Source organism: Pseudomonas sp. GW823-FHT04A03 (assembly GCF_058796615.1).
Genome location: NZ_JBXAIV010000003.1, coordinates 85,659 through 198,741 on the forward strand (window position 1 = coordinate 85,659; position 113,083 = coordinate 198,741).

A 113,083-nucleotide genomic window follows, 5' to 3' on the forward strand; every position below is an offset into this window, starting at 1 on the left:
GGTGCACTCGACAGGATTCGAACCTGTGACCGCTCGGTTCGTAGCCGAGTACTCTATCCAGCTGAGCTACGAGTGCAATTTGTGTTTTTAAACCAGACCACAACTGGCTGTAACCAAGTCATCCGCATTGCTGCAACTGACTCTTAAATGGTGCACTCGACAGGATTCGAACCTGTGACCGCTCGGTTCGTAGCCGAGTACTCTATCCAGCTGAGCTACGAGTGCATTTTGTGTTTTTAGACCAGATCACAACTGGTTGAAACCGAGTCATCCGCATCGCTGCAATTGACTCTTAAATGGTGCACTCGACAGGATTCGAACCTGTGACCGCTCGGTTCGTAGCCGAGTACTCTATCCAGCTGAGCTACGAGTGCATTTGTTGCGCCGCATTATAGCCCGTCTAATCTCTATTCCAACCACTTTTTCTATAAATTTCAACAACTTACAGAAAAAGCCAGATTACAACGTACTAAGCAAATAATGGCGGAGAACGGGGGATTCGAACCCCCGACACCCTTTTGAGGTGTACTCCCTTAGCAGGGGAGCGCCTTCGGCCACTCGGCCAGCTCTCCGCAACACGGGGCGTATATTAACCACCTTCTTCCCCGTTTGCAAACATAAAAATCGATAAAAATTAATGGCTTGGTTCTTCGTCCTTCTCTTTCTTTATACGCAGATAGATTTCTTCACGGTGCACGGCCACCTCTTTCGGGGCGTTGACGCCGATACGCACTTGATTTCCTTTAACGCCGAGCACGGTCACGGTGATTTCGCCATCACCGATAATCAGGCTTTCTGCGCACCGACGAGTCAGAATCAGCATACCTTTCTCCTCACGCGAATCATTTCAGGGACAACAGTCTGCAAAAAAAAGGCACCCGACCTACAACCGGAGCGATCGTAGCCCTACATGCCTGAGTATTGACCAGCGCGAGCAAAAGAACAGTTCAGGGCTCGCGCCATTCAAAAAATAAAGGGCGCGGTCAGACCGCGCCCTTCATTGACCAGGATTACTCGCCCTGACGGGCCGGAGCGTCCAGTTCGAAAGCCGTGTGCAGGGCGCGCACGGCCAGTTCCAGGTACTTCTCTTCGATCACCACGGAAACCTTGATTTCCGAGGTCGAGATCATCTGGATGTTGATGCTTTCTTTTGCCAGGGATTCGAACATGCGGCTGGCCACGCCTGCGTGGGAACGCATGCCGACGCCGACGATCGAGACCTTGGCAATCTTGGTGTCGCCAACCACTTCACGGGCACCGATCTCGCGAGCGGTGTTTTCCAGCACGGTTTGCGCAGACTGGTAGTCGTTGCGGTGCACGGTGAAGGTGAAGTCGGTGGTGTTATCGTGCGCGACGTTCTGCACGATCATGTCGACTTCGATGTTCGCGGCACTGATCGGGCCGAGAATCTTGAACGCCACGCCCGGGGTGTCTGGCACGCCACGGATGGTCAGCTTGGCTTCATCGCGGTTGAAAGCGATGCCGGAAATGATCGGCTGTTCCATGGTTTCCTCTTCATCAATAGTAATGAGGGTGCCCGGACCCTCCTTGAAGCTGTGCAGTACGCGCAGCGGAACGTTGTACTTGCCGGCGAATTCCACCGCGCGGATCTGCAGCACCTTGGAACCGAGGCTGGCCATTTCCAGCATCTCTTCGAAGGTGATCTTGTCCAGACGCTGAGCAACCGAAACCACACGCGGGTCAGTGGTGTAGACACCATCGACGTCGGTGTAGATCTGGCACTCGTCAGCCTTCAGCGCAGCGGCCAGCGCCACACCGGTGGTGTCGGAACCGCCACGACCCAGGGTCGTGATGTTGCCGTGCTCGTCGACGCCCTGGAAACCGGCGACCACAACCACGCGACCTGCTTTGAGGTCACCGCGAATCTTCTGGTCATCAATCTGCAAGATACGCGCTTTATTGTGCGCGCTGTCCGTCAGGATCCGCACCTGGTTGCCGGTGTACGACACCGCCGGCACACCGCGCTTGATCAGCGCCATGGCCAACAGGGCGATCGTCACCTGCTCACCGGTGGAAACGATCACGTCCAGTTCACGGGGAACCGGTTGATCTTCGCCACTGATTTGCTTGGCCAGATCGATCAGACGGTTGGTTTCGCCGCTCATTGCAGACAGCACAACCACCAGGTCATCGCCGGCATCGCGGAATTTCTTAACCTTGTCGGCGACCTGCTCGATTCTCTCGACAGTGCCGACCGAGGTGCCTCCAAATTTCTGTACGATCAAAGCCATTTCAAAGCCGCCTCTGCCCATGAAGGGCGCCCAATAATCACTCAAACAGCCGCCGGGCCCGCCACTAGACTGCGGGCCCGACGGGCCGTCTTATAAACCCTGCTCGACGAATGGAACGGTCAGCGCCAGTGCGCCATCCAGTGCGCCGGCGTCGACACCGCCGCCCTGCGCCATGTCCGGACGACCACCGCCCTTCCCGCCCACTGCCGCAGCAGCCTGTTTCATCAAATCACCGGCTTTGAGTTGGCCAGTCAGGTCCTTGGTTACGCCTGCAACCAGTACGACCTTTTCCTCATGGACACTGCCGAGCAGGATCACTGCGCGGCCGAGTTTGTTTTTCAGCTGATCGACCAGCGCCAGCAGCGCCTTGCCGTCCTGACCATCCAGACGCACGGCCAGCACTTTCACGCCCTTGACGTCCACGGCCGAAGCCGACAGATCGTCGCCTGCGGCAGCAGCGGCCTTGGCCTGCAACTGCTCGAGCTGCTTTTCAAGCGCACGGTTGCGCTCCAGCACAGCCGACAGCTTGTCGATCAGGTTGTCGCGGCTGCCCTTGACCAGGCTGGCCGCTTCCTTGAGTTGTTCTTCAGCAGCGTTCAAATAAGCCAGCGCCGCAGCGCCGGTGACCGCTTCGATACGACGCACGCCCGATGCCACACCGCCTTCGCTGATGATTTTCAGCAGGCCGATGTCGCCGGTACGGTTGGCGTGGATACCGCCGCACAGCTCGACGGAGAAATCACCGCCCATGCTCAGCACGCGCACGTTGTCGCCGTACTTCTCGCCGAACAGCGCCATCGCGCCCTTCTGCTTGGCGGTTTCGATGTCGGTTTCTTCGGTTTCAACGGCAGAGTTCTTGCGAATCTCGGCGTTGACGATGTCTTCCAGCGCTTTGATTTGCTCAGGCTTGATCGCTTCAAAGTGGCTGAAGTCGAAACGCAGGCGCTGACTGTCGACCAACGAACCTTTCTGTTGAACATGCTCACCCAGCACCTGACGCAATGCAGCGTGCAGCAAGTGGGTGGCCGAGTGGTTCAGCGAAGTCGCATGACGCACTTCGGCATCCACGTGGGTTTCCACTGGCGCGCCGATGATCAGGCTGCCGGACGCCAGCACGCCGTGGTGCAGGAACGCGCCGCCGGTCTTGGTGGTGTCGCGCACATCGAAACGGCTGTCGCCGGCCTGCAGGTAACCGCAGTCGCCCACCTGGCCGCCGGATTCAGCGTAGAACGGCGTCTGATTCAGAACGATCACCGCCTCTTCGCCTTCATTCAAGACGTCGACCGACTGGCCATCTTTATAGATAGCGACAATTTTCGCCGAACCGCTGGTGTCGGTGTAACCGGTGAACTCGGTGGCCACATCAACCTTGACCAGCGTGTTGTAGTCCAGACCGAACGAACTGGCCGAACGTGCACGAACACGCTGGGCTTCCATCTCGCGTTCGAAACCGACTTCGTCGATGGTCAGGCTGCGCTCGCGAGCGATGTCCGCGGTCAGGTCCATCGGGAAACCGTAGGTGTCGTAGAGTTTGAACACCACGTCGCCCGGCACCACGGTGCCTTTGAGTTCCAGCAGATCCTGCTCGAGGATCTTCAGGCCGTGATCCAGGGTCTTGGAGAATTGTTCCTCTTCGGCCTTGAGCACGCGCTCGATGTTGGATTGCTGCTTCTTCAGTTCCGGGAACGCTTCGCCCATCTCGGCGACCAGTGCCGCAACGATCTTGTAGAAGAAGCTGCCGGTGGCGCCCAGCTTGTTACCGTGACGGCAGGCACGACGGATGATCCGGCGCAGCACGTAGCCACGACCTTCGTTGGACGGCAGCACGCCGTCGGCGATCAGGAAACCGCACGAACGGATGTGGTCGGAAACAACCTTGAGCGAAGACTGGTCGCCATTTTCGCAACCGATTGCCTCAGCCGAAGCTTTCAGCAGGTTCTTGAACAGGTCGATGTCATAGTTGGAGTTGACGTGCTGCATCACCGCACTGATCCGCTCCAGGCCCATGCCGGTATCCACCGACGGCGCTGGCAATGGATGCAACACGCCGTCGGCGGTGCGGTTGAACTGCATGAACACGTTGTTCCAGATCTCGATGTAACGGTCGCCGTCTTCTTCCGGCGAACCCGGAGGGCCGCCCCAGATGTGGTCGCCGTGATCGTAGAAAATCTCGGTGCATGGGCCACACGGGCCGGTATCGCCCATGGTCCAGAAGTTGTCGGACGCGTAAGGCGCGCCTTTGTTGTCGCCGATGCGGATCATGCGCTCGACTGGCACACCGACTTGTTGAGTCCAGATGTCATACGCTTCGTCGTCGGAGGCGTAGACAGTGACCCAGAGTTTTTCCTTCGGCAGCTTCAGGACACCGGTCAGGAACGTCCAGGCGAAGGTAATCGCGTCGTGTTTGAAATAGTCACCGAAGCTGAAGTTGCCCAGCATTTCGAAGAAGGTGTGGTGACGGGCGGTATAACCGACGTTTTCCAGGTCGCTGTTCTTGCCACCGGCACGCACGCATTTCTGGCTGCTGGTCGCACGGGTGTACGCGCGCTTTTCCTGGCCCAGGAAGCAGTCCTTGAACTGGTTCATCCCCGCGTTGGTGAACAGCAGGGTTGGGTCGTTGCCCGGAATCAAAGAGCTGGAGGCTACACGGGTGTGGCCTTGCTCTTCGAAGAAGCGAAGGAAGGCTTCACGGATTTCTGCGCTTTTCATTAGGTTCTTCCACGGAGGCTGCGGCCAAAGGCCTGTACGAAACGTCAACAGACGAAACGACGGCAAAGGGCCGCATTATATCGGCCCTGCGCGCGGGGTACAGCGTGTTTATACGATAGAAACGGTCAATTGGGTGGCTAACGCTGTCACTTGCGCGAAAACTCGACGAATGTCGCGACCACTTGCTCGATTTGCGAGCGATTGACGTCCATGTGCGTGACCATCCGCAGCCGGGCCGCAGCGCTCAATTTAATCCCGCGCTCGGCGGCAAACGCCTTGATCGCCTCGGCACGGTCGCCCATCTGCACGTAAACCATGTTGGTCTGCACCGGTTCGACGCTGAAACCGGCCTCGCGCAGGCCTTCGGCCAGCAACTGCGCGTTGGCATGATCATCCGCCAGGCGCTCGACATTGTGATCCAGCGCATACAGCCCCGCCGCCGCCAGCAATCCGGCCTGACGAATGCCGCCACCGACCATTTTGCGCAGGCGCCGGGCCTTGGCAATCAACGCCGACGAACCGCACAGCACCGAACCGACCGGCGCGCCGAGGCCTTTGGACAGGCACACCGAGACCGAGTCGAAATATTGGGTGATTTCCCGGGCCTCGACCCCGAGCTTGACCGCCGCGTTGTATAGCCGCGCGCCATCCAGATGCAGTTGCAGACCATTGTCCCGAGTGAACTGGCGGGCCCGGGCCAGATACTCCAGCGGAAGCACCTTGCCCTGCATGGTGTTTTCCAGCGCCAGCAGACGGGTGCGGGCGAAGTGGAAGTCGTCGGGCTTGATCGCCGCGGCCACCTGATCCAGGTCCAGCGAGCCATCGGCCTGCACTTCCAGCGGCTGCGGCTGGATCGACCCGAGCACCGCTGCGCCACCGCCCTCGTACTTATAGGTGTGCGCCTGCTGGCCGACGATGTACTCGTCACCGCGCTCGCAGTGCGCCATCAGGCCCAGCAGGTTGCTCATGGTGCCGGTCGGAACGAACAGCGCTGCGGCGAAACCCAGCCGTTTTGCCAGTTCGGCTTCCAGACGATTGACCGTCGGATCTTCGCCATACACGTCATCGCCGGTGTCGGCGCGGGTCATCGCGTCGAGCATGGCGGGAATCGGTTGAGTGACGGTGTCGCTGCGAAGATCGATAACGCTCATGAACCTGGCCTCAAGTCAGCAGGGGAAATCCCTTTACGAAGAGGAATTACTGCGGGCACGGCGCGGATTAATCAACCCTCGCGCAAGGAAAAGTCGTTTCTTACGCTTCGAAAAATCCGATGGCAATCATCACAAAGGCGCAATGCACAGCCCGGCAATCTGTGTTAAAAACGCTGCGCCGCCCGATTAAGGGCGGCGAAACGTTCTCAGGGCGGGGTGCAATTCCCCACCGGCGGTAATTGCGCGCAATGCGCATAGCCCGCGAGCGCTTGGTGACGGACACGGCAAAAGCCGTGAGCGGCGGCAAGGTCAGCAGACCCGGTGTGATTCCGGGGCCGACGGTCATAGTCCGGATGAAGAGAGAACGGGATTGACGCCAAAGGGCCGTCCGCCGTGTTCGCGCGAGCGTGCGTACCCTTGAATCCCTTTCGATTCATAACGCCCTGTTTTTCACACAAACAGGAGTCAGAACATGCAACCCACTGCTATCGACAGCAAAAGCAAACACACCCACGGCGAGCGCGTCGCGTTCATCCAGGCCTGCTGGCACAAGGAAATCGTCGACCAGAGCCGTAAAGGCTTCCTCGCCGAAATGATCGCTCAGGGTTATCAGGAATCGGACATCGATTTCTTCGAAGTCGGCGGCGCCTTTGAAATGCCTCTGCACGCCAAGCTGCTGGCCAAGACCGGCCGTTATGCCGGTATCGTAGCCGCCGCCCTGGTGGTGGACGGCGGAATCTACCGTCACGAGTTCGTCGCCCAGTCGGTGGTCAGCGGCCTGATGCAGGTGCAGTTGGAAACCGAAGTGCCGGTGTTCTCGGTATCGCTGACCCCGCACCACTTCCATGCCGGCGAAGAACACCAGAAGTTCTTCTTCGAGCATTTCGTGCACAAGGGTCAGGAAGCGGCGAAGACCTGCGCCGATACGTTGCAGAAAGTGCGTGCGTTGCGCCGCACCGAGCCGCGTGCTGTAGCGGTCTAAGCATCATAAAAACTGTGGGAGCGAGCTTGCTCGCGAAAGCGGACTGACAGTCAACATCAGTGTTGAATATCAGATCGCATTCGCGAGCAAGCTCGCTCCCACAATGGGTTATGCGCTGGTATCAGGCGAGATTTTCGTCAGTGGTCGGCACGATCAAAATGCCCGCCCGCAGGCCGTTCTTGACCTTGGGGTTGGGGAAGATAATCCGCGCGCCCTGCTCTTCGATGATCCAGCGGGTATTGGCCAGGTCTTCGGCCAGCACATAACCCACATCCAGTTCCGAAAAGTTTTCGATGTCCGCCGGCAGGTTCAGGCGGAACGCATCGCTGTGCTTGATGATTTCCCGTGCCACGCTGAACAGTTGCAGACCGTCCAGCCTCTGCTCGGCCATCTCAGGCTCGGTGCCTTCGATGATCTGCTTCAGGCGGGTTTCCAGCAGTGACACATTGACCCCGGCGTTCTGCCCGAATGGCCGCGCTTTGCCCAGTTCCAGGGTGAAGGACTCGGCACCCAGCTTGTCGTAGGTGTAGGAGCTGAACACGATCGACGGCTTGTTCTGCAACAGCACCGCTTCCATGCCGGCGGCGCGCAGGCGGGCCAGCTCAAGACGGGAATGCTGGCGACCTTCCTTCCACGGATACAGCGCGAACTGCTCGATCTTCGAACCGCGAATCGCGGTGTGCAGGTCGTAGTGCAGGCGTTGACGATCAGGGAGGCTGAAGAAGCTTGCCGCCAGACGCTCCAGCTCGCAGGCGCGCAGGGCTTCGGAGCCGCTGCTTTGTTCGTGACGGCCGTTGAACAGCCGATTGACGTCCTGCTCGACGAAACGTTCGCCCTTGCGAATCGCTTCCGGGTTGCCGAACAGGAACAGAATGCGTGCGCGCGGCTTCAGATCGCCGCGAGCGATGTCATGCAGCAGCCGGTCGAGCAGTTCGATCGGTGCCGTTTCATTGCCGTGGATACCTGCCGACAGCAGCAGGTCCAGGCCATTGTCGCGCGCTTCGGGTGGCCGGACTTCCAGCGCACCCTCGCTCAACCAGCGCATGCGCACGCCTTCGACAGTCAGTTGAGTCTTCTCCGCCGGTTCGCGGCCGGCGAGGGTCAGTTCAAGCAGTTTGCCGAGGGCGAGCATAGAGCGGTTTCCTTAGTGGTCGTGATTGCAATCCGGGCCGTGCACGTGGCCGTCATCGTCGCCGAGATCAGCCGGTTCCATCTCCAGTTGCAGACTTACCAGATTAGTCGCCAATGGGCGCAACAGCAGGTTGGCGTACTCTTCGTCGCCCTCTTCGACGTCCACGCCGATCAACAGTTGGCCGCGGCCGTCCTGCTGGATCCACAGCTCTTTGCCTTGCCACATGACCGCGACGCGGGTGCAGGAAGTTTCCAGTTGCTTGCCGTCGGTGTCTTCAAGGATCAGCCGCAGGGAATCGCTCATGTTTTTTTTACGCTCTGTTGGGGAGACAAGCCGCACGCCGCGTTCAGGCGGCGCGCCGGCCATCAATTGATCTGGAATGGATAAACCGCGCCCAGTTTAAGGATTTGCGTCAGTTCATCCAGTGCCGTCCGGCATTCAAGCAGCAATTGCGGATCCGCCAGATCACTTTCGGTCAGGCGGTCGCGATAGTGCTTTTCAACCCATGCGGTCAACGAACCGTACAACGGGGCGGTCATGATAACCCCTGGGTTGACGGCCGCCAGCTCGGTTTCGTTGAGCGCGACACGCAGTCGCAGGCACGCCGGGCCACCGCCGTTCTGCATGCTTTGCTTGAGATCGAAGACTTTCACTTCGCGGATCAGGCCGCCGGAGCTGGTCAGGCCTTGCAGATAATTCCACACGCGCTCGTTGCCACGGCACTCTTCCGGCACGATCAGCAGCATCGAACCGTCAGGACGCGAAAGCAACTGGCTGTTGAACAGGTAGGAACGCACCGCATCGTCCACAGTGACCGCCGAGCGCGGCACGCAGACCGACTGGAACTTGCCGCCGACCTTGGCCAGTTTGGCTTGCAGTTCAGCCAGCATCTGATCGGTATCGAGGAACGCGTCCTCGTGATAGAACAGCACCTCGCCATTGCCCACCGCGATCACGTCGTTGTGGAACACGCCCTGATCGATCACCGCAGGATTCTGTTGCGCGTAGACCACGCCGTCGTCACGCAGGCCGTGCAAACGAGCGACTGCTTGCGACGCTTCGAGGGTCTGACGCGCCGGGTATTTCTGCGGTGCCGGGTAACGGGTGTCGAACGCACTGCGACCGAACACGAAGAACTCGACGCCGGCCTCGCCGTACTCACGGCAGAAACGCGTGTGGTTGGCTGCGCCTTCGTCGCCAAACTGCGCCACTGCCGGCAATGCGGCGTGGTGAGCGAAGTGTTGCTGGTTGGCGAACATCGCGCCCAGCACGCGACTGGTGGTCGGGTGTTCGATGCTGCGGTGGTATTTGCAGTTCAGGTTGGCGGCGGTGAAGTGCACGCGACCGTCAGCGGTGTCGGCACTCGGGCTGACCGTGGCGGCGTTGGCCACCCACATGCTCGACGCGGAGCAACTGGCGACCAGCAGCGGCATCGCTTCTTTTGCGGCGCGCTCGATCACCTGAGCGTCGGTGCCGCTGAAACCCAGACGGCGCAGAGCAGCCACGTCCGGACGCTCCTGCGGTGCGAGAACGCCCTGCTGAAAGCCCATTTCCATCAGCGCTTTCATTTTCGCCAGGCCTTGCAGCGCCGCTTCCTTCGGGTTCGAAGACTGCTGGCTGTTGCTCTGGGACGCAACGTTGCCGTAGGACAGACCACCGTAGTTATGGGTCGGCCCCACTAGACCGTCAAAATTGACTTCATAGGATTTCATCAGCGAGGCTCCACGAGAATCTGTTGTTATAGGCTTCAGTAACTATTCTTTGAGACCGCGGCGCGGCCATCGCTGGCAAGCCAGCTCCCACAGAGATCTCTTCGTCCTTGTGGGAGCTGGCTTGCCAGCGATGGGCATCACGCCATCTTCACGCCAGGCGTCAGGGCCGCCGGCAACACCAGGCTTGGAGTTTCCAGCGAGGCCACCGGGTACGCGCAGTAATCCGCCGCGTAGTAGGCGCTGGCGCGGTGGTTGCCCGAGGCGCCGACACCGCCGAACGGTGCGCTGCTCGCAGCACCGGTCAGTTGCTTGTTCCAGTTGACGATCCCGGCACGGCTTTCCAGCCAGAACTGCTGGTAGCGTTCTTCGGAATCCGACAGCAAGCCAGCGGCCAGACCAAACGCGGTGTCGTTGGCTTCGGCAATGGCCGCCGCGAAATCGGCGTAGCGGATCACTTGCAGCAACGGGCCGAACAGTTCTTCGTCGGAGCGATCGGCAACCGCCGTCACATCAACGATGCCCGGAGTCAGCAGCGCCGACTGCGCCTGCGGCTGAGTCATCGCCAGCAGCGACACTGCACCGTTAGCCAACAGATGCGCCTGGGCATCCATCAACGCTTTCGCCGCACCGAGGGAAACCACCGAGCCCATGAACGGCGCCGGCTGCTGATCGAACGCGCCGACTTCGATGGTCGAGCTGACTTCCACCAGACGCTTGAGCAGGCTGTCGCCCCACGCGCCTTCCGGCACCAGCAGACGACGGGCGCAGGTGCAACGCTGACCGGCGGAAATGAACGCCGATTGAATAATCGTGTACACGGCCGCATCAAGATCAGCGACCTGATCGACTACCAGCGGATTGTTGCCGCCCATTTCCAGCGCGAGGATCTTGTCCGGGCGACCGGCGAATTGCTGGTGCAGGTGATTGCCGGTACGACTCGAGCCGGTAAAGAACAGACCGTCGATGCCCGGGTTCGCCGCCAACGCGATACCGGTTTCGCGGGCGCCTTGCAGCAGGTTCAGGACACCAGCCGGCAGACCGGCTTCGATCCAGCACTTGACCGTCAGCTCGGCGACTTTCGGGGTCAGTTCGCTCGGTTTGAACAGCACGCTGTTACCGGCCAGCAGCGCCGGCACGATGTGGCCGTTCGGCAAATGGCCGGGGAAGTTGTAAGGGCCGAACACCGCGACCACGCCGTGGGGCTTGTGGCGCAACACGGCGGTGGCGTCGCCCAACGGGCCGCTCTTCTCGCCGGTACGCTCGCGGTAGCTCTGCACCGAGATCGCAATCTTGTTGACCATGCTGGTGACTTCGGTCGCGGCTTCCCACAGCGGTTTGCCGGTTTCCTCACCGATGGTGCGGGCCAGTTCGTCGGCGTGGTTTTTCAGCGCAGCGGCGAACGCTTCGAGCACGCTGATGCGATCTTCCAGGGTACGACGGGCCCAGCCCGGGAACGCCTGACGCGCAGCCTGCACGGCCGACTCGACCTGAGCGGCGGTGGCGCCCTCCCCCGACCACAGCACTTGCTGGGTCACCGGGTTCAACGATTGAAAGGCCTCGCCCTGACCGGCCAGCCACTCACCTGCGATGTATAGCGAATTCATTATTTCGACTCCCGGGCAGCGGACAACGCCACGGCGCGAACCTGATCGCCAGCGTTGAGTTGAAGACGTTTGGCGGTCAGCGGATCGACCACCAGGGTGCCGGCAGCCAGACGGGCCGGCGCAGCCGTGATGCGGCAGTCTTCGCGTTTGCGGTTATGGATGATGAAAGGCGTGGCGTCGTCGCCCGGTGTGCCGATGGCCAGCACCAGCGCTTCGCTGTCACGCACCGCGCGGATCTTGCTGGTCTCGCACTCGATGGCCGGGCCGGCATCGAAGATGTCGACGTAACCCTGATAGCTGAAGCCTTCGCTTTTGAGCATCGCCAACGCAGGCTCGGTGTCCGGGTGCACCTGGCCGATGACGTTGCGCGCGTCCGGCGACAGGAAGCAGGTGTACAGCGGGAATTTCGGCATCAGTTCGGCAATGAATGCCTTGTTGCCGACACCGGTCAGGTAATCAGCCTGGCTGAATTCCATCTTGAAGAAATGACGGCCCAGGCTTTCCCAGAACGGCGAACGGCCAGCGTCATCCGACACGCCGCGCATCTCGGCGATGATCTTGTTGCCAAACAGTTGCGGGAATTCGGCGATAAACAGCATCCGCGCCTTGGACAACATGCGACCGTTGAGGCCGGTGCGGTAATCGGCGTGCAGGAACAGCGAGCACAGCTCGGAGTTGCCGGTCAGGTCGTTGGCCAGGAACAGCGTCGGGATCTCGCGATAGATGTTCAGCTCCTGCGAGGCGCTAACCGTCAGACCGACACGGAAGTTGTACCAAGGCTCGCGCAGACCGACGGCGCCAGCGATGGCGGAAATCCCCACCACGCGACCGTTGTCGTCTTCGAGCACGAACAGGTAGTCCGCGTCACCACGGCCGGCTTCACCGCGAAAGGTCTTCTCGGCCCAGCCGACCCGGTGGGTCAGGCGCTCTTCGTTGGCCGGCAAGGTGGTCAGGCCGGTGCCGGTGCTGCGGGCCAGGTCGATCAGAGCGGACAAATCGCTGCTGCGTACGGGACGAACAATCATGCTATCTCCTCAAACGGGCCGCCGTGGCCACCCGTGAAACTCGCTAAGGCGTTAAACCGCCACCAGGCGCACGCTGGCACCTTCACCGACGCCCAGGGCTTCGGCCGCTTCCAGATCCAGGGTCACCGGTTTGCCCGGTGCGTAATCCAGTTCAAGCAATACCGCGCGGTAATCCTGCAACTGGGCATTGGCCACCAGATACTGGCGCCCGGCACCTTTGACCGGCTCGCCGATTTTCACCGGCACCACGCGGCTCTGGGCGATCGAACGGATCCCCGAAACACGCGCATGCAGGGTCGGACCACCGTCGAAGATGTCGATGTAGTGATCTGTCTCGAAGCCTTCGCGCATCAGGATGTCGAAGGTGATCTGCGCACGCGGGTGCACCTGGCCCATCGCTTCCTGAGCGGAGTCAGGCAGCAGCGGCACGTAGATCGGGTAATGCGGCATCAGTTCGGCGAGGAACGTACGGCTTTTCAGGCCACACAGACGCTCGGCCTCGGCGTAGTTCAGGTCGAAGAAGTTGCGACCGATGGCATCCCAGAATGGCGAGTCGCCGTTCTCGTCGCTGTAACCGACGATCTCGGTCACCACCGAATCGGCGAAGCGCTCCGGGTGGCTGGCGACGAACAGCAGACGGCCACGGGAGTTGAGTTCAGACCACGGCGAACCCACCAGCTCGCGCTGCACGTAGAAACTGGTCAGCAAGCTGTTGCCGGTCAAGTCGTGGCATTGCGAGAGCACGTGGATCTTGTTGTGGATCTTCAGCTCGCGGGAAGCATGCACGAAGGTCTCGTTGCGAAAGCTGTAGAACGGCTCGGAATAACCGGCCGACGCAACGATTGCCGAGCAGCCCACCAGTTTGCCGGTGGCGGTGTCTTCGAGGACGAAGAAGTAACTCTCTTCGCCGTTGAAGCTCACTTCGGCGGCAAACGAGGCTTCGCTCGCAGCGATCTTGTCGCTCAGGCGTTCAACGTCATCCGGCAAGGAAGTGACACCAATCGGGCTGTCCGCAGCCAGACGCTGTACCTCGCCCAGATCAGCCATTTGCGCGGGGCGCATCACCAGCATGGTGTCACTCCTTTCTCTACTTCAGGTCGGCGAAAGCGCCGACTCGGGAAAAAAATGCCGGGCAGGCCCGGCACAGGAAAATGGTCCCGGCGCCTGTCGATGACGACAGACGCCGGGCGGTCTTGCATGAATCAGGCTTGGGTCAGTTTCGCCGCAGCACGTTCGAAGCGATCCAGACCGGCGTCGATGTCCGCGTCTTCAACCACCAGGCTCGGGGCGAAACGGATCACGTCCGGGCCGGCCTGCAGAATCATCAGGCCTTCCTGTTCAGCGGCGTTGAAGATGTCTTTGGCCTTGCCTTTCCAGGCATCGCTCAGCACGCAACCGATCAGCAGACCGAGACCGCGCACCTGGGTGAACAGGCCGTACTTATCGCCGATCTGTTGCAGGCGGGTCTTGAACTTGTCGTGCTTGGCGTTGACGCCGTTCAGCACCTCAGGGGTGTTGATCACGTCGATCACCGCTTCGGCCACGGCGCACGCCAGCGGGTTGCCGCCGTAAGTGGTGCCGTGAGTGCCGACAACCAGATGTTTGGCCAGCGCTTCGGTGGTCAGCATCGCAGCGATCGGGAAACCGCCGCCCAGGCTCTTGGCGCTGGTCAGGATGTCCGGAACCACACCGAAATGCTGGTAGGCGAACAGGTTGCCGGTACGGCCCATGCCGGTCTGCACTTCGTCGAACACCAGCAGCGCGTTGTTCGCGTCGCACAGTTCACGGGCACCTTGCAGGTAAGCCAGCTCGGCCGGCAGCACGCCGCCCTCGCCCTGGATCGGCTCCAGAACGACCGCGCAGGTCTTGTCCGAAACAGCAGCTTTCAGCGCCGCCAGATCGTTGTACGGCACGTGGGTGATGCCGGTGATTTTCGGGCCGAAACCGTCGGAGTACTTCGACTGGCCACCAACGTTCACGGTGAACAGCGTACGGCCGTGGAAGCTGTTGAGCGCGGCGATGATTTCGTACTTTTCGGTGCCGAAACGGTCGAACGCGACACGACGGGCCAGCTTGAAGGCGGCCTCGTTGGCTTCGGCGCCGGAGTTGCAGAAGAACACGCGCTCGGCAAAGGTGGCGTCGATCAGCTTGTGCGCCAGACGCAGCGCAGGCTCGTTGGTGAACACGTTGGACACGTGCCACAGCTTGTTCGCTTGCTCGGTCAAGGCACCGACCAGCGCCGGGTGCGCATGGCCCAATACGTTGACGGCGATGCCGCCGGCGAAGTCGATCAGCTCGCGGCCGGCCTGATCCCAGACGCGGGAACCGGCGCCACGCACCGGAATGAAAGCGGCAGGCGCGTAGTTGGGAACCATAACCTGGTCGAAATCGGCGCGTTGTACCGCAGCGTGCTCAACGGACATCGGAGTCTCCTGATGAGGGCCACCCGCCTGAAACTGGCGAGCGATGGGGGGATTGTAAGGACAGTTTTCAGCCCGGCCTTGTCGCCAAGCGACAACTTCTTATAGCGCAAACCCCGGATTTTCCCGGGTTTACGGCAATGCGACATATAGCGTCGCAAAGGCGCAGTTTAAACTGCCGCCAGCCATTTCAGCAGGCCTGCGAGCATATCAATTGCGAAGGGCTGGCCTGTCATACATATGTACCACCTGACACGGGATGCATTTTGCTCTGCTTGAGCTCTTTTTCGACGCTCAAGGACGCCAACGATGCCATCCACCACCGGGCAATCGCCCGCCAGTTCGCCCACGCCCGGTGCGACCGCACAAAACCCCGCTTCCCACTACGAACCGCTGGTGAAAGCGATTCCCGAATGGCTGGGCAAGGCGTCGCCCGCCCGGCGCGCCGCCTTGAAGAACAGCCATCGCGCCCTCCCCGAACCGATCAAGTCAGCACCCGTTGATCAACATCAAGCGCTCAGAAACGCCATAACGCAGCACATGACCGCGCAGAACGCCGTCGATCAAATGCTCGAACGGGTACAGAACGCCAGCACCTTCGCCGAGCCCATACTGACCGAAGCGCTGAAAACGCGTTTCAACCTGGAGTTGAACGTCAAGGAAACCTTCCTGCAGTTGTACATCCCGGTGAAGGCCGCAGGCATTACCACCGGCAACCGGACGTGGACGGTGTCGCTGCTGGACGCGGCATTGCATAACTTCGAGGTGGGCGAAACAGAAACCGGGGCCTACGCCAGCGGTTCCTCGTTCATCACCCGGCCATCCGGGTCCGGACAATTCGAGACACTGGCGCCACTTAATGCAGAGCCCGGTATTCCAGCCTTCAGCCGACTGTGCCGGGAACTGGATATCGGTGCCCGCTACAAAGCCTACCTGGAGGAAAGTCTCGCGCTCGCCAGCCCGGTGGCAGCGTCGGTGCTGCGGCACAAGGTCAATGCCGCGCAGAAAACCGCACTGCGCGCCGCACTGAAGCTGGCGCGGATGAATGGCGAAATCGGAGAAGCGAATCTGCATTCGATTGAAAGTCTGCTGGACGGAACCTCCGCGGTACTGATGAACGGTCAGCCCATGCTGTGCCACGATTTGACGATAATGTCGGTCGCACTGACCGGAATCCTGGTGTTTGCACCTGACCTTGAAAGCGCGAAAAACGCCGTTGAAGTTGTGGCCTACATACCGGACGACCCCGATCATCCGATCAAGGAATACCGCTCCACGGGCGACCTCGCACACGAACTGATCCGACAGTTGCGCGATACGGAGTACCAGCGATTCTTCAGCCGCTTCGTCGCTCACGAACAGCGTGGACAATTTTTCGGCCAGCTCAAGCAACGTTTGAGCAAAGTGCAATGGCACCCACCCCAGGCCGGCAGTCAATTACTGCCGTGGCGCGACACCCCCATCGAAAGGCCCGACCTGCAGTTCTCGGCCACCCCCATCGCCGGTGAACTCTGGGAACATCTTTATCAGCGCAAGCTGAACAAGATCCTCAGCGATGCCGCAGTGATCGCTGTTCCCACTGCCATGGTCGATCGAAATGCACGCTGGAGGCGCTGGGATTCGTTTGTGAGTGTCGCGACGTCGATCCTGGAAATCGCCGCGTTCGTCGTTCTGCCGTTCGTGCCGTTTCTGGGTGAAATGATGATGGCGTACATCACCTATCAGCTGCTCGACGAGCTTTTCACGTTCTATGTCGATTTGGCCGAAGGCCAAACCACCGAAGCCTGTGCTCACTATTTCGCTGCACTGGAATCACTGATCCAGCTGGGTGCTTTCGGGATTGGCACCAGCGTCGCCATGGCCGAACTGCCCAAGGTGCTGCCGCGCGAAGTGGTGGCATTCATGGATCGGTTTCAACCCGTGAAACTGCGCAACGGCAAAACCCTGTACTGGAAGCCGGATCTGCGCAGCTACGCCCGTGACACCATGCCGGCGGCAGGCTCCCTACCCGACGCCCAGGGTCTGCACCGGCATCAGGGTAAAAAACTGCTACCGCTGGATCAGACGCACTACGCCGTCAACGATCACGAGATACCCGGTCAACTGCGCATCGAACACCCTTCACGCACCGATACCTACGAACCTGTCGTACGACATAACGGCGAAGGGGCTTTTCACACCGAGCTGGAAAATCCGCTGCGATGGGACGCCGACACTGCGTTGCAGCGAATCGGCCACAGCGTGGCGTCGTTTACCCCGGCGCAGCGCGAACGCATTCTGAAAATCAGCGGCTACACCGAAGACGGCTTGCGCAAAATGCATGTGAATCAGGAACGCATACCGCCGCTGCTGGCCGACACTATTGAGCGTTTCAGAATCGATCAGGATTTGCAGACGTTCATCGAGCATTTGACCAGCGACGAGCCAACGGTTTATCGCAAGGCCGATCCGCTGATCCAGCTTCAATTGCTTGGCGAACAGGACTTGTGGCCAAAAACCAGAAGGCTGCGCCTGCTCAACGCCGAGGGCGCAACGCTCTGGGAGTCCTCAGATAATGTGCAGCTCCCGTTGACCGACATTTACGCTGATCGTCTGATCGACGACGACCTGCTCAAAACGCTATTGCCGACTCTCGACGAAACCGAAATCAACACCCTGCTCAATGAAGAATTCGGGCAAAAAATCGCTCTGGATGCACGCACCCGTCAACTCCGCAGCCGACTCGCGCAGCTTGCCAGACAACAGCGCCCGGCGCTGTTCGAACAACGCTATGAGTCAAGCCAGCATCGCACTACACCGCTGGTGAAACAGGTGGCGCGGCACGTACCAAAACTGCCTGTCAGGATCACCGAAGAACTCATTCACACCGCCACCGGCACCGAACTGACGCAGTTGAGTGAAGACGTGCTTCCAGAGCGTCAGCAACAGCTCTCTGAAACCGCATTGCACGAGCTACGTATCACCCGGGCTTATGAAGGACTGGAAATCGATTCTTTGCATAACCAGGATTCCGAGACTTTGGCGCTGCACAGCCTGCCGCTGCTGCCAGGCTGGTCAGACACCGTCAGCCTGGAAGTGCGTGACCAATCGTTCGCGGGAAAGCGGCTCGACACCACCGGCCCCGTGGGTGCCTTGATCGAGAAAGTCCTGGTGCGGCGAGCGGATGGTCGCTGGCAACCCTTTGACCAGGCGGGGCTCGAACTGCACGGCCCGACCGACTTCTACACCAGCGTGCTGCAAGCCCTGCCCGACGACCGACGTCAGGCGTTGAATCTGCAAATCGGCGAAGGACAAAAGCTCCGTCAGCTCATTCGCGACAATCCTCTGCCACGCGACAGCCTGCGACTCACACTGGCGGTCGAACCCTCTGCAGCTGACGACGTCGACACTTTGCGCCTGCTGGGCACTGACGGTTACTCACGCAATCTGTCACCCGATGGTTCCCCTCCGACCCTGGAAACGCGGGTGCGCGATGTTTTTCCGGGGATCACTCAAGAAGGCCTGCAGGCCATGGTGCAACGCCTGCAAAACCATCTGGAGAATCCGATCGCCGAGCTGTCACGTCTGCGCCTTGAATACGCCCGCCTGGAAAACGACCTTGATCTATGGCGTCTGAGAGATGTACGGGTCGATCCCGCAACCGGACAGGAACTGTCTATCGCCCGACGAGCTGCAGCCGCTCGTGATCGACAGCTTTTCGCCCGAACCCTGCTCAGTTGCTGGCGCCGAGAGACCACGGAACGCTTTGGCTATCGCATGCGTTTTATCGAACCCTTGCTGGGTGATCTGCCGGTGCTGACGGCCGACTTCAGCCATGTCACCAGCCTGGAACTGAGCGGCAGCGGAACATCGGCAGGTATCGAATCATTTATTGAACGCTTCCCTCGCTTATCCCGACTCGACCTGCAGAACTTCGACTTGCACACCCTGCCGCAGAGCCTCTCGACCCTGCCCGCCCTGCGCCGATTGAGGCTGCGCAAATGTGGAATCATCCTGACCCCGGAAAACCAGACGCTGCTCACTTCACTCGATGAACTGGTTGAACTGGATCTCAAGGACAACCCACTCGGAAGCAGCTTTGATTTAACCTTCCTGCCATCGCTGACCTACCTCAACCTGTCCCACACCGGGATTGCCGAAGTCCCACCCGGTTTGATCGATCACCCGCAGATCAGGAGCGCCTGGCTGACCGACAACCGGATCACCACACTGCCTGAAGCGCTGTTCGAGCTCTCACCTGCCGCGAGTGCCGGGTACGACTTTTCCGGCAATCCACTCATCGCCGCCGCACGCGAGCGGGTTAAAACCTGCTTCACCCGCACCGGTGTCAATTTTGGCGTACGCGCCGAACAGGCCGATATCACTCGCACCACGGCCCTGTTTCCAGATATCGACGAGGGCCAGGCCAGCGGCCTGATTTATCGCCTGCCCGGCTCACTGGTCCAGGGCCGCTTGCAACTGACGGCGTGGGAAACCGAGCTGGCCACGCTGAGCGCCGATCTGAATCTTTGGGCCCGAGACATTCCCGATCGCGACCCGATCAGCGGCGCGATGCTGGAAGCCAACGAACGCTTCACCGAACAGGACGCACGCGAGACGTTTGCCGGCAAGCTGCTGCGTCTGTGGCGTCACCGCTCGAAAATCCATCCGCACGCCAGGGCCGATGTCTTTACGGCCGAGGCCAAATTCATTGGCGACCTTCCGATACTGAGCGCTGACTTCAATCACATCACTGCGTTGACCCTCAACGGGAATAAAGGCTTGCGCGGTGACGCGGCGTTTCTGCGAAGTTTCTCCCGGCTCAAACGGCTGTTCTTTCGCAACGGCCAACTGGACCAACTGACCGAGACGCTCAAAAACCTGTCGACGCTGGAAGTCCTGGTGCTGGATAACTGTGGCGTGAGCCTTACCGCCGAATCACTGACAGCGCTGGCTGCCATGCCCAGACTCGAATCACTGGAGTTACCGGGCAATCCGCTGAATCTGGTGCCCGATCTGCAAACCCTGAACTCGCTGACCTACCTCGACCTTTCACGCACGGGCCTGCTGGAAGTCCCGCCTGGCCTGATCGACCACCCGACGCTCAAGACCGCGATTCTCAGTGAAAACCAGATCACCGAATTACCCGAGAGCCTGTTTGAATTATCGGCTCAGGCCGGTGACGGCTACGACCTCTCGAACAATCCATTGAGCGCTGGCACTCGCGAGCGGATCAAACAATATAACCGCGAGACCGGGCAGGATTTCGCCGTACTCGCCGACCTTGCAGATATAGAAACCACCCAGCAGCTGTTTCCCGACCTCGACGCGCAAGACGCCAGCGATGTGTTCTACAGCTTGCCGGGCTCGATCGAACATGGCCGAAGCCAGCTGCGGCACTGGCAGGCAGAAATCCGTCAACTGAATGCCGACCTTGCATGGTGGGCAGCGGCAGGGCCAAGTATTCATCCGGACACCGGGCAGGTGCTCAACCCACGGCAGGTCTTCGTGATGCAGACCAACAGAAAGCTGTTTGCCCAACGGATCGAAGAACTGTGGCGCTTCCGGTTTGCCGAAAAAGTCACGCAGAGGGGCAATGTGCTGATCGCAGAGCTGCCCTTCATTGGCGATTTACCGGTGCTGTCGGCTGACTTCAGCCACATCGCCGAACTGACCCTGGACGGCAATCCTGCCCTGAGCGGCATCGATGCTTTTCTTTCGTCCTTCACCGGCCTGCGCCATCTGGAACTGCACGAGTTCAAACTGGAGCAAGTGCCCGAAGCTTGCGAACGCATGCCGCTGCTGGAGCGTCTGGTGCTGGAGTACTGCGAGCTGACCCTGACGCCACCAACTCAGGCCCGCCTGTCATCCATGAGCCGTTTGCAGTTCCTCAATCTGAGCCACAACCCGCTGGGCACTGCACCCGAGTTGAAGACCTTGCCGGCACTGACTCACGTGCGCCTGATCGACACCGGGATCTCCCATCTGCCAGAAGGCCTGGTCGAACACCCGACACTGATCATGGCCAACTTCGAACACAACCGGATCAGCGAGCTCCCCGACAGCCTGCTCGATCGCCCCGCGCTGTCACCCAACCAATTCATGCTCGGCGAAAACCCGTTGTCACCCGCCACTCGCGAGCGGATCAAGACCCGCTACCAGCACAACCGGCAAAACTTCGGGGTGTCGATGCCGACGGCGGACATCGACCGTGTGCGCCTTTTGTTTCCAGCCCTCGACGCGGAACAAGCCAATCGACTGTTGTATTTGCTGCCGGGAACAGTCGATCAGGGTCGCCTTCAAATCGATCAGTGGGAAACGCAATGGCAGCAACTCGAAACAACCCTCAACCGTTGGGTCAGTGAGATTCCCGAACAACATCCGTCGACCGGCACGCCACTCACGGATGAGGAAAAAATCGTTGAACGCACCGGCCGCGATCAATATCGCCGTGACCTGCAAGCGTTCTGGCGCGCCCGCTCGACTGCACAACCGGAGATGCGATCCGACAGGTTGATCCTCAATCTCCCCTTCATCGGCGAGCTGCCATCACTGAGCGCTGACTTCAGCCATGTCACCAAACTGTCGATCACCGGCAACGCCCAATTGCGCGCCGGCGATGGTTTCTTCGGTGTTTTCACAGGGCTGAAAACCCTGGAGCTGCGTGACCTCGGACTGCAGCAAATGCCCGAATCATTCCGACGAATGCCCAACCTGGAAAGCCTGGTATTGAGCAACTGCGCGGTGGTGCTGGATACCGATGGCCGTGCCACCCTCGCCTCGCTGACACGCTTGAAGAAACTCGATCTTTACAACAATCCGCTGGGACTGGCGCCGGACATCCGTTCCTTGCCGGCGCTGGATTTTCTCGATCTGGCCGGCACCGCGATCAGCGAAATTCCCGACGGAATGATCAACCATCCGGAACTGGAAATCGTCATCCTCAACAACAATCGCATCAACGAAATTCCAGACGACGTTTTCAAACTGCCGGCAGAAATTGGTAACGGTTACGACTTTGGCAACAACCCCCTGAGCCCCGCGACGCGCGAGCGGGTCAAGGATTACTTCCGGCGCACCGGGGGTGATCTGGGTGTGCTTGCCGAAGAGGCAGATCGGGCTCGGGTACAGACGCTTTATCCGGCGCTGGACAATGATCAGGCCAGCACCTTCCTCTATCGCCTGAGTGGCACGTTGGCCGATGGCCGTCAGGAAGTCGCGAGACGGGAAGTTGCACTGAGCGATCTCACTCGCAGTCTCGCTCGATGGAGCAGCGATATTCCTGCAAATACGCTCGACGGCCAGCCGCTGCCGGAAACCGAGCGACTGCGTCAGGAGCAACTGCGTGCGCAATTCGCCGAAGCACTGCTGACCTGTTGGCGGCAGATACCGATGGAGGATTCGAGTCTCGACAGTTACGGGTTCAGCCACACCGTGAGCTTCATCGGCGAACTGCCGACACTCGGCGCCCCATTCCCCTACGTGCCAGACCTTTACCTGGTGGGTGACGGCCACTCATCACGACTCGGGCGCTTCCTCGAAGCCTTTCCCGGCCTGGACAGCCTGGCCATTCGCGAATGCAATCTGGGCGATATTCCCGAGGACATTTTCACCATGAGTCAGCTGACGGCGCTGAGCCTGCCCGACTGCGAAATCAGCCTGACGCCTGAATCGGTAGCAGCACTGGCGGGCATGGACAAACTCGAGGTGCTCAACCTGCGCGACAACCCGCTGGGGCTGACGCCGGACGTCAGCAACCTGCATGGCCTGACCGACCTCGACCTGAGCGATACCGGAATCACCGAAATACCGCGAGGCGCATTGGAAAACCTGCACTGGAACGAGATTGATCTGTCCGGCAATGCGATCACAGACGTGCCGGAAGAAATCATGGATGTGCCCGCGGCAGTCGGCGACCGCTACGACTTGCGCGATAACCCGTTGTCGACCGAGAGCAAAGCAAGAATCCGGGCGTACTATCACGAAACCGGCAATAACCTGAACGTCGCCGGTATCGACGATACGCCGCGCCCGGCTGAAATGAGGCTTGATCTGGAAATCGAAGACTGACCGATACAGCGCCATGGCAGCCAATGCCATGGCGTGGCTGGCGAGGAATCAACCGCGCTCTGGCGGCACCGACGACAGTTCGAAAGGACTGCTGCTGCGCCGCTGATTGCGGTCCTCCCGCGGCGTGGCGCCGAAGAAGTTGCGATAGGCGCTGGAGAAATGCGGCCCCGAGGAGAAACCGCAGGACAGGCCGATCTGGATGATTGACTTGCTGGTTTGCATCAACATCTGCCGGGCCTTGTTCAGGCGCAGCTCCAGGTAGTACTGGCTCGGCACGCGGTTGAGGTATTGCTTGAAGATCCGCTCCAGCTGGCGACGGGATACGCACACATGCTGAGCGATTTCGTCGGTGGTCAGCGGCTCTTCGATGTTGGCTTCCATCAGCAGCACCGCCTGGGTGAGCTTCGGATGGCTGGAGCCGAGGCGGTTCTGCAACGGAATGCGCTGACGCTCGCCACCTTCGCGGATGCGCTCGACCACCAGTTCTTCGGAAACCGCACCGGCCAGTTCCGCACCGTGATCGCGGGCCAGTACGGCCAGCAGCAAATCGAGTACCGACATGCCGCCGCACGCGGTCAGCCGATCGCGATCCCAGTCGAACAGATGGCTGGTGGCGATGACTTTCGGAAAGCGCTCGGCGAAATCGTCCTGCCAGCGCCAGTGCACCGCCGCGCGGTAGCCGTCGAGCAGACCGAGTTGCGCCAGCGGGTACACACCGGCCGACAGACCGCCGATCACACAACCGGCGCGCACCAGTTGCTTGAGCGCGCTGCTGAGTGCCGGCGCCAACGTGGTCGGTGGCTCATCGGCGAGCAGGAACAGTTTCTGGAAGTTTTCGAGCTTGCCGGCCCAGGGTTCGCCGGGCAGTTGCCATTCACCTTCGGTTGGTGCTTCGGCCTGCAGGAACGACAACTCGTAAACCACGTCCGGATGCACACGCTGGGCAACACGCAAGGCCTCCTCCGCCAGCGCCAAAGTCAGAGCTTTAGTGCTGGGCCAAATCAGGAAACCAATTCGATGGGCAGTCATGGCGGGCGATCCGAAACGTAAACAGAGGGAAAAACCGAAATCGGCTGCAACCAAATTAGACCATCTGGCGCGCTGCGCAGCATGACCTAATTTGGTGCATAACGGGAGCGATTACTTGAGGCTGCCCGAGAGGAATTGTTGCAAACGTTCCGATTGCGGATTGACCAGCACTTCACGCGGGTTGCCGCTTTCTTCGACGACGCCTTTGTGCAGGAACACCAGCTGGTTCGACACTTCACGGGCGAAGCCCATTTCGTGGGTCACCACCACCATGGTGCGGCCTTCCTGAGCGAGAGCCTGCATGACTTTCAGCACGTCGCCGACCAGTTCCGGGTCGAGGGCCGAAGTCGGTTCGTCGAACAGCATCACCTCAGGTTCCATCGCCAGCGCACGGGCGATCGCCACACGCTGCTGCTCGCCACCGGACATGTGCCCCGGGAACGCATCCTTACGATGAGCCACGCCGACCTTGTTCAGGTAGTGCTCGGCTTTCTCGCGGGCTTCGGCCTTGGACACGCCCAGCACGTGAACCGGCGCTTCCATGATGTTTTCCAGCGCGGTCATGTGCGACCACAGGTTGAAGTGCTGGAACACCATCGACAGGCGCGAACGCATGCGTTGCAGCTGTTTCGGATCAGCGGCTTTCAGCGCGCCGTCCTTGTTCGCTACCAGCTTCAACTCTTCGTTGTTGAGCAGGATCTTGCCCGCGTGCGGCTGCTCGAGCAGGTTGATGCAGCGCAGGAAAGTACTTTTGCCGGAGCCACTGGAGCCGATGATGCTGATCACATCGCCGGCGGCCGCTTTCAGGGAAACGCCCTTGAGCACTTCGTGACTGCCATAGCGTTTATGCAGGTCTTGGACTTCAAGTTTGTACATGCGGTCGGTTCTCACAAAAACAGTCAGTCGTTGAGCAAAGGGCCGTCGCGCAGCGCATCGCGCCCCGCCACTTTGGCCAGCCAGAAACCGGGTTGGGCGTAACGCAGCCGCTCAATGGCAAACAGCACCCCGGACGTACCAGCACACACCGTGCTGACCCGATCCGACAGCGGATCGATCACTTCGAAAATCTTGTCACCGGCTTCAACCCACTCGCCGGGCTTGCGCAGAAAACTCACCACGCCAGGATGCGGCGGCAGGAGCAATTCGGTGCCCTCGAACGGCATGCCTTCGCACGGCTCGTGTGCCGCGTTCGGCCATTCGCCACGGATCAGGCCCTGCTCGGCGAGGAACGCCAGAATGCCTTCAGCCCAGGCTTCGGCCTGCGCCGGCGTGGTGTCAGCCTGACCGCCGAGTTCAACGGTGGTTGCCAGGCACGCCAGTGGAATCTGCGCGTCCGGGAACAGGCGCGACAGACGCAGCCACGGCAACGAGCAAGCTTCGTCGAACGAGCTGCCACCGGAATCTTCCGCCAGCAGGCCGACTTTCACATCGAGGTGCGCGGCGAGCGAACGCCACTGCGGCCAGTGCTGTGGCAAGGCGTACATGTGCAGCGCGGCTTCGCAGTCGCAATGCAAGTCCAGCACCACATCGGCGGTGGCGGCATGTTGCAGCAGGATGCGCTGCATACCTTGCAACTGGCTGCTGGCCTCGGGCAATGCGGCCAGGTGATCGGCCATCGCCTGACGGATCAGACGGATGTTGGCGTGCGGATCATCACCGAGTTGTCCTTCCAGCTTGGCGGCCACGGGGGCGCTGAGCTCGACGAAATCACGGTTGAAGTTCTTGCCGCTGCCGGCCTCGAAACGACCCTGATGGTTGCCTTGCAGCAACTGACCGAGACCCAGCGGGTTGGCCACGGGCACCAGTTCGATGACGCCGTTGAGCAGGCCCTTGGCTTCGAGTTCGCCGAGGCGTTTTTTCAGTTCCCAGGCGGTGCGCATGCCGGGCAGTTCGTCAGCGTGGAGGCTGGCCTGGATGTAGGCCTTGCGCTCGCCGCTCCCGAAGCGGAACACCGAAATCCGGCGCTCGCTGCCCAGGTGGCTCCACGGCAGAACGTGATCGATGCGTTCCATATCAGTGCTTCCTCGGGGCCAGGTAGCTCAGCCAGCGACGCTCGGCCAGCTTGAACAGGCGCACCAGAATGAAGGTTAGGCACAGGTAGAACACGCCGGCGGTGATGTACGCCTCGAACGGCAGATAGAACTGCGCGTTGACGGTACGGGCCGCGCCGGTGATGTCGATCAGGGTCACGATGGACGCCAGACTGGTGGTCTGCAGCATCATGATCACTTCGTTGCTGTACTGCGGCAGCGCCCGGCGCAGGGCCGATGGCAGCAGGATGCGCTTGTACATCTTGAAACGCGACATGCCCATGGCCTTCGCGGCTTCGATCTCGCCGTTCGGCGTGGCCTTCAGGCTGCCGGCGATGATTTCGGCGGTATAGGCGCTGGTGTTGATCGCAAACGCCAGGCACGCACAGAACGTTGCGCTGGACAGCCACGGCCAGAGGAAGCTTTCACGCACGGCTTCGAACTGGGCCAGACCGTAGTAGATCAGGAACAGCTGAACCAGCATCGGCGTACCGCGAATCACGTAGGTGTAGAGCCAGGCTGCGCCATTGACCACGGCGTTCTTGGACACACGCATCAGCCCCAGCGGCAGGGCCGCGAGCAGACCGAAGAACAGCGACAGCGCGAGCAACTTGAGGGTGGTGACCAGACCGCCGAGGTACAGCGGCAGGGCCTCCCAAATGACGTTGTAGTCGAAGATCATAGATCAGCCGCCCTTACGCCTACCGAGTAGCGCTTCTCAAGGTGACGCAGCGCCAGCAACGAGACACTGGTGATCACCAGGTACATCGCCGCCACTGCGAGGAAGAAGGTGAAAGGCTCGCGGGTGGCGTCGGCCGCCTGCTTGGCCTTGAACATCATGTCTTGCAGACCGACCACGGAAATCAGCGCGGTGGCCTTGGTCAGCACCAGCCAGTTGTTGGTGAAGCCCGGAATCGCCAGACGGATCATCTGCGGCACCAGCACCCGGAAGAACACCTGGAAGCTGCTCATGCCGTACGCCATGCCGGCTTCGGCCTGACCTTTGGGGATCGCCATGAACGCGCCGCGGAAGGTTTCCGACAGGTACGCACCGAAGATGAAACCGAGGGTGCCGATACCGGCGGCCAGCGGGTTCAGGTCGATGTAGTCGTCATAGCCGAGCATCGGTGCGACGCGGTTGAGCAGGTCCTGACCGCCGTAGAAGATCAGCAGGATCAGCACCAGGTCGGGAATCCCGCGAATCACCGTGGAATACAGATCGCCCAGCCACGCCAGCCAGCGCACCGGCGACAGGCGCAACGCGACGCCGATCAGCCCTAGAACGATGGCCAGGGCCATGGACGACAAGGCGAGCTGAAGCGTCAGCCAAGCGCCATCGAGGATGACAGCCCCGTAGCCTTTCAACATGATTCAGGTCCTCGAAAGTTGGGATGAAAAAATGGCGCAAACCGCAGAGATCCTGTTGCTTGCGCCATTTCGGACGGGTCGAGCGACGTCTTTACTTGCCGTAAATGTCGAAGTCGAAGTACTTGTCCTGGATTTGCTTGTACTTGCCGTTTTCGCGGATGGCCGCGATGGCGGTGTTGATCTTGTCTTTCAGGGCGTCGCCCTTGCGCACTGCGATACCTACGCCGTCGCCGAAGTATTTGACGTCGGTGAACGCCGGGCCCACGAACGCGAAGCCTTTGCCGGCGTCGGTTTTCAGGAAGCCGTCATTCAACAGCGTAGCGTCCGCCACGGTGCCGTCGAGGCGGCCGGCGGCCACGTCGAGGTAGATTTCGTTCTGCGAGCCGTACGGCTTGATCTCGGCACCCAGCGGGGCCAGGACTTCGCGGGCGAAGCGCTCGTGGATCGAACCACGTTGTACGCCGATGTTCTTGCCTTTCAGCTCAGCCAGACCTTCGCTGACCTGAGTGCCTTCCTTCATCACGAGGCGGGCTGGGGTGTTGTAGTACTTGTTGGTGAAGTCCACGGACTTCTTGCGGTCGTCAGTGATCGACATGGACGACAAGATCGCGTCGATCTTGCGCACTTTCAGTGCCGGGATCAGACCGTCGAACTCTTGCTCGACCCACTGGCACTTGACCTTCATTTCTTCGCACAGCGCGTTGCCGATGTCGTAGTCGAAACCGACGATGCTGCCGTCCGGCGCTTTGGAGGCGAATGGAGGGTAAGCCGCTTCGATACCGATTTTCAGAGGCTTTTCATCGGCGAATGTCGGCAGGGACAGCACGGACAGTGCCAGGGCGCCAAGCAGCACAAGTTTCTTCATCTTGGGACTCCATCGGTAAAGGGCAAAAACGGCAGAGTGAGCGACAGCCCAATATGCGAATGGGTGTAACGAAATCGGTTGCTGCGTGCGTGGGACATTTCCAGTCAAAACCGCGAAGGCTTCAACGAAAGCCACGACGAGCGAGTGATCGGCATTCTAACGACAGGCCCGAAGCCGATATTTCTTCAATGCGACAACTAATTACAGATGCACCGAGAAACCCGCTTGAGCACATTGACAGCTCCGCAATTTCATGCAAGAGCGAAAGACAGTGAACCGATCTATGCTGCAAATTGCGGGCCTATTATTCGCAAACCCTTCTAATCCGGCAAGCGCGGGGTTATGTCTTATTTTTCACCGGGGGTTTTGAGGCCCGAAAACGGGGCAATGCGTTTCCGGACGCCCCGTTGCGGAGCAGGCGGTTACACATTCAGTTACTTGAAGGTCGACGGGTAACAGTGGGAACGGGCTGACGGAGCAATTCGATAATTATTGGTTGCAGATCACCCACGCCCTGCCCCCCCCTAACTGATCGTTCCCACGCTCCGCGTGGGAATGCAGCCCGGGACGCTCCGCGTCCCAAGAGCGGACGCAGAGCGTCCAGGGAGGCGTTACCACGCGGAGCGTGGGAACGATCACGCCACAAATGAAAAAGCCCCGCCCGGCGCAATGCCGGACGGGGCTTTTCTTTATCCAGACCCGCCGCTTACGCGACGTTCATGGTCTTGTGCGTATCGATCAGATGCTGCACCACACCCGGATCGGCCAAGGTGGAGATGTCGCCCAGGCCTTCGTATTCGGCGGTAGCGATCTTGCGCAGGATGCGGCGCATGATCTTGCCCGAACGGGTCTTCGGCAGCCCCGGCGCCCACTGGATCACGTCCGGCGAAGCGATCGGGCCGATCTCCTTGCGCACCCAGTTCTTCAGTTCCAGGCGCAGTTGCTCGCTCGGCTCTTCGCCATTTTTCAGGGTGACGTAGACATAAATGCCCTGCCCCTTGATGTCATGCGGCACACCGACCACCGCCGCTTCGGCGACTTTCGGGTGAGCGACCATCGCGCTTTCGATCTCGGCAGTGCCCATGCGGTGGCCGGACACGTTGAGCACGTCGTCCACGCGACCGGTGATCCAGTAGTAACCGTCGGCATCGCGACGGGCGCCGTCACCGGTGAAGTACATGCCACGGAAGGTCTTGAAGTAGGTGTCGACGAAACGATCGTGATCGCCGTACAGGGTGCGCGCCTGACCTGGCCACGAATCGAGAATCACCAGATTGCCTTCGGCCTCGCCCTCGATGATGTTGCCGAGGTTGTCCACCAGCGCCGGCACCACACCGAAGAACGGACGTGCGGCCGAACCCGGTTTGAGCGCATGAGCGCCTGGCAGCGGGCTCATCATGTTGCCGCCGGTTTCGGTCTGCCACCAGGTATCGACGATCGGGCAACGGGACTTGCCGACGTTCTTGTAGTACCAGTCCCAGGCTTCCGGGTTAATCGGCTCGCCGACCGAACCGAGCAGACGCAGGCTGCTGCCGTCCGCGCCTTCAACAGCGGCGGTGCCGGAGGCCATCATCGCGCGGATCGCGGTCGGCGCGGTGTAGAGGATGTTGACCTTGTGCTTGTCGACGATCTTCGCCACCCGGGTGATGTCCGGATAGTTCGGCACGCCTTCGAACAGCAGCGTGGTCGCGCCGTTGGCCAGCGGGCCGTAGACGATGTAGCTGTGACCGGTGACCCAGCCGACGTCGGCGGTGCACCAGTAGATTTCGCCCGGACGGTAGTCGAACACGCGCTCGTGAGTCATGGCCGCGTACAACAGATAGCCGCCGGTGGTGTGCTGCACGCCCTTCGGCTTGCCGGTGGAGCCGGAGGTATAAAGGATGAACAGCGCTTCTTCGGCGCCCATCTCTTTCGGCGCGCAGACAGTGCCTGCCACTTTCATCAGGTCTTCGTACCAGATGTCGCGATGCTGGTTCCACTTGATGTCGCCGCCGGTGCGCTTGCACACGATGACTTTCTGGATGCTGCTGGTTTCCGGGTTGGTCAGGGCGTCATCGACGTTGGCCTTGAGGGAAATCTTCTTGCCGGCACGGATGCCTTCGTCAGCGGTGATCACCACTTTCGAGCGGCAGTCGATGATGCGACCGGCCAGGGCTTCCGGCGAGAAACCGCCGAACACCACCGAGTGAATCGCGCCGATCCGGGTGCAGGCCAGCATGGCGACCACGGCTTCGGGGATCATCGGCATATAAATGGTCACCACGTCGCCGCGGTGCACGTCCTGGCCACGCAGGGCGTTGGCGAGTTTGCACACTTGTTCGTGCAGTTCGCGGTAGGTGATGTTGCGGCTTTCGGAAGGATCGTCGCCTTCCCAGATGATCGCAACCTGATCGCCGCGCTCGGCCAGATGACGGTCGAGGCAGTTGTAGGAAACGTTCAGGGTGCCGTCGGCAAACCACTTGATGTCGACATGGTGATCGTCGAACGAAGTCTGTTTCACCGTGGTGAAAGGCTTGATCCAGTCGAGGCGCTTGGCTTGTTCACGCCAGAAGCCGTCAGGGTTGACGACCGACTGTTGGTACATGGCTTTGTAGGTCGCCTCGTCGGTCAGCGTATTGGCCAGAACCTCGGGACGAACGGGATACAGGGAAGCCGCACTCATCTTTCCTACCTCGGTGTAATAGTTGTTTTTGTATGACCCTGTTGTAGCCGGGGCGCCCGTATAGAACCATTCGACGATGGTAGTAACAAGCCCCTACAAAATGTGGCGATTGCCACGAACCCCGTCGGCCACGGCCTTTCAGGCATTGGCCCGGGCCGGGATATTTTGGTTTTCGGGGGATTGTTACCAAATCTGCCAAAGGTGTTTATCAAAACCGGGTCTGTTTACCCCTACCCCGCCTCCCTAAAATTCACCTCGCCGACAAGGCAAAGCGATTAACAACGTTACAGCCCCCACGAAGGCCGTTAATCCAGCTCTGAAGTAACAAACCCAAACGATGAAGTTCCACACGCAACCCCAAAAAGGTTGCGTGACCCCACTCGACCTCAAGAAGGTAAATTTCAAATGAAAGCTTTATTGGTTCTGGCCCTCAGCAGTCTGTGCGCAACCGCCATGGCAGACGAGGTCCCGACTGATGTCGCACAGCAACAACCAGCCATCGAGGAATACACTTACTCCACTCACCTGGACATCGCCAAAGTTGTCTCCATGAGCGAAGTTCCAAATGTCTGCGAAGTAGTACCGATGAAAATGGAATACGACGACTCCACCGGCCAGCGCCACATCCTGCGTTACAGCGTGATGGGTAACGGCTGCACCAATTGATGGTTTGAGACTGCACCGAATCGGATCGCTCAGCGCAACATCGAGGGTCGATTCCAGCCCGGCTTCGGTCGGGCTCAGTTGTGTTTGAAGTGACGTAAAAGGGTTGCAAAACACAAGATATAGTGAAAAACGCGGTTTTTTGCTCGTTTTTTGAGCAATCAATCACACGCCAAAAAATTAATGAAAAAAAATTCTCCGGGGACAATCCCGGCGAAAGCCCTGTAAACCCTCGCTCCGATCGAAATCACCCTCCCGCTCGACCGCCCTGCGCTGTTTCGCCCTCCCCCACGCCGGTGTTTTTTTCCCTATAATGCCGCCCAATCGGGTCAGCAATATTCCCTTACAGGGATCAAAGCCATTCTGAAGCCCCGCAGCAGCGACAACGCTGACCTGCGCCCGTCAGAGGCTCTCGGAAACCCGTAAAAATTTTCTGTTTATTGCCTGCGTTGTACCGCTGCAAAAAACGACATCCAACGCGGCCTGTACGGCCGTGTGAAAAACCAACCAATCAGTTTTCACACGGGCACAGGCCCTCACGCAGGAGACGACACGTCATGCTGAGCTGGGACGAATTCGACAAAGAAGACAGTGAAGTAGCAGCAGTGAAAGGCGCCAACGCCGGCCACGCTAGCGAAGCCAACATGGACCGCCTCGACAGCGCCGGCGGTGCCGCCGCCCTCGAAGCCCGCGCCGTGACCGCCGAAGACTCGGCCGCCGTGGCCCGCGCCAAGGCTGCACTGGATTCCCTCGACGTCGCCGAAGGCCTCGCCGAACTCGAAGGCTCCGCCGCCCGTGTCGCCGTTGACGAAAAGCGCATGATCAACTGCCGCGCCGACCTCAACCAGCTCGTGCCATTCAAGTACGACTGGGCCTGGCAGAAATACCTCGACGGCTGCGCAAACCACTGGATGCCGCAAGAAGTCAACATGACCGCCGACATCGCCCTCTGGAAAAACCCGGAAGGCCTGACCGACGACGAGCGCCGCATCGTGATGCGCAACCTCGGCTTCTTCTCCACCGCCGACTCCCTGGTTGCCAACAACCTGGCCCTGGCCGTGTACCGCCTGATCACCAACCCGGAATGCCGCCAGTACATCCTGCGCCAGGCGTTCGAAGAGGCGATCCACACCCACGCCTACCAGTACTGCATCGAATCGCTGGGCATGGATGAAGGCGAGATCTTCAACATGTACCACGAGATCCCGTCGGTCGCGAAAAAAGCCGCCTGGGGCCTGAAATACACCCGCGCCATCTCCGACCCTGAATTCAACACCGGCACCGTAGAGACCGACAAAGAACTGCTGCGCAACCTGATCGCCTACTACTGCGTTCTGGAAGGCATCTTCTTCTACTGCGGCTTCACCCAGATCCTCTCCATGGGCCGTCGCAACAAAATGACCGGCGTCGCCGAGCAGTTCCAGTACATCCTGCGCGACGAATCCATGCACCTGAACTTCGGCATCGACGTGATCAACCAGATCAAAATCGAAAACCCACACCTGTGGGACGCCGAAATGAAGGAAGAAGCCTCGCAGATGATCCTGCAGGGCACCCAGCTGGAAATCGAATACGCGCGTGACACCATGCCTCGCGGTGTGTTGGGTATGAATGCTGCGATGATGGAGGACTACCTGAAGTTCATCGCTAACCGTCGTCTGTCGCAGATCGGTTTGAAGGAAGAGTATCCAGGGACCACTAACCCGTTCCCTTGGATGAGCGAGATCATGGACTTGAAGAAAGAGAAGAATTTCTTTGAGACTCGTGTGATCGAATACCAAACTGGTGGTGCGTTGAGCTGGGATTGATAGTCTCGCTCGCCACGATTTGATGACTGCTGCTTGAGTCGTCGAATTGAGAAAGCAAAAAGCCCCGATTTGATCGGGGCTTTTTTATGAGCGGCTGGTTGTCCTTTTCCATCCCTACGTTGCAGCGCTCAATCTCCTACAGCACTTACAGCCGCTTCGCATTGAAGCCAACTGCAAGCACCTCTAAGCTCAATTGCAGGTGCCTAAGAAACACCCAACGTAGATAGCTTGATCAGTCACACAGACGCACATGCCGTCAGTGGAGCTGCCTCGCTCGTTGGGATTTCTTAAGTCCACTCTACGTTGGGGCCAGGCCCTCCAAAAATCTAAACGTAGAGGTAATGGATATGCCCGATCCTTTTTCTGTAACTGTCTTCTCGCGTCACAACCTCGCTCTACATGCCCTTCTACTCGAAAACCAAACGTGGTTCTGCGCCCGCGATGTCGGCCGCTTGATGGGTGTCCATCTGTGCGAACGAATGGTCAATAAGCTAGACAAGGATCAGCGTCGCGTTTTGTGGATTGAGTATTTTCGGCAACCTGAAAAGCAGCTGATGCTCAGTGAGTCCGGTGTGTATGCGCTGCTGGTGTACCACTACGTTCCGGGGAACCGGTTGTTGCGAGAGTGGTTGACTCTGCAGGTGGTGCCGGCCTTGCGTGATGCAGAACACTCGGGACATTCAGATCGGCCGAAGTTGAGTTTGTTGGATTGGCCGGAGATGTCATTGAGCCTGCTACATTGGCAGGATGAGGGCTGGATTCGACTGCGGGATATGCCTTACCTGTTGAATGATCAACCCCGGACGGTGCTCAAGCCTTGGTGGCGGAGGATTGCGCAGATGTTTCAATCCTTGAAGCACTCAATCGGATAGAGGTCTGTTTGTAGGAGCGCGCAAGATTCGTCGCAATCTTATGTAGGAATTTTCGTAGACAGCAGTGATGGCCACTCAGTATCGTCCGAGGGTGTTCAACCCTCGGCGATTGTATGGATACGAAAAAGAGCGACAGCGATTGGAGTGACGTAGAGATTCAGGCTGCGGTCGATGCCTACCTCATGATGCTGACACGTGAGAAGAATGGCCAGAAATACGTCAAGACTGAGGAAAATCGAATTCTACGGGAGGGCCCATTAGCTGGTCGAACTAAGGGTTCCGTCGAGTTTCGGATGCAGAACATCTCCACCGTTCTGGTTGAACTGGGTCAAGAGCGTATTGATGGGTACAAACCTGCCAAGAATGTTGGGGCGAATATAGCGCGCAGTATTCGTAAAGCCCTTGATGCTTCCAGCGTATTAACACCTGGAGATTCTGTCCCTACGGCAGACGAAACAATCCTGGAGCAACGAGCAGCCAAATTTGAGCGGCAGCAATTCCTGCATATCCCAAAAGGGATAAAGAATCCAATACAGGCAGAATCCACCAGAAGGATTTACTTTCGCGATCCTGAGCTGAGGGGTTGGGTTCGCCAGCAAGCTGAAGGCAAATGTGAAGGATGTGGTAACCCAGCGCCATTTAAGAAAGATGGACGACCTTTTCTTGAGGTGCATCACGTTAAGCATTTAGCACAAGGCGGTTCAGACCTTCCATCCAATGTTGTGGCTCTGTGCCCAAACTGTCATCAGCGCTGCCATCACTCTAATGATAGAGATGAGTTCACCTTGTCACTGTACAAAAAAATTAATCGATTAGTTACCGAAAACCCGCTACAACAAGGACCTTATGACTATGAGACTAGAACCAGAACATAAAAACTGAATCGCGACCTCTACTACACCCCGAGCTTTTTTCTGTAAAAAACCAAAGCAACAATTATAAAACTCACAAAATCTAAAAAGGACTTTAAATATGAATACCTCAAATGACCTACCAGAATTTTTATTAGATTACGGGTCTTTGTACAGTCACTTGCAAGGCCAAATGGAAGGTTTGAACACCGTTCAAATAGGCGACAAGTTTGCTACATTAGCAGAGCATTTGATTCCACACACAGAGTCCGGGCAAGACTTTGAGCGCTCTACGAAGTCAAAGCGAAGCTGGGACAAAGGAGTAGATATCAGCTTTAAACACAGAACAGAAGCAGACATAGAACTACGCGCCCAAGTTAAATACACCATATCCAGCGTCGATGACATCGACCTAATAATAAGTAAATTTCGCGACTATGAAAACACCACAAAAAACAGCAAGCAGGGCGAGCTAAATTTCAATTCAGAGCAAAAAAACCAAGAAATTCAAAACAACTACTTAATAATAACTGCATCAAAAATAGCGAACATAATATCAAGATACGAAAAAACGCAAAGACCATCCGTAGAATTTTACAAGCAGTTAGTCTCCGACAGCCGCTTTCAGTATATTGACGGGGAGGAAATCCTTAAGGTTTTCCAGTCGGTTTATAGAAGCGCTTACATACGACCTCACACCATCCAAGTAAATTTAGAAAAACCCTTCATACAACTTGAAAACGTCTATATCGGCATTATCCCCTGCCATGAATTAAGAAGGGTTTACTTGGAAACAGGCGATTCAATTTTTTTTGAGAACATTCGTGAATGGCTGGGATTTCAAGGGAACAAAGTAAAGTCCGGAGGTCGAAGAGAAACAGTAAACGAAGCAATCGCGACAACACTGGAAGACTCACCTGAAAAAATGCTTGAACGTAACAACGGTATAGCATTGAGGGCATCAAAGATCACAGCAGTGTCGGGTTCTACACTTTCGCTACAAGATGCAAGCATTGTAAATGGTTGCCAAACAACCATGAGCATATTTTTTTCCAATCCGAAATCAGGCCACGTTTTAGCAAAGTTCGTAGAGACCAATGACTCTTGGGAAATTGCAAAATCTGCAAACTTTCAAACCCCAATTGAACGAGTTGAGTTAGAGCTTGCCAGATATCTTAGGCCCCAACTGGTTCGCGTCGTTGGAGCAGAAACCAGCTATAAGGTCGGCAACACAAACGAACTCCATAACAAATCTGCTTTTTCCATATTAGACCAAATCTACAAAGATGAAGTTTGCTATGACGAGCTAAAATCCATTTTCATCGGACTATTCTCAAGAAGCGCCAACAATGCTATCTCTGCAAACTATACCGAGCTTAGAATAGATCTTTTAAAAAGTTTCGAGGACGACCCCGATAAAAACACCCTATTAGAATCGCTATTCCTGCTTCACAGCAGATCGGCTGCTGCCATGGAATCTCTAAAAGAAGGACTCTTAAAACCCGAAATAATGGATCTATTCAAACGTTTTTGGAAAGAAGACAAACCGTCTTATCGCGGTTTCGTCTCCCTCCTCGCGATATTTAGCTCAATCAACATTCAAAATAATAAATTTGACAACTACCAAATACTAAAATCATCAATCATATATCTTTCCCATCAGATCGAATCAACTCCAGAAATATTTCTCGAAACCTACATAAAAGCTTTCAAATGCATTGCAATTGACGTTCTAAAATCTGGAGAAGACAAAGACAAAATGCTACAAAGCATGTACAGGCACATTGGCTCAATTAACTTTGACAATGCGCTTATGGCAATTTCACTGCTTTGAAAACTACAAGTAGAAGATAACCATGAAATTCGACCTCGCCTACTGCCTCAGCCTCGACGACAAGTTGTCGATCTATGACGTTCGCGATCTCAATTTCGATGAGACGGTGGCGTTCGATTCCGCGAAGGAGCATTTCCAGTGCCCCAACGACGCCTGTCGTTCGGCGTTCGATGCTTCCAACGAGTTGGGTACGTTCAACGCCAAGAACGTGAATTACGTGCGCACGCCGCACTTCAAGAATCTGCCCGGTACGCAGCATGTGGCGGGTTGTCCGTATGTGAGTTTGAAGACGTCGGCGTCGGGGGTTGAGGCGGCGGATGGGGAATTGGATGACGGGCGGGAGGAGCATTTCCCGTCGGAGTTGTTGCTGACGCGCCGTGAGTATGTGCGTAAGCCTGCCGCGCCTGCGGTGGCGGCGGATATGTTGCGGGATGATCCGGTGCGGGTGGCGACTGCCGCCTCAAAAGAATCGCCGAGTCGTGAGACGGCGCCGGACAAGACCAGTGTCTTTGCACACCCCGTAGAGTGTTTTGTGTCGAACTTCGCGGACAAGGATTTGCTCAAGCGTATGCCGTTGAAGATTGGCGAGCATACGGCGCCGTACAGTTCGTTCTTCAAGAAGATCGAGTACTTGATGGACAACAAGGGGCTGATTTACTGGGGCCGGATCAAGAAGATCGAGGACTTCCACAGCGCCAGTTTCCGGATCGATTTCGAGGACAAGGTCTGGTTCAAGAAGCCGGATGACAGCAAGAAGAAGCCTTATCCGGTCAGTGTCTATCTCAACAAAAAGCTGATCGACAACTACCGCAAGCGCAAGGCGTTTCTGGAAGAGATCAAGCACGCGATCGACAGTGACAAGGAGTTGTTCTGCTTCTTCTATGGTGTGACGCCGGAGTTGAAACAGGTGCCGGGCAAGAAGAACCCCGAAAAGCCTTTCGAGGTCTTCAATGCCAATATTGAGAACCTGGATCACTTCATCATTCGTGAAGCGCCGGGGCTGGCGTGAAGGTTAGCCCTGGGGCAGTTGCAGTTGGACGGCGCCGGGGTGTTGTTTGATGAGGGAGTACGGCAGGACTGACCAGTCCGGCGCATCGCAGGCGCGGGCGACGCGAGCGAAGTAGGCGCCCAGGTACAGGCCTTTCGGGGTGAAGTGCCAGGACGGATAGCCCCAGATGCTTTCATCGGTGTAGTCGCAACTGTCCTCATCGCCCTCCGCCGGTTTCTTCATTTCATCTGGGTAGAGCGCGGTGAGTTGTTTGATCAGCCACGGCACCAGCACTTCGCGCTGGTAAGTCGAGCGCGCTGCACTTTCTTTTTCGTTCAGCGGCTGATCGCCCAGGCTGTCGCGCTCGGCGTGCAGCAAAGGTTTGCCCTCACCTACCCACAACACATCTTCCAGCGACAACGGATGGCCAGTGTTCACGTCGATATTGAGCGGAGAATCACCGAAGTCCGGATGGGCGCCGCCGCAGTAATAACTGGTCGAAATATTCAGGCTGACCACGGCCGGTGAGATCAGTTGCGGTTGTGCCTGCTGCATGAACTCGACGTTTTCTCCGCCCTGCAACTGGCAGCCGTGATAGCTGATGACCTCGCTCCACAAGCGCCCGAGCAACTGTTGGTTGACCCGTTGCAGGTCATCTTTCGGCAGGCCGGATTCCACGGTAAACAAGGCAATCTTCGACTCGGGCTCCGTCCACCATTGCAGGGTGTAGCCCATGAAATCTTCTTTTTTCGTGGCTTTGAGCTTGAGCCCCTGTAGCCGCAGATATTCGTAAGGTTCGCTGGCGGGCAGCGTGGCGATGAAGGGCAACGTGGTAGAGGTCGGCGCCGCGAGTTTGGCCTCGGAGAGTTGCACCGCAAGTTTTTTGCCCTGAGGGCTTTGCCATTCGCCGTGCCAGCCGTCGGCGGTTTCTTCCAGCTTGAGGGTTGGCAACGGCTTGTCATCGCCGTACCGATTATTGCCCTCGACCAGCGTCAGCGTACTGTCCTGCAACGCGCCGCTCAGGGGCAGATCGCGGTGATACTTCTCGTAAAAGTAACGGCCGGTCACTTCGTCCTGCTGCTGGGTGTTGAGCTCGACCACAATCGGCGTATTGCCCAGCGTGCCGGTGAACACACGTCTGCCGTCGTCAGCCTGAGCGGTGGAAAGCAGTGAAAACAGCGCGGCGGCGTATGGCGCCAGGCGCAACAGTCCCTTGAGCATGGATCGATCCCTGAGTGAATAAGGCTGCGGAGTATGCAGAGGATGCGCGCAGGAATCGAGGTGCTACTTCAGTGTCATGCCCAGCATCACGACGATGAGTAGCGCGATGTACACCCACGCATGCACCCGATCCGGTATCCGCCCGATCCACGGCGTGGCCAGTCGAATCCCCAGCATCGAGCCCAGCGTCAGCACCGCAAACGCCAGCAGATCCACATACCCGATAAACCATGGCCCGAGTTCTGTCTCGCTGAACCCCGCCATCAACATGTAAGTCAGCGTCCCTGCCAGCGCCACGGGCACGCTCAATGGATTGGCCATGGAAGTGGCCTGCGACATGCTCAACCCGCAACGCCGCAATAACGGCACGGTCATGACGCTTCCTCCTACACCGAGAAAGGTTGCGATGGCGCCAATGCCTACACCGCCGCCAGACGTTTCCAGTGTTCCCAATCGACGTGGGATGGCGCCTTCGGACTGCGTAAGAAATCCGCGTCGCAGTAGGCAATCGACAATCGTCACGCCAAGGTAGGCGATGAAGGCATAACGGATGACTTCGCCGCTGACCCACACCGCTGCGATTGCGCCGACGATTGCGCCCAAACCGATGAACCCGCCCAAGGGCCACAGATAATCACGGATGAGGTTGCCGGCGCGGCGGTGTTTGCCGGTGGCGACCAAGGCGTTGACGATCATCACGCAGGTCGAGGTGGCGACGGCGATGTGCATGGCGGATTGGCTGATCGGGTCGTCGGCGCCGTGGCTCGCGGTGAGCATGCGGTACAGCAGTGGCACGACGACGAAGCCGCCGCCGAAGCCGAAGAGCACGGCGGTGACGCCGGTCAGGCAGCCGAAGAGTGTCAGCAGGAGGTAGAACATGGCGTGTCGTCCGTTGTTTGGGAGCGGTCGACGTTAGAGCGGCGGCACTTGGCCTGCTTCAGCAAGTCAGCCAATAATGTTTGCGTTTACGCCAACTTGCCGAGTGCCGCTCGATGCGCAATGTTTCGATCAATCTGCTGGATGACACGCTGCGCCCGGTGGTGGCGATCGGTACGGATTATTCCCACGGCTATCTGCTGCCACGTCATACGCATCGGCGGGCGCAATTGTTGTACGGCGCGACCGGGGTAATGCAGGTCAGCACGCATGACGGCAACTGGGTGGTGCCGCCGCAGCGGGCGGTGTGGATTCCGCCGGGGGTGGCGCATGAGGTGTTGATGCTCGGCGTCAGCACTCGCAGTTTGTATATCGAGCCGGGGGCAGTGGATCTGGGTGAGCGCTGTCAGGTGATCAGTGTGTCACCGCTGATGCGGCACTTGCTGATGGAAGCAGTGGAGCTGCCGCTGACGTATGACTTGGCGGGGCGTGACGACGTGCTGGTCGATTTGTTGCTGCATGAATTGGTGCGCAGTGCACCGCTTCCGTTGCATATCCCGCTGCCGTCTGACGGAAGACTGCTCGAACTGTGTCAGACCTTTCTGCATCAGCCGAATGCCCACCAATCACCTCAGCATTGGGCCGATCAGCTGCACGTAAGCTTACGCACCTTCAACAGACTGTTTCGTCAGCAAACCGGCCTGAGTTTCAGTCAATGGCGCCAGCGCGCCTGCGTGGTATTGGCGCTGGCACGCCTGGCGGCGGGTGAAGCGGTGACGCGGATCGCCCTGGATTTCGGCTATGACAGCCCGGCGGCGTTCTCGACGATGTTCCGCCGGATCCTCGGTCAGGCACCGTCCGTCTGGTTGGAGGCGGCGAACTAGGGCAAATCAAAAAATGCGTTTGATCCCGGCCGAAAACAACTGTACAAAAACACAGTACATTTTCCATCAGCACTCTCGAGCCCGGAGCACACCATGGCCTCTTCAGCGATGAACCTCATCCTCGAACGTATCGCCCTTTTCCAGTTCACCCCGACCCATTGCGCCCAGGCCCGAGGGATGTTGGGCTGGAGCATTGAACAGTTGTCGCGGGAGGCCAAGGTTTCAGTAGACGACATTCAGCGGTTTGAAGCGCAACAGGACGTGGCGGATGAGGTGCGGCTGGCGTTGACCTATCGGTTTGAGGCGCAGGGGTTGGTGTTCTTTCCGGGGTTTGCGCCGGGGCGTTCGACAAGCAATGGTTCGACAGCCGAATCAGTGCGTGGGGATTATGCGATGGCGGAGTGATTGGGTTCGCCTCATGGAGGCGAACCTGCATCCGTGAGTCAGGCTCCTTGCACCACCGCCTCATTCTCCCCTTCAACCGCCAACCACCACGCACTTCCGCGTTGGGGTTGTGCCAGGTTGAACGCCTCGCCCATTTGCGGCGTGGTAATGGAAACGCTGCGCTCCCAGGCCAGTGCAAGAATGCGATCAAACGGTTCATGCCACGCATGCATCGCCAGGTCGAACGTGCCGTTATGGATCGGGAATAACCAGCGTCCCTTGAGGTCGATGTGGGCTTGCAGGGTTTCTTCAGGTTGCATGTGCACGTAAGGCCACTCGACGTTGTAGGCACCCGTCTCCATCAAGGTCAGATCGAAGGGGCCGTACTGTTCGCCGATGCGTTTAAAACCGTCGAAGTAACCGCTGTCCCCGCTGAAGAAAATCCGCGTGTCGCCGTCGATGATTACCCATGAAGCCCACAGGGTCTGGTTGCCATCGAACAGGCCACGTCCGGAGAAGTGCTGCGACGGGGTGGCGATGAAACGGATGCCGGCGACTTCGGTGCCCTCCCACCAGTCGAACTGGCGGATTTTGCTGGCATCGATGCCCCATTTGATCAGGGTGTCGCCGACGCCTAGCGGTGTCAGGAACACGTTGACCTTGTCCGCCAGTTTTAACACCGCTTCGTAGTCGAGGTGATCGTAGTGGTTGTGCGACAGGATCACCGCTTCGATCGGTGGCAACTCGTCGATGCTGATCGGAGGCTGGTGGAAGCGTTTCGGGCCGGCCCATTGCACCGGGGAGGCGCGCTCGGCGAACACCGGGTCGGTGATCCAGAACTTGTCTTGCAGTTTGAGCAGCAGGGTCGAGTGACCGAGGCGATAAACACTGTGGTTGGGCGCCGCTATCAGGTCCGCGCGGGTCAGTGGCTGCACCGGAATGGCCGCCGCCGGCCGGGTGTTGCGCGGTTTGTGGAAGATCATGTTCCACATGATGCGCAGCATCTTGCGCACACCTTCGCGCTGCACCGGCGCGTGGTTGCGGAATACGCCTTCGGCCTGACGCGAAGGTTCAGGGGTTTGACTGCCCGCAGAAGCAATGGATTTGGCCATGACTGAATGACTCCGGAAACACCGCGCAATTCACGGCTTTCCACGGTGGGACGATAAATGGCCAAGGCACGCACGCATCAGCCGGACATCTGGTTTTAGGTTGCACCGATTAACGCAACATTACACTGATCGGTGTAGTTTCTAGGTTGCATCAAACCCGATGACAAGTAAACTGCCGAGTGTAATTTCACCCTTTTCCTGCCGAATCGAATTTATGACAGCTCCCCAGCGCCTCACCGACCGTAAACGCGAAGCCATCATCCAGGCCGCGATCGCCGAATTCCGTACCAACGGTTTCGAGGTCACCAGCATGGACAAGATTGCGGCCACGGCCGGGGTGTCGAAGCGCACGGTGTACAACCATTTTCCGAGCAAGGAAGAGCTGTTCGCCGAAATTCTCAACCAGTTGTGGGCACGGATCAGCACCGAGCAAGCCGTGTCGTACCAGCCCGATCAGCCTTTGCGCGATCAATTGCGAACGATGCTGCTGGCCAAACTGCAGATGATGGCGGACGACAATTTCATGAATCTGGCCCGTGTCGCTATCGCGGCCGCGATCCACTCGCCGGAGCGCGCACAGAACATGGTGGCGCGCATGGGCGAACGTGAAGAAAGCGTGACGGTGTGGATTCGCGCGGCCCAAGCGGACGGTCGGCTGAAACCGGTCGATCCGGAGTTCGCCGCGCATCAGGTGCAGGGGCTGCTGAAGACGTTTGCCTTCTGGCCGCAGATCTCCATGGGCCAGCCCTCGCTCGACAGCGCCACGCAAAATGCCGTGGTCGATTCTGCACTCGATATGTTTCTGGCCTGCTATCAGCTCTAGACAAGGCCTGCGCCACGGTAAATGGCTCACAAGGACACTGAATTTTCCCGCTGGAATAAATGACAATGTCTGTCATTGGCCGATGAACGGTCTGTCTGAAGTATTACACTGCAAAGTGTTTCAGAATGAATCTGGCGCAGAACATCATGGAAAACCAACGCGGCAAAGGCTTGTCATTCGCCAGGCGCATTTATTTGCCACGGGCCATCGGATTGGGCATCGGTTTTTTCAGTGTCGGTGCCGCGCTGTATCCGTTGAACATGCCGGGCTGGCTCTGGGCGCTGTTGCTGTTCAACGGTTTTCTCTGGCCGCACGTGGCCTATCAATGCTCGACCCGCTCGGCTTTCCCCTATCGCGCCGAACGCCGCAACCTGCTCTATGACTCGGTGTGCGGCGGTTTCTGGACCGCGTGTTTCCAGTTCAATCCGCTGACCACCGTGACCATCCTGTCGATGATGACCATGAACAACGTGGCCGCCGGCGGCCAGCGTCTGTTCCTGCTCGGCGCCCTCGCGCAGGTAATCGGCGTGGTGCTGGGCTGGTCGGTGTTCGGCGTCCATTTCACCCTGACGGCCACGCAGACTCAGGTCTGGGCCTGCCTGCCGATGCTGACCCTTTATCCGCTTGCGCTGGGCATGGTCTGTTACCGGTTGGCGATCAAACTCGCCGAACACAAACGCACCTTGAGCGCCCTGAGCCGTACCGACAGCCTGACCGGCCTGCTCAATCACGGCGCCTGGAAAGATCTGCTGCACCTCAAGTTCCAGCAGTGCCGGCAGCACAATTCCCAAGCCATTCTGGCGCTGATCGACATCGATCATTTCAAGTCGATCAACGACAGTTACGGACACATCGTCGGCGATGCGGTGCTGCGGCAATTGAGTCGCGAGCTGAAATTCGTACTCGACGAAAGCGAGCTGGCCGGGCGTTACGGCGGCGACGAATTCTGCGTGATCCTGCCGAACCTGCCACTGAACAAGGCCGAAGCGCTGATGGAGCAACTGCGTGAAGGAATGGATCGATACCGCCATCCCGACGTCCCCGAACTGCGCGTCAGCCTGAGTATCGGCCTTGCGCGTTATCAATCCGTCTACGCCGACGCCCTCGAGTGGTTCGACGATTCCGACAAGGCGCTGTACAGCGCCAAACACGGGGGACGTAACACGATCAGCGTGGCATTGAGCCGCTCCACCGCCTGAAAAAACTTGTACAAACTAGGAAAATATCGATTTCTTGTACAACTTTATAAAGTTTTGTATAAGTGAATCCGCCAGCCGGGATGCTGGCACACTGCTGCTAATCATCAGCACGTCCGGTTAGCCGGCGCGGGAACAGGGACCCAACCTCCAGCCCTATTTCCAGAGTGCCGCCAGCATGCTTTTCAACCGCCACAAGTCCACCCTCGACGCTCTCCAGAACACCATTACCGAACAGGCCGGCCTGCTGGAAGCGATCAACCGCTCCATGGCGGTGATCGAATTCGATCTCGACGGCGTCGTGCTACGCGCCAACGACAACTTCCTGAACACCATGGGCTACAAGACCGAACAAGTAATCGGTCAGCCCCATCGCCGCTTCTGCCCGCCCGAGATTGCCCGCAGCAGCCAATACACCGAGTTGTGGTCGAAGCTGAAAAACGGTCTGTTCCAGTCCGGCACTTTTGAACGGCTCAATAGCCAGGGCCGGCCAGTCTGGCTGGAAGCCAGCTATAACCCGATCAAGGATGCATCTGGACGCGTGGTAAAAGTGGTCAAGTACGCCATGGACGTCACCGCCAAAGTCCAGCAGGAAAGTGAAGCCAACGCCAAGTTGCAGGCCATCGACCGCGCTATGGCGGTGATTGAATTCGACCTCGACGGCAATATTCTCACGGCCAATCAGAATTTTCTGACGCGCATGGGTTACACACTCGCCGAGCTGAAGGGCAAGCATCATCGGCTGTTCTGCCCGGCGGACCTGGTCAACAGCAGCGACTATCAGGACTTCTGGCGCCGATTGAATCAGGGCGAGTTTTTCCAGGGTCAATTCGAACGCATCGACAAACGCGGTCAGACCGTGTGGCTCGAAGCCAACTACAACCCTGTCTATGACGCTGCTGGCCGATTGTGCAAAGTGGTGAAGTTCGCTTCGGACGTCACCGCCCGCGTCGAGCAACACGAGCAGGATGCACGCAGCGCCAGCGCCGCCTATCACATCTCCGTCGCCACCCGAAAAGTCGCCGAGCAAGGTACGCAAGTGATTCAACAAGCGGCCAGTGAAATGCGCGACATCGCCGACGACATTGCCGAATCCTCGACCTTGATCGCACAACTGGGCGAGCGCTCCGAACAGATCACCGCCATCGTCAACACCATCCGCGCGATTGCCGACCAGACCAACCTGCTGGCCCTGAACGCCGCCATCGAAGCCGCCCGTGCCGGCGAGCAGGGTCGTGGCTTTGCCGTGGTAGCCGATGAAGTACGGCAGCTGGCGGCGCGCACCAGCGGCTCGACGGCAGAGATTTCCAACATGATCGGCCTGATCCAGAGTGAAACCCGTCAGGCGATCAAGAGCATGGAAGGCACCCGTGGTCGCGCGGCGCAGGGTGTCGAACTGGCGGATCAGGCCGGTACGGTGATTTTGCAGATCCGGGACGGCGCCAGCGAAGCGGTAGAAGCCGTGAGCATGTTCGCCAACGACCGGGCGCCGGGTTAAACACGACTAAGGCAACCGCAGCGCCCGCCCCAGTTCATCGAACAACGTGACCACCGAGCGCAATGCGCGGCAGTCCGGGCGGGTCAGCAGCCACAGCGCGGTGTCGTAACCATGCAAGGGTTCGCTCAAGGCCTGCAGCCCTTCGTTGATGAGAAAGTCCGGCAAAGCCGCCACGCCCAGTCCGGCGCGGACCAACTCCGTCACTGACAGCATGCTGTTGCAGCGATAACTCGGCGTCACACCCGGCAACTGCTGACGGCGCCAGGCGACGGTCGGGTGATCGGGCAGAAAGTCGTCCGGGGCGATCCACGTCAGCGCTGCCAGATCGGCCGCTTCAACATTTTGTAGATAACGCTGACTGGCGCAGACCCGGTAGGAAATCTTCGCCAGCTCCCGTCCGACCAGATGCTCTGGCGGTGTACGCGTCAGGCGCAGGGCGATGTCGGCATCGCGGCGGCTGAGGTTGGCGAAATCGTTGGAGGTGCTCAGCTCGATGGTCAGCGCCGGATAGTTCGGCATGAACTGCGCCAGCGCCGGCAACAGCAGACCTTGCAGCACCGAGTCGGTACAAGTCAGGCGCACCGTGCCGCTGACCACTTCGCCGCCCTGCTCCACTCCGATTCGCGCCGCTTCCAAAGCTTGCTCGGCGCGTTCGGCCTGCTCGGCCAGGGTTTGCGCGAGGCTGGTGGGCAAATAACCGGCGCGGCTTTTTTCGAACAGTTGCTGGCCGAGCGATGCTTCCAGTCGGCGCACGGCGCGAAACACCGTCGACACATCGACCTTCAACAGCTGCGCGGCCCGGGCCAGAGAGCCGCCGCGCACTAAAGCGAGGATCAGGGCCAGATCCGGGAAATCCAGTTGGTATTGCGTGGCTGCATTGATCACTTGGGCAAACGCCAATTCAGAGTGCGTGAACGCCAATCTATAGTGAGCTTCATCCCTCAACAAGCACAGCGAGTACTCATGGAATCCAGAGCCCTGCGCATCGCCCTGATCGGTGATTTCGATCCGCAAGTCACTGCCCACCAGGCCATCCCGGTCGCCCTCGGAATGACGGCGGAACACCTTCGCCGCCCGGTCGATTTCGAATGGTTGGCCACCGACCGAATCCTGCCCGAGACGCCGCTGGAACATTTCGACGGCTTCTGGTGTGTACCGGCCAGCCCCTATAAAAGCGAAGACGGCGCCCTGCGAGCCATCCGCTTTGCCCGCGAGCAGCAGCGCCCTTTCCTCGGCACCTGCGGCGGTTTTCAGCATGCGGTGCTGGAGTTTTCCCGCCACGTGCTGGGCTGGGCCGATGCCGAGCATGGCGAAACTTCACCTGACTCGAGCCGCGCAGTGCTCACACCGCTGACCTGCTCGCTGGTGGAAGCGGTGGACAGCATCCGTCTGGTGCCCGATTCGTTGATCGCCAAGGCGTATGAAACGTCGGAGATTCGTGAAGGCTATCGCTGCCGCTACGGTGTGAATCCGCAATTCGAACGGGAGTTGCTGACCCATGAACTACACGCCGTGGGGCACGATTCGGCAGGCGATCTGCGTGCCATCGAACTGAAAAACCATGTGTTCTTTGTCGCCACACTGTTCCAGCTGGAACGCGCAGCGCTCAAGGGGAACTTGCCACCGTTGGTGCGGGCATTTGTTGAAGCCTGCACGGAGCAATGTCGATGAAACCGAACACTGAGTGTTTCGCCGTGATCTTCACTTCGACCCGCACCGAAGGCGACAACGGCTATGCCGAGGCCTCCGAGCGCATGATGCAACTGGTGGCCGAGCAACCGGGGTTTCTCGGCATCGATTCGATCCGGGGCGCGGACGGGGTGGGGATTACGGTTTCGTACTGGGAGAGTGAGGCGGCGATTCTCGCCTGGCGCGAGCATCCGGAGCACCGGGTGATTCAGGCGCGCGGGCGGGCCGAGTGGTATTCGGCGTTTCAGACGCGGGTGTGTCGGGTGGAGCGGGAGTATCGGTTCGGCCGGTGAGTATTGGGTGTACTCGCTGACCTCATCGCGAGCAAGCTCGCTCCCACAGGTACCGTGTGATCTTGAGAACAGCGCAGTACCCTGTGGGAGCGGGCTTGCCCGCGAAGGGGCCGGAACAGTCGCTGCAGAACCTCAGCCCTTCACCAGACTACGCACCGCCTCAATCTCCGGCACTTCGCGTTTATTCATATAAACGCGCAACGGCTCGGTGATGTTGATCCGGTCATCGATGTTCTGGTCCAGCAGCAACTGGATCAGCTCACGCTTGAGGGTCATGGTCTGCTCTGTGGCCGGTGCCCAGACGAATTCGCTGCACGGAATGATGCCGTCATCGGCCACGTCCATGCCGAACGAATCCTCACTGAAGCGCACGATGTACTGGCCGGTCTTGCGGTTGAGGCCGACAAAGCCTTTGAGGTCGTCGGCGGCCTGGCAGATGAGTTGCGATGTGATGCGCATGGTAAACCTCACTAGAGTGATCGAAGGTTTACACGCAGGGCATTGAGGCACACCCTCTGCCGGGGCGGTTGCCGTGGCCAAGCGTACTGCAAACAAACGCACAAAAGTGCGGAAATTTTCGCTTTCAGTACGTTTATGTCGGTCTCGCGATAGCACGTTTTCGTTTGAGTTGCTAAAAGGTACATCTTCGAAAATACCTGCGAAAGGACCTCGACATGCCCGCCACGTTCACCAAAAGCGCACTGCTGCTGAGCCTGATGCTCGGCCTCGGTCAGGCCCAGGCCGCCAGCCAGCCAAACCCGGTTGCGCTCGCTGCCTCTGAGGGCATTCCGCACCCGGCGGTGATCGCCCACCGTGGCGCGTCCTTCGATGCCCCGGAATCCACCGCCGCCTCCTACAAACTGGCGCGCGACCTGGGCGCCGATTACCTGGAAATGGACTTGCAGCGCAGCAAGGACGGCGTGCTGTTCGCCCTGCACGACGACAATCTGCAGCGCACCACCGACGTCGCCACCAAGTTCCCGGAGCGCAAGGACAGCCCGGCCAATGCCTTCACCATGGCCGAACTGAAAACCCTCGACGCCGGCAGCTGGTACAACGCCAAATACCCGGATCGCGCGCGTCCGTCCTACGTCGGTCTGAAGATTCTGACCCTCGACGAAATCATCGACATCGCCCAAGCCAGCCCGCAGCACAAGCCGGGCCTGTACATCGAAACCAAGGAGCCGAAGCTGTTCCCGGGGATCGAGCATGACCTGAAGGAAAAACTCCAGGCCCGCGGCTGGCTGGTTCCGGCGGGCGCCAAACCGGCTAAAAACGTCGCCAGCGTCGGCGAGAGCAACGGCAAGGTGATCCTGCAAACCTTCGAGAAGAGCAGCCTTGAAATGCTGCAAAAGGAAATGCCGCAGGTGCCGAAGATCCTGTTGCTGTGGGTGGGCGAAGGCAGCATTGAGCCGAAATCCAAAGTGACCTTTGCCGAATCCGGCGAGAAGGACAAGAACGCGTTCTACGGCAAGCAAGAGCCGAAATCCGAAGCCGAATTCAAGCAGTGGATCGACTACGCCAAGGCTCAGGGTGCAATCGGCACCGGCCCTTCGGCGAAGCTGACCCACGGCGGCGATCAGAGCTATTCGGATCTGGTGCAGCCATGGATGAACCAGTACACCCACGACAAGGGTCTGCTGGTACACGTCTACACCGTGGATGAGCCGGTGGACTTCGAAAAAGTCATGGCCGCTGGTGTCGACGGCATCTTCACCAACCGCGCCAGCGAGCTGCTGAAATTCTACAAACGCCCGGCCGCCGCCAGTGTGGATCAGGTGTTGAAGAACAACGGTTTCTGATGCAACCGGACACCCCGTGGACAGGCCGCCTCTGGCTGGGGCACGACCATGGCCTGATCCACGGGATGTCGGGGCGCACTGCGCCCCACTCCCACTATGCCCACCAACTGATTCTTGCCCCTGACCGCCAGGTGACTGTGCTGGTCGAGGACAACCCCGTCACCACTTCCCGCCTGCTGATTGCCTCGCAGACCCGGCATGCGATTGTCGAAGCGCCGGATCCTGTGTTCACCGTGTACGCCGAACCGTTACGGTTTGATGCCGAGACATTGCGCGATGCACTGTTCGACATCGAGTGGTCGCTGCCGGCGCTTGATCACGCCATTGGCCAATGCCCGCGTCGCCCTCTGAATGACCCGCGAATCGAACGGGCTCTCGCCAATGTCGATGCTTCGCTGTCGAGTAAAGTTGCCGCCAGCGCCGTGGCCGATTCCGCCCATGTGTCGCTGAGCCAGTTGCAGCGGTTGTTCGTCAGTCAGGTCGGTTTGCCGGTGCGGCGGCTAGTGCTGTGGCGCCGGTTGCGGCTGGCGATGGCGGCGATTCTGGCGGGCCGCCCGGTGACCGAGGCCGCACACGCCGCCGGGTTTGCCGACTCGGCGCACTTCTCCCGCAGCCTGAAAAAACTCTTCGGCGTGACGGCGCGTCAGGCGTTGCAGCACATCGAATTGCGCCTGCTGGACTGACTCAACGTCGCAAACCCTCCGGCACTTTCGGCTCCTTGCCCAGCGCTGCCGGTTCGAACGGATCGAGCAACTGCGCCACGTAGTCACGGGGAAAATCCGGACGACTGCCGATGCCCAGATCGCCCTCGCCGATCCGGTAATCCTGCGTGTAGAAACCAGTGCCCAGCAGCCAGTCCCACAGGGTAAAGAACAGCCCGAAATTGACGTCACCGGCGCGCCCGTACTTCATGTGATGGAACCGGTGCAGCGGCGCCCAGGCGAAGATCCAGCGCAACGGGCCAATACGCATGTCGACGTTCGAATGCTGCAACAACAGCTGGATCGCAATGGCGAATGCCAGCAACACCGCCACTTCGGACGGAATGCCCAACACCAGCAACGGCAACAGCCCCGCCGTCGCTTCCAGCAGTTGATGCAGCGGATGCTTCATCAAACCGTTGAACCCGTAGAGCCGCTCGACGCTGTGATGAATCGCGTGCAGCCGCCACATCCACGGCACGCGATGGCTGGCGTAATGCATCAGGCTCACGCCCGCATCCGCGATGAAAATCGCCAGCAGCACTTGCAGCCACAACGGCCAGTTCGACGGCCACGCACCGTCAATTGCCAGCAGCGCCACCAGCCCCGGCACTGCCAGCAGGCCGACAGCATTCAGCGCTTCGTTGACCAGCGCATGCAGGATGTCGCGACGACGATCACCGGCGGGACGGTTCCAGTTCACTTCATAAGGCAGCAGCCATTCGCCCGCGAACGACACCGCCAGCGCCACAACAAACAGCGGCAACAACCACAGCAGCGAATACCCCGCCAACCCTATTGCGCCACCAATAAATCCAACCCAGAACAACGGCGCGTACAGCCACGAAAAGATGCGTTTCATGTCCACCTCCATTTATCGAAGGCTGAGCATGAAAGTTTGCGCAGAACCGCAATTGAACAAACGACGCAAACCGGTCGGGTGTTTTTAAGGGTGAGTTAAGTTGCGGCGATTAACCTGAACTCACTTAAACGAATCACCCAAAGGAATAACCGATGAAAACCCTGACTGCCCTGTTTACTGCTGCCGCCCTGACCCTCACCGCTGGCCTGGCCCAGGCTGACGTTCGCGTTGACCAGATCCCGCAACTGGTCAAGGAAGGCAAGATCAAGTCGCTGGAGTCGATGAACGAACAAGCGCTGAAACTGCATCCGGGCGCGACCATTACCGACACCGATCTGGATAACCACTTCAATGGTTATGAGTACGAAGTTGAATTGCGTACTGCTGACGGTAAAGAGTTCGATGTGGACTTCGATGCGACCACCGGCAAGGTGCTGACCAATAAGCAAGACACTTGATTGGCCTACCCCCCTGTGGGAGCGAGCTTGCTCGCGATGGCGTCCGGTCGGCCAACCAAGATGTTGACTGAACCGCCGCCATCGCGAGCAAGCTCGCTCCCACATTGTTTTGTGGTGACCTTAAGCCGACGTACTGACCAGCGAACCAGACGTGCTCGAATCCGAATCCTGCAACGCCGCCAACAACGCCGCCGTCGCCGTCTGCAACGAAGCCGACGTCGTAGCAATCTGCGACTGAGCAGCCGCAACATCCGCCGCCTTGGCATCCTGGCTTTCCTGCTTCGCCTGAGCCGCTTGCAGCGCCTTTTGCTCTTCCTGCAACTGCTTCTGCAACTCGGCAATCTGCTTGCGCAGTTCTTTCACGGTGTCCGATTCATCGCTGCTGGAACTGCTGTCCCCCGCCGGTGCCGCCCCACCGCCCGCCGCGACCTTGCTGGTGTCGGCCTTCACGCCGGTGCTGGCCGCCGCGGTGGTCGAGGTGTCGTCACCGGTGTCGGCAATCGAGGTTTTGCTGGTGGGCGTAGTGACGGTCTGATTGATCGAAACAGACGTGATGCTGACCATGGGAAATCTCCAATGCCGGTTATAGATAACCGGGCATCGGCGGCGGTCTGCACGAATTGAGATCGACTGTGTACCGACTCGGTAACCGAACCGGTACACAGTCACTGACCGGTCAGACGCTCAGGCGAGCGGTGACGTCGTTCAGTTGGCCGGACAGACCGTGCAGGTTCTGGCTGGCGCTTTCGGTGCGCTGCACGTTGTCGAGGTTGGTGCTGGCAATCGAGGTGATCTCGGTCAGGTTGCGCGAGATGTCTTCGGCCACCGAGGTCTGCTCTTCAGCCGCCGTGGCGATCTGACGGTTCATGTCGCGAATCGCTTCCACCGCATGGGTGATGCGCTCGAGCATGGCGCCGGCCTGGGTCACTTGCTCGACGCTTTCATCGCTGCGGGTCTGGCCGCTGTCGATGGCTTGGGCCGCGTCCACCGCGCCGGTCTGCACGCTATGGATGATCTGGTTGATCTCGATGATCGACTCCGCCGTACGCTGCGCGAGGTTGCGAACTTCGTCGGCAACCACGGCAAAACCACGCCCGGCTTCACCGGCACGGGCCGCTTCGATGGCGGCGTTGAGCGCCAGCAGGTTGGTCTGCTCGGCGATCCCGCGAATCACTTCCAACACCTTGCCGATGCGACCGCTGTCGGCTTCCAGACGACGGATGACCGTGGCGGTGTTGGCGATTTCGCCGCGCATCTGGGTGATGCTGTGGATGGTGCTCTGCATGACCTTCTCGCCCTGTTGCGCGGACTGGTCGGCATCGTCGGCAGCACGCGCCGCGTCGGCCGCGTGACGGGCGACTTCCTGGGCGGTGGCGGACATTTCGTTCATCGCCGTGGCCACCTGATCGGTGCGGTTGAACTGCTCGTTGGTGCCGCCGGCCATCAGCGTGGCGATGGCGTTCAACTCGCCGCTGGCGCTGTCCAGATCCTTGGCGCTGCGTTGCAGGTGATTGAAGGTTTCGGCGAGGAAATCCCGCAGGGTGTTGGCGGCAGCCGCGAGGTTGCCCAGCTCGTCCTGACGGTCGCTGGCCACGCGCTCGACCAGACGGCCCTTGCTCAACTGGGTGACGTAGTCGATGAGTTTGCGGATCGGCTCGACCAGGTTGCGGTTGACCAGCCACAGGCTGAGCAGACCGATCAACAGTCCGGACGCGAGCATCACCAGCAGCCCCAGCCACACGGTGCGGTCAGCACTGGCGCTGATCTGCGCCGATTGCTCGGTGCCCTGTTTGCGCAGCTCGGCCACCAGTTCGCTCATCTGATCGCTGGCGGCACGGTCGACACCTTTGACGGCGGCGTCGCCAGCAGTCGGATCAGCACCGGCGGCGACGTAGGCATCACGGCCCTTCTGGTACGCAGCGCCGAGCAGACGATGTTCTTCGCGCAGGCGATCAATACGGGTTTTCAGCAAAGGCTCGAGGCCTTTCTGATTGGCCAGCTCACCAAGGATGCCCTGTACATCGCGCTGACGGTCTTCGAACTGGCCCCAGTACTTGGCCAGATCCGACGGTTGCTTGCCGCGCAGCAGAACGTTTTTCCACTCCTGGACCTGCACCTTGAATTGCAGGTTGGCTTCGTCGATCAGTTGCGAGGTGTGCAAGGGGCCGGCGATCAACTGGCTGTAACTCTGCACGCCGTTGGACAGGAAGTGAAAGCAGGCCAGCGCGATCAACAGCATCGCCAGCAGGCTGCCGCTCAGCAGGGCGAGAATTTGCGCTCTCAGGGATTTTTGCAGCATCGCAGGTACTCGGGACAGGGATGAGGCACGTCCGGTAAGACGTGATTTTTTGGCCGGACATCCGTGTCGGCGGACCTTGGCTCTTGGCCGAAGGCGCGCAACCTAACTCATGCGTGATCGGCGTGCCAGAGCCCTTCTTGAGAAAAATCCGACCGCCGGTAACGCGTTGATTTGACGTCATTTTGCTGTCACACAAACGTCATGTGACATTGCGATGATGCGGCTCAGGTGAATCTGCAAATCCCGCGACAGACGCCTCCTCGCAGCGAGCCTTCATGAACCACAGCCTCGATATCAGTCATCGTGATCCTGACCTGTTCGGCCTGCTTTACGGCTTTCGGTTTCGCCCCGGCGAACGCGGGCGCGAGGTGGATTCGGCGACCGCCCTGCGCTGCCTGCAAGACGACAGCGAGGGCGATGAATTTCTCTGGCTGCACCTGAACCTGGCCCACGCCGCGTGCGAGCGCTGGATGAAAAGCCATCTGCAATTGCCCGAAGAGTTTTTCGAAGCACTGCACGAAGGTTCGCGTTCGACCCGCATTGAGCATGTCGATTCGGCGTTGCTGGCGGTGGTCAACGACGTGGTGTTCAACCTCAGCAGCATGGTGTCGTCGGACGTGTCGACGCTGTGGGTCTGCGTGCGCAGCAAACTGATCGTCAGTGCACGTCTGCAACCGTTGCACTCGGTGGACAAGTTGCGTTCATCGGTGAAGTCCGGCGAGTGCTTTCGTTCGCCGCTGGAACTGCTGGTGCACCTGCTGCGCGATCAGGGTGAAGTGCTGACCCAGATCGTGCGCAAGACCAGCATGAGCGTTGATCAGGTCGAAGACGAATTGCTCTCCTCGCGACTCTCGACCAACCGCGCCGAACTCGGCGCCAACCGTCGGGTGCTGGTGCGCCTGCAACGGCTGCTGGCGCTGGAGCCGGGATCGCTGCTGCGCCTGCTCAACCGGCCGCCGCCGTGGTTACAGAAGGAAGACGTGAAGGAGCTGCGCAAGTCCACCGAGGAGTTCGCGCTGATCATCAACGACCTCACCGCCCTCGGCGAGCGGATCAAGCTGTTGCAGGAAGAGATCGCCGCCAACCTCAACGAACAGAGCAACCGCACGCTGTTCACCCTGACCGTGGTGACGGTGCTGGCGTTGCCGATCAACATCATTGCCGGTTTCTTCGGCATGAACGTCGGCGGTGTGCCGCTATCTACCGATCCGGAAGGGTTCTGGATTCTGGTGGCGCTGGTGGCGACGTTCACCGTGATCGCCGGGCGCTGGGCGTTTCGCAAGCGGCGGGATTACTGAAATCTACTCAGCGCCGGCTACGCTCGCACGCTCGTTCCCACGCTCTGCGTGGGAATGCCGCCCGGGACGCTCCGCGTCCCTGTGACGCAGAGCGTCACCTTATGCATTCCCACGCGGAGCGTGGGAACGATCACCGCCTTCAGATCAGCGGTGCGGCTAATCCGCCAAACACTGATCTGTCGCAGCCTCTCTGTAATATTTAGCAACGATCATGGGCAACACTCCTTCCCCCGCTCAGGATTGTCCTCCCATGGCTACTCCCTCCCTGACCGCCAGCCCGGCCCCCGCTGCCAGTGGCAGGCCGGCCCTCGACAAGAAAACCGGCCCGTTCACTTACGTGGTGTTCTTCGCGGTACTGGCGATGGGGATGCTGTTCACCGCCTACAGCCTGATGCACGACATGCACGAACTCGGCACGGTGGTCACCACCTGGACCCCGTTCCTGCTGCTCGGCGTAGCGTTGTTGATCGCACTGGGTTTCGAGTTCGTCAACGGTTTCCACGACACCGCCAACGCCGTGGCCACGGTGATCTACACCCACTCGCTGCCGCCGAATGTGGCCGTGGTGTGGTCGGGATTCTTCAACTTCCTCGGGGTGCTGCTGTCGAGCGGTGCGGTGGCGTTCGGCATCATCGCGCTGCTGCCGGTGGAACTGATTCTGCAGGTCGGTTCGTCCGCCGGTTTCGCGATGATCTTCGCCCTGCTGATCGCGGCGATCCTGTGGAACCTCGGCACCTGGTGGCTGGGCCTGCCGGCCTCGTCGTCGCACACGCTGATCGGTTCGATCATCGGCGTCGGTGTAGCGAATGCGCTGATGCACGGCCGCGACGGCACCAGCGGTGTGGACTGGGCCCAGGCGACCAAGATCGGTTATGCGCTTTTGCTCTCGCCGCTGGTGGGTTTCGGTTGCGCGGCGCTGTTGCTGCTGGCACTGCGCGCGTTCGTGAAGAACCGTTCGCTGTACAAGGCACCGGAAGGCAACACCCCGCCGCCGTGGTGGATTCGCGGTCTGCTGATTCTGACCTGCACCGGCGTGTCCTTCGCCCACGGCTCCAACGACGGCCAGAAAGGCATGGGCCTGATCATGTTGATCCTCGTTGGCACCCTGCCGATGGCTTATGCGCTGAACCGCACCATGCCGGAAGAACAGTCGCTGCAATTCGCCGCCGTCGCCCAAGTGACCCAGCAAGCGCTGGTGAAAAGTGCGCCACTGCCGGCACCGGCCGATCCGCGCGCAGTGCTCTCCGACTACGTGCGCAGCAAGGAAGCCACGCCGCAACTGATCCCGGCCCTCGCCTCCCTGACTGGGCACATCGGTGAAGAAGTCAAAGGCTACGGCTCGCTGGCGAAAGTCCCGGCCGAGGCCATGGGCAACGTGCGCAACGACATGTACCTGGCCAGCGAAACCATTCGCCTGATGGACAAGAACAAGGTCGGCACCTTCGACGCCGACACCAGCAGCAAGCTGCAACTGTTCAAGCAACAGATCGACAACGCCACCCGGTTCATTCCGCTGTGGGTGAAGATCGCGGTGGCGATTGCGTTGGGGCTGGGCACCATGGTCGGCTGGAAACGGATCGTGGTCACGGTCGGCGAGAAGATCGGCAAGACCCACCTGACCTACGCCCAAGGCGCCTCTGCTGAAACCGTGGCGATGCTGACCATCGGCGCCGCCGACATGTTCGGCCTGCCGGTGTCGACCACTCACGTGTTGTCCTCGGGCGTGGCCGGGACCATGGTCGCCAACGGTGGCGGCTTGCAGATGAAGACCATCCGCAATCTGCTGATGGCGTGGGTGCTGACGTTGCCGGCGGCGATTCTGCTGTCGGGCAGTCTGTATTGGTTGTTTACCCAGATCTTCTGATCCAGCCGAATCCCTGTGAGAGCCGTTGCTCCCACAGGGATTTGCGGCAGGAATCAGAGCGTTGAACGAATCAAATCCCCCAACCAATCCATGAACACCCGCACTCGCAACGGCAGATGCCGCTGCCTCGCGTACAACAGTGAAATACCCATCGCCGGCGCGGTGTATTGCGGCAACACCGTCACCACCTCACCGGTATCCAGATAGGTGTTCATACCGGTACGCGGCACCTGGATCAGACCGAATCCCCCAAGGCACGCCGACTCGTAGGCATCGGTGCTGTTGACCGTCACGCTGCCGGCCATCGGCACGCGATGAACCTGCCCGTCCTGCTCGTAAACAAACCCTTCCGAACGCGAACCCAGCACACCGACGTAGTGCACCAGCCGATGCTGCGCCAGATCTTCAAGGGTCTGCGGCACACCGTAGCGCTCCAGATACGCAGGGCTGGCGCAGTTGATCATGCTGAAGTCCCCCAGGTGCCGCGCCACCACCGACTGATCGGGCTGCGCGCCGATGCGCACCACGCAATCGAAGCCCTCGGCGAGCAGGTCGACCCGGCGATCAGTGCTGCTGATTTCCAGCTCCAGGTTCGGATGACGCGCCATGAATTCCGGCAGCTTCGGCATGATCAGCCGCCGCGACAGAATGTTCGGCATATCGACCCGGATCCGCCCGGTCAGCGATGCTTCGTCCTGGCGAAACAGGTTCTCGATTTCGTCCATGTGCGACAGCAGATCCTTGCTGCGCTCGTACAACGCGAGGCCGTCCTGAGTCGCCTGGACCTTGCGCGTGGTGCGTTGCAACAGACGCGTGCCGAGCAGGCTTTCCAGCGCCTGCACCTGTTCGGAAACCGTCGAACGCGGCAGCCCCAGACTCTCCCCCGCCATCGTGAAACTCGACAACTCGCTGACCCGGACAAAGGTGCGCAGCAGTTCCAGTTTGTTCATGGGCCACCCATTGATTGTTCGGACAATCCGACCAGTGATTCCGGTTTCAGTCTGTTTATCACCTCACAGCGGATAAATAAACTTTGCTCCATCAACCGTCACTGCTCTCGAGGAAGTCACATGAACCGCAAAATCGCATTGATCACCGGTGCCAGCCGTGGCCTCGGCAAGAACGCCGCCCTGCACCTCGCCGCCCAAGGCGTGGACATCATCGGCACTTACAACAGCCGCGCCGATGAAGCCCAGGCGCTGGTGCAGGAACTGGAAGCACTCGGCGCCAAAGCCGTGATGCTGCAACTGGATGTCGGCCGCAGCGAAGGCTTTGCCGATTTCGCCGTGCGGGTCGAGCAAGCGCTGCAACAGCTGGAGCGTCCGCGCTTCGATTTCCTGATCAACAACGCCGGGATTGGCGTGCACGCCTCCTTCGCCGACACCACGCCGGAGCAGTTCGACCTGCTGATGAACGTGCAGTTGAAAGGGCCATTCTTCCTGACTCAGCAATTGCTGCCGCTGATCAACGATGGCGGGCGGATCATCAACATCTCCAGCGGTCTGGCCCGTTTCACCCTGCCGGGTTATGCCGCCTACGCGGCGATGAAAGGCGCGATGGAAGTGCTGACCCGTTATCAGGCCAAGGAGCTGGGTGCGCGGCAGATCGCCGTGAATATCCTGGCACCGGGCGCTATCGAAACCGACTTCGGCGGCGGCGCGGTGCGCGACAATTCGGCGCTGAACGCGATGGTCGCCAGCAACACCGCGCTGGGCCGTGCCGGGCAGCCGGATGACATTGGTGGTGCGCTGGCGCTGCTGCTGTCGCCGGGGGCGCAGTGGATCAATGGTCAACGGATTGAGGCGTCGGGCGGGATGTTTCTTTAAGGTCCGAAAGAGTCCAGACAAAAAAAATCGCAGCCCTCACAGGCTGCGATTTTTTTGTTTTCAGCTCTGGCAGACGCTGCGCATCACCAGCCGCTCGCGCACCACGTCATAACCCCAGTGGTAGACGTAGGTGTACGGAAGGAAGAACAGCAGCACGCCGATGTCGAGCAGGAACGCCTGCCACAGGCTGACCGACAGCCACCAGGCAATCAGCGGCACGCCCATCACGATCAACCCGCCCTCGAACAGCAGCGCGTGCGCCACTCGCACCCAGGCGTTGTGGGCGATGTTCCAGCGCTTGAGCAGGCGGTCGAAGAAGCCGTTGAACACCACGTTCCAGCCCAGGGCCAGCATCGCGATGGCGATAGTGACGGCGCCCATTTCAACCAGCGGTTTGCCCATGATCCACGCCAGCAACGGGGTACAGATCAGGATCGCCAGCAGTTCAAAACCGATGGCCTGGAAGATACGTTCAGTGATGGATTTGTTGGCAGTCATGGCCGAAGTCCTCTGTGAAGATGGTTGCCATGATCCAGCACCACGCCGATACTTCATAACCAATAACCATCGATCAAGGCGATAGTTCATGGCTTCTCAGGAAGTGTTGCTGGCGTTTGTCCAGGCGGCGACTCAAGGCTCTTTTTCGGCGGCGGCCCGCAAACTCGGGCGCAGTCAGTCGACGGTGAGTGCGGCGGTGGCGAGTCTTGAGATTGATCTGGACCTGGTGCTGTTCGACCGCAGCAGCCGCAAACCGACGCTGACCCCGGCCGGGCACGTGATGCTGCAACGGGCCGAGGCGATTCTATCGGCCACCAGCCGAATGGAAATGACTGCCCGGCAATTGGCCCAGGGCGTCGAGCCGAAACTTACGGTGGCGATTTCCGACACTTATCAGTCCGACCGTTTCGAAGCGGCGCTGGTGGGGTTCGAGCAGCGTTATCCGGATCTGGAGCTGGAATGCCTGATCGCCGAATGCGATGACCTGGTCGAACTGGTGCAGCGCGGTCGGGCGCATTTGGCGTTCGCCGAGATGCAGGATAGCTACCCGCCGGATCTGGCGACCGCGACCGTCGCCGAGCGCACAGAAATCGCCTTGTTTGTGGGTCGTGGGCATCCGCTGGCGACTCAGGAATCCATCGATCAAACGGTTCTTGAGCAGCATCGCGAGCTGCGCCTGGCCACCATCGTCAATCCCTATGACAGTCGCGGCAAAGGCCGGGTGTGGTCGGCGCCGAGTTATCTGATGCTGCTGGAAATGGCTGAAAAAGGTTTTGGCTGGGCCCCATTGCCGCGCTGGTTGGTGGAGCGTTTCGGCAATGATTTGCTGGTTGAGTTGAAAGTGCGCGGCTGGCCGAAACCGGTGTTCGTCGATGCGCTGTGGTCGCGGCTGTACCCGCCGGGGCCGGCGGGGAGCTGGTTGTTGAGCAAGATGTTGGAGTAGCTCAGGCCGCCTCGATCGCTGCCGGGCGGTTCACCTGAAAATACTCGTGCAACCCACGCATCGTCGGCAACTCCAGCGCTTGCGCCGCATAACATAATCCCACCCGCCGGGTCGGCGCCGGCAGGTGCAGCGCGCGCACGACGATGCGCTTATGCCCGCTCACCAACGACTGCGGCAACATTGCCACGCCAACACCCGCCGCCACCATGTGCAACGCCTGTTGCAATGAACCGGCGTGCCCCGCTACCGCTTCCGGCGAGCGTCCGTACAACGCCATCAAGCGCTGATGTGAAGGATGCTGCGGGCAGGTAATCCAGTCTTCGATCGGCGCCCAGCCTGCTTGCGCGTTGGCCATCGGATGGTCGAGGGGCAGCGTCATCACATAGGACTCTTCCCACAGCGGCAGGAACAGTTCGTCTTCGCAGCACATTTCCTCGACCGCCAATCGACCATCGCCATGACAGCCCTCCTCCAGGGTCAGCAGCAGATTGGGCAACACCTGATGGGCCATCCGGACGAAGGCTTCGATGTGGCTGGCGGCGATGTCGCCCTCAATGCCGAGGGTCAGCGGTGCACGGTTTTCGCGGCCGCGAAACATCCGGCTCAGCGCCTCGGATTCGGCCACCATCCGGCGCGCCTGCGGGTACAGAAGACGCGCTTCGTCGCTGACTTCCACGCCACGGGGCTGACGCAGGAACAGCGTCGCGCCGAGTTCTTCTTCCAGCTGTTTGATGGTCACCGACAACGTAGGCTGACTGATGAACAGCCGCTGCGCGGCGGCGGTGATATTGCGTTCCTCGAACACCGCGAGGAAGGCTTTGAGATGGCGGATATCCATAGGAGATTCCGATAGCAGACAGAGGAATAAGGCATTTTTCAGCCTCCAGCGGGCTAAATATACTGCGTCCCGAATCTGGTTATTTGTTTTTCTTATCTCAGGAGTTCAACCATGAGCAAGCCATTGATCATCATCACCGGCGCCAGCTCGGGCATCGGCGAAGCCACCGCCCGCCGCTTGAGCGCTGCCGGCCATCCGCTGCTGTTGCTGGCACGCCGCATCGAACGCCTGGAAGCACTGGCCCTGCCGAACACCCTCAGCCGCCGCGTCGACATCACCGACCGCGCCGCGTTGCTGGCCGCTGTGGCCGAGGCGGAAGCGCAATTCGGTCCGGCCGATGCGCTGATCAACAACGCCGGGGTGATGCTGTTGGGCGAGATGAGCAAACAGGATCCCGCGCAGTGGGACCAGATGCTCGACGTCAACGTGAAGGGTCTGCTCAACGGCGTGCACGCGGTGGTTGCCGGGATGATCGAGCGCAAGCACGGCACGATCATCAACGTCAGCTCGGTGGCCGGGCGCAAGACGTTCCCGAACCATGTGGCGTATGTCGGGACCAAGTTCGCCGTGCACGGGTTGTCGGAAAACCTGCGTGAAGAGCTGTCGCCGCATAACGTGCGGGTGACCACGATTGCGCCGGGTGCGGTGGAGACCGAGTTGCTGAGCCACACCACGGATGAGGCGATCAAGACCGGGTATCAGGCCTGGAAACAGGACATGGGTGGGACGGTGTTGAGTGCCGAGGATGTGGCGACGGCGATTGCCTATGCGTATGGGCAGCCGCAGGGGGTTTGTATTCGGGAGATTGTGATGGCGGCTACGCGCCAGCAGGCCTGAGTCAAATATCTAAGGGGCGATTGCTCGGCGCCAGCGCCTGCAATCGCCCTTCAATAAACCGCCGCTCCGGCTCCTGCCGCGTCAACTCCAGCGCCCGCGAATAAGCCGCCCGAGCCTCCTCAACCCGCCCCAACTGCCGACAAAACTCCGCCCGCGCCGAATGCGCCAGATGGTAATCCTGCAAATCCCCGCGCCCCAGAATCCCTTCAATCAGGGTCAACCCCGCCAGCGCCCCATCACGCTTGGCCACCGCCACCGCCCGGTTCAACTCGATCACCGGCGATGGCACCACCCGTAGCAACACGTCATACAGCCCGACGATCTGCTCCCAATCCGTCTCCCCTGCCGTCGGCGCTTCGGCATGCACCGCCGCAATCGCTGCCTGCAGGCAGTAAGGCCCGAAACGTCCCGTGGTCAGCGCTTTTTCCACCAGATCGCAGCCTTCGGCAATCAGCTCGGCATTCCACAATCCGCGATCCTGATCATCCAGCAGAATCAATTCCCCATCCGGCGAAGCGCGCGCCGAGCGCCGCGATTCATGCAACAACATTAACGCCAGCAACCCCATGACCTCCGGATCCGGCAACAACTCCAGCAACAACCGCCCAAGACGAATCGCCTCCCGGGTCAGGTCTTCGCGGGTTACCTGGGCGCCGCCGGACGCCGAATAACCCTCGTTGAACACCAGATAAATCACCCGCAACACACTGTCGAGGCGTTCGGGCAATTCGCTCAGGCTCGGCACTTGATAAGGGATTTTTGCATCACGAATCTTCGCCTTGGCGCGCACGATACGCTGGGCAATCGCCGCCGGGGCCGAGAGAAACGCCCGGGCGATTTCCTCGGTGGTGAGGTCGCAGACTTCACGCAAGGTCAGCGGCACTTGCGCGTCTGCCGCCAGCGCCGGGTGGCAGCAGGTGAAGATCAGGCGCAGGCGATCGTCTTCCACGTCTTCGGCGTCCCATTCGGACTGTTCCAGTTCTTCCAGTTGCGCCAGCAATAACGGCTGCGAGGCCTTGAACCGCGCGCGGCGGCGCAACACGTCGATCGCCTTGAAGCGCCCGGTGGACACCAGCCAGGTTCGCGGATTGTCCGGCACGCCGTCGCGCTGCCAGCGCTCGACCGCGACGAAGAACGCCTCGTGCAAGGCTTCTTCGGCGAGGTCGAAATCGCCGAGCAGGCGGATCAGGGTCGCGAGAATCCGCCGCGAGTCTTCGCGGTAGACCTGCTCGACCCGCGCCCGGACCTCAGACATTCAACTGGCGCACGGGACGCACTTCGACGCTGCCGACCCGGGCCGCCGGAATGTTGCCGGCGACCTGAATCGCTTCGTTGAGGTCCCGCGCGTCGATCAGGTAGAAACCGGCCAACTGCTCCTTGGTCTCGGCGAACGGGCCATCGGTGATCGACAACTTGCCGTTGCGCATGCGCACCGTGGTGGCGGTCTGCACCGACTCCAGCGCTTCGGCGGCGACCATCCGGCCGCTGCCCTGGATCGACTCGGCGTAGGCCCAGCATTCGGCATCTTCCGGGCTGTCGGGCGACGAATGCAGCAGGCGCTCATCGCTGTAGACCAGGCATAAATACTTCATGGCGTTCTCCTGAATCGGACGGATCAACTATGGCTGAAGATCAGGGTTTCGCATCGAACAGGGTCGAGCCGGTCATCGGATCGAACGGCGCCGACCAGTGTTCGTGGGCAATTTTCCAGGCCCCGCCAACCAGCCGATAGCAGGCAGTGGCGCGCATCCAGCAGCTCTGGGTTTCACCCTGTTCATTAGTGCCGCCGCAATTGGCCACCCAGTGGGCGAAGGCGATGTTGTCCCCGGTCTCGATGGCGATTTCGTGGAATTCGAAGATGTGCGGGCCAGGGCACATTTCCATGCAGGCCACCCAGTGGGCGCGGTAGGCCTCCTTGCCCTTGAATTGCAGGGACTTGATCGCATCGAACGAAAGGATGTCATCGGCGTACAGGGTCATGACCTTGTCTACGTCTTTGGTCATGACGGCCTGACGGTAGGTGTCGATGATGGCTTGAATCTGCGCTTGCGTACTCATGGGGTTTCTCCCTGGTTTTTGTTGTGAAGACACCCTTAGTCGTTCGGCGATTTGCCGGATCGACAGTTGAAACAAAAAAATTCCGAAGAAGACAAAATCGCTAGAATCCGAGGCTCATCTTTGTAGGAAAAAGGAAATTCCCGTGTCAGCCCGACTCGTGCCTTACGAAAGCCTGAACGCCACCCAACGCCAACAGGTCGAGGCCATTGAAATCCACGCCGAGCAGATCAAGTTCTCCGGCGACATCCACGGCGCCCTGCATACGCTGCTGTCGAAACCCGGCCCCGGCGTGAAAGGTTTTGCGCTGCTGGCCGAGGAAGTACCGGTGGCGTTCCTGCTGCTCAAGCGCCCGCCGGTGTTGCCGGAATGGGCCGATGAACACAGCGCTACTCTGCATGCACTGCAAGTCGATCACCGCGCCCAGGGCAAGGGTTACGGCAGAGCCTGCCTGCTGGCATTGCCGGAAGTTGCGCGTCAGGCCTGGCCGGAGATCAAAGGGCTGGAACTGTCGGTGGACGCCGACAACGACGCCGCGATTGCGCTGTACGCCAAGTACGGTTTCGTCGACAGCGGCGAAGCGTACAAGGGCCGCATCGGTTACGAGCGGCGCATGGGATTGTTCTTCTAATCGTCGAGGGAGCAACGATGATCGATTCAATCGAAGCGCTGGAAGCCATCTACGGTTTTCCCCACGAACGGGCGGTGCGCAAGCAGATCGGCTTTCTCAACGAGGACTATCAGGCGATGGTCAGGGTCTCGCCGCTGGTGATCGTAAGCTCGGTGGGCGCCGATGGCATCGACGGTTCTCCGCGCGGCGATGCGCCGGGGTTCGTGCGGATCATTGACGAGCGCACGCTGGCCCTGCCGGATCGTCCGGGCAACAACCGCATCGATACCTTGCGCAACGTGCTGCACGATCCGCGGGTGTCGCTGCTGTTCATCATTCCGGGGATTGGCGAGACGTTGCGGGTCAACGGTACGGCGACCATCAGCGCTGATCCCGGGTTGCTGGAAAGCTTCGCGGTGAACGGCAAACCGGCGCGCACGGTGTTGCTGGTGACGGTGGAGGCGGCGTTCTTTCATTGCTCGAAAGCGTTTGTGCGTTCGGATGCGTGGAATCCGGAAACTCATCTGCCGCGCTCGGCGCTGCCGACGGCGGGCGCGTTTCACAAGCGTCTGAATGATGGGCAGTTCGATGCCGAGGCCTATGATCGCGAGGCCCCGACGCGGGTGCGTGACACCCTCTACTGACGCGGTTACAGCGTCAGAATCATCTCGTGCCACGCCATCCCGCCGTGGTCGGATTCGGACGGTTTGATGTAGGCAAAACCGAATCCGGCGTACAGCGGGATGTGCCGCTCCTTGCACATCAGGTGAATCGTCGCCTTGCCCTGCTCGCGCATGCGTTCGATGAACTCGCCCAGCAACCGTTTGGCCAGACCCAGGCCCTGATAATCCGGGTGCACCACCACCGACATGATCACCACGTTCGGCCCCGCCGGGTCGTGGCCGATCAGTTCCTTGAATGCCTCGTCCGACATCTGCACATCAAACGCCGCACCGGAGTTGATGAAGCCGGCCACCTGCCCGTCCACCTCGGCGACGATGAAACCGTCCGGCCAGGTGGCGATGCGCGTGGCGATCTTTTCGCGGGTCGCGGCTTCGTCGCCCTCGTAGGCGAGGGTTTCGATGGCGTAGCAGCGGTCCAGGTCGGTGGCGGTGACGTGGCGGATGACGGTGTTCATGGCGGCTCGAAATCAGTGGAAACAAGGCCGCCAAGGATAAAGGAATAAGGTGTTCATATCGATCCGCGCAGGGGGCGTAAAGCCTGCGTATAAGCGCTTTTCTTCGGATTCGGGACGGTCTATTTCTGACGCCTGTCTCTGATCACCCGAGGGGGGAACCGTTTATGAGCAGCGTTGAGATCGGTTTGTTGATGGTGTTGGGCATCAGCTTTTTCGGCTTCATCACCCTGGGCATCGACCTGTTGCGGGCACGACGGATCAAGGGCAAGTAAGACTCGACCGGCAGCGCGAAGCCGATTCGCGCTGCCGATCGCCGATCAGGTTTTCTTTTCGACCGGGACGCAGATTTCCAGCTTGCCGGTATTGGTTTTCGGATTGAAATCGGCGCTGTAGCGTTCCAGCTCCGGGGCGTTGAGCCCTTTGTAGTCGGACGCCGGCAACCAGGTTTTGTAGATGTACTCAATGGTCTGCGGCAGAAGATCCAGCGAGCCCTTGTGCTCGAACACCGCGTACTGGCGTGGCAGGATTTCGATCCACGGATACTTTTCCTGCGGGAAGTCATCCAGCTTGCGGATTTCGACCCCGGCCATGTAATCGAAACCGCCGTTGCCGTCGAAATTGCTGCAGACACCGTAGGTCACTTCGCCCTTCTGCCCCGGAATATTTCCGATGTGCGGGATCAGTTTTTCCCACAGCGCGGGAATGTCTTGAACAGTCTCTTTGGTAAAGCGATCGCGAAATCCTGCAATCAGCAGGAAGTGTCCATGTTCGAAGCGAGGTTCAGCCACTTCGACGCGTTTTTGCTCATCCATGACTCGACTCCTTGAACGAAAAAAGTGGGTTCGGCTGGGAGTATAGAAGCCAAACCCGATTCGCACATTTACAGCGTATGCAGGGCCTCGGCGGCGCCCGAACCGACGAACTCGTTATATCCGGATACGATCACGTAGACCGCGAAATAGCAGAAGATCGCTGCAGATGCCAGGTAGGAATAGCGCAATAGCTTGTCGCCCAACAACTTGCCGCCATGGCTGGCGGCGAAGCACAGCCCCGCCGACCACAACAGCCCGGCACACAGGAAGCCGCCGAGGAACAGCGCCGAGCTCAAAGGACCGCCGCCACCGGAACGGGCGATCAACGTGCCGCCCACTGCCGCGAACCAGAGAATGGCGCTCGGCGACGACATGGCGAGAAAAATCCCACGGAAGAATTCCTTGCGATGGGAGTTCTGGCCGACCTCGGCGGTCGCCGCCAGTTGCGCCTCGTGGTGGATCGCCGAATAGATCATCTTCGCCGCGAAGTAGATCAACAGCGCCGAACCACCGATCCACAGCACCCAGCGCACGGTTTCGTATTGCAGCAGAACGGTCATTCCGGCCAGCGCCAGCACCGCGTAAATCAGGTCGCCGACGCAGGTGCCGAGGCCCAGGGCGAAGCCCTGAAAATAGCCGCGCTGCATCGCCAGGGTGATCATCGCGATGTTGGCCACGCCGATGTCCAGGCACAGCGAAAGGCTCAGCAAGAAGCCGCTGGTGAATTCCATTAACCGTTTTCCTTGGGAAAAAATTGTTGTCGTGCACGCTGGACAGTCTGCCATCGCTGCCCTTATCTTCCGCCACAGGTCACCGCAGTGACCAGCGTCGCTCGGACGGTTCCGGGCGCTTACGTTATCCGAGGCAACAATGGCTGAACAAGGTTCGCCGCGCCGCTTTGCGCGCATAGATCGACTCCCCCCTTACGTTTTCAACATCACTGCCGAGCTGAAGATGGCCGCCCGACGTCGTGGCGAAGACATCATCGACTTGAGCATGGGCAACCCCGACGGCGCCACGCCGCCGCACATCGTTGAAAAACTGGTGCAGGTTGCACAACGCGAAGACACTCACGGTTACTCCACGTCCAAGGGCATTCCGCGCCTGCGTCGGGCGATTTCCAACTGGTACAAGGAACGCTACGAGGTCGAGATCGACCCGGAAAGCGAAGCCATCGTCACCATCGGTTCCAAGGAAGGCCTGGCGCACCTGATGCTGGCGACCCTGGATCAGGGCGATACCGTGCTGGTGCCGAACCCGAGCTACCCGATTCACATCTACGGTGCCGTGATTGCCGGCGCCCAGGTGCGGTCGGTGCCGCTGGTGCCGGGCGTGGACTTCTTCGCCGAGCTGGAACGGGCGATTCGCGGCTCGATCCCGAAACCGAAGATGATGATCCTCGGCTTCCCGTCGAACCCTACCGCGCAGTGCGTGGAGCTCGATTTCTTCGAGCGGGTAATCGCCCTCGCCAAACAGTACGACGTGCTGGTGGTGCACGACCTGGCTTACGCCGACATCGTCTACGACGGCTGGAAAGCCCCGTCGATCATGCAGGTGCCGGGCGCCAAGGACATCGCGGTGGAGTTTTTCACCCTGTCCAAGAGCTACAACATGGCGGGCTGGCGGATCGGCTTCATGGTCGGCAACCCGGAACTGGTCAGCGCTTTGGCGCGGATCAAGAGCTACCACGACTACGGCACGTTCACCCCGCTGCAGGTGGCCGCGATTGCTGCGCTGGAAGGTGATCAGCAATGCGTGCGCGACATCGCCGAGCAATATCGCCAGCGCCGCAACGTGCTGGTCAAAGGCCTGCATGAGCTGGGCTGGATGGTCGAAAATCCGAAAGCCTCGATGTACGTCTGGGCGAAGATTCCCGAAGCCTACGCTCACCTCGGCTCGCTGGAATTCGCCAAGAAACTGCTGGCCGAGGCCAAGGTCTGCGTCTCGCCGGGTGTCGGGTTTGGCGAGTACGGCGACGATCACGTGCGCTTCGCATTGATCGAAAACCAGGACCGGATTCGTCAGGCGGTACGCGGGATTCGCGGGATGTTCCGGGCGGATGGCCTGGTCACCAAATCCTGACGTCAATCCGGACACAAAAAAACCGCATCGCTGCGGTTTTTTTGTGTCTCGCGTTCGAGGTTAAACGAACAGCGACAACAACAGAATAAAGCCCAGACCAACCACCGACAGGATGGTTTCCATCGCTGTCCAGGTCTTGAAGGTCTCGGCCACGGTCATGTTGAAGTACTGCTTCACCAGCCAGAAACCGGCGTCGTTGACGTGGGACAGGATCAGCGAGCCGGCACCGGTGGCCAGCACCAGCAGCTCACGGTTCACACCCGGGATCATCCCGACCACCGGCACCACAATGCCCGCGCCCGTGATGGTCGCCACGGTGGCCGAACCGGTCGCGATACGGATCACCGCCGCCACCAGCCACGCCAGCAGGATCGGCGAAATCTGTGCGCTGACCGCCATGTGGCCGATCACGTCGCCCACGCCGCTGGTCACCAGCATCTGCTTGAAGCCGCCGCCGGCACCGATGATCAGGATGATCGCGGCAGTCGGCGCCAGGCTCGCGTCGAGCCATTTGAGCATCTGCTGAGAACCGATGCCCTGCTTGTAGCCGAAGGTGTACAACGACAGCAGCAATGCCAGCAGCAGCGCCGAGATCGGGTGACCGATCATGTCCATCCAGGTGCGGAAGAAATGACCGTCCGGCAGAGCCACGTCGGCGAAGGTTTTCAGCAGCATCAGGAACACCGGCAGCAGCACGGTGACCAGGGTGATGCCGAAGCTTGGCAGCTCCTGCGAGTCCGACTCACGGGCCAGTTGATCGACCAGTTCCTGATTTGGCGTACCGGGAATGTGCTTGGCGATGAACGTACCGAAGATCGGACCGGCGATGATGGCGGTCGGCAGCGCGACGATCAGACCGTACAGAATGGTCTTGCCGATGTCGGCACCGAACACGCCGATGGCCAGCAGCGGGCCCGGGTGCGGCGGCACCAGGCCGTGCACGGCGGACAGGCCGGCGAGCAGCGGGATACCGATCTTGATGATCGACACACCGGTGCGGCGAGCGACGATGAACACCAGCGGAATCAGCAGCACGAAGCCGATTTCGAAGAACAGCGGAATGCCCACCAGGAACGCGGCGAACATCATCGCCCACTGGACCTTGTCCTTGCCGAAGGCGCGGATCAGGGTCTGGGCGATCTGATCGGCACCGCCGGATTCGGCCATCATCTTGCCGAGCATCGTACCCAGCGCGAGGATGATGCCGACGAAACCGAGCACGCCACCGAAGCCGTCCTGGAACGCCTTGATGATGGTGCCGATCGGCATGCCGGACGTCAGGCCGAGGAACGCGGCAGCGATGGTCAGGGCAATGAAGGGGTGAATCTTGAATTTGGTGATCAGGACAATGAGTCCGATCACCGTGACCACTGCATCGAGCAGCAGGTAGGCGTCATGGGACATGCCAAACATGAGGGGGTGTCTCCTGGTTTGTTGTTGTTATTAAAGCGGGTTAATCAGAAGTCGTAAGGACAGCGCTATCTTCGTAATCACACTCATACCGCCTGTTTCAGGCCATGGGCCTGCCACCAGACGTGGGCTTGCGATGCGAGCTCTTCAACGCTGTGGATCGAAGCATTCAGGGCCAGGGTCAACGGCTCGCCCTTGGGCGATTCGAGGGTGGCGAACTGACTTTCGATCAAGGTGGCCGGCATGAAGTGGCCCGGACGGTGGGACACACGTTCGGCGGCCACTTCCGGCGTCAATTCGAGGAACACGAAGCCCAGGCCCGGCAAGGCGCTGCGCAAACGTTCGCGATAAATGTGCTTGAGGGCCGAGCAGGTCAGCACCGGGCGTTCGCCCAGGGCATCGACGCGACGCAGTTCGTCGCACAGGCTGTCGAGCCAGCCGGCACGGTCTTCGTCGTTCAGGGGGATCCCCGCGCTCATCTTTTCGATGTTCGCGGCCGGATGGAAAGTATCGCCTTCAATGGCAGTGGCGCCGCTCAATTGGCACAGGGCCTCGCTGACGCACGTCTTGCCGCAACCGGCAACGCCCATGATGACCAGGGCGGTGATGGGATGATTCATGTAACACCTCAGCGCGCAGACAGCGCTACCTTTGCTAGCTATGACTCTAGTGCACAGGCAGAAGTTGCCGACGCCTTCTTGTCGTTTTTTTGGGTTGCAGCAGGTTTTGTCGGTACGCCAAAAAGCGAGGATCAGGCAGGACCTCGCTTACGCATTTGCAGCTGCATAAGGACAGCGCTACCTTAGTGCCTTGATTTTTGTTTGGCAAGCCGCCCGATGACCACCCCTAAAAACGATAAAAACACCCGCACCACCGGCCGTCCCACCCTCAATGAAGTCGCCCGTCTGGCCGGCGTCAGCCCGATTACCGCCTCCCGCGCCCTGCGTGGGGTCAGCACGGTTGCCACCGAATTGGTGGAAAAAGTCCAGAAAGCCGCGCTGGAACTCAACTACGTGGTCAACCCCGCCGCCCGCGCTCTGGCCTCGGCCCAGAGCCATTCGGTGGTGGTTCTGGTGCCTTCGCTGTCCAACCTTTTGTTCATCGACACCCTGGAAGCCATTCATCGGGTGCTCACGCCCAAAGGCTTCGAAGTGCTGATCGGCAACTTCCACTATTCCCGCGATGAAGAAGAAAACCTGCTGCGCAACTACATGGCCTATCAGCCACGCGGTTTGCTGCTGACCGGCTTCGACCGCACTGAAAGCTCGCGGCGGATGATCGAGGCCAGCAATATTCCCTGCGTGTACATGATGGAACTGGACAGCGCCGCCGGGGTGAACTGCGTCGGCTTCTCCCAGCTCAGCGCTGGCGAAACCGCTGCCGAACATTTGTTGTCCCGTGGCCGCAAGCGCCTGGCATATATCGGAGCGCAGCTTGATCAGCGCACCCTGCTGCGCGGCGAAGGCTTTCGCAAAGCGTTGCAGAAGGCTGGTCGCTACGACCCGGATCTGGAAGTGCTGACCCCGCGTTCATCGTCCGTAGGCCTGGGCGGCGAATTGTTCCTGCAATTGCTGGCGGCGCATCCGGATGTCGATGCGATCTTCTTCGGCAACGACGACCTGGCTCAGGGCGCTTTGCTCGAAGCGCTGCGCAACGGGATCAAGATCCCCGAGCAAGTGGCCATCCTCGGCTTCAACGACCTGCCGATGTCGGAACACATGGTGCCGCGCCTGAGCAGCATCAACACGCCCCGCGAAGCGATCGGCAAGCGCGCGGCGGAGCAGATGCTGACACTGATGGCCGGTAACAGCGTGGCGCGTCCGGTCGAGGACATGGGCTTCGAACTGAAGATTCGCGAGAGCACCTGACTCAACCGCCCAGCAACTCCACCAGAGCCAGCGCGCCCTTCTGCAGCGGTTGGCTCTTGAGCCACACCGCGTGCACCGGCAGCACCAGGCCGTTTTCGATGTTGCGAAAATTCAGGCGCTTCAGCCGTCCGCTATCGAGCCACGGCTGCACCACCGACAGCGGAAAATTGCCCCAGCCCAACCCTGCCTCGACCATCTCCAGCGCCGTTCCCAGGTTATCGGTGCGCCAGTGGGATTCGGCCACCAGCGGCCGGGTTTCGCTGATCGGCAAGTCGCGACTGCCGACCACGATCTGCCGCACATGCACCAGATCCTCAAGAAACAGATCCTGCCCCTGCAACAACGGGCTGTCCGCCGCCAGCGTGGCGATCATCCGTTCACTGCCGACAAACTGAAACCGTTCCAGCACATTCACGCTCAACCCGGCGAACGCCAGGCACACGCTGATCCGACCGCTGTAAAGCATCGCCAGCACATCGTCCTGCGGCGCAGTCAGCACTTCGATGTCTAGCAGCGGATGGTGCTCGCTGAGATCCTTGATCGCCGTCAGCAACCGTCGGCGATCAATGTCCGCCGCCACGCCGATCGACAATTTGCTCTCCAGCCCCAGCGACAACTGCACAGCGTGCACCTGCAATTGCTTGAGCTGATCAGCGATCAGCCGCGCATGGGGCACCAGCGACAATGCCATTGCCGTGGGTTGCGGTTCGCGATGGCTGCGATCAAACAGCGAGTAACCGAGTTCGGCCTCGAGATTGCCGATGGCCATGCTCACCGCCGACGGGACTTTGCCCAATGCCCTGGCAGCGGCGGAAAACGAACCGCGTTCGATCACGGCGAGAAATAGCTCGATGCTTTCACTGTTGAAATTCACTTCTCACACCTATCAATAAAACTGAAAGCTACTGACTTTTTCTGTCACCTTCATTGAAGCTATCTTTCGTCGCCTTCGCCAGCCCCACTGGCCACAAGTCGCAAGAAAGAGGCAATTCCCCATGCAAGGCGTCAAACGCAAACTGGTCTACGTGTCGCTCTATGAAGTGATCGGCATGACCTTCTCGGCCCTCGGCCTGGCCTTGTTGTCCGGCACTTCGCCCGGCAGCACCGGCCCGCTGGCGGTGATCATCACCACCATCGCCGTGACCTGGAACTTCATCTACACCTCGCTGTTCGAGCGCTGGGAAAGCCGCCAGGTGTCGCGCACCCGCACGGTAAAACGCCGCATTGCCCACGCCGTCGGCTTTCAGCTGACACTGATCGTGTTTCTGATTCCGCTGATCGCGTGGTGGATGAACATCAGTCTGGTGCAGGCCTTTCTGCTGGATCTGGCACTGATCGTGTTCATCCCTTGCTACACCTTCGCGTTCAACTGGCTGTTCGATAGGGTGTTCGGCCTTCCGGCCTCGGCATTGCCGGATCCACAGCCCGCGACATAAATCGTTAATTGGTAAGCGGATATTGCAAGAAATCGGCGGTTTTCCCGTGCCAACCGCCGATATAAACAATCCTTGATTTCCGATAGCAGGCTAAGCTTTTCCATCAATAAAAAATGGATCTGCCCATGACTGCACACGCCCCCGCTGCGCAACGCGACGGCATCGACCCGATACGCGCCGCCGAGATTTCCGCCCGCATCGACCGCCTCCCGGCAGTCGCCACGATCTGGCGACTGGTGGCGCTGCTGTCGATCGGCGGTTTCTTCGAACTCTACGACCTGTTCCAGACGGCCTATATCAGCCCCGGCCTGATCCGCGACGGCATTTTCGCCACCGGCAATCAGGGCGTGTTCGGTTTCTCCGATCAGGCCGCGTTCGCCTCGGCGACGTTCCTCGGTTTGTTTCTCGGCGCCAGCCTGCTGAGCCCGATGGCAGATCGTTTCGGGCGGCGCGCGATCTTCACCTTCGCACTGGTCTGGTACACCGTGGCCACGGTACTGATGGGCGTGCAGAGTTCGGCGCTGGGGATCATCTGCATGCGTTTTCTGGTGGGCATCGGCCTCGGCATCGAGCTGGTAACCATCGACGCCTACCTCTCGGAACTGGTGCCCAAACGCATGCGCAGTTCGGCGTTCGCCTTCGCGTTTTTTGTGCAGTTCCTGTCGGTGCCGGCGGTGGCGCTGATGTCGTGGTGGCTGGTGCCGCAGGCGCCGTTCGGGATATCCGGCTGGCGTTGGGTAGTGTTGGCGAGTGCGGTGTTTGCGCTGTTCATCTGGTGGCTGCGCAAACGTCTGCCGGAGTCGCCGCGCTGGCTGGCCCAGCATGGCCGTTTCGATGAGGCAAACCGGATTCTCGACGGCATCGAGGCACGCTGCGAGAAAGATCACCGCCAGCCACTGGACGCGCCGGAAGCGGTAGCCGTCGATGTCGAAGGCAAGGGCCGTTTCGCCGACATCTGGCAACCACCCTATCGCCGCCGCGCGTTGATGCTGATCGTTTTCCACATCTTCCAGGCCATCGGTTTCTTCGGCTTCGGCAACTGGCTGCCGGCGCTGCTTTCCGGTCAAGGCGTCAGCGTCACACACAGTCTGATGTACGCGTTCATCATCACCCTCGCCTACCCGCTCGGGCCGTTGCTGTTCGTCAAATTCGCCAACCGTTTCGAGAACAAGTGGCAGATCGTCGGCTCGGCCCTCGGCGCCATGACCTTCGGCACCTTGTTCGCACTGCAGACCAGCGCATTCGGCCTGATCTTCTGCGGGGTGATGATCACCTTCTGCAACGCGTGGCTGAGCTTCAGTTATCACTCCTATCAGAGCGAACTATTCCCCACCAACATCCGCGCCCGGGCGGTGGGCTTCTGTTACTCGTTCAGTCGTTTGTCGACGGTGTTCAGCAGCCTGTTGATCGGTCTGTTCCTCGAACACTTCGGCACGCCGGGCGTGCTGGCGTTCATCGTTGCCAGCATGCTGATCGTAATGCTGACCATCGGTTATTTCGGCCCCCGCACCCTCAACCTGGCGCTGGAAAACATCGCCCATCGCTGACGGACAACGGTCATCCTCTGCCGCCCACCGGCAAGGGATGACCGCTTCACTCGCTCGTAAAAATCACAAACCATTGAAATAAAAGGACTTATTAGATAGGCACGGTAATTGCTGCCTAGGGCTGACAGTCATTACCTACAGGTCCTTTCATCATGTTGGTCAGTGCAAAACAACAGCAAATCATACATCTGCCCAAGCAGCTGAATGACGATGCAACCGCCACCGCAGCGGCCGGTCTGCAAGGCGGCCTGCACGGCGCGATGCTGCAGACCCTGCAAAACCAGGCCCAGGCGCAAACCGCCGAAGCCACCGCCAAGGTGCAGGAGTCGGCCACCCAACTGGCGACCCAGCAAGTCAGCGAAGCCACGCGCATCAGCGACAACGTCGACGAAGCGTTCGCCAAGACCCGTGTCGCCCTGCAAACCTCTGATACTTCGCCGACCAAATCCACAGGCTCATCGGCTATGGACGAGTTCAAGGACTACATGAGCAAGTCGCCGGAACAACGTCTGCGCGACAGTATTCTCAAGGAAATGGGCCTGACCGAAGACGACATCAAAGCCATGCCGCCGGCTCAGCAACTGGCCATCGGCAAAGAGATCGCCGAGCGCCTGCAAGACAAGATGAAGCTGGCCGAAGCCGAGAAGCAGAACAAACAAGACGCCAACTCGACGAAGATCAGCGACGAATCGGCAGACAAGTTCCTCGCTTCGCTGTGATTCGCCTCGATCTGAAAAACGGCGCAATAAAAAAGGATCCCCACGGGGATCCTTTTTTCAGCCGTGAAACCGTCAGTTCAACTGCAACGTCTCGTTGAACTGACTGATCGCATCCACCACATGCCGCGAGCCCTGCTGAATCTCCCGGATCGCGTCCCCCGCCTCGTTCGCCAGTTCCACCCCGAGCCCGGTGCGGCTCAGGCTCGACTGCATGCTCGACACTGCGCTCAATGACAACTCGTGGTTCTTGCGCACCACATCGACGATCTCCAGGGTTGCCTGACTGGTCCGCGCCGCGAGACTGCGCACTTCGTCCGCCACCACCGCAAAACCACGTCCGTGCTCACCCGCCCGCGCCGCTTCGATGGCCGCGTTGAGCGCCAGCAGGTTGGTCTGGTCGGCAATTCCGCGAATGGTCTGAACGATGGTGCCGATGATGTCCGACTGCTTGCTGACCGCATCGATGCTCAGCGCCGCTTCGTTGAGGTCGCGGGAAATGTCCTGAATGATCTGCACCGTTTGCTGCACGACCTGTGAGCCTTTTTGCGCGCAGGCGTCGTTTTGTACCGAAGTGCTGTGGGCCGATTCCGCAGCGGTCTGCAAGGTGGTCATCTGGTGGGTGATGTCGCTGGCGAACTTCACCACTTTGTACAACCGGCCCTTGGCGTCGAACAGCGGGTTGTACGAGGCTTCGAGGTAAACGGTCTGCCCGGACTTGTTCTTGCGCTCGAACCGATGCGAGTGATATTCGCCGCGATTGAGCGACGCCCAGAACGCCTTGTACTGCGCAGACTCGGCCTCTACCCGATGACAGAACAGACTGTGGTGATGGCCGACGATTTCGTTAAGCGAGTACTGCATGGTCTTGAGGAAGTTGTCGTTGGCCGTGATCACATTGCCTTCCGGGGTGAACTCGATCACCGCCATTGAGCGGCCAATAGCGGCCAGCATGCTTTCTTCTTCCTTTTCCTTGTTCACGCGCGCCGTTATGTCCGACGCCACTTTGATCACGCTTCGGACCTGTTTGTCCGGGCCATACACCGGCATGTAGCTCGCCTCGAGCCAGATCTCCTGACCGCGCTTGTTCAAGCGCAGGAAAGTACCGCTGATGGGTTCGCCACGGGCCAGGTCACGCCACAACTTGGCGTATTCCTCGCTGCGGTAAAACTCTTCCTCACAAAAGACTCGGTGATGTTTGCCACGCACTTCCTCGGCGCTGTAGCCCATGGTCTTGCAGAAGTTCTCATTGGCATCCAGGACGATGCCTTCGGGGGTGAATTCGATCATTGCCATCGAACGGCTGATCGCCGCCAACTTGGCGTTGGCTTCGGTCAGGGCACAACTGAAGCGTTCGATTTCCTGCAGGTCAGCCTTGTGATGTAGGTTGAACATGTCTCTATCACCTTCCGCGCGGTTCTTTGATTTGATGAAAGTTCAGGTCTTTCAGAATCCACCACTACGTTCCACAGAACAGGCACACGCATTCCTCCACAGGAGGAAGTTGTCAGGTGATAAACGATGATTAATCAAAGAGTCCATGCAGCGACGCTCTAATCAAGACATCCTTCTCTTGATAGCCCGCGGGCGGGCCATTCCTAACATGCAGAAGAACTTCCATTTAAAAACAGCTCCTTGTCGGTCAAGTGTCGGTGCCTTGAATTGCGCACTCTGGCAGCTTTGAGATCGGTAACCGCTAGCGGTCGGAGCCCATTGGATGGCGTTCGACATAGTTAGTTATGAATGAGCATAGACAGCGCAAAGCCTTGCGCAAGGCCACTAGTCGGCCAGTAATGAGGGAGTTCGGACAGGAAGCGGACAAGAAACGGTTCAGCGGCGGGGGTGTTGGTTGCCATTGCGACCGACTCGCAATGGCAACTTTTGAAACGACACAAATATCGGAAAAGAACTACAGACTCCCGCTGACTTTATTCGCCACATCACCCGGCACCCAGGGCTTCCACACTTGCGGCTGGTCGCGCAGAAACGCTTCGGCGACCTGGCGTGGCTGCTGGCGTTTTTCGCTCATCCCGGCCAGGGTCTGGTTCAGCAGATCGATCGGCAAATCGACTTTCTCAAAGAACGTCACCAGTTCCGGGTACTGCGCCTTGAACGGCGCCGACACGCCAATCGCCAGGCTCGCCGGCATCGAGCGGGTGCCTTTCGGGTTGGGGTTGTTGGCATCGGCCAGGGTTTTCCAGGCTTCGGCATCGAAAGGCGGCTCTTCCAGTTTCACCAGTTTGAAGCGCCCGAGCAGCGGCGTCGGCGACCAGTAGTAGAACAGCACCGGTTTGCCGCGCTTGATCGACGACGCCACCTCCGCATCCAGCGCCGCGCCGGAGCCGGTGCGGAAATTGACGAAGCTGTCGTTCAGCGCATACGCCTTGAGCTTCTGGCTGTTGACGATTTCCGAGGTCCAGCCGGTCGGGCTGTTGAGGAACCGCCCGCGAGTCGGGTCTTCCGGGTCCTTGAACACATCCTTGTAGCGCGGCAGGTCGGCCACCGATTTCAGTTCCGGCGCCAGCGGTTTGATCCCGCGCTCGGGGTCACCCTTGATCACGTATTCCGGCACCCACCAGCCTTCGGTGGCGCCCTTCACCGTGTCGCCGAGGCCGAACACCTTGCCCTCGGCGGCAGCCTTGACCCACGCCGGACTGCGCCCGGCCCACTCTTCGCCGATCACTTGAATATCGTTTTTCGCCAGCGCAGCTTCGAGGCTGACGGTGCTGCCCGGCAGCGTGTCCGTCGGGTAGCCGTAGCCTTTTTCGACGATCAGGCGCAGCACTTCGGTGATGAAACTGCCGCTTTCCCAGGTGATGTCGCCGAAGTGGATCGGCGCTTTTGTTTCCGCGGCGACAACGTGGCCGGCCGTCAGGGTCAGGGCCAGCAGCGAACTGCCGAGCAGGGTTTTGATCGATCTCATGCGGACCTCTTGTTCTGGGAGGAAATCAGGGTTTGGTTGGCGCTGTGGCGGTTGCACAGGGCCTGGGAACGGGTCATGTACATGCTCACCGAACGCTGGGAGATACCCAGTTCGGCAGCGATTTGCGGGTAGGTCAGGCCGTCGATGCGGGCCAGCATAAAGGTCGAGCGCACCTTGCCCGGCAGGCGCTGGAGTGTCCGGTCCAGGTGCTTGAGGCTCTGCGACAGGTCGGCGAGTTCTTCGGGAGACGGCGCGTGATCGAGGTCGCCTTGCTGCAGTTGGTGCAGATGCCGACGCTCCAGATCGCCCCGCCGCCAGCGCTCATACAGCAGGCGTTGGGCAATGGTGGTGAGCAAGGCGCGGGGTTCGCGGATGGCGGTCAGGCCCGGGGCTTCGAGCAGTTGCGCGAAGGTTTCGGCGGCGATGTCTTCGGCCGTGGCCGCATCATTCGATTGCCGACGCAGACGTGTGCACAACCACTGGTAATGGTCGCGAAACAACGTGTTCACATGATTGCGATGGGATGAGTCGGCGCCGGACATGGGGGCTCCTTGGTCAAGGGTCGCTGAATGTCCGGTCGTCCGGTGGCGCGATCCTAGCAAGGTGCCTTATGCGTTAAAAATACTTAAAAAGAATTTTTATATTCCATTAGTGAATTACGAGAAACCACTAACGCAAGCGGCCATAACCCAATTCCTCGGCCTCGCGCTGGTAATCCAGCAGAACGAGGTAATCGCTTTCGCTGGCGGGCAATACTTCGGGCAAACCGAGGATGCGGGATACGTCGGGCAGGTCCTGAAGGCTGCGGTTCATGGCCAGGCGCAGATGTTCAATCTGCTGGTCCGTCGTGCTGGCTGCGGTGATAAAGGGCAAGGTCGGACTGAACGCGCTGCGCGCTACCACCCGCAATCCGCTGACCTCTTCGGCGGCGTACTGCGCCAGGTACGCGAAGGTCACGCTGTCGATGGCCGCCAGATCGGCGCGGTCTTCGCGTAACCAGCGCAGGCTTTCGCGATGTCCGCCACTGATGCCGACCGAAGCGAAAAACTGCCCGTCCCGGTGCAACGGCGCCAGACGCTGACGCAACAGGTTCATACCGCTGTTGGAGTCTTCGCTGTTGATCACCCCGCGACTGTCGAAGAACTCCGCCAGATTGCGACGCGGGTCATCGGTGCGAGCGAGGATCAGGCTGCAATGATTGCCGGCGCTGGCGTCCGGCAATTCGTATCGCGGACGACCGACAATCCTGACCTGCCCACGCAGCGCGGTCATCAGCGGATAGCCGCAGGTCTGGGTCAGCAGCAACTCAGGCGAGCGCCAGAGTTCGAGCAGCGACAGGCCATCGGCATCGAGCCGCGAACGGCCGAGGTGTTCGAGGATCCGCGCCAGCCACCGCTCGTTCGCCGCGCGAATCGGCTCGGGAGCGATGTACATCAACAGTTCTGCGTAACCTGACGTCATGGTCGCCTCAAATAAACGGATGCTGCGGGCTGTCGATCGGCTTGATGCCGTGCCGGCGCCACAGTTGCCCATAACCTTGCACCAGAAAACCGCCGCTGCGCGCCACCCATTCTTCCCGGCGCATGCGGTAAGCCTCGGGCAAGTCGTACCACGAAAGCTTCGGCAAATCGTGGTGCACCAGATGGAAATTCAGGTTCAGGAATAGCCAGCGCCACGGCCATCCGGCTTCGTTGAGTACCGTGCGCTGCTCCGGTTGCGTGTGCGGCCGGTGTTCATAGTAGGAGCGAACCATCGCGATCGACAGCGCCGGCACGCTGATCAGAAACAGGTAATGCCACACCGGCAACACGCTGTAGCGGGCGATGAAAAACAGCATCAGCACGGTCAGGGCGCCATGGGTCAGCCACATCAGCCAGGCCTGAAGCTCGCTGTTTTTCAGGCGTTGCAGTTCTTCGCCGGCCAGCGCCAGCAACGCCAGAGGAGCGCCAAGAATGAAGCGGCCCAATACGGTCTTGTTCAGCCAGTGCAGGCTACGTTCGAACAGCGAACTGCCCTGCCAGCGCTCGGCACTCAGGTAACGGCTTTCGGGATCGACGCCGGGGATCGTCAGGTCTTCGTCGCGATGGTGCTGCAAATGGCTGTCGCGATAGAGCGTGTAGGGATACCACACCGCGAATGGCGCATAGCCGAGGACTTTGTTGACGAAGGTCCAGCGCGTCGGATGACCGTGGAGCAGTTCGTGCTGCACCGACAGCCACAGCACCAGCAGCGGAATCAGCAGCAGCGTGCTCCACCAGACGCCGAGCCGTTCGCTGCCCAGCACAATCGCGAACCAGCCGCCGTACACCCCGATCAGCAGCAGCCAGGTCGGCCACTCGGTGCGGGCGGTGAAGCGCTGGCGCAGGGTTTCGATCTGTTGGCGATGGGCATCGTCGAAATAATGGGGCATGGCGTGGCTCGGAACGAGGGTCTGATCGTTCTGTGCAACACCAACGGGAAATCTTGCAGATTATTTTTGCGGTTTTTTTAAGGACGCTGATTTCAAGGACAAGACAGGAGCCCGGATCCGGGCTCCCGAACGGCGTGATCAATGGCCAAAGATGTCGACTTTTTTCGCCCTTTTCTCGTGGCGTTTCTCGATGGCGGTCTTGGCCGGTTTCTTCTTCGCGGCTTTCTTCGAATCCATACCTTTGGACATGATGCGTACTCCACTCAGAGGGGATGTGAGATCAGGTATACACCTATCCCGGCGGGCACGTTGTTTTATAATCCGCGGCTTTTGCACCGGCAGTCCGATTCATGACCGACATCCGTTTCCGCCAGCTTGACGACCTGTCCTGGCCCTTGATGAACAAGTTTTACCGCCAGCATCAATCGTCGATGAAAGCGGTGCGCGAGGCGCAATTGTGGGTGGCGCGGCGGGAGGAAATCGTGGCGGCGCTGTGTCTGCGGCCGGTGTTCGGCGGGCATTGGTTGACCGGGCTGTTTGTTGATCCGGCGTGCCGAGAGCAAGGCATCGCTGCGCAGTTGATTGCCGAAGCGGTGAAGGACGTCGAGTCGCCGGTATGGCTGTTTTGCCACCCGGACTTGCGCGGTTTCTACGAGCGGCGCGGCTTCACCTTCGACCCCGCCCTGCCCCAGGCCATGGCCGAACGCTTGAGCCGTTATGCGCGGAGCAAACCGATGATTGCCATGGAGCTTTTTGAACGCCGGTGATCCCTGTGGGAGCGAGCTTGCTCGCGAATGCGGTCCATCAGCTGCGAATAAATTGGCTGACATTCCGCTATCGTCGGAACGCCGCCCGGAGCAAGCTCGCTCCCACAGGTTCAATCGTCAGCGTTGGGATCGAGGTCCGGAAACATCACTTCGGTGAAACCGAACTTGCTGAAATCGGTAATGCGCGACGGGTACAGCCGCCCGATCAGGTGATCGCATTCGTGCTGCACCACCCGCGCATGGAAGCCCGAGGCCACACGCACGATCGGCTCGCCCTTCGGATCGACGCCTTCGTAACGAATCTGCTGATAACGATCCACCGCGCCCCGCAGGCCAGGCACCGACAGGCAGCCTTCGAAGCCCTCTTCCATCAGCGGACTGAGCGGTGTGATCAGCGGGTTGATCAGGATCGTCTGCGGCACCGCCTCGGCGTCCGGGTAGCGCTCGCTGTGCTCGAAACCGAATATCACCAGTTGCAGGTCGACGCCAATCTGCGGCGCGGCCAGGCCGACCCCGCCGACGCTTTCCATGGTCTGGAACATGTCGTCGATCAGTTGCCACAATTCCGGGCTGTCGAGCATTTCAGCAGGCACTGGCGGGGCGATGCGCAGCAGGCGTTCGTCGCCCATCTTCAGAATTTCACGGATCATGATCAGGCTTCGTCAGTGTTCGGCTTGAGCGAGTGATCGCGCCCGAGGCCGGAAACGTGTTGTTTGGGATGTTCATCGAGTTCGCCGGGGACTTTCTCGCCCGGATCCTTGCCCTCGCTGGACATGTGTTCGATCACCGCATTCATCTCTGCACCGAGCAACAACACGGCGGCGGAAATGTAGAAATACAGCAACAGCACGATGATCGCACCGATGCTGCCATACATGGCGTTGTAGTTGGCGAAGGTCTTGACGTAGAACGCGAAGCCCAGGGACGCGATGATCCACACCACCACCGCCAGCACCGAGCCCGGCGTGATGAAGCGAAACTCCTGTTTGACGTCGGGCATCACGTAGTAGATCAGCGCCACGGCCACCATCATCAGGATCACGATGACCGGCCAGCGGGCGATCGTCCACAGGGTGACGATGACTTCTTCCAGCCCGACCTGCGCGGCGATCCAGCCCATCACCTGCGGACCGAGCACCATCAGCGCAGCGGCCACCAGCAACATGCCGGCAATGCCGACGGTGTAGATGATCGACAGCGGGAAGCGCTTCCACAGGGGCCGTCCTTCGACCACGTCGTAGGCGGCGTTCATCGCACTCATCATCAGGCGCACGCCGGCAGACGCGGTGTACAGGGCGACAACGATACCGACCGAAAGCAGGCCGCCCTTGGATTGCTGCAGTTGATCGATCACCGGATTGACCTGTTCCAGCGCCTGGGGCGGCAGTACCAGTTCCGATTGCAGGCGCAGCCAGGAGAAGAAATCCGGCAGGTGCAGGAAACCGATCAGGGCAATCAGGAACAGGATGAACGGGAACAGCGAAAACAGCATCTGGTAGGCCAGTGCCGAGGCATAGGTCGACATCTCGTCTTCCATGAACTCGGTGACGGTGCGCACGATGACCCGGTGCAGGGGCAGACCTTTCATGTCGGGGAAAATCATTCGCGTCTCCTTTCGCCGCAAAACAGGTTGAAGTCGTGGCGACTCAGGGGCCGTTTTTCTCTCATCAAAGTAGCTTACTTGGCGACTTTGAAACACTGTGAACCGTGACCATCTGTGAACGGGATACGAAAACGGCCATCCTTGGATGGCCGCTTCGTTGTTTCGTTCAAGGCTCGATCAAGCCTTGTCGACGCCTTTCTTGATCGCGTCCTTGGCTTTGCCCACCGCTTGCTGGGCCTCGCCTTTCTTCTCTTGCAGTTTGCCTTCGGCTTGCAGTTTCTGGTTGTCGGTGGCTTTACCGACACCTTGCTTGACGTTGCCGACCGCTTCGTTGGCCATGCCTTTTACTTTATCGCCTGTGCTACTCATGGTGTTTCTCCTTGGTGCATTGAAGGGGAAAAGTCAGTACGTAACGATTGACTGGCCCGGTTTGCGCCAAGTTTCATTTATTTTCAGGGCTTCATTTCGTCGCGGCGTGCAGGTTGGGCTTTATGTTTGCGAGCGTACCCCCGAGAATGCCCACCATAAGGGCGCCATGCGCCACAGAACCGATCCCGCAGGAATGTTATGAAACTCGATAAAAAGCAGGCCATCGCCCGTCGCAACCAGGAACTGGGCGGTGCCGTGCTCGGCACCAACAACTGCCACTTCGCCGAACTGAACCGCAACCGCAACATCTGGTGGTTCGACTTGCCGGTGTCGCGTCTGGCCATTGGTCAGTACGAGTGGATTCACCTGTTGATGCACACTCCGGCCACCGACGAACTGCTGCACCTGAAAGTGCCGACCGTGTTCCTGCGCGAGAAACTCGAAGGCCTGGTGATCCGCAACGAAGGCAAGCGCAAGGCCGCCCTGAGCCTGGAACTGAGCGCCGACAAGGACTCGTACCTGCAGGACATGCGCCCGGCAGGCACCAATGTGAACTTCGCGCCGTTCCGCCAGTAAGCGTTCAAGCCCTGCACCAACAAAAAGCCCCGCATCTGCGGGGCTTTTTTTTTACGCGGCGCTTTTCGCCTTGATCTTCTTCAGCTCTTCGTCGCGCAGTTCGCGGCGCAGGATCTTGCCGACGTTGGTGGTCGGCAGTGCATCGCGGAACTCCACCGAACGCGGCACCTTGTAGCCGGTGACGTTGGCGCGCATGTGCTCCATCACCTGTTCCTTGGTCAGGGTGACGCCCGGTTTGGCGACGATGAAGATCTTGATCGCCTCGCCGGATTTCTCGTCCGGAATACCGATGGCCGCGCACTGCAACACGCCCGGCAGGGCAGCCAGCACATCTTCCAGTTCGTTCGGGTACACGTTGAAACCGGAGACCAGGATCATGTCTTTCTTGCGATCGACGATGCGCATGTAGCCGTCCGGCTGGATCAGCGCGATGTCACCGGTCTTCAGCCAGCCTTCGCTGTCAAGCATCTCGTCGGTGGCTTCCTGACGCTGCCAGTAGCCCTTCATCACTTGCGGGCCCTTGACGCACAGCTCGCCGATTTCGCCCAGCGGCTGCTCGACACCGGCATCGTCGATGACTTTGCACAGGGTCGACGGCACCGGAATCCCGATGGTGCCGATCTGGATGTTCTGGATCGGGTTGACCGTGGCCACCGGGCTGGTTTCGGTCATGCCGTAACCTTCGCAGATCGGGCAACCGGTGACCGCTTTCCAGCGCTCGGCTGCGGCCAGTTGCAGAGCCATGCCGCCCGACAGGGTGACTTTCAGCGCCGAGAAATCCAGTTTGCGGAAACCTTCGTTGTTGCACAGGGCCACGAACAGCGTGTTGAGGCCGACGAAACCGCTGAACTTCCACTTCGACAGTTCCTTGACCATCGCCGGCAGGTCGCGCGGGTTGCTGATCAGGATGTTGTGGTTGCCGATCAGCATCATCGCCATGCAATGAAAGGTGAACGCATAGATGTGGTACAGCGGCAGCGGGGTGATCAGGATCTCGCAACCTTCATTGAGGTTGGAGCCCATCAGCGCCTTGCACTGCAGCATGTTGGCGACGAGGTTGCGATGGGTGAGCATCGCGCCCTTGGCCACGCCGGTGGTGCCGCCGGTGTATTGCAGCACCGCGACGTCGCCGCTGTCCGGGTTGGCTTCGGCGACCGGCTGACCCTGGCCCTTGCTCAGCACGTCGTTGAACTTGACGGCTTTTGGCAGGTGATAGGCCGGAACCATTTTCTTCACGTACTTGATGACGCTGTTGATCAGCAGGCGCTTGATCGGCGGCAGCAGGTCGGCGACTTCGGTGACGATGACGTGTTTGACGCCGGTTTTCGGCACCACGGCTTCGGCCAGGTGCGCCATGTTCGCCAGGCACACCAGCGCTTTGGCACCGGAGTCGTTGAATTGGTGTTCCATTTCCCGCGCGGTGTACAGCGGGTTGGTGTTGACCACAATCAGCCCGGCACGGATGGCACCGAAGACGGCGACCGGGTACTGCAACACGTTGGGCAGTTGCACGGCGATTCGATCACCGGGCTGCAAATCGGTATGCTGTTGCAGATAAGCGGCAAACGCACCGGACAATTCGTACAGTTCACCGTAGGTGATGGTCTTGCCCAGGTTGCTGAACGCCGGTTTGTCGGCGAAGCGTTGGCAGGATTGCTTCAACACTGCCTGAATATTCGGGTACTCGTCTGGATTGATGTCGGCAGCAATTCCAGCGGGGTACTTATCCTTCCAAAAGTCTTCGATCATGGAAGCCCACTCCTCAGCAACGCGAATTCAGCACCGCATTTGATGCGATTATTATTGGTGTTTGTTTATTGGTGAGTCTGGCTTTTTACAAGGCCGAGAAGTCACAAAGCGCGCCGAGAGTAGCAGCTTTGCCAAGGGTCGACTAGAGCCAAAAGCGGCCCCTACAGTCATTTTCATGACTCAAGAACTACTGGCAGTCATTTTAGAGCAAAAATCCTATAACACCTTGAAAGTCCCGGTTTTCGGGGGCTGTAAACGCGAGCGGGCTCGCTCCCACAGGGTCATCAGTGAACCTGGGGGAACGAGCCCGCTGCGGGCGGCGATCCGACGATTTCGCTTGGCGCAGTCTATCTATGCGATATCCCGCAACTCCCTCCGCAGAATTTTCCCGACAGGCGTCATCGGCAACGACTCACGCAGCACGATGTGTTTCGGCACCTTGTACGCCGTGAAATTCTCTTTGCAGTAAGCCTTCAGCTCTTCCAGGCTCACGCCGGTTTCCCGCGCCACCACAAACAGCTTCACCGCCTCGCCCGAGCGCTCGTCCGGCACGCCGATCACCGCGCAGTTGGCGACTTTCGGGTGAGCCATAACCACGTCTTCGATTTCGTTCGGGTACACGTTGAAACCCGAGACGATGATCATGTCCTTCTTGCGGTCGACGATACGCACGAAACCGTCCGGGTCGATCACCGCGATGTCGCCGGACTTGAACCAGCCCTCGGCATCCAGCACTTCGGCGGTGGCCTCGGGTTTCTGCCAGTAGCCCTTCATGATCTGCGGGCCCTTGATACACAGCTCGCCGCGCTCGCCCAGAGGTTGCTCGACGCCATCGTCATTGATGACTTTCAACCGGGTGCCCGGCACCGGCAGGCCAACCGTGCCGATCCGCGACAGCTCGCCGTACGGGTTGGTGCAGGCCACCGGCGAGGTTTCGGTCAGGCCGTAACCTTCGGTGATGCGACAGCCGGTGATCTGCTCCCAACGCTCGGCGGTGGCTTTGACCAGCGCGGTGCCGCCGGAGTTGGTGAGTTTGAGGGTGGAGAAATCCAGGGTCTTGAAGTCCGGATGATCCATCAGCGCGACAAACAGCGTGTTCAGCCCCAGCAGCGCCGAGAACTTCCAGTTCTTCAGCTCCTTGATGAAGCCGCCGATGTCACGCGGGTTGGTGATGAGAACGTTGTGGTTGCCCGACACCATCATGCACATGCAATTCGCGGTGAAGGCATAGATGTGGTACAGCGGCAGCGGCGCGATCATCACCTCCTGCCCTTCACGCAGCAGCGGCTGGCCGTCGCTGCCGAACTGACCGAGACAGGCGCGAACCTGCTGCATATTCGCCACCAGATTGCCGTGGGTCAGCATCGCGCCCTTGGCCAGGCCGGTGGTGCCGCCGGTGTATTGCAGGACGGCGATGTCGTCCAGGCCGACCTTCAACGGCTTGATGCCCAGGCCCCGGCCCATGCGCAGCGCGCTCTTGAAGGAAATCGCCTGGGGCAGCGAATACGCCGGGACCATTTTCTTCACTTTGCTGACCACAGTGTTGACCAGCCAGCCCTTGGCGGTGGGCATCAGGTCGCCCATCTTCGCTTCGATCAGATACTGGATGTCGGTGTCCGGCAGCACTTCCTGGACTTTCTGGCCGAACATGTTCAGGTACACCAGCGCCCGGGCGCCGGAGTCTTTGAACTGGTGGCGCATCTCCCGCGCGGTGTACAGCGGGTTGGTGTTGACCACGATCAGCCCCGCGCGCAGCGCACCGAACACGGCAATCGGATAATGCAGGACATTGGGCATCTGCACCGCGATGCGATCCCCCGGCACCAGATCGGTGTGGGCTTGCAGATAACCGGCGAACGCGGCGCTCTGGCGTTCCAGCTCGGCGTAGGTCAGGGTCACGCCCATGTTGCTGAACGCCGGGCGATCAGCGAATTTCTTGCAGGAACGCTCGAACACCTCGATCACCGACTTGAATTCACCCGCGTCGATGTCCAGGGGTACGCCCGCCGGGCGTTTGTCATTCCAGAAATCAGGTTGCATTGTTCTTGTCCTCTTTACCTGAGCCGATCCGGGGCCGCTTCGCTGTCATTTCTTTCTGTCCCTGAAAAAGCCGAGAGCAAAAAGCGGGGCTTCACGGACACTAGCAGCTATGGTCAATCAGGCAAATATGGGCAAGGTCGTCATTGATCGTGTGAATCTTCCTGCCGTGGCGTGAGCTGATTGGACGCGCTATACAATGCAACCTCTGCAAGACGCTTCAGCAAAAACAGGCCGCAAAAGGAATCGCCATGATCCACGACACACTCTGGCTGGACGCGAGTGACCGCAGCCGCCTCTTCGTCAACCTGTGGCTGCCGAACGCGCCGCTGAAGGCGGTGATTCTGCTGTCCCACGGCATGGCGGAACACAGCGCCCGCTACGTCCGGCTGGCAGAGGCATTCTGCGCCGAAGGCTACGGTGTGTACGCGCTCGATCAGCGCGGCCATGGCAAAACTGCCGATCATGGGACGCTCGGGCATTTCGCCGATGATGATGGCTGGTGCAAGGTGGTTGGAGATATCGCGAGCCTCAACCAGTTCCTCGGCCAGCGTCATCCAGGGGTGCCGATCGTGCTGCTCGGTCACAGCATGGGCAGCTACATCGCGCAGGCGTATCTGCTGCATCACAGCGCCAGCCTGCACGGCGCGATTCTCAGCGGCTCGAATTTCCAGCCGGTTGCGCTGTACCGAGCGGCCCGGCAGATCGCCCGGTTCGAAAAGTTGCGCCAGGGCGCCAAGGGCCGCAGCGCGGTGATCGAATGGCTGTCGTTCGGCTCGTTCAACAATAAATTCAAACCGGCGCGCACCGCGTTCGACTGGCTGAGTCGCGACCCGGTCGAGGTCGACAAGTACGCCACCGACCCGCTGTGCGGCTTTCGCTGCACCAATCAACTGTGGATCGACCTGCTCGGCGGGTTGCAGCAAATCAGCAAAGCGTCCAATCTCGCCCAGATCGATCCGGGCCTGCCGCTGCTGGTGATCGGCGGCGAATGTGATCCGGTGAGCGAAGGCAAGCGTCTGACTGATCTGGCCAACGCCTTGCGCGCGGCCGGCAGCCAGAACCTGCAACTGAAGATCTACCCGCAGGCGCGGCACGAATTGTTCAACGAGAGCAACCGCGACGAAGTGACCGCCGATGTGCTGGCCTGGATCGACCAGGCCCTGAGCCATCGCCGGCCGCACCGCAGCGAATAATTTTTTGTGGATTCATTTCATCCGTCACAGGAATTCAGACCCATGACCCAGGTTACCAACATCCCTTACGAAGCCCTCGAAGTGGGCCAGACCGCGAGCTACAGCAAGACTGTCGAGGAACGCGACATTCAGCTGTTCGCCGCGATGTCCGGTGACCACAACCCGGTGCACCTGGACGCCGAGTTCGCCGCCGCCAGCATGTTCAAGGAACGCATCGCCCACGGCATGTTCAGCGGCGCGCTGATCAGTGCCGCAGTAGCCTGCGAGCTGCCTGGGCCGGGCACTATTTATATCGGCCAGCAGATGAGCTTCCAGAAGCCGGTAAAGATCGGCGACACCCTGACCGTGCGCCTGGAAATCCTCGAGAAACTGCCAAAATTCCGCGTACGCATTGCCACTCGCGTATTCAACCAGCGCGATGAGCTGGTGGTGGACGGCGAGGCCGAGATCCTGGCGCCGCGCAAGCAACAGACCGTTACCCTGCCGACTTTGCCGGCCATCAGCATCGGCTAATCGTCCTCGGTTAAATCCGGACACAAAAAAACGCCAGACCAGCTGGCGTTTTTTGTGGGCTTCGAACGCTTACGAGCGTGCGCGAGCCTGGTTACGCAGCGCTTTCACCTGATCGTGATTGCGTTGCACGCCGTGGTACTGGCGTTCGACCAGATCACGAATGCCGACCAGGTTGTGTTTGTTGATCTTCTCGATCGCTTCACGATAAGCCTTCAGGGCGTGGTCTTCACCGCGCTCGGCTTCGTTGAGCACCGCTTCTTCGTCCTTGCCGGTGAACATCGCTTTGACGTCGACCCAACGACGGTGCAGATCACCGCTGACACTGGTCGAAGTTTCCGGATCGCCACCCATCGAACGCACGGCGGCTTGCAGCTCGGCCGCAGCCGTGGCGCAATCGGCGGAGCGTTTCACGAACAGGGTTTTCAGCTCTGGATGCTTGATGTCTTCAGCGCAGGTCTTGAACCCTTCCTGACCGTCCTTGCTGGTTTCGATCAGGTCGTTGAGGACGGAGATGGCTTCTTTATTCATGTCAGTCATTTTTCAATTCCTTGCGTTGGTGAAAGATGCAAGGAGTGTTGCAGTGGTCGTGCCAGCTTCCCGAAAAGAATTTAATCTTTGTTTTTCAAAAACTTAAAAATAAAACGAGAATCTGTATGCCTGTTATTTGCATGATCTGTCATTTGGCCTGCATGCAGAATGCCTGTATTTTCCGAAGTGTTTTCAAAGCCAGACGATTCCAACGATGAACCCTGAAAAGCTCGAACTGCTGATCACCCGCGAAATGCCCTTCGGCAAGTACAAGGGCCGGATCATTGCCGACCTGCCGGGCCCCTACCTGAACTGGTTTGCGCGGGAAGGATTTCCCCATGGCGAACTGGGCGGGCTTTTGGCCCTGATGCAGGAAATCGATCACAACGGCCTGTCGGAACTGCTCGAACCGCTGCGTGCCAAACACGGCAAACCTGCCCCGCGCCACTGAGGCGTCACCCTGATCCAAGTTGAGTCGACCATGCCCGATAACACCCGCCGCGCCCGAGATGAAGCCTTCTGGCAAACCTTCGCCGACCGTTACGACCGCCACCCCGGCCCCGTGAATCTGGAGAACGGTTACTTCGGGCGCATGTCGCGCACCGTGGTCGAGGAGTACCAGCGCAACATCGAGCTGATCAACAACAGCAACTCGATCTACGTGCGCCAGCGTTTCGAACAGCACGACAGCCTCGACATCCGCGCGCAACTGGCCGAGCTGATCGGAGTACGCGCGCAAAGCGTGGCCTTCACCCACAACGCCACTGCCGGCCTGCAATCGCTGATCCGCAACTACAACCGCCTGCAGCCTGGCGACCAGGTGCTGATCTGCGATCTGGAGTACGACACGGTCAAGGGCGCCATGCGCTGGCTGGCAAAGCATCGCGGGGTCGAGGTGATCGAGATCGAGCACGCCCACCCCGCCACCTTCGACAGCCTGCTGGCCACGTACCGCGAAGCCTTCATCCGCCATCCGAAGCTCAAGTTGATGGCCCTCACCCACGTCACCCACCGTACCGGGCTGGTGATGCCGGTGCAGGCCATTGCCGCGCTGGCCAAGGAACACGGCGTCGATATCATCCTCGATGGCGCCCATGCCCTTGGTCAGATCGAGTTCGACCTGGAAGCGCTGGGCATCGCCTTCGCCGGGTACAACCTGCACAAGTGGATCGGCTCGCCGCTGACCCTCGGTTTTCTCTACATCGCTCCGCAGCGCCTGGCCGACATTGATCCGGACATGGGCGAGATGCATTTTTCGGCTGGCGATATCCGCTCACGCACGCCCTACAGCACGCCGAACATTCCGGCACTGATGACCCTGCCTTTGGTGTTCGAGGAACACCGCTCACTGGGGGGCGCGCCAGCCAAGGGCGCGCGGGTGAATTACCTGCGCAACCTGTGGGTCAGCGCCGTGCGTAACCTGCCGGGCATCGAAGTCACGACTCCGGACGATCCGCGACTGTATTGCGGCATCACCTCGATGCGGTTCACCCGGCATGCCGATCAACAGGCGATGGTTGAACGCCTGCTCAACGACTACAACCTGTTCACTGTCGTGCGCAACGGCGCAGCCTGCGGGCCGTGCATCCGTGTCACGCCGTCGCTGACCACGACGGCGGCGGAGATCCAACTGCTGATTCAGGCGCTGAACGAACTGCGTTAAACCGTGTACTTGTCGAAGTCCTCGGGCTTGATCTGCGACGACACCGCAAAGGTGTCGATGCCGATCGTGAGGTGGCCGAAGTAACCGTCTTCGTGAGAGTCGCGGCCAATCGGCCACACCGTCAGGGTCGACTCTTCACCGCCCATGTTGGCGTAGTAGGCGTCGTCGGCGTTGCACACCGGCAGCGAGCTGCGCCCGCGATAGGCCTTGGCATTGAGCACGCCACGGGAAACCATCTCCGGAAAATACAGCTGCCCGACCCAGGCCACGTTGCGCTCCTCCAGATATTCATTGCCGGCGACGATGCGCACCGCCACGTGAATGTGCAGGGCACGTCCGGCATAAAAACCCGGATAGATCGTGGTGAAGCGCACCCTGCCCTTGTGGTCGCTGAACTGGCCTCCGCGCAGGTAGGTGTCATCGTCGGTTCGCGGGATCGAGCCGATCTCCCCGACGTCGACTTCCACGTCCGGATTGATCCGGCTCCAGCCGGAATAGGCGCCGCGTGCGTTGCAATGCCAGATATCCACCAGCGCGCCGCTGACCGGCTCGGCGGTCATGGCATCGACGATGGTCAGACGCAGCAACAGCGGCAGGCCCTCGGCGCCTTCGCTGATGTTGCGGCGCAGCAGTTTTGGATTGCGGAAATACGGCCCGGCGACTTGCTCGGGGGCCAGTTGATAAACCGATGGAGCTGAAGGCTGGTTATCCATGACGCGTTCTCTCTTCCATAAGATGAACGCAGGTTAACGCCACACGCAAAGCCCGGTGCGGTAACTATGTATCTCAAGATAACGAAGTCTTTTGCGGGCAAAAAAAACGGTGCACCGACCAAGCGCACCGTTAAAGCCGTAGAACACACAACGAAGTGTCAGTTGAAAATCAGTCCAGCAGCGCCAACGCCTCGGCAGTGCATTCCTGAATGCGGGCCCAGTCGCCGTTCTTGATCCACTCAGGATCGAGCATCCAGCTACCGCCCACGCACATGACGTTTTTCAGCGCCATGTAGCTCTTGATATTGGCAGGACCGACGCCGCCAGTCGGGCAGAATTTCACTTCGCCGAACGGGCCGCCGAGGGCCTTGATTGCCGCCACGCCACCGCTGACTTCAGCCGGGAACAGCTTGAAGCGGCGATAACCCAGGCCATAGCCTTCCATGATGCCGGAGGCATTGCTGATGCCCGGCAGCAGCGGGATCGGGCTTTCGACGCTGGCTTCCAGCAGGTCACGGGTGATGCCCGGAGTGACGATGAATTGCGAACCGGCGGCTTCGGCCGCAGCCAGCATGTTGCGATCGAGCACGGTGCCGGCACCGGTCACCAGCTCAGGGCGCTGTTCGCGCAGGATCTGGATCGCCTTGAGGCCGAACTGCGAACGCAGGGTCACTTCCAGCGCGGTCAGACCACCGGCGGCCAGGGCGTCGGCCAGCGGCAGCACGTCCTGTTCACGGGCGATGGTGATCACCGGCAGGATCCGCGCCTTGGCGCAGAGGCTGTCGATCAGGGCAACTTTGTCCGCCATGGAAACGGTCGGGGATGGGGTTGTCATAGCGGCTGTTCCTTGGCTCATGGGCACCAGTAAATCTCTAACGTAGGTTGCAGAAACGCGCGAACCGGCATGGCGGCGACGTCGTTGGATGCCAGTGCGGCATTCAGGGTGGTCAGTTTCGACTGACCGGAAATCGACAGAATCTTGTGCCGGGCCGAGGCCAGCAGTGCGCGGCTCATGGTCAGGCGCTGACGCGGCACGCTTGGCGCCAGCATCGGCCAGCAACGACGGGTGCCGTCGGCTTGCAGGGCTTCGGCCAGGTTCGGGCTGTCCGGGAACAGCGATGCGGTGTGACCGTCATCGCCCATGCCCAGCACCAGCACGTCGATGGGCGGCAACTCGGCGAGCAAACGATCGGCCTGCTCCGCAGCCTGCTCGACGTTGGCCGCCGCGCTGTAAAGGCTGAGGAACTGCGCCTTGGCCGCCGGGCCCTTGAGCAGATACTGCTTGAGCAGACCAGCGTTGCTGTCGGCGTGTTCGACCGGCACCCAGCGTTCGTCGGCCAGGGTCACGACGACCTTCGACCAGTCCAGTTCCTGTTTGGCCAGGTGCTGGAAAAACGCCACCGGGCTACGGCCGCCGGACACCACCAGCACGGCGTTGCCGCGTGCCGCCAGCGCTTCGCTCAATTGCTTGGCGACATTCAGCGCCAGGCCTTCGGCAAGCAACACCGGGCTCTTGAATTCGCGGGCATTCACGCCCTCGGGCAGTTTCACATCAGATATCGCCATACCACGACCTCCCGTCCCGCGTGATCAATGCAATGGAGCTCATCGGCCCCCACGACCCGGCCGCATACGGCTTGGGCGCGTCACCGGATTTTTTCCACCCGGCGATCAGTTGGTCACACCATTTCCACGCGGCTTCGATTTCATCTTTTCGGACAAACAGGTTCTGATTGCCGTTCATCACTTCCAGCAACAACCGCTCGTAGGCATCGGGGATCCGAGCGCTGCGCCAGGTGTCGGAAAAATTCAGTTGCAGCGGGCCGCTGCGCAGTTGCATGCCCTTGTCCAGGCCTTGCTCCTTGGTCATCACCCGCAAGGAAATGCCTTCGTCCGGTTGCAGGCGGATGATCAGTTTGTTGCTGATCTGCAGGCGCTGCTCAGGGGCGAAGATGTAGTGCGACGGTTCCTTGAAGTGGATGACGATCTGCGACAGCTTCTGCGGCATGCGCTTGCCGGTGCGCAGGTAGAACGGCACGCCGGCCCAGCGCCAGTTGCGGATGTCGGCACGCAGGGCGACGAAGGTTTCGGTGTCGCTCTGGGCGTTGGAGTTCGGCTCTTCGAGGTAGCCCGGCACGGACTTGCCTTCGCTGTGCCCGGCGATGTACTGGCCGCGCACCACTTGCGTGGTCAGGCCTTCCGGGCTGATCGGCGCCAGGGCCTTGAGTACTTTCACTTTTTCATCACGGATACTGTCGGCGGACAGGTCCGCCGGCGGGTCCATGGCGATCAGGCAGAGCAGTTGCAACAGGTGGTTCTGGATCATGTCCCGCAGCTGACCGGCCTTGTCGAAGTAACCCCAGCGGCCTTCGATACCGACCTTCTCGGCCACGGTGATTTCCACGTGGGAGATGTAGTTCTGGTTCCACTGGGTTTCGAACAGGCTGTTGGCGAAACGCAGGGCGATCAGGTTCTGAACGGTCTCTTTGCCCAGGTAGTGGTCGATGCGGTAAGTGCGGTTCTCCGGGAAGAACTGCGCCACGGCGTCGTTGACCTTGCGCGAGGACTCCAGGTCGGAACCGATCGGTTTTTCCAGCACCACGCGGGTGTTTTCCGCCAGACCGACTTTCGCCAGGTTCTCACAGATCGCGCCGTACACCGCCGCCGGGGTGGCGAAGTAGGCAATCATGCGTTGCGTGCTGCCGGCCAGTTCGGCCAGCGCCACGTAATCTTCAGCCTTGAGGAAGTCGACGTGCAGGTAGGTCAGGCGCGCCAGAAAGCGCTCGGCCACGGCCTCGTCCAGCTCTTTGCCCACGTAACGGCGCAGCTCGGCGGCGATGAACGCCAGGTGCTGCTGCTCGGTGCCCGCCTCACGGGCCAGTGCGATAATGCGCGTGTCCTCGTGCAGCAGGCTGGCGCCATCCAGGTGATAAAGGGCAGGAAACAGCTTGCGCAGGGCCAGATCGCCCAAGGCGCCGAACAAGGCGAAGGTGCACGGTTCAACCGTAATCGAAGGCATGATGTTTGTTCTTTTATCAAGTTAAGCTACAAATACCTTTTTTCAAGGCATCACTCAAGGGAAAATGTAGTAATAACCACAACATTTTCGCAAAATACAGATTCCGAGTGGTGGTCGGTCGGAGCCATCAGTAGGATAGGCCACCGTCACGGGCCACATCAAAGGCCCAATTTGCATAGCCGCGCGCTTATCGGCGCCGGTGAATCTAGGAATTCTTATGGACCGCGTGCGAAATTTACTGGAACAGATCCAGAGTCGCCTTGAAGAGCTGAACAAGGCCGAACGCAAAGTCGCCGAAGTGATCCTGCTCAACCCACAGCAGGCCACCCGCTTCAGCATCGCCGCCCTCGCCCAGGCGGCGTCGGTCAGTGAACCGACGGTCAACCGTTTCTGCCGTTCGTTCGGCGTCAGCGGCTATCCCGAACTCAAGCTGCAACTGGCCCAGAGCCTGGCCAGCGGCGCGGCGTATGTCAGCCGTGCGGTAGAAGCGGACGACAATCCCGAGGCCTACACGCAGAAGATTTTCGGCAGTGCGATCGCATCCCTGGACAGCGCTTGCCAAGCGCTGGACCCGAACCTGATCAGCCGCGCCGTCGACCTGTTGATCCAGGCCCGGCAGATTCACTTCTTCGGCCTGGGTGCTTCGGCTCCGGTGGCACTGGATGCGCAGCACAAGTTCTTCCGTTTCAACCTGGCGGTCACCGCTCACGCCGATGTGCTGATGCAACGGATGATTGCTTCGGTGGCGCACACCGGCGAGCTGTTCGTGATCATTTCCTACACCGGGCGCACCCGTGAACTGGTGGAAGTGGCGCGCATCGCCCGGGAGAATGGCGCTTCGGTGCTGGGCCTGACGGCAGAGAATTCGCCACTGGCCAAGGCCAGTACGCTGAGCCTGAACATTCCGTTGCCGGAAGACACCGACATCTATATGCCGATGACATCGCGGATCATTCAGTTGACGGTGCTGGATGTGCTGGCGACCGGCATGACCTTGCGTCGCGGGGTGGATTTCCAGCCACATCTGCGCAAGATCAAAGAGAGCTTGAATGCGAGCCGGTATCCGGTCGGTGACGAGTTCAACTAGTTCGCGCTGATCGTTCCCACGTCGAGGCGTCGAACCGTCCGCGTGGGAACGATCATTAGGCAGCAGCCCAAGCCTGCAAACTCAAATGCGCCTTCTCCCCCGGCGCCAGATGCAGGCTGTCAGTCCCGCCCGCCGCCGCTTCAACACAGACAAACTCCGAGATCTCATCCCAGCTCACGCCCAGCAACGGCCGCGCACCCGGATGCCACACCACCGTGTCTGCGCTGTCACCGGTATCGATGCACAGCTCGCGCTGCCAGGCGTGATCCTTGAGCTGCAATTCGCCGTCGTGCTGAAACACGCGCTGACAGCCACCATCGACCCGCAACTCGCCTTCCTGCTGGCAAACCTCACGGTTCAACTGGTCATAACCCTGCGCCCCTTCGAGCCCAGACAGCGCTATCTCACTCACATCGCCAATACGCCAGTAAGCGTGCAAAGCCTGGCTCAACTGGCACGGCATGTCGTCCTGATGCTCGGTGCTCAGGCGCAATTCCATGCGTTCGCCCAAGTGCGCGTGCAAGTCCACCTGCCAGTCGCACAGCTGTAATTGCCAATGCAGGCGCACGCCGTCATCGCCGGTGCTGCTGTCGAGCAGTTTCCAGTCCAGCAGTCGCGCCCAGCCGTGAGACGGCCATGCGTTTTCGCTCGGGTGACGGCCATACCACGGCCAGCACACCGGCACGCCGCCACGAATCGCGCCAACATGCGGCCATTTCGCCGCGCACCACAACCACGGTTTCTGCCCGCGCGGCTGAAAGTGCAGCAACTGCGCACCCTGGCGACTGAACACCGCCTGACACAGCGGATGATCGATCACCAGCACATCGCGCATCTGATAGCGCTCCCAGGCGAACACCGGTCGTTCGCGCAGGGACTTGAAGAAGCGTTGCAGCGGATGCTCATGCATGGGCCACGGTTCCAGATTCAACTTTCATGGGCTGCGACACCCCTTTCCAAAAAAAAGCGGACAGCCTGGGCTGTCCGCAAATATGCGCACATAGAGAGGAGCTTATCGCAGACGCGTCAGAACGTAGACTGAATTTTCAGGCCAGCGACCAAAGCGTTATCCACTTCATCCACACCGCCCGGATGAGTGATGTATTGCAGGTTCGGGCGTACGGTCAGCCAGTTGGTCACGTGGAAGCCGTAGTTGATCTCGTAGTTGTATTCGGTTTCACGAATCGGCGAGAACGTCGCATCGTCGTAGTTCGAAACACCGTTGGTGACGTTGAGCAGCTCGGCGTTTTTCTTCACGTCATTGTTGACGTGAATACGTGCCGCACCGATACCGACGTCATCTTTCGGACGTGCGTCAAACGGGCCTTTGTACACAAACATCACGGACTGGTAGTTGTCGATGAAGTTGGTGTCCTTGTCGTGGAACGTGGCGTTGGCAGCGATGCTCAGACCACGGTTCTTGTCACCGTTGTGGCTGGTGAGCTGTTGCTGTGCAACGAACCAGTAACCGTGCTTGCTGCTGTGAGTGCGGTAGGCATCACCGGTGGTCGCCGCGTCGAAACCGTTGACGTCTTCGCGAACGTCGTTGGCATCGGCCGTGCTCTTGTAGTAACCGACACGGTATTCGCCCGGCAGGCTGTTCGGGTTAGGCAACCAGACCAGTTCCACTGGCAACACGGTGCCTTTGGTGCCGCTGCCGCTCAGCTTGAAGCCGTTGCCGTGTTCCAGCTGCGACGGGTTCTGGTTGTACGCACCGATCTGCGCGTACAGCTCGTCGTTGATGTTGTACTTGACGCGAATGGCCGCCTGGCTGACTGGCCAGTTGTACCAGATGTTGGTCGCCCAGTTACCCACTTGCGAACCGCAGAACGCCAGGTTCTGGAACTCGCACGGGAAGGTGTTGAAGTCTTCGCCTTCGCCGAAGTAACCGGCCTTGATGTCGAGCTTGTTGTCGAAGAACTGGTGTTTGATCCACAACTGGGTCAGACGCACCATGTGCCCACGACCGTAGACTTCCTGCGAGGAACTCAGGGTGCCGGCACGCGGATCGCCAACGCGGTCGTTGGAAATGTTGTAGCCGTTACGGTTGGTGAACTGGATCTTGGCCTGAGTGTTGTCCCAGCCCCACAGTTTTTGCAGATCCAGCGCCACGCCCAGACCGAACTGGTCGGCGTAACGTGCTGTCTTGTCGTCGTTGAAACCGCCGTGAAGGTTGCCGCCCACTTCACCGACGTAGTCCATCTTGATGTCGATACCCTGCTCGATCAGCTTGGTACGTTCGCCACCCCAGTCCCCGGTCATCCACTCCGAATCGGAGCTGAACGCGTCAGCCGCGTGGACGCTACCGGCCAGCATCATTGCCGCAATCGCCGACAACTGACCGATACGCTGAGCGTTGTTGTTCTTCTTCATCCCTACATCCTCGTTTTATTGTTATTAACTGTTCTTCTTATCTAACGCGGTTTACATCTGATGCGGCGCGCGACAGGCCACGCACCGCGTGCTCCCTGCGAAAACGGGCGAGCCCGCTCCCGCATTTGTTGATCAGCGACCCTTGAACTGGGCCACGTTGGCGCTGTGCGACTCGGTTTTCGGCAGGCCCGCAACCCCCAGGCGCTCACCGGACTTGGCATCGAACAGCAGCACTTTCGACGGATCGAATTGCAGGGTCAGGGTCTCGCCCACCTGCGGCGCCACGTCCGGCGCCAGACGGCAGCAGACCTTGGTGTCGTTGAGGTTGACGAACACCAGGGTGTCCGGACCGGTCGGCTCGGTGACCTGCACTTCAGCCTTGATGCTCGGCAGACCATTGCCCTCGCCGTTCGCCAGCGCGATCTGCTCCGGACGCAAGCCGAGGATCACTTCGCGGTCTTCGAGACCGGCGTCCTGCATCGCCATCGGCAATTCGCAACGGGCCTGGCCGCTGTCGAGCAGCGCCACCAGACGACCGTCCTTGCGTTGCAGGCGCAGCGGGATGAAGTTCATCGGCGGCGAACCGATGAAGCTCGCGACGAACAGGTTGGCCGGGTCGTTGTAGATCTCTTTCGGCGTACCGAACTGCTGGATGATCCCGTCCTTCATCACCGCCACTTTGTCGCCCAGCGTCATCGCTTCGATCTGGTCGTGGGTCACGTAGACCGTGGTGGTTTTCAGGCGCTGGTGCATCAGTTTCATTTCGGTGCGCATCTCGACGCGCAGCTTGGCGTCGAGGTTGGACAGCGGTTCGTCGAACAGGTAGATCTTCGGGCGACGCGCCAGGGCACGGCCCATCGCCACGCGCTGTTGCTGACCGCCGGAGAGCTGGCCCGGCTTGCGATTGAGCAGGTGCTCGATCTGCAGCAGCTTGGCCACGCGGGCGACTTCTTCGTCGATCGCCGACTGGCTCATCTTGCGGATTTTCAGACCGAACTCGATGTTCTCGCGCACGCTCATGGTCGGGTACAGCGCGTAGGACTGGAACACCATGGCGATGTCGCGATCTTTCGGGCTCATGCCGCTGACGTCCTGGTCACCGATCATGATCGCGCCGCCGGTGATGGTTTCCAAGCCGGCGATGCAGTTCATCAGGGTCGACTTGCCGCAGCCCGAAGGCCCGACGAGGATCAGGAACTCACCGTCCTTGATCGACAGTTCGATGTTCTTCAGGGTGTCCGGCAGGCCGGTACCGTAGGTCTTGTTTACATTGCGAAGTTCGAGCGTAGCCATGATTACCCCTTGACTGCGCCGGCCGTCAGCCCGCGCACGAAATACTTGCCTGCGACCACATAGACCAGCAGGGTCGGCAGCCCGGCGATCATCGCCGCCGCCATATCCACGTTGTATTCCTTGGCCCCGGTGCTGGTGTTGACCAGGTTGTTCAGCGCCACCGTGATCGGTTGCGAATCACCGCTGGAGAACACCACGCCGAACAGGAAGTCGTTCCAGATCTGGGTGAACTGCCAGATCAGGCAGACCATGATGATCGGGGTGGACATCGGCAGGATGATCTGGCGGAAGATCGTGAAGAAGCCCGCGCCATCGAGACGCGCGGCCTTGATCAGCGCATCCGGAATGCTCACGTAGTAGTTACGGAAAAACAGCGTGGTGAACGCCAGACCGTAGACCACATGGATGAACACAAGGCCCGTGGTGGTGCTCGCCAGGCCCATCTTGCCGAGGGTGAACGACGCCGGCAGCAGCACGGTCTGGAACGGCAGGAAGCAGCCGAACAACAGCAGACCGAAGAACAGCTGCGATCCGCGGAAGCGCCAGAACGACAGCACATAACCGTTCAACGCACCGATGGCGGTGGAGATGATCACGGCCGGAACGGTGATCTTGATCGAGTTCCAGAAGTAGCCGTCAACGGTGGCCCAGGCTTTCACCCAGCCGATGCCGCTGACCACGGTCGGCCAGCTCAGCAGGTTGCCGGTGGAGATGTCTTCCGGGGTCTTGAAGCTGGTCAGCAGCATGACCACCAGCGGTACCAGATACAGCAGGACCGCAAGGATCAGCACCGCGTAGATCGCGATGCGACTCAGGCTGATGGCCGGTTTGGAGGCGAGACTAGTCATGACGCTTGGTCCTCAGCTCGGAGTACAGGTAAGGCACGATGATCGCGAGGATCGCACCGAGCATCAGGATTGCACTGGCCGAGCCCATGCCCATTTGTCCACGGCTGAAGGTGAACGAGTACATGAACATCGCCGGCAAATCGGAGGAATAACCCGGGCCGCCGGCCGTCATGGCCGCCACCAGGTCGAAGCTCTTGATCGCGATGTGCGCCAGGATCATCACCGCACTGAAGAACACCGGACGCAGGCTTGGCAGCACAACCTTCCAGTAGATGCGCGGCATGCTCGCGCCGTCGATCTGGGCAGCACGGATGATCGATTGATCAACGCCACGCAGACCGGCGAGGAACATCGCCATGATGAAGCCCGAAGCTTGCCAGACCGCCGCGATCACCAGGCAATACACCACGCGATCCGGGTCGATCAGCCAGTCGAGACGGAAGCCTTCCCAGCCCCAGTCCCGCAGCAATTTGTCCAGGCCCATGCCCGGGTTGAGCAGCCATTTCCACGCGGTACCGGTCACGATCATCGAGAGCGCCATCGGGTACAGGTAAATGGTGCGGATAAAGCCTTCGCGACGGATTTTCTGGTCGAGGAAAATCGCCAGTGTCACGCCGATTACCAGGGTGATGCCGATGAACATGCCGCCGAACACGGCCAGGTTCTTGCTCGCCACCCACCAGCGGTCGTTGTCGAACAGGCGCTCGTATTGCGCCAGGCCTGCCCACTTGTAGTTCGGCAGGAAGGTCGACGTGGTGAACGACAGGACAAACGTCCAGAGGATATAGCCATAGAAGCCCACCAGAACGATGAACATGCTCGGCGCCAGCACCAGTTTCGGTAGCCAGCGCTGCAATGCGTCGAACGGCGAGGCCTTGCTGAACACAGCAACAGAACTCATGGGAAGATCCAGTAAAGAAGATGAAGGACCACTGCAAGCTGCAGGCTTCAGGCCGATGCGCGACCTGAAGCTTGCAGTTGCTCTACGCTGACGTTACTTGGCAGCCTTGATGGCAGTGCCGAGTTTCTTGGCAGCGTCGGCCGGGTCGGCTTTCGGGTCGTTGATGTAGTTGGTCACGACATCAAAGAACGCACCCTGCACGGCCAGCGTGGTCGCCATGTTGTGCGCCATGCTCGGTTGCAGGCCGCCGTTCTTGGCGTCTGCCAGGAAGTCTTTGGCAGCGGTCTGGGCGCAGGAGTCGAAACCGTACTTGCCCATGTCGGCGAGCATGTCGTTACGCACCGGGATCGAACCCTTGTTGATGCTGAAGACTTTCTGGAAGTTTTCACCCAGCACGACTTTGGCGATGTCCTGCTGACCGGCCGCGGTGCCCGCGTCCTTCTGCTTGAACACGGCCAGCGAGTCGATGTTGTAGGTGAACGCCTTATCGGTGCCCGGGAAGGCTACGCACTCGTAGTCCTTGCCGGCGACTTTCTTGGCGGCGGTCCATTCGGACTTGGCCCAGTCACCCATGATCTGCATGCCGGCCTTGCCGTTGATGACCTTGGCCGCTTCCAGGTTCCAGTCCTGGCCCTTGCCGTCCTGGTCCATGTAGGTCGCGACTTTCTTCAGCTCGGTCAGGGCCTTGACCATTTCCGGGCCGGTCAGGGCAGCGTTGTCCAGGTCGACCAGGGCTTTCTTGTAACCATCAACGCCCATCACCGACAGCACGACCGCTTCGAATACGGTGCTGTCCTGCCATGGCTGACCGCCGTGAGCCAGCGGGATGAAGCCCGCCGCTTTCAGCTTGTCGCCGGCGGCGTAGAATTCTTCGAGGGTGGTCGGGGCTTTTTCGATACCGGCTTTCTTGAAGACTTCCGGGTTGATCCACAGCCAGTTCACGCGGTGAATGTTCACCGGTACGGCCACGTAATCACCTTCGAACTTCACGGTGTCGGAGACTTTCTTGTCGAGCAGGCTGTCCCACTTCTCGGACTTGGAAACGTCCTTCAGCACGTCAGTGTCGAGCAGACCGGTCGACGCCCATTCCTGGATGTCCGGGCCTTTGATCTGGGCAACGCCCGGCGGGTTGCCGGCTACCGCACGGCTTTTCAGCACGGTCATGGCAGTCGCACCGCCACCGCCGGCGACAGCGCCGTCTTTCCAGGTGAAACCGTCTTTCTCGACTTGTGCCTTGAGCACATCGACGGCAGCTTTTTCGCCACCGGACGTCCACCAATGCACGACTTCCACCGAACCTTTGGATTCGGCAGCGGAAACACTCAGGGGCAGCACAGCGAGCGGGAACAGGGAGGCGACAGAAATGACAGTAGCGAGGCGAGAAATCGCATTCATCTGAGATGTACCTTTCTTGTTGTTATGCATGCAAGTCTGGTGCTTGCGCTGCACACGAGTTTAAACAGAGCGTTTCCCCTCGCAGGTAACGAAGGGACGCGCGAATGTCACCACATGGTTACACAGGAACGCTTCGGGACAGGTGTGCCAGAGCACTGGCCATGCTCGGTGCCAGCGGCAGACGCGGAATCAGAACGGCCTGCCAGGCGTGGTACAGATCCGGTTTGCCCGCCCAGATATCGGCACTTGGGCGGTTCTGCGGATCGAGTTCGTGGTGCCAGCTGCCATCGCAGCGGTCGATGAAATGCGTTTCGCAAAATTCCCAGAACAGGCGATACCAGCTTTCGTACTGCGCATCGCCGGTACGTTTGAGCAAGGCACTGGCAGCAGCGCTGGCCTCGGCGTGAGTCCAGTGCAGGCGATGACGCACCACCGCTTTGTTGTTCCAGTCGAGGGTGTAGACGATGCCCGGCGCGCCATCGACATCCCAGCCATGGCGGCAGTTGTTCTCGAACAGCTTTTGCGCGTCGGTGACCAGCCAGCCGGGCGTGAGCATGCCGGCCTGAACCCGCGCGGCTTCGAGGTGCAGCAACAGCCGCGCCCACTCGAAACCGTGGCCCGGCGTGGTGCCGTAGGGACGGAAACCGTCGGCGGGATTGTCATGGTTGTATTCACGCAGCGGCTGCCAGCCGCGGTCGAAATGCTCGATCACCAGATAATCGTTGGCGGCGGCATGACCGTGAATCACCCGTTCGACGATGCGTTGCGCACGCACCAGCCAGCGTGGATCTTCGGTGACATCGGCCAGCGCAAGGAAGGCTTCGGTGGCGTGCATGTTGCTGTTGGCGCCGCGATAGGCTTCCTCTTCGCGCCAGTCGCGATTGAAGAATTCGCGCATGGCGCCCTCTTCTTCGCTCCAGAAATAGGTGTCGATGATGTCGATGGCGTCATCCAGCAATGCCTGGGCGCCGGGGCGTTGCGCGACCACCGCGGAACTCGCCGCCAGCGCAACGAACGCATGCAGATAAGCGTTCTTGCCGGTGTTGCCGTCACGGTGTTCGGCGACAGCGAACCAGCCGCCGTGCAGCGCATCGCGCAACGGGCCGCGCAGGGCCGCAATGCCGTGATCGACCAGCTCGGCGAACCCCGGCAGGCCGTGAATGTGGGCCATGGCGAAGCTGTGGGTCATGCGCGCGGTGTTCATGGTTTCAGCTTGCGCGCCGGCCTGAAGCTGGCCGCGCTCATCGAGATTGCCGAAGCCTTCGGGCAGCCGTGAAGCCTTGGCAAATGCCAGCAGGCGCAGGCCTTCATCGGCGAGCCATTGCTGGTGGGCAGGGGCATTCAGCCAACTGCTGAAGCCCGGATTGAAGTGATCCATGGGTGGCCTTTTTTGTTGTTATGACTGCGGGCAGTCTAAACAACGGGCCGGGAGGGGCTTGTAACGAAGGGGGCGGGTTTTGTCACCGACCGGTGACATTCAGATCAATCCGCCGAACGCGGCAATTGCAGAGTTACGCGCAGTCCACCCTCACGCAAATTCTGCAACGTCACTTCACCGCCATGGCTATGAGCAATGTTGCGGGCAATCCCCAACCCCAGCCCATACCCCTGCTGCTGCCCCGCCAGCCGGAAGTGCGGCTCGAACACCTGCTCCAGCCGCTGCTCCGGCACACCCGGCCCTTCGTCATCGACGTGCAGCACAAACGCGCTGTCATCGTCATCGATGTGCAAATGCGCGTTCTGCCCGTACTTCAACGCGTTGTCGATCAGGTTGCCGATGCAACGCTTGAGCGCCAATGGCTTGCCCGGATACGCCGCCAGCGCCCGTCCCTGCTGGGTCACGCGGCCGTTGCCGTTGGGCGCCAGATACGGCTCCACCAGGCAGTCGAGCACATGGTTCAGATCCACCGGTTCGATGTTTTCGTGGATGTCGGTGTCCTTCACGCATTGCAGCGCGCCTTTGACCAGCAGCTCCAGCTCGTCCAGATCGCGGCCGAACTTGGTCTGCAGTGTTTCGTCTTCCAGCAGTTCGACCCGCAGACGCAGACGGGTAATCGGTGTACGCAGGTCATGGGAGATCGCGCTGAACAACTGGCTGCGCTCAGTCAGATACCGGCTGATGCGCTCGCGCATGGTGTTGAAGGCGCGGCCCACTTCGACCACTTCACTGCCGCCGCCCTCGGCTACCGGCTCGACGTCGGCGCCCAGCGACAAATCCCGCGCGGCCCGCGCCAGACGCTTGAGCGGCCGGCTCTGCCAGTGCACCAGCAGGCCGATGAACAACAACAGAAACCCACTGGTGAAGACGATGAACCACACCTGCTGAGTCGGCAGGCCCTGCTCTTCAAGACTGGTGTAGGGCTCGGGCAGCAGCGAGGCGATGTACAGCCATTCACCCGGTGCCAGCTGAATCTGGGTCACCAGCACCGGGGGATTCACCGGTTCCAGGGTCAGCGCGTAATGCGCCCAGGAGCGAGGCAACTCATCAAGTTTCAACCCGGCGTTGAAGATCCGTAAGTCATCGGGGCTGACGAAGGTCACCAGGATGTCGGTGTCCTGACCCAGCGACTGGCGCAGCACTTCATCCACCGCTTTCAGCACCGCGGCCTTGCGCGGCGTCACCGGCAGCACTTCCATGCCCAGCGGTTTGTCATTCAGCGTCACCACAAAACGCGTGCCGCCCATACTGCGCAATTGATCGAGCACCAGCGGCCGATAGGCCACTGGCAACGAGCGGAAATAACTGACGCTGGCGGTCATCGAATGGGCGAGGCTGCGGGCGCTGGTGACCAGGCCTTCGAGCTGGGTCGCGCGCAATTGGGACACCCAGATCACGCTCGACAGCGTCTGGGCGAACAACACCGCGAGCAACGTCAGCAGCAACATCCGCCCGAGCAGCGAACGTGGCATCGGCACTTTGCGCGCGGTGGTGCGCAGGAACTCAGTGACCATTGCCGGCAACCACATTGGCTGCCAACTGGTAGCCGCTGCCACGCACGGTGCGGATCAGCCGTGGCGGTTTTTCGGTGTCGCGCAGACGCTGGCGCAAACGGCTGACGGCCATGTCGACGATGCGATCGAGGGGCATCAGGTCGCGGCCTCGGGTGGCGTTGCCGATGGTGTCGCGGTCGAGGATTTGCTGGGGGTGATCGAGGAACAGTTTCAGCAGGGCGAAGTCGGCGCCGGACAGAATCACTTCCTCGCCGTCAGTGTGGAACAGCCGATGGCTGACCATGTCCAGCCGCCATTCATCGAACGCCAGCACTTCACTGCCGCCGCGTTCCTGACCGAATTGGGCACGACGCAGCAAGGCCTTGATCCGGGCTTGCAGCTCGCGGGGGCTGAAAGGTTTGCCGAGGTAGTCGTCGGCGCCGAGCTCCAGACCGATGACCCGGTCGGCTTCGTCGGAACTGGCGGTGAGCATGATAATCGGCACCTGGGCCTGACGCGGATGCTGGCGCACCCAGCGGCACAGGCTGAAGCCGTCTTCATCGGGCAGCATCACATCGAGGATCACCAGATCGCTCGGCGCCTCGTTAAGCGCCTGACGAAAACCGGCGCCATCCGCCGTGGCCCGTACCTGAAAACCCGCGCGGGTCAGGTAGGTTTCCAGCAACTCGCGTATCTCCTGGTCGTCATCGACCAACAAAATCGACTTGTTGACTGAGCTCACTTCGAAGGCATCCTTGTTGTTGGAATTGGGCGGATTATGCCTGATGTGTCGAGGGTTCCCACGCTCGGCGTGGGAATGATCATTTACCGGATTGTTCGAGCGCGACTCCTGCACCGACGAGCCCCGAGTAAGGCGCCGTCACCAGCCACACCGGAATCCCCTTGAAGTAATCGCTCATGCAGCCCTTGTCGGCGAAGCTGCGGGCGAAACCGCTTTCGAGGAAGAAATCGGCGAAACGCGGAATTACGCCGCCCACGATGTACACCCCGCCACGGCCGCCAGTGGTCAGCACGTTGTTGCCGGCCACGCGACCGAGCCAGCAGCAGAACTGCTCCAGCACTTCCAGGGCAATCGGATCGCCTGCAAGTCCTGCCGCAGTGATGGCTTCTGGTGTGTCGAGTTTCGGTTCATGACCATCCACCGCGCAGATCGCCCGGTAGACGCGCGGCAAGCCGCCGCCGCTCAACGCGGTTTCCGCGCTGACATGGCCGATTTCGTTGTGGATGTGCTGCCAGAGCTGGGTTTCACGCGGACTGCTCAGCGGCAGATCGACGTGACCGCCCTCTCCCGGCAACGCGGCAAACCGCCCTTCGCCGAGATCAAGCAAGGTGCCGACGCCCAGGCCAGTGCCCGGACCGATCACCACTGCCGGGCGCAACGGCTCCGGCGTGCCTTCACAGACCACGCGAAATTCGCCGGGCTGCAAACGGGTCATGCCCAGCGCCATGGCCGAGAAATCGTTGACCAGCAACAACTGCTCGACCTGCAAGGTCTGGCAGAACGCCTTGCGGCTCAGGCGCCAGTGGTTGTTGGTGAACTTGAATTCATCGCCGCTCACCGGCCCCGCCACCGACAGGCACACCGAACCGATGGCGCCCGGCGTCAGACCGAGCCCGCTCAGGTAGAGGCTGATCGCCTCTTCCGGGCTGGCATGGTCGGCCGTGGCCAGCACCTGAACCGATTCGAGCTGCTGATCTTTCCACAACGCGAACCGCGCGTTGGTGCCTCCGATGTCACCGACCAAAGCCAGTTTCAATTAAGCGTCTCCAGGGCAGAAGTGAAGGCGCTGGCGCCCTGCTCCGCCGAGCTGAAGGCCAAACGCATGAAGCCAAACAGCTCGCGGCCGCTGCCGATGTTGTTGCCCAACAGGCCTTTGGCGGGTTCGCGCGCTGCGAATTCGGCGGCATCCACCTTGAGTTCCAAGGTGCCTTTGACGCCATCGACGCGGATGATATCGCCCTCTTGCACCCGCGCCAAAGCGCCGCCTACATAAGCCTCGGGGCTGACGTGAATCGCCGCCGGGATTTTCCCGGATGCGCCGGACATCCGCCCGTCCGTCACCAGCGCCACCTTGAAGCCGCGATCCTGCAGCACACCGAGGAACGGCGTCATCTTGTGCAGTTCCGGCATGCCGTTGGAACGCGGGCCCTGGAAGCGCATCACCGCGACAAAATCCTTCTCAAGCAGACCGGCCTTGAAAGCATCCGCCAGATCCTGTTGATCCTGGAACACCATGGCCGGCGCTTCGACGATCTGGTTTTCCAGCGCGACGGCGGACACCTTCATCACGCCGCGACCGAGGTTGCCTTCCATCACCCGCAAGCCGCCCTCTGCCGAGAACGCACGGGCCACCGGGCGCAGGATGTTTTCGTCGAGGCTTTCAGTCGGGCCTTCGCGCCACACCAGTTTGCCGTTATCGAGGAACGGCTCCTTGGTGTACTGGCTCAGGCCGTGGCCGAGCACGGTGTTGACGTCTTCGTGCAGCAGCCCGGCTTCCAGCAGTTCGCGGATCAGGAACGACATGCCGCCCGCGGCTTGGAAGTGGTTGATGTCGGCCTTGCCGTTCGGATAAACGTGGCTCAGGGTCGGCACGACTTCGGAGAGGTCGGCCATGTCCTGCCAGGTCAGTTGAATGCCCGCCGCCATGGCGATGGCCGGCATGTGCAGGGTGTGGTTGGTCGAGCCGCCAGTGGCGTGCAGCGCGACGATCGAGTTGACCAGCGCCTTCTCGTCGACGATTTCGCCGATCGGCATGAAGTTGCCATTCTGTTTGGTCAGGCGGGTGACCTGATGCGCGGCTTCACGGGTCAGGGCGTCACGCAGCGGAGTGTTCGGGTTGACGAACGATGCGCCCGGCAAGTGCAGGCCCATGACTTCCATCAGCAACTGGTTGGTGTTGGCGGTGCCGTAGAAGGTGCAGGTGCCGGGGCTGTGGTAGGACTTCATCTCCGATTCCAGCAGCTCTTCGCGGGTTGCCTTGCCTTCGGCGTACTTCTGCCGCACGTCGGCTTTTTCCTTGTTGGAAATCCCCGAGACCATCGGCCCGCCCGGTACGAATATCGTCGGCAGGTGGCCGAAACGCAGGGAGCCCATCATCAGGCCCGGTACGATCTTGTCGCAGATGCCGAGCATCAGCGCGCCGTCGAACATGTTGTGGGACAGCGCCACTGCCGTCGACATCGCGATCACTTCGCGGCTCGGCAGGCTCAGCTCCATGCCCGGCTCGCCCTGGGTCACGCCGTCGCACATGGCAGGCGTACCGCCGGCGAACTGACCGACCGAGCCGATTTCGCGCAGGGCGTTCTTGATCTGTTCCGGAAAGACTTCGTACGGCTGGTGCGCCGAGAGCATGTCGTTATATGACGAAACAATCGCGATATTCGCCGAGTTCATCATCCGCAGGCTGTGCTTGTCTTCGCTGCCACACCCGGCCACGCCGTGGGCGAAATTGGCGCATTGCAGTTTGCCGCGCATCGGCCCGTCAGTTGCAGCGCCGCGAATCAGCGCAAGGTAAGCCTGACGCGTGGCGCGGCTGCGGGCGATAAGCCGTTCGGTGACCTCAAGAACGCGGGGATGCATGTGTAGAACTCCAGGCTAACGGATGTGGCGACCTGATTGTCTATGCTGATCAAAAGCCCGTTCGCGTGGGATGACGAACGGTTTTCTTGATCATTCGGACCAGTTGATTCAGGTCACTCGTTGTAGATAAAACAAAATATTGCCATTAAAAAGGCTTGTTTTCTATTTTTATGCGAATAATCTTGTAATTCCAACAACAAAACGACGGCGGCGCTGTTCAATGACTCTTCGAATCGCAATCAATGGTTTTGGCCGCATCGGCCGTAATGTCCTGCGCGCACTGTATACCCAAGGCTATCGTCAGGATTTGCAGATCGTCGCCATCAACGATCTGGGCGACAGCGCGATCAATGCGCATCTGCTCAAGTACGATACCGTTCATGGCACATTCGACGCCGAAGTTGCGCATGACAACGAGAGCCTGACCGTCAACGGCGACCGCATTTCGGTCAGCGCCATCCGCAACCCGGCCGACCTGCCATGGGCTGCGGAAAAGATTGATGTGGTATTCGAATGCACTGGTCTGTTCACCGACCGCGCCAAAGCCGCCGCGCATATTACCGCCGGCGCACGCAAAGTGATTATCTCGGCCCCGGCCAAAGGCGCCGATGCCACCGTCGTTTACGGTGTGAACCACGACATTCTGCGTCAGTCGCACCAGATCATTTCCAACGCGTCGTGCACCACCAACTGCCTCGCGCCAGTCGCGCAAGTGCTGCACCGCGAACTGGGCATCGAAAGCGGTCTGATGACCACCATTCATGCCTACACCAACGACCAGAACCTGACAGACGTCTATCACACCGACCCGTACCGCGCCCGCTCCGCCACTCAGAACATGATCCCGAGCAAGACCGGCGCTGCCGAAGCCGTGGGTCTGGTGCTGCCGGAGCTGGCGGGCAAACTGACCGGCATGGCCGTGCGCGTGCCGGTTATCAATGTGTCGCTGGTTGACCTGACCGTGCAGTTGAAGCGCGAAGCCTCGGCCGATGAAGTCAATGCACTGATGAAAGCGGCGAGCCAGCACTCGAAGATCCTCGGCTATAACACCCTGCCGCTGGTATCGAGCGACTTCAACCACAACCCGCTGTCGTCGATCTTCGACGCCAACCACACCAAATCCAGCGGCAAACTGCTGAAAGTGCTGGCCTGGTACGACAACGAGTGGGGCTTCTCCAACCGCATGCTCGATAACTGCCTGGCGCTGTGCAACGCGGAATAAAACCGCTGCCGCCGTTTTGAGAGCAGGCAAAAGCTTTACCAACCTTTGACAAATCAACACTTGACCACTCGGGCGGATGATAAGCATTATCATTCGCTCGAAATGGATCAGGTCTTCCCGTGAGTCAATCACACTTCAATCACGTCTTCCTCGCCCAGCGCACTTCGCTGCTGCGGACCCTGGAACGGATGGTCAACAACCACAGCACCGCCGAAGACCTGTTGCAGGAAACCTACCTGCGCGTCACCCGGGCGCTGAGCGAACGGGCCATCGATCACCTTGAACCCTTTGTCTTCCAGACCGCGCGCAACCTGGCGCTGGACCATTTGCGTGCGCGCAAGATTCATTCGCGCACCATGGTCGACGACGTGCCGCAGGACGTGGTGCACAGCGTCGCCGCCCCCGCCAGCAGCGCCGAAGACGCCGCCCACGCCGAACAATTGCTGGAGCGCCTGAACGTGAGCCTCGGTGAACTCAGCCCCCGCCAACAGCAAATCTTCATCCTCAGCCGCCTGCACGGGCACAGCTATCAGGAAATCGCCGAAGAACTGAGCGTGTCCCTCAGCACGGTGCAGAAAGAACTCAAACTGATCATGACCATCTGCATCGGTGTCGCCGAACGTTTGAATGGCGACTGATGCCGTAGGGCTTTTCTGTAAACCTCAGGATCGACTGCACTGATCATCGGGCTTTGTTACCCTTGCCCGACTTTTACGCTTCACTAAAAAAACAGCCGTGCACAGACACTGCCGAGGAAACACCGTGACGGACACCCACCGCTCCCCTTCGCCTTCATCGGCGCAGGACGCCGCAAGCGCAATGGACCAGGCTCTGGACTGGCTCATCGTGCTCGGCAGTCCGGACGAGGAGCAGACCCGGCAATTCCATGCCTGGCTGGCGGCCGATCCGTTGAATGCCGAGGCGTTCGCCAAGGCCCAGGCAATCTGGGACGGTCCACAAATTGCTCAGTGCGCGCAGAGCCTCGCCGCGCAACCGAAGAAAGTCACCGTCCTCACTCGTCTGCGTCCGCACTGGAAACCGCTGGCCACCGCCGCCGTTCTGCTGCTCGGGCTGTTCAGTTTCAGCAACCTGCCGATGCGTCTGCAGGCCGATCACCTGACCGTGGTCGGCGAGCGTCAGCGCCTGCAGCTTGAGGACGGTTCGAAAGTCCTGCTCAACACTAATTCCGCGTTCTCCAGCACGATCAACGATCAGCAGCGAGTCGCGCGGCTGTATCAGGGCGAAGCGTTTTTCGAGATCCCGGCCAGCCGCAGCCAGCCGCTGGAAATCGACGCCGGCCCGGTGAAAGCCAGCGTGCGTGACACCGCATTCGCCGTGCGTTATCTGGACGGCGTAGCGCAGGTGCGGGTGCAGCGCGGCGATGTCGACCTGCGTGCAACCCGTGACGATGCGCGGGTGCGGCTGTCCGCCGGGGAAAGCATCCGCATCGGCCCGAACGGTTTCGACCGTCCGGCCAAGGTCGA

General features: G+C 59.9%; 103 protein-coding genes, 4 tRNA genes, 4 pseudogenes and 1 riboswitch (1 of these 112 running past the window's edge). Of the genes and pseudogenes, 41 read left to right on the forward strand and 70 right to left on the reverse strand.

Annotated elements, in window-relative coordinates; all coding sequences use genetic code 11:
- Positions 1-2: 2 nt before the first annotated feature.
- From AC1Q9F_RS10160 to ltaE, 8 genes are all read right to left on the reverse strand, one after another.
- Positions 3-76: transfer RNA gene (locus tag AC1Q9F_RS10160), tRNA-Arg, on the reverse strand.
- A gap of 72 nt (positions 77-148) precedes the next feature.
- A tRNA-Arg gene (locus AC1Q9F_RS10165) sits at positions 149-225 on the reverse strand.
- A gap of 72 nt (positions 226-297) precedes the next feature.
- Positions 298-374: transfer RNA gene (locus AC1Q9F_RS10170), tRNA-Arg, on the reverse strand.
- A 107-nt stretch (positions 375-481) separates the two neighbouring features.
- A tRNA-Ser gene (locus AC1Q9F_RS10175) sits at positions 482-572 on the reverse strand.
- A gap of 62 nt (positions 573-634) precedes the next feature.
- Complete coding sequence (csrA, locus tag AC1Q9F_RS10180) at positions 635-823, reverse strand: carbon storage regulator CsrA (protein ID WP_002554426.1); 189 nt, start codon at positions 821-823, stop codon at positions 635-637.
- A 187-nt stretch (positions 824-1,010) separates the two neighbouring features.
- Complete coding sequence (locus AC1Q9F_RS10185) at positions 1,011-2,252, reverse strand: aspartate kinase (RefSeq protein ID WP_007951048.1); 1,242 nt, start codon at positions 2,250-2,252, stop codon at positions 1,011-1,013.
- Between the two features lie 90 nt (positions 2,253-2,342).
- The gene (gene alaS, locus AC1Q9F_RS10190; protein ID WP_492619988.1) at positions 2,343-4,961 is read right to left on the reverse strand and encodes an alanine--tRNA ligase; all 2,619 of its coding nucleotides are present in this window, start codon (positions 4,959-4,961) and stop codon (positions 2,343-2,345) included.
- Between the two features lie 146 nt (positions 4,962-5,107).
- Positions 5,108-6,112 (reverse strand): low-specificity L-threonine aldolase, encoded by a 1,005-nt coding sequence (gene ltaE, locus AC1Q9F_RS10195; protein ID WP_492619987.1) that lies wholly within the window; start codon positions 6,110-6,112, stop codon positions 5,108-5,110.
- A 198-nt stretch (positions 6,113-6,310) separates the two neighbouring features.
- A riboswitch (FMN riboswitch) is annotated at positions 6,311-6,482 on the forward strand.
- A gap of 102 nt (positions 6,483-6,584) precedes the next feature.
- On the opposite strand from ltaE, the gene AC1Q9F_RS10200 reads away from it, so the two are divergent.
- Complete coding sequence (locus tag AC1Q9F_RS10200; RefSeq protein WP_011335530.1) at positions 6,585-7,094, forward strand: 6,7-dimethyl-8-ribityllumazine synthase; 510 nt, start codon at positions 6,585-6,587, stop codon at positions 7,092-7,094.
- A 121-nt stretch (positions 7,095-7,215) separates the two neighbouring features.
- Here the strand turns inward: AC1Q9F_RS10200 and astE are convergent, their stop codons facing one another.
- The 7 genes from astE to AC1Q9F_RS10235 form a co-directional block, all read right to left on the reverse strand.
- Positions 7,216-8,226 (reverse strand): succinylglutamate desuccinylase, encoded by a 1,011-nt coding sequence (astE, locus tag AC1Q9F_RS10205; protein WP_492619986.1) that lies wholly within the window; start codon positions 8,224-8,226, stop codon positions 7,216-7,218.
- A gap of 12 nt (positions 8,227-8,238) precedes the next feature.
- Positions 8,239-8,529, reverse strand: coding sequence for a hypothetical protein (locus AC1Q9F_RS10210; RefSeq protein ID WP_064598799.1), 291 nt, complete (start codon positions 8,527-8,529; stop codon positions 8,239-8,241).
- A 62-nt stretch (positions 8,530-8,591) separates the two neighbouring features.
- A complete protein-coding gene (astB, locus tag AC1Q9F_RS10215; RefSeq protein ID WP_064598800.1) occupies positions 8,592-9,938 on the reverse strand; it encodes an N-succinylarginine dihydrolase in 1,347 nt (448 codons plus the stop codon).
- Positions 9,939-10,075: 137 nt separating this feature from the next.
- A complete protein-coding gene (gene astD, locus AC1Q9F_RS10220; protein ID WP_164872184.1) occupies positions 10,076-11,545 on the reverse strand; it encodes a succinylglutamate-semialdehyde dehydrogenase in 1,470 nt (489 codons plus the stop codon).
- Positions 11,542-12,567 carry an arginine N-succinyltransferase gene (gene astA / locus AC1Q9F_RS10225; RefSeq protein WP_064598805.1) on the reverse strand — a complete coding sequence of 342 codons (1,026 nt, stop codon included), beginning with the start codon at positions 12,565-12,567 and terminating at the stop codon, positions 11,542-11,544. The genes astD and astA overlap by 4 nt, the downstream gene beginning before the upstream one ends.
- A gap of 51 nt (positions 12,568-12,618) precedes the next feature.
- On the reverse strand, positions 12,619-13,638 hold the full coding sequence (aruF, locus tag AC1Q9F_RS10230; protein WP_007951057.1) for an arginine/ornithine succinyltransferase subunit alpha: 1,020 nt from the start codon (positions 13,636-13,638) through the stop codon (positions 12,619-12,621).
- 131 nt (positions 13,639-13,769) lie between these two features.
- Complete coding sequence (locus AC1Q9F_RS10235; protein ID WP_492619985.1) at positions 13,770-14,990, reverse strand: aspartate aminotransferase family protein; 1,221 nt, start codon at positions 14,988-14,990, stop codon at positions 13,770-13,772.
- A gap of 306 nt (positions 14,991-15,296) precedes the next feature.
- Between AC1Q9F_RS10235 and AC1Q9F_RS10240 the strand changes: the two genes are divergently transcribed.
- On the forward strand, positions 15,297-23,036 hold the full coding sequence (locus AC1Q9F_RS10240) for a dermonecrotic toxin domain-containing protein (RefSeq protein WP_492619984.1): 7,740 nt from the start codon (positions 15,297-15,299) through the stop codon (positions 23,034-23,036).
- Between the two features lie 48 nt (positions 23,037-23,084).
- Here the strand turns inward: AC1Q9F_RS10240 and argR are convergent, their stop codons facing one another.
- The 7 genes from argR to acs form a co-directional block, all read right to left on the reverse strand.
- Entirely contained in the window at positions 23,085-24,065 is a 981-nt protein-coding gene (gene argR / locus AC1Q9F_RS10245) for a transcriptional regulator ArgR (protein ID WP_085709719.1), read from the reverse strand.
- 111 nt (positions 24,066-24,176) lie between these two features.
- Positions 24,177-24,941 carry an ABC transporter ATP-binding protein gene (locus AC1Q9F_RS10250; protein WP_003227281.1) on the reverse strand — a complete coding sequence of 255 codons (765 nt, stop codon included), beginning with the start codon at positions 24,939-24,941 and terminating at the stop codon, positions 24,177-24,179.
- A 23-nt stretch (positions 24,942-24,964) separates the two neighbouring features.
- Positions 24,965-26,077, reverse strand: coding sequence for a succinylglutamate desuccinylase/aspartoacylase family protein (locus AC1Q9F_RS10255; RefSeq protein ID WP_207983696.1), 1,113 nt, complete (start codon positions 26,075-26,077; stop codon positions 24,965-24,967).
- Between the two features lies 1 nt (position 26,078).
- Positions 26,079-26,777, reverse strand: a complete 699-nt coding sequence (locus AC1Q9F_RS10260) for an ABC transporter permease (protein WP_007951062.1) — start codon at positions 26,775-26,777, stop codon at positions 26,079-26,081.
- Positions 26,774-27,463 (reverse strand): ABC transporter permease, encoded by a 690-nt coding sequence (locus AC1Q9F_RS10265; RefSeq protein ID WP_007951063.1) that lies wholly within the window; start codon positions 27,461-27,463, stop codon positions 26,774-26,776. The genes AC1Q9F_RS10260 and AC1Q9F_RS10265 overlap by 4 nt, the downstream gene beginning before the upstream one ends.
- A 91-nt stretch (positions 27,464-27,554) precedes the next feature.
- Positions 27,555-28,328, reverse strand: coding sequence for an ABC transporter substrate-binding protein (locus tag AC1Q9F_RS10270; protein WP_249482421.1), 774 nt, complete (start codon positions 28,326-28,328; stop codon positions 27,555-27,557).
- 706 nt (positions 28,329-29,034) lie between these two features.
- A complete protein-coding gene (gene acs / locus AC1Q9F_RS10275) occupies positions 29,035-30,990 on the reverse strand; it encodes an acetate--CoA ligase (RefSeq protein WP_007951065.1) in 1,956 nt (651 codons plus the stop codon).
- Positions 30,991-31,395: 405 nt separating this feature from the next.
- Between acs and AC1Q9F_RS10280 the strand changes: the two genes are divergently transcribed.
- The 6 genes from AC1Q9F_RS10280 to AC1Q9F_RS10305 all read left to right on the forward strand — a co-directional run bounded on the left by AC1Q9F_RS10280 (position 31,396) and on the right by AC1Q9F_RS10305 (position 38,027).
- Positions 31,396-31,656, forward strand: a complete 261-nt coding sequence (locus AC1Q9F_RS10280; RefSeq protein WP_085709715.1) for a DUF2790 domain-containing protein — start codon at positions 31,396-31,398, stop codon at positions 31,654-31,656.
- A gap of 554 nt (positions 31,657-32,210) precedes the next feature.
- Positions 32,211-33,461 carry a ribonucleotide-diphosphate reductase subunit beta gene (locus AC1Q9F_RS10285; protein WP_007951068.1) on the forward strand — a complete coding sequence of 417 codons (1,251 nt, stop codon included), beginning with the start codon at positions 32,211-32,213 and terminating at the stop codon, positions 33,459-33,461.
- A gap of 347 nt (positions 33,462-33,808) precedes the next feature.
- Complete coding sequence (locus tag AC1Q9F_RS10290; RefSeq protein WP_492620022.1) at positions 33,809-34,333, forward strand: BRO-N domain-containing protein; 525 nt, start codon at positions 33,809-33,811, stop codon at positions 34,331-34,333.
- A gap of 113 nt (positions 34,334-34,446) precedes the next feature.
- Entirely contained in the window at positions 34,447-35,208 is a 762-nt protein-coding gene (locus AC1Q9F_RS10295; protein ID WP_492619983.1) for an HNH endonuclease, read from the forward strand.
- Between the two features lie 97 nt (positions 35,209-35,305).
- Positions 35,306-37,018 carry an AIPR family protein gene (locus AC1Q9F_RS10300; protein WP_492619982.1) on the forward strand — a complete coding sequence of 571 codons (1,713 nt, stop codon included), beginning with the start codon at positions 35,306-35,308 and terminating at the stop codon, positions 37,016-37,018.
- 22 nt (positions 37,019-37,040) lie between these two features.
- The gene (locus AC1Q9F_RS10305) at positions 37,041-38,027 is read left to right on the forward strand and encodes a hypothetical protein (protein WP_492619981.1); all 987 of its coding nucleotides are present in this window, start codon (positions 37,041-37,043) and stop codon (positions 38,025-38,027) included.
- A gap of 3 nt (positions 38,028-38,030) precedes the next feature.
- On the opposite strand, the gene AC1Q9F_RS10310 is transcribed toward AC1Q9F_RS10305, so the two are convergent.
- Both AC1Q9F_RS10310 and AC1Q9F_RS10315 read right to left on the reverse strand, forming a co-directional pair.
- Positions 38,031-39,227: a hypothetical protein gene (locus tag AC1Q9F_RS10310; RefSeq protein WP_492619980.1), complete on the reverse strand. Its 1,197-nt coding sequence runs from the start codon at positions 39,225-39,227 to the stop codon at positions 38,031-38,033.
- Positions 39,228-39,290: 63 nt separating this feature from the next.
- Positions 39,291-40,106 (reverse strand): sulfite exporter TauE/SafE family protein, encoded by an 816-nt coding sequence (locus AC1Q9F_RS10315; protein ID WP_492619979.1) that lies wholly within the window; start codon positions 40,104-40,106, stop codon positions 39,291-39,293.
- A 113-nt stretch (positions 40,107-40,219) separates the two neighbouring features.
- Between AC1Q9F_RS10315 and AC1Q9F_RS10320 the strand changes: the two genes are divergently transcribed.
- Both AC1Q9F_RS10320 and AC1Q9F_RS10325 read left to right on the forward strand, forming a co-directional pair.
- On the forward strand, positions 40,220-40,987 hold the full coding sequence (locus tag AC1Q9F_RS10320) for an AraC family transcriptional regulator (protein ID WP_492619978.1): 768 nt from the start codon (positions 40,220-40,222) through the stop codon (positions 40,985-40,987).
- Positions 40,988-41,080: 93 nt separating this feature from the next.
- Positions 41,081-41,392 (forward strand): helix-turn-helix domain-containing protein, encoded by a 312-nt coding sequence (locus tag AC1Q9F_RS10325; RefSeq protein ID WP_492619977.1) that lies wholly within the window; start codon positions 41,081-41,083, stop codon positions 41,390-41,392.
- A gap of 38 nt (positions 41,393-41,430) precedes the next feature.
- On the opposite strand, the gene AC1Q9F_RS10330 is transcribed toward AC1Q9F_RS10325, so the two are convergent.
- On the reverse strand, positions 41,431-42,483 hold the full coding sequence (locus tag AC1Q9F_RS10330) for an MBL fold metallo-hydrolase (protein ID WP_492619976.1): 1,053 nt from the start codon (positions 42,481-42,483) through the stop codon (positions 41,431-41,433).
- A 214-nt stretch (positions 42,484-42,697) separates the two neighbouring features.
- On the opposite strand from AC1Q9F_RS10330, the gene AC1Q9F_RS10335 reads away from it, so the two are divergent.
- From AC1Q9F_RS10335 to AC1Q9F_RS10350, 4 genes and pseudogenes are all read left to right on the forward strand, one after another.
- Positions 42,698-43,306: a TetR/AcrR family transcriptional regulator gene (locus AC1Q9F_RS10335; protein ID WP_207983704.1), complete on the forward strand. Its 609-nt coding sequence runs from the start codon at positions 42,698-42,700 to the stop codon at positions 43,304-43,306.
- A gap of 146 nt (positions 43,307-43,452) precedes the next feature.
- Complete coding sequence (locus tag AC1Q9F_RS10340) at positions 43,453-44,505, forward strand: diguanylate cyclase (protein WP_492620021.1); 1,053 nt, start codon at positions 43,453-43,455, stop codon at positions 44,503-44,505.
- A 265-nt stretch (positions 44,506-44,770) separates the two neighbouring features.
- Positions 44,771-45,454: pseudogene (locus AC1Q9F_RS10345) on the forward strand (PAS domain-containing protein); the annotation flags it as partial.
- Positions 45,455-45,562: 108 nt separating this feature from the next.
- Positions 45,563-46,000 (forward strand): annotated as a pseudogene (locus tag AC1Q9F_RS10350) (methyl-accepting chemotaxis protein); the annotation flags it as partial.
- A gap of 6 nt (positions 46,001-46,006) precedes the next feature.
- On the opposite strand, the gene AC1Q9F_RS10355 reads toward AC1Q9F_RS10350, so the two are convergent.
- Positions 46,007-46,948: a LysR family transcriptional regulator gene (locus AC1Q9F_RS10355; RefSeq protein WP_492620020.1), complete on the reverse strand. Its 942-nt coding sequence runs from the start codon at positions 46,946-46,948 to the stop codon at positions 46,007-46,009.
- A 15-nt stretch (positions 46,949-46,963) separates the two neighbouring features.
- Here AC1Q9F_RS10355 and AC1Q9F_RS10360 point away from each other — a divergent pair, with 15 nt between their 5' ends.
- Both AC1Q9F_RS10360 and AC1Q9F_RS10365 read left to right on the forward strand, forming a co-directional pair.
- The gene (locus AC1Q9F_RS10360) at positions 46,964-47,671 is read left to right on the forward strand and encodes a CTP synthase C-terminal region-related (seleno)protein (RefSeq protein WP_492619975.1); all 708 of its coding nucleotides are present in this window, start codon (positions 46,964-46,966) and stop codon (positions 47,669-47,671) included.
- The gene (locus tag AC1Q9F_RS10365; RefSeq protein ID WP_492619974.1) at positions 47,668-47,982 is read left to right on the forward strand and encodes an antibiotic biosynthesis monooxygenase family protein; all 315 of its coding nucleotides are present in this window, start codon (positions 47,668-47,670) and stop codon (positions 47,980-47,982) included. Before AC1Q9F_RS10360 ends, AC1Q9F_RS10365 begins: the two co-directional genes overlap by 4 nt.
- 132 nt (positions 47,983-48,114) lie before the next feature.
- Here AC1Q9F_RS10365 and AC1Q9F_RS10370 read toward each other — a convergent pair whose 3' ends face one another.
- The gene (locus tag AC1Q9F_RS10370) at positions 48,115-48,441 is read right to left on the reverse strand and encodes a DUF2025 family protein (protein WP_064598843.1); all 327 of its coding nucleotides are present in this window, start codon (positions 48,439-48,441) and stop codon (positions 48,115-48,117) included.
- Positions 48,442-48,656: 215 nt separating this feature from the next.
- Between AC1Q9F_RS10370 and AC1Q9F_RS10375 the strand changes: the two genes are divergently transcribed.
- Together AC1Q9F_RS10375 and AC1Q9F_RS10380 are read left to right on the forward strand one after the other, a co-directional pair.
- Positions 48,657-49,784: a glycerophosphodiester phosphodiesterase gene (locus AC1Q9F_RS10375; protein WP_492619973.1), complete on the forward strand. Its 1,128-nt coding sequence runs from the start codon at positions 48,657-48,659 to the stop codon at positions 49,782-49,784.
- On the forward strand, positions 49,784-50,467 hold the full coding sequence (locus AC1Q9F_RS10380; protein ID WP_492619972.1) for a helix-turn-helix transcriptional regulator: 684 nt from the start codon (positions 49,784-49,786) through the stop codon (positions 50,465-50,467). The genes AC1Q9F_RS10375 and AC1Q9F_RS10380 overlap by 1 nt, the downstream gene beginning before the upstream one ends.
- A gap of 1 nt (position 50,468) precedes the next feature.
- On the opposite strand, the gene AC1Q9F_RS10385 is transcribed toward AC1Q9F_RS10380, so the two are convergent.
- Entirely contained in the window at positions 50,469-51,347 is an 879-nt protein-coding gene (locus AC1Q9F_RS10385; RefSeq protein ID WP_492619971.1) for a sterol desaturase family protein, read from the reverse strand.
- A 152-nt stretch (positions 51,348-51,499) separates the two neighbouring features.
- Between AC1Q9F_RS10385 and AC1Q9F_RS10390 the strand changes: the two genes are divergently transcribed.
- A complete protein-coding gene (locus AC1Q9F_RS10390; protein WP_007951089.1) occupies positions 51,500-51,805 on the forward strand; it encodes a PepSY domain-containing protein in 306 nt (101 codons plus the stop codon).
- A gap of 120 nt (positions 51,806-51,925) precedes the next feature.
- Here AC1Q9F_RS10390 and AC1Q9F_RS10395 read toward each other — a convergent pair whose 3' ends face one another.
- The 3 genes and pseudogenes from AC1Q9F_RS10395 to AC1Q9F_RS10405 all read right to left on the reverse strand — a co-directional run.
- Positions 51,926-52,369, reverse strand: a complete 444-nt coding sequence (locus AC1Q9F_RS10395) for a hypothetical protein (protein WP_085606509.1) — start codon at positions 52,367-52,369, stop codon at positions 51,926-51,928.
- Positions 52,370-52,481: 112 nt separating this feature from the next.
- A complete protein-coding gene (locus AC1Q9F_RS10400) occupies positions 52,482-53,249 on the reverse strand; it encodes a methyl-accepting chemotaxis protein (RefSeq protein WP_371924007.1) in 768 nt (255 codons plus the stop codon).
- A 165-nt stretch (positions 53,250-53,414) separates the two neighbouring features.
- Positions 53,415-54,104, reverse strand: a pseudogene (locus AC1Q9F_RS10405) (methyl-accepting chemotaxis protein); the annotation flags it as partial.
- A 275-nt stretch (positions 54,105-54,379) separates the two neighbouring features.
- Here AC1Q9F_RS10405 and AC1Q9F_RS10410 point away from each other — a divergent pair.
- Entirely contained in the window at positions 54,380-55,402 is a 1,023-nt protein-coding gene (locus tag AC1Q9F_RS10410) for a transporter (RefSeq protein ID WP_192562112.1), read from the forward strand.
- A gap of 250 nt (positions 55,403-55,652) precedes the next feature.
- Positions 55,653-57,266: an inorganic phosphate transporter gene (locus tag AC1Q9F_RS10415; protein ID WP_492619970.1), complete on the forward strand. Its 1,614-nt coding sequence runs from the start codon at positions 55,653-55,655 to the stop codon at positions 57,264-57,266.
- A 53-nt stretch (positions 57,267-57,319) separates the two neighbouring features.
- Here AC1Q9F_RS10415 and AC1Q9F_RS10420 read toward each other — a convergent pair whose 3' ends face one another.
- Complete coding sequence (locus tag AC1Q9F_RS10420) at positions 57,320-58,216, reverse strand: LysR family transcriptional regulator (RefSeq protein WP_007951094.1); 897 nt, start codon at positions 58,214-58,216, stop codon at positions 57,320-57,322.
- A 120-nt stretch (positions 58,217-58,336) separates the two neighbouring features.
- Here AC1Q9F_RS10420 and AC1Q9F_RS10425 point away from each other — a divergent pair, with 120 nt between their 5' ends.
- Positions 58,337-59,092 (forward strand): SDR family NAD(P)-dependent oxidoreductase, encoded by a 756-nt coding sequence (locus tag AC1Q9F_RS10425; RefSeq protein ID WP_492619969.1) that lies wholly within the window; start codon positions 58,337-58,339, stop codon positions 59,090-59,092.
- Between the two features lie 60 nt (positions 59,093-59,152).
- Here AC1Q9F_RS10425 and AC1Q9F_RS10430 read toward each other — a convergent pair whose 3' ends face one another.
- Entirely contained in the window at positions 59,153-59,590 is a 438-nt protein-coding gene (locus AC1Q9F_RS10430) for a multidrug/biocide efflux PACE transporter (RefSeq protein WP_085606516.1), read from the reverse strand.
- 88 nt (positions 59,591-59,678) lie between these two features.
- Between AC1Q9F_RS10430 and AC1Q9F_RS10435 the strand changes: the two genes are divergently transcribed.
- Entirely contained in the window at positions 59,679-60,533 is an 855-nt protein-coding gene (locus AC1Q9F_RS10435; RefSeq protein WP_492619968.1) for a LysR family transcriptional regulator, read from the forward strand.
- A 1-nt stretch (position 60,534) separates the two neighbouring features.
- Here the strand turns inward: AC1Q9F_RS10435 and AC1Q9F_RS10440 are convergent, their stop codons facing one another.
- Positions 60,535-61,371 carry a LysR family transcriptional regulator gene (locus tag AC1Q9F_RS10440; protein WP_492619967.1) on the reverse strand — a complete coding sequence of 279 codons (837 nt, stop codon included), beginning with the start codon at positions 61,369-61,371 and terminating at the stop codon, positions 60,535-60,537.
- A gap of 111 nt (positions 61,372-61,482) precedes the next feature.
- Here AC1Q9F_RS10440 and AC1Q9F_RS10445 point away from each other — a divergent pair, with 111 nt between their 5' ends.
- Positions 61,483-62,208: an SDR family oxidoreductase gene (locus AC1Q9F_RS10445; protein WP_011335572.1), complete on the forward strand. Its 726-nt coding sequence runs from the start codon at positions 61,483-61,485 to the stop codon at positions 62,206-62,208.
- 1 nt (position 62,209) lies between these two features.
- On the opposite strand, the gene AC1Q9F_RS10450 is transcribed toward AC1Q9F_RS10445, so the two are convergent.
- Genes AC1Q9F_RS10450 through AC1Q9F_RS10460 form a run of 3 tightly spaced genes read right to left on the reverse strand, consistent with a single transcriptional unit; the run spans position 62,210 to position 64,266 of the window.
- Positions 62,210-63,463, reverse strand: coding sequence for an RNA polymerase sigma factor (locus AC1Q9F_RS10450; RefSeq protein WP_492619966.1), 1,254 nt, complete (start codon positions 63,461-63,463; stop codon positions 62,210-62,212).
- Positions 63,456-63,800: a YciI family protein gene (locus AC1Q9F_RS10455; RefSeq protein ID WP_007951101.1), complete on the reverse strand. Its 345-nt coding sequence runs from the start codon at positions 63,798-63,800 to the stop codon at positions 63,456-63,458. Before AC1Q9F_RS10455 ends, AC1Q9F_RS10450 begins: the two co-directional genes overlap by 8 nt.
- 40 nt (positions 63,801-63,840) lie before the next feature.
- Positions 63,841-64,266, reverse strand: coding sequence for a YybH family protein (locus AC1Q9F_RS10460; RefSeq protein WP_492619965.1), 426 nt, complete (start codon positions 64,264-64,266; stop codon positions 63,841-63,843).
- Between the two features lie 142 nt (positions 64,267-64,408).
- Between AC1Q9F_RS10460 and AC1Q9F_RS10465 the strand changes: the two genes are divergently transcribed.
- Both AC1Q9F_RS10465 and AC1Q9F_RS10470 read left to right on the forward strand, forming a co-directional pair.
- A complete protein-coding gene (locus AC1Q9F_RS10465; RefSeq protein WP_115078940.1) occupies positions 64,409-64,894 on the forward strand; it encodes a GNAT family N-acetyltransferase in 486 nt (161 codons plus the stop codon).
- 17 nt (positions 64,895-64,911) lie between these two features.
- Positions 64,912-65,517: a pyridoxamine 5'-phosphate oxidase family protein gene (locus AC1Q9F_RS10470; RefSeq protein ID WP_492619964.1), complete on the forward strand. Its 606-nt coding sequence runs from the start codon at positions 64,912-64,914 to the stop codon at positions 65,515-65,517.
- Positions 65,518-65,522: 5 nt separating this feature from the next.
- On the opposite strand, the gene AC1Q9F_RS10475 is transcribed toward AC1Q9F_RS10470, so the two are convergent.
- The 3 genes from AC1Q9F_RS10475 to AC1Q9F_RS10485 form a co-directional block, all read right to left on the reverse strand.
- On the reverse strand, positions 65,523-66,011 hold the full coding sequence (locus AC1Q9F_RS10475; protein WP_207983724.1) for a GNAT family N-acetyltransferase: 489 nt from the start codon (positions 66,009-66,011) through the stop codon (positions 65,523-65,525).
- Between the two features lie 317 nt (positions 66,012-66,328).
- The gene (locus AC1Q9F_RS10480) at positions 66,329-66,823 is read right to left on the reverse strand and encodes a GyrI-like domain-containing protein (protein ID WP_492619963.1); all 495 of its coding nucleotides are present in this window, start codon (positions 66,821-66,823) and stop codon (positions 66,329-66,331) included.
- 68 nt (positions 66,824-66,891) lie between these two features.
- On the reverse strand, positions 66,892-67,554 hold the full coding sequence (locus AC1Q9F_RS10485) for a LysE family translocator (protein ID WP_192562126.1): 663 nt from the start codon (positions 67,552-67,554) through the stop codon (positions 66,892-66,894).
- Positions 67,555-67,693: 139 nt separating this feature from the next.
- On the opposite strand from AC1Q9F_RS10485, the gene alaC reads away from it, so the two are divergent.
- Positions 67,694-68,905, forward strand: coding sequence for an alanine transaminase (gene alaC / locus AC1Q9F_RS10490; RefSeq protein ID WP_085606535.1), 1,212 nt, complete (start codon positions 67,694-67,696; stop codon positions 68,903-68,905).
- A 60-nt stretch (positions 68,906-68,965) separates the two neighbouring features.
- Here alaC and AC1Q9F_RS10495 read toward each other — a convergent pair whose 3' ends face one another.
- Positions 68,966-70,318, reverse strand: a complete 1,353-nt coding sequence (locus AC1Q9F_RS10495; protein WP_007951120.1) for a GntP family permease — start codon at positions 70,316-70,318, stop codon at positions 68,966-68,968.
- A gap of 83 nt (positions 70,319-70,401) precedes the next feature.
- A complete protein-coding gene (locus tag AC1Q9F_RS10500; protein WP_007951121.1) occupies positions 70,402-70,935 on the reverse strand; it encodes a gluconokinase in 534 nt (177 codons plus the stop codon).
- A gap of 216 nt (positions 70,936-71,151) precedes the next feature.
- On the opposite strand from AC1Q9F_RS10500, the gene gntR reads away from it, so the two are divergent.
- Positions 71,152-72,183, forward strand: a complete 1,032-nt coding sequence (gntR, locus tag AC1Q9F_RS10505) for an HTH-type transcriptional regulator GntR (protein ID WP_007951123.1) — start codon at positions 71,152-71,154, stop codon at positions 72,181-72,183.
- A 1-nt stretch (position 72,184) separates the two neighbouring features.
- On the opposite strand, the gene AC1Q9F_RS10510 is transcribed toward gntR, so the two are convergent.
- Positions 72,185-73,057 (reverse strand): LysR family transcriptional regulator, encoded by an 873-nt coding sequence (locus AC1Q9F_RS10510; RefSeq protein WP_492619962.1) that lies wholly within the window; start codon positions 73,055-73,057, stop codon positions 72,185-72,187.
- A gap of 121 nt (positions 73,058-73,178) precedes the next feature.
- Here AC1Q9F_RS10510 and AC1Q9F_RS10515 point away from each other — a divergent pair, with 121 nt between their 5' ends.
- From AC1Q9F_RS10515 to AC1Q9F_RS10525, 3 genes are all read left to right on the forward strand, one after another.
- Positions 73,179-73,619 (forward strand): PACE efflux transporter, encoded by a 441-nt coding sequence (locus AC1Q9F_RS10515; protein WP_492619961.1) that lies wholly within the window; start codon positions 73,179-73,181, stop codon positions 73,617-73,619.
- Between the two features lie 125 nt (positions 73,620-73,744).
- Positions 73,745-75,166 carry an MFS transporter gene (locus AC1Q9F_RS10520; RefSeq protein WP_492619960.1) on the forward strand — a complete coding sequence of 474 codons (1,422 nt, stop codon included), beginning with the start codon at positions 73,745-73,747 and terminating at the stop codon, positions 75,164-75,166.
- A gap of 152 nt (positions 75,167-75,318) precedes the next feature.
- A complete protein-coding gene (locus AC1Q9F_RS10525; protein ID WP_492619959.1) occupies positions 75,319-75,885 on the forward strand; it encodes a hypothetical protein in 567 nt (188 codons plus the stop codon).
- 72 nt (positions 75,886-75,957) lie between these two features.
- Here AC1Q9F_RS10525 and AC1Q9F_RS10530 read toward each other — a convergent pair whose 3' ends face one another.
- The 6 genes and pseudogenes from AC1Q9F_RS10530 to AC1Q9F_RS10555 form a co-directional block, all read right to left on the reverse strand.
- Positions 75,958-76,497 (reverse strand): methyl-accepting chemotaxis protein, encoded by a 540-nt coding sequence (locus AC1Q9F_RS10530; protein WP_371320920.1) that lies wholly within the window; start codon positions 76,495-76,497, stop codon positions 75,958-75,960.
- Positions 76,498-76,506: 9 nt separating this feature from the next.
- Positions 76,507-77,277, reverse strand: a pseudogene (locus tag AC1Q9F_RS10535) (PAS domain-containing protein); the annotation flags it as partial.
- 514 nt (positions 77,278-77,791) lie between these two features.
- The gene (locus AC1Q9F_RS10540; protein ID WP_492619958.1) at positions 77,792-78,805 is read right to left on the reverse strand and encodes an ABC transporter substrate-binding protein; all 1,014 of its coding nucleotides are present in this window, start codon (positions 78,803-78,805) and stop codon (positions 77,792-77,794) included.
- A complete protein-coding gene (locus tag AC1Q9F_RS10545; protein WP_492619957.1) occupies positions 78,802-79,347 on the reverse strand; it encodes a sigma-70 family RNA polymerase sigma factor in 546 nt (181 codons plus the stop codon). Before AC1Q9F_RS10545 ends, AC1Q9F_RS10540 begins: the two co-directional genes overlap by 4 nt.
- Before the next feature lie 127 nt (positions 79,348-79,474).
- On the reverse strand, positions 79,475-80,266 hold the full coding sequence (locus tag AC1Q9F_RS10550; RefSeq protein WP_492619956.1) for a phosphate/phosphite/phosphonate ABC transporter substrate-binding protein: 792 nt from the start codon (positions 80,264-80,266) through the stop codon (positions 79,475-79,477).
- 7 nt (positions 80,267-80,273) lie between these two features.
- A complete protein-coding gene (locus tag AC1Q9F_RS10555) occupies positions 80,274-81,215 on the reverse strand; it encodes a fatty acid desaturase (RefSeq protein WP_492619955.1) in 942 nt (313 codons plus the stop codon).
- 350 nt (positions 81,216-81,565) lie between these two features.
- Here AC1Q9F_RS10555 and AC1Q9F_RS10560 point away from each other — a divergent pair, with 350 nt between their 5' ends.
- Positions 81,566-81,982 (forward strand): GNAT family N-acetyltransferase, encoded by a 417-nt coding sequence (locus tag AC1Q9F_RS10560; RefSeq protein WP_492619954.1) that lies wholly within the window; start codon positions 81,566-81,568, stop codon positions 81,980-81,982.
- Between the two features lie 110 nt (positions 81,983-82,092).
- Here the strand turns inward: AC1Q9F_RS10560 and def are convergent, their stop codons facing one another.
- From def to AC1Q9F_RS10575, 3 genes are all read right to left on the reverse strand, one after another.
- Positions 82,093-82,632, reverse strand: coding sequence for a peptide deformylase (gene def / locus AC1Q9F_RS10565; RefSeq protein WP_007951144.1), 540 nt, complete (start codon positions 82,630-82,632; stop codon positions 82,093-82,095).
- A 2-nt stretch (positions 82,633-82,634) separates the two neighbouring features.
- Entirely contained in the window at positions 82,635-83,585 is a 951-nt protein-coding gene (locus AC1Q9F_RS10570) for a YihY/virulence factor BrkB family protein (RefSeq protein WP_492619953.1), read from the reverse strand.
- 177 nt (positions 83,586-83,762) lie between these two features.
- Positions 83,763-83,954 carry a CsbD family protein gene (locus AC1Q9F_RS10575; RefSeq protein WP_007951148.1) on the reverse strand — a complete coding sequence of 64 codons (192 nt, stop codon included), beginning with the start codon at positions 83,952-83,954 and terminating at the stop codon, positions 83,763-83,765.
- A gap of 198 nt (positions 83,955-84,152) precedes the next feature.
- On the opposite strand from AC1Q9F_RS10575, the gene AC1Q9F_RS10580 reads away from it, so the two are divergent.
- Positions 84,153-84,530 carry a hypothetical protein gene (locus tag AC1Q9F_RS10580; protein ID WP_007951149.1) on the forward strand — a complete coding sequence of 126 codons (378 nt, stop codon included), beginning with the start codon at positions 84,153-84,155 and terminating at the stop codon, positions 84,528-84,530.
- Between the two features lie 51 nt (positions 84,531-84,581).
- On the opposite strand, the gene fadD1 is transcribed toward AC1Q9F_RS10580, so the two are convergent.
- Both fadD1 and fadD2 read right to left on the reverse strand, forming a co-directional pair.
- Positions 84,582-86,279 carry a long-chain-fatty-acid--CoA ligase FadD1 gene (fadD1, locus tag AC1Q9F_RS10585; protein ID WP_085606558.1) on the reverse strand — a complete coding sequence of 566 codons (1,698 nt, stop codon included), beginning with the start codon at positions 86,277-86,279 and terminating at the stop codon, positions 84,582-84,584.
- Between the two features lie 351 nt (positions 86,280-86,630).
- Positions 86,631-88,319, reverse strand: a complete 1,689-nt coding sequence (gene fadD2 / locus AC1Q9F_RS10590; protein ID WP_007951151.1) for a long-chain-fatty-acid--CoA ligase FadD2 — start codon at positions 88,317-88,319, stop codon at positions 86,631-86,633.
- A gap of 248 nt (positions 88,320-88,567) precedes the next feature.
- Between fadD2 and AC1Q9F_RS10595 the strand changes: the two genes are divergently transcribed.
- Entirely contained in the window at positions 88,568-89,512 is a 945-nt protein-coding gene (locus AC1Q9F_RS10595) for an alpha/beta hydrolase (protein ID WP_492619952.1), read from the forward strand.
- Between the two features lie 42 nt (positions 89,513-89,554).
- Positions 89,555-90,025: a MaoC family dehydratase gene (locus AC1Q9F_RS10600; RefSeq protein WP_003227420.1), complete on the forward strand. Its 471-nt coding sequence runs from the start codon at positions 89,555-89,557 to the stop codon at positions 90,023-90,025.
- 69 nt (positions 90,026-90,094) lie between these two features.
- On the opposite strand, the gene AC1Q9F_RS10605 is transcribed toward AC1Q9F_RS10600, so the two are convergent.
- The gene (locus AC1Q9F_RS10605) at positions 90,095-90,562 is read right to left on the reverse strand and encodes a PA2169 family four-helix-bundle protein (protein WP_007951153.1); all 468 of its coding nucleotides are present in this window, start codon (positions 90,560-90,562) and stop codon (positions 90,095-90,097) included.
- Between the two features lie 205 nt (positions 90,563-90,767).
- Between AC1Q9F_RS10605 and AC1Q9F_RS10610 the strand changes: the two genes are divergently transcribed.
- Positions 90,768-91,004 carry a DUF3820 family protein gene (locus AC1Q9F_RS10610; protein WP_003213031.1) on the forward strand — a complete coding sequence of 79 codons (237 nt, stop codon included), beginning with the start codon at positions 90,768-90,770 and terminating at the stop codon, positions 91,002-91,004.
- A 30-nt stretch (positions 91,005-91,034) separates the two neighbouring features.
- Positions 91,035-92,216 carry an aminotransferase class V-fold PLP-dependent enzyme gene (locus AC1Q9F_RS10615; RefSeq protein ID WP_492619951.1) on the forward strand — a complete coding sequence of 394 codons (1,182 nt, stop codon included), beginning with the start codon at positions 91,035-91,037 and terminating at the stop codon, positions 92,214-92,216.
- Here AC1Q9F_RS10615 and AC1Q9F_RS10620 read toward each other — a convergent pair.
- The 4 genes from AC1Q9F_RS10620 to zwf form a co-directional block, all read right to left on the reverse strand.
- Complete coding sequence (locus tag AC1Q9F_RS10620) at positions 92,213-92,929, reverse strand: intradiol ring-cleavage dioxygenase (protein ID WP_492619950.1); 717 nt, start codon at positions 92,927-92,929, stop codon at positions 92,213-92,215. The genes AC1Q9F_RS10615 and AC1Q9F_RS10620 overlap by 4 nt on opposite strands.
- A 169-nt stretch (positions 92,930-93,098) precedes the next feature.
- Positions 93,099-93,764, reverse strand: a complete 666-nt coding sequence (locus AC1Q9F_RS10625; RefSeq protein WP_011335602.1) for a bifunctional 4-hydroxy-2-oxoglutarate aldolase/2-dehydro-3-deoxy-phosphogluconate aldolase — start codon at positions 93,762-93,764, stop codon at positions 93,099-93,101.
- Between the two features lie 17 nt (positions 93,765-93,781).
- On the reverse strand, positions 93,782-94,495 hold the full coding sequence (gene pgl, locus AC1Q9F_RS10630) for a 6-phosphogluconolactonase (protein ID WP_085606568.1): 714 nt from the start codon (positions 94,493-94,495) through the stop codon (positions 93,782-93,784).
- A complete protein-coding gene (gene zwf / locus AC1Q9F_RS10635; RefSeq protein ID WP_492619949.1) occupies positions 94,482-95,948 on the reverse strand; it encodes a glucose-6-phosphate dehydrogenase in 1,467 nt (488 codons plus the stop codon). The genes pgl and zwf overlap by 14 nt, the downstream gene beginning before the upstream one ends.
- A 226-nt stretch (positions 95,949-96,174) precedes the next feature.
- On the opposite strand from zwf, the gene AC1Q9F_RS10640 reads away from it, so the two are divergent.
- Positions 96,175-97,035, forward strand: a complete 861-nt coding sequence (locus AC1Q9F_RS10640; RefSeq protein WP_169842436.1) for a MurR/RpiR family transcriptional regulator — start codon at positions 96,175-96,177, stop codon at positions 97,033-97,035.
- A 55-nt stretch (positions 97,036-97,090) separates the two neighbouring features.
- On the opposite strand, the gene AC1Q9F_RS10645 is transcribed toward AC1Q9F_RS10640, so the two are convergent.
- From AC1Q9F_RS10645 to edd, 11 genes are all read right to left on the reverse strand, one after another.
- Positions 97,091-97,945: a D-hexose-6-phosphate mutarotase gene (locus AC1Q9F_RS10645; RefSeq protein ID WP_192562149.1), complete on the reverse strand. Its 855-nt coding sequence runs from the start codon at positions 97,943-97,945 to the stop codon at positions 97,091-97,093.
- Between the two features lie 116 nt (positions 97,946-98,061).
- Positions 98,062-99,408 (reverse strand): carbohydrate porin, encoded by a 1,347-nt coding sequence (locus AC1Q9F_RS10650; RefSeq protein WP_492619948.1) that lies wholly within the window; start codon positions 99,406-99,408, stop codon positions 98,062-98,064.
- Positions 99,409-99,540: 132 nt separating this feature from the next.
- The gene (locus AC1Q9F_RS10655) at positions 99,541-100,701 is read right to left on the reverse strand and encodes an ABC transporter ATP-binding protein (RefSeq protein ID WP_085689333.1); all 1,161 of its coding nucleotides are present in this window, start codon (positions 100,699-100,701) and stop codon (positions 99,541-99,543) included.
- Between the two features lie 2 nt (positions 100,702-100,703).
- Entirely contained in the window at positions 100,704-101,549 is an 846-nt protein-coding gene (locus AC1Q9F_RS10660; RefSeq protein WP_007951164.1) for a carbohydrate ABC transporter permease, read from the reverse strand.
- Positions 101,542-102,450: a carbohydrate ABC transporter permease gene (locus tag AC1Q9F_RS10665; RefSeq protein ID WP_007951166.1), complete on the reverse strand. Its 909-nt coding sequence runs from the start codon at positions 102,448-102,450 to the stop codon at positions 101,542-101,544. Before AC1Q9F_RS10665 ends, AC1Q9F_RS10660 begins: the two co-directional genes overlap by 8 nt.
- Before the next feature lie 93 nt (positions 102,451-102,543).
- Positions 102,544-103,845: an ABC transporter substrate-binding protein gene (locus AC1Q9F_RS10670; protein ID WP_007951167.1), complete on the reverse strand. Its 1,302-nt coding sequence runs from the start codon at positions 103,843-103,845 to the stop codon at positions 102,544-102,546.
- Positions 103,846-103,963: 118 nt separating this feature from the next.
- Complete coding sequence (locus AC1Q9F_RS10675; protein ID WP_492619947.1) at positions 103,964-105,223, reverse strand: D-mannose isomerase; 1,260 nt, start codon at positions 105,221-105,223, stop codon at positions 103,964-103,966.
- Between the two features lie 104 nt (positions 105,224-105,327).
- Positions 105,328-106,755: an ATP-binding protein gene (locus AC1Q9F_RS10680; protein WP_207986257.1), complete on the reverse strand. Its 1,428-nt coding sequence runs from the start codon at positions 106,753-106,755 to the stop codon at positions 105,328-105,330.
- A gap of 31 nt (positions 106,756-106,786) precedes the next feature.
- Complete coding sequence (locus AC1Q9F_RS10685) at positions 106,787-107,518, reverse strand: response regulator (RefSeq protein ID WP_007951171.1); 732 nt, start codon at positions 107,516-107,518, stop codon at positions 106,787-106,789.
- Between the two features lie 79 nt (positions 107,519-107,597).
- Entirely contained in the window at positions 107,598-108,554 is a 957-nt protein-coding gene (locus AC1Q9F_RS10690; protein WP_492619946.1) for a glucokinase, read from the reverse strand.
- Complete coding sequence (edd, locus tag AC1Q9F_RS10695) at positions 108,551-110,377, reverse strand: phosphogluconate dehydratase (RefSeq protein WP_102621287.1); 1,827 nt, start codon at positions 110,375-110,377, stop codon at positions 108,551-108,553. The genes AC1Q9F_RS10690 and edd overlap by 4 nt, the downstream gene beginning before the upstream one ends.
- A gap of 220 nt (positions 110,378-110,597) precedes the next feature.
- Between edd and gap the strand changes: the two genes are divergently transcribed.
- The 3 genes from gap to AC1Q9F_RS10710 form a co-directional block, all read left to right on the forward strand.
- The gene (gene gap / locus AC1Q9F_RS10700) at positions 110,598-111,599 is read left to right on the forward strand and encodes a type I glyceraldehyde-3-phosphate dehydrogenase (RefSeq protein ID WP_007951174.1); all 1,002 of its coding nucleotides are present in this window, start codon (positions 110,598-110,600) and stop codon (positions 111,597-111,599) included.
- A 119-nt stretch (positions 111,600-111,718) separates the two neighbouring features.
- Positions 111,719-112,237, forward strand: a complete 519-nt coding sequence (locus tag AC1Q9F_RS10705) for an RNA polymerase sigma factor (RefSeq protein WP_007951175.1) — start codon at positions 111,719-111,721, stop codon at positions 112,235-112,237.
- A gap of 124 nt (positions 112,238-112,361) precedes the next feature.
- Positions 112,362-113,083, forward strand: the 5' portion of a protein-coding gene (locus AC1Q9F_RS10710) for a FecR family protein (protein WP_492619945.1). Its footprint extends 244 nt past the window's final position; the window shows 722 of its 966 coding nt (coding positions 1-722); the start codon lies at positions 112,362-112,364; its stop codon lies beyond the right edge, outside the window.

Excerpts from the sequence above, each read along its gene's own strand:
- csrA (WP_002554426.1), bottom strand. The coding sequence starts at position 823 with ATGCTGATTCTGACTCGTCGGTGCGCAGAAAGCCTGATTATCGGTGAT.
- AC1Q9F_RS10185 (WP_007951048.1), bottom strand. The coding sequence starts at position 2,252 with ATGGCTTTGATCGTACAGAAATTTGGAGGCACCTCGGTCGGCACTGTC.
- alaS (WP_492619988.1), bottom strand. The coding sequence starts at position 4,961 with ATGAAAAGCGCAGAAATCCGTGAAGCCTTCCTTCGCTTCTTCGAAGAG.
- ltaE (WP_492619987.1), bottom strand. The coding sequence starts at position 6,112 with ATGAGCGTTATCGATCTTCGCAGCGACACCGTCACTCAACCGATTCCC.
- AC1Q9F_RS10200 (WP_011335530.1), top strand. The coding sequence starts at position 6,585 with ATGCAACCCACTGCTATCGACAGCAAAAGCAAACACACCCACGGCGAG.
- astE (WP_492619986.1), bottom strand. The coding sequence starts at position 8,226 with ATGCTCGCCCTCGGCAAACTGCTTGAACTGACCCTCGCCGGCCGCGAA.
- AC1Q9F_RS10210 (WP_064598799.1), bottom strand. The coding sequence starts at position 8,529 with ATGAGCGATTCCCTGCGGCTGATCCTTGAAGACACCGACGGCAAGCAA.
- astB (WP_064598800.1), bottom strand. The coding sequence starts at position 9,938 with ATGAAATCCTATGAAGTCAATTTTGACGGTCTAGTGGGGCCGACCCAT.
- astA (WP_064598805.1), bottom strand. The coding sequence starts at position 12,567 with ATGATTGTTCGTCCCGTACGCAGCAGCGATTTGTCCGCTCTGATCGAC.
- aruF (WP_007951057.1), bottom strand. The coding sequence starts at position 13,638 with ATGCTGGTGATGCGCCCCGCGCAAATGGCTGATCTGGGCGAGGTACAG.
- AC1Q9F_RS10235 (WP_492619985.1), bottom strand. The coding sequence starts at position 14,990 with ATGTCCGTTGAGCACGCTGCGGTACAACGCGCCGATTTCGACCAGGTT.
- AC1Q9F_RS10240 (WP_492619984.1), top strand. The coding sequence starts at position 15,297 with ATGCCATCCACCACCGGGCAATCGCCCGCCAGTTCGCCCACGCCCGGT.
- argR (WP_085709719.1), bottom strand. The coding sequence starts at position 24,065 with ATGACTGCCCATCGAATTGGTTTCCTGATTTGGCCCAGCACTAAAGCT.
- AC1Q9F_RS10250 (WP_003227281.1), bottom strand. The coding sequence starts at position 24,941 with ATGTACAAACTTGAAGTCCAAGACCTGCATAAACGCTATGGCAGTCAC.
- AC1Q9F_RS10255 (WP_207983696.1), bottom strand. The coding sequence starts at position 26,077 with ATGGAACGCATCGATCACGTTCTGCCGTGGAGCCACCTGGGCAGCGAG.
- AC1Q9F_RS10260 (WP_007951062.1), bottom strand. The coding sequence starts at position 26,777 with ATGATCTTCGACTACAACGTCATTTGGGAGGCCCTGCCGCTGTACCTC.
- AC1Q9F_RS10265 (WP_007951063.1), bottom strand. The coding sequence starts at position 27,463 with ATGTTGAAAGGCTACGGGGCTGTCATCCTCGATGGCGCTTGGCTGACG.
- AC1Q9F_RS10270 (WP_249482421.1), bottom strand. The coding sequence starts at position 28,328 with ATGAAGAAACTTGTGCTGCTTGGCGCCCTGGCACTGTCCGTGCTGTCC.
- acs (WP_007951065.1), bottom strand. The coding sequence starts at position 30,990 with ATGAGTGCGGCTTCCCTGTATCCCGTTCGTCCCGAGGTTCTGGCCAAT.
- AC1Q9F_RS10280 (WP_085709715.1), top strand. The coding sequence starts at position 31,396 with ATGAAAGCTTTATTGGTTCTGGCCCTCAGCAGTCTGTGCGCAACCGCC.
- AC1Q9F_RS10285 (WP_007951068.1), top strand. The coding sequence starts at position 32,211 with ATGCTGAGCTGGGACGAATTCGACAAAGAAGACAGTGAAGTAGCAGCA.
- AC1Q9F_RS10290 (WP_492620022.1), top strand. The coding sequence starts at position 33,809 with ATGCCCGATCCTTTTTCTGTAACTGTCTTCTCGCGTCACAACCTCGCT.
- AC1Q9F_RS10295 (WP_492619983.1), top strand. The coding sequence starts at position 34,447 with ATGGATACGAAAAAGAGCGACAGCGATTGGAGTGACGTAGAGATTCAG.
- AC1Q9F_RS10300 (WP_492619982.1), top strand. The coding sequence starts at position 35,306 with ATGAATACCTCAAATGACCTACCAGAATTTTTATTAGATTACGGGTCT.
- AC1Q9F_RS10305 (WP_492619981.1), top strand. The coding sequence starts at position 37,041 with ATGAAATTCGACCTCGCCTACTGCCTCAGCCTCGACGACAAGTTGTCG.
- AC1Q9F_RS10310 (WP_492619980.1), bottom strand. The coding sequence starts at position 39,227 with ATGCTCAAGGGACTGTTGCGCCTGGCGCCATACGCCGCCGCGCTGTTT.
- AC1Q9F_RS10315 (WP_492619979.1), bottom strand. The coding sequence starts at position 40,106 with ATGTTCTACCTCCTGCTGACACTCTTCGGCTGCCTGACCGGCGTCACC.
- AC1Q9F_RS10320 (WP_492619978.1), top strand. The coding sequence starts at position 40,220 with ATGCGCAATGTTTCGATCAATCTGCTGGATGACACGCTGCGCCCGGTG.
- AC1Q9F_RS10325 (WP_492619977.1), top strand. The coding sequence starts at position 41,081 with ATGGCCTCTTCAGCGATGAACCTCATCCTCGAACGTATCGCCCTTTTC.
- AC1Q9F_RS10330 (WP_492619976.1), bottom strand. The coding sequence starts at position 42,483 with ATGGCCAAATCCATTGCTTCTGCGGGCAGTCAAACCCCTGAACCTTCG.
- AC1Q9F_RS10335 (WP_207983704.1), top strand. The coding sequence starts at position 42,698 with ATGACAGCTCCCCAGCGCCTCACCGACCGTAAACGCGAAGCCATCATC.
- AC1Q9F_RS10340 (WP_492620021.1), top strand. The coding sequence starts at position 43,453 with ATGGAAAACCAACGCGGCAAAGGCTTGTCATTCGCCAGGCGCATTTAT.
- AC1Q9F_RS10360 (WP_492619975.1), top strand. The coding sequence starts at position 46,964 with ATGGAATCCAGAGCCCTGCGCATCGCCCTGATCGGTGATTTCGATCCG.
- AC1Q9F_RS10365 (WP_492619974.1), top strand. The coding sequence starts at position 47,668 with ATGAAACCGAACACTGAGTGTTTCGCCGTGATCTTCACTTCGACCCGC.
- AC1Q9F_RS10370 (WP_064598843.1), bottom strand. The coding sequence starts at position 48,441 with ATGCGCATCACATCGCAACTCATCTGCCAGGCCGCCGACGACCTCAAA.
- AC1Q9F_RS10375 (WP_492619973.1), top strand. The coding sequence starts at position 48,657 with ATGCCCGCCACGTTCACCAAAAGCGCACTGCTGCTGAGCCTGATGCTC.
- AC1Q9F_RS10380 (WP_492619972.1), top strand. The coding sequence starts at position 49,784 with ATGCAACCGGACACCCCGTGGACAGGCCGCCTCTGGCTGGGGCACGAC.
- AC1Q9F_RS10385 (WP_492619971.1), bottom strand. The coding sequence starts at position 51,347 with ATGAAACGCATCTTTTCGTGGCTGTACGCGCCGTTGTTCTGGGTTGGA.
- AC1Q9F_RS10390 (WP_007951089.1), top strand. The coding sequence starts at position 51,500 with ATGAAAACCCTGACTGCCCTGTTTACTGCTGCCGCCCTGACCCTCACC.
- AC1Q9F_RS10395 (WP_085606509.1), bottom strand. The coding sequence starts at position 52,369 with ATGGTCAGCATCACGTCTGTTTCGATCAATCAGACCGTCACTACGCCC.
- AC1Q9F_RS10400 (WP_371924007.1), bottom strand. The coding sequence starts at position 53,249 with ATGGCCGGCGGCACCAACGAGCAGTTCAACCGCACCGATCAGGTGGCC.
- AC1Q9F_RS10410 (WP_192562112.1), top strand. The coding sequence starts at position 54,380 with ATGAACCACAGCCTCGATATCAGTCATCGTGATCCTGACCTGTTCGGC.
- AC1Q9F_RS10415 (WP_492619970.1), top strand. The coding sequence starts at position 55,653 with ATGGCTACTCCCTCCCTGACCGCCAGCCCGGCCCCCGCTGCCAGTGGC.
- AC1Q9F_RS10420 (WP_007951094.1), bottom strand. The coding sequence starts at position 58,216 with ATGAACAAACTGGAACTGCTGCGCACCTTTGTCCGGGTCAGCGAGTTG.
- AC1Q9F_RS10425 (WP_492619969.1), top strand. The coding sequence starts at position 58,337 with ATGAACCGCAAAATCGCATTGATCACCGGTGCCAGCCGTGGCCTCGGC.
- AC1Q9F_RS10430 (WP_085606516.1), bottom strand. The coding sequence starts at position 59,590 with ATGACTGCCAACAAATCCATCACTGAACGTATCTTCCAGGCCATCGGT.
- AC1Q9F_RS10435 (WP_492619968.1), top strand. The coding sequence starts at position 59,679 with ATGGCTTCTCAGGAAGTGTTGCTGGCGTTTGTCCAGGCGGCGACTCAA.
- AC1Q9F_RS10440 (WP_492619967.1), bottom strand. The coding sequence starts at position 61,371 with ATGGATATCCGCCATCTCAAAGCCTTCCTCGCGGTGTTCGAGGAACGC.
- AC1Q9F_RS10445 (WP_011335572.1), top strand. The coding sequence starts at position 61,483 with ATGAGCAAGCCATTGATCATCATCACCGGCGCCAGCTCGGGCATCGGC.
- AC1Q9F_RS10450 (WP_492619966.1), bottom strand. The coding sequence starts at position 63,463 with ATGTCTGAGGTCCGGGCGCGGGTCGAGCAGGTCTACCGCGAAGACTCG.
- AC1Q9F_RS10455 (WP_007951101.1), bottom strand. The coding sequence starts at position 63,800 with ATGAAGTATTTATGCCTGGTCTACAGCGATGAGCGCCTGCTGCATTCG.
- AC1Q9F_RS10460 (WP_492619965.1), bottom strand. The coding sequence starts at position 64,266 with ATGAGTACGCAAGCGCAGATTCAAGCCATCATCGACACCTACCGTCAG.
- AC1Q9F_RS10470 (WP_492619964.1), top strand. The coding sequence starts at position 64,912 with ATGATCGATTCAATCGAAGCGCTGGAAGCCATCTACGGTTTTCCCCAC.
- AC1Q9F_RS10475 (WP_207983724.1), bottom strand. The coding sequence starts at position 66,011 with ATGAACACCGTCATCCGCCACGTCACCGCCACCGACCTGGACCGCTGC.
- AC1Q9F_RS10480 (WP_492619963.1), bottom strand. The coding sequence starts at position 66,823 with ATGGATGAGCAAAAACGCGTCGAAGTGGCTGAACCTCGCTTCGAACAT.
- AC1Q9F_RS10485 (WP_192562126.1), bottom strand. The coding sequence starts at position 67,554 with ATGGAATTCACCAGCGGCTTCTTGCTGAGCCTTTCGCTGTGCCTGGAC.
- alaC (WP_085606535.1), top strand. The coding sequence starts at position 67,694 with ATGGCTGAACAAGGTTCGCCGCGCCGCTTTGCGCGCATAGATCGACTC.
- AC1Q9F_RS10495 (WP_007951120.1), bottom strand. The coding sequence starts at position 70,318 with ATGTTTGGCATGTCCCATGACGCCTACCTGCTGCTCGATGCAGTGGTC.
- AC1Q9F_RS10500 (WP_007951121.1), bottom strand. The coding sequence starts at position 70,935 with ATGAATCATCCCATCACCGCCCTGGTCATCATGGGCGTTGCCGGTTGC.
- gntR (WP_007951123.1), top strand. The coding sequence starts at position 71,152 with ATGACCACCCCTAAAAACGATAAAAACACCCGCACCACCGGCCGTCCC.
- AC1Q9F_RS10515 (WP_492619961.1), top strand. The coding sequence starts at position 73,179 with ATGCAAGGCGTCAAACGCAAACTGGTCTACGTGTCGCTCTATGAAGTG.
- AC1Q9F_RS10520 (WP_492619960.1), top strand. The coding sequence starts at position 73,745 with ATGACTGCACACGCCCCCGCTGCGCAACGCGACGGCATCGACCCGATA.
- AC1Q9F_RS10525 (WP_492619959.1), top strand. The coding sequence starts at position 75,319 with ATGTTGGTCAGTGCAAAACAACAGCAAATCATACATCTGCCCAAGCAG.
- AC1Q9F_RS10530 (WP_371320920.1), bottom strand. The coding sequence starts at position 76,497 with ATGACCACCTTGCAGACCGCTGCGGAATCGGCCCACAGCACTTCGGTA.
- AC1Q9F_RS10540 (WP_492619958.1), bottom strand. The coding sequence starts at position 78,805 with ATGAGATCGATCAAAACCCTGCTCGGCAGTTCGCTGCTGGCCCTGACC.
- AC1Q9F_RS10545 (WP_492619957.1), bottom strand. The coding sequence starts at position 79,347 with ATGTCCGGCGCCGACTCATCCCATCGCAATCATGTGAACACGTTGTTT.
- AC1Q9F_RS10550 (WP_492619956.1), bottom strand. The coding sequence starts at position 80,266 with ATGACGTCAGGTTACGCAGAACTGTTGATGTACATCGCTCCCGAGCCG.
- AC1Q9F_RS10555 (WP_492619955.1), bottom strand. The coding sequence starts at position 81,215 with ATGCCCCATTATTTCGACGATGCCCATCGCCAACAGATCGAAACCCTG.
- AC1Q9F_RS10560 (WP_492619954.1), top strand. The coding sequence starts at position 81,566 with ATGACCGACATCCGTTTCCGCCAGCTTGACGACCTGTCCTGGCCCTTG.
- def (WP_007951144.1), bottom strand. The coding sequence starts at position 82,632 with ATGATCCGTGAAATTCTGAAGATGGGCGACGAACGCCTGCTGCGCATC.
- AC1Q9F_RS10570 (WP_492619953.1), bottom strand. The coding sequence starts at position 83,585 with ATGATTTTCCCCGACATGAAAGGTCTGCCCCTGCACCGGGTCATCGTG.
- AC1Q9F_RS10575 (WP_007951148.1), bottom strand. The coding sequence starts at position 83,954 with ATGAGTAGCACAGGCGATAAAGTAAAAGGCATGGCCAACGAAGCGGTC.
- AC1Q9F_RS10580 (WP_007951149.1), top strand. The coding sequence starts at position 84,153 with ATGAAACTCGATAAAAAGCAGGCCATCGCCCGTCGCAACCAGGAACTG.
- fadD1 (WP_085606558.1), bottom strand. The coding sequence starts at position 86,279 with ATGATCGAAGACTTTTGGAAGGATAAGTACCCCGCTGGAATTGCTGCC.
- fadD2 (WP_007951151.1), bottom strand. The coding sequence starts at position 88,319 with ATGCAACCTGATTTCTGGAATGACAAACGCCCGGCGGGCGTACCCCTG.
- AC1Q9F_RS10595 (WP_492619952.1), top strand. The coding sequence starts at position 88,568 with ATGATCCACGACACACTCTGGCTGGACGCGAGTGACCGCAGCCGCCTC.
- AC1Q9F_RS10600 (WP_003227420.1), top strand. The coding sequence starts at position 89,555 with ATGACCCAGGTTACCAACATCCCTTACGAAGCCCTCGAAGTGGGCCAG.
- AC1Q9F_RS10605 (WP_007951153.1), bottom strand. The coding sequence starts at position 90,562 with ATGACTGACATGAATAAAGAAGCCATCTCCGTCCTCAACGACCTGATC.
- AC1Q9F_RS10610 (WP_003213031.1), top strand. The coding sequence starts at position 90,768 with ATGAACCCTGAAAAGCTCGAACTGCTGATCACCCGCGAAATGCCCTTC.
- AC1Q9F_RS10615 (WP_492619951.1), top strand. The coding sequence starts at position 91,035 with ATGCCCGATAACACCCGCCGCGCCCGAGATGAAGCCTTCTGGCAAACC.
- AC1Q9F_RS10620 (WP_492619950.1), bottom strand. The coding sequence starts at position 92,929 with ATGGATAACCAGCCTTCAGCTCCATCGGTTTATCAACTGGCCCCCGAG.
- AC1Q9F_RS10625 (WP_011335602.1), bottom strand. The coding sequence starts at position 93,764 with ATGACAACCCCATCCCCGACCGTTTCCATGGCGGACAAAGTTGCCCTG.
- pgl (WP_085606568.1), bottom strand. The coding sequence starts at position 94,495 with ATGGCGATATCTGATGTGAAACTGCCCGAGGGCGTGAATGCCCGCGAA.
- zwf (WP_492619949.1), bottom strand. The coding sequence starts at position 95,948 with ATGCCTTCGATTACGGTTGAACCGTGCACCTTCGCCTTGTTCGGCGCC.
- AC1Q9F_RS10645 (WP_192562149.1), bottom strand. The coding sequence starts at position 97,945 with ATGCATGAGCATCCGCTGCAACGCTTCTTCAAGTCCCTGCGCGAACGA.
- AC1Q9F_RS10650 (WP_492619948.1), bottom strand. The coding sequence starts at position 99,408 with ATGAAGAAGAACAACAACGCTCAGCGTATCGGTCAGTTGTCGGCGATT.
- AC1Q9F_RS10655 (WP_085689333.1), bottom strand. The coding sequence starts at position 100,701 with ATGGCTACGCTCGAACTTCGCAATGTAAACAAGACCTACGGTACCGGC.
- AC1Q9F_RS10660 (WP_007951164.1), bottom strand. The coding sequence starts at position 101,549 with ATGACTAGTCTCGCCTCCAAACCGGCCATCAGCCTGAGTCGCATCGCG.
- AC1Q9F_RS10665 (WP_007951166.1), bottom strand. The coding sequence starts at position 102,450 with ATGAGTTCTGTTGCTGTGTTCAGCAAGGCCTCGCCGTTCGACGCATTG.
- AC1Q9F_RS10670 (WP_007951167.1), bottom strand. The coding sequence starts at position 103,845 with ATGAATGCGATTTCTCGCCTCGCTACTGTCATTTCTGTCGCCTCCCTG.
- AC1Q9F_RS10675 (WP_492619947.1), bottom strand. The coding sequence starts at position 105,223 with ATGGATCACTTCAATCCGGGCTTCAGCAGTTGGCTGAATGCCCCTGCC.
- AC1Q9F_RS10680 (WP_207986257.1), bottom strand. The coding sequence starts at position 106,755 with ATGCCACGTTCGCTGCTCGGGCGGATGTTGCTGCTGACGTTGCTCGCG.
- edd (WP_102621287.1), bottom strand. The coding sequence starts at position 110,377 with ATGCATCCCCGCGTTCTTGAGGTCACCGAACGGCTTATCGCCCGCAGC.
- gap (WP_007951174.1), top strand. The coding sequence starts at position 110,598 with ATGACTCTTCGAATCGCAATCAATGGTTTTGGCCGCATCGGCCGTAAT.